Annotated in this window: 79 protein-coding genes, 1 tRNA gene, 7 pseudogenes and 1 CRISPR repeat array; of the genes and pseudogenes, 54 read left to right on the forward strand and 33 right to left on the reverse strand. The window is 41.7% G+C overall.

The features are described 5' to 3' along the window. Positions 1-358, reverse strand: a 358-nt coding sequence (locus ACYRY3_RS13660; protein ID WP_460202196.1) for a Uma2 family endonuclease, incomplete at its 3' end; no start/stop codon positions are given. Between the two features lie 345 nt (positions 359-703). Between ACYRY3_RS13660 and ACYRY3_RS13665 the strand changes: the two genes are divergently transcribed. Both ACYRY3_RS13665 and ACYRY3_RS13670 read left to right on the forward strand, forming a co-directional pair. Continuing rightward, entirely contained in the window at positions 704-6,439 is a 5,736-nt protein-coding gene (locus ACYRY3_RS13665) for an alpha-2-macroglobulin family protein (protein WP_460202197.1), read from the forward strand. Positions 6,440-6,639: 200 nt separating this feature from the next. After that, positions 6,640-7,830: a pyridoxal phosphate-dependent aminotransferase gene (locus ACYRY3_RS13670; protein WP_460202198.1), complete on the forward strand. Its 1,191-nt coding sequence runs from the start codon at positions 6,640-6,642 to the stop codon at positions 7,828-7,830. Positions 7,831-7,856: 26 nt separating this feature from the next. Here ACYRY3_RS13670 and ACYRY3_RS13675 read toward each other — a convergent pair whose 3' ends face one another. Then, positions 7,857-8,306 carry a GNAT family N-acetyltransferase gene (locus ACYRY3_RS13675; RefSeq protein ID WP_460202199.1) on the reverse strand — a complete coding sequence of 150 codons (450 nt, stop codon included), beginning with the start codon at positions 8,304-8,306 and terminating at the stop codon, positions 7,857-7,859. A gap of 365 nt (positions 8,307-8,671) precedes the next feature. On the opposite strand from ACYRY3_RS13675, the gene ACYRY3_RS13680 reads away from it, so the two are divergent. Together ACYRY3_RS13680 and ACYRY3_RS13685 are read left to right on the forward strand one after the other, a co-directional pair. Further along, a complete protein-coding gene (locus ACYRY3_RS13680; protein WP_460202200.1) occupies positions 8,672-9,844 on the forward strand; it encodes an MFS transporter in 1,173 nt (390 codons plus the stop codon). 556 nt (positions 9,845-10,400) lie between these two features. Beyond that, entirely contained in the window at positions 10,401-10,937 is a 537-nt protein-coding gene (locus ACYRY3_RS13685) for a hypothetical protein (protein WP_460202201.1), read from the forward strand. Here the strand turns inward: ACYRY3_RS13685 and ACYRY3_RS13690 are convergent. Next, complete coding sequence (locus ACYRY3_RS13690) at positions 10,930-11,586, reverse strand: hypothetical protein (protein ID WP_460202202.1); 657 nt, start codon at positions 11,584-11,586, stop codon at positions 10,930-10,932. The genes ACYRY3_RS13685 and ACYRY3_RS13690 overlap by 8 nt on opposite strands. A gap of 499 nt (positions 11,587-12,085) precedes the next feature. Then, on the reverse strand, positions 12,086-12,247 hold the full coding sequence (locus ACYRY3_RS13695) for a DUF4058 family protein (protein WP_460202203.1): 162 nt from the start codon (positions 12,245-12,247) through the stop codon (positions 12,086-12,088). 270 nt (positions 12,248-12,517) lie between these two features. On the opposite strand from ACYRY3_RS13695, the gene ACYRY3_RS13700 reads away from it, so the two are divergent. From ACYRY3_RS13700 to ACYRY3_RS13735, 8 genes and pseudogenes are all read left to right on the forward strand, one after another. After that, positions 12,518-13,030 carry a hypothetical protein gene (locus ACYRY3_RS13700; protein WP_460202204.1) on the forward strand — a complete coding sequence of 171 codons (513 nt, stop codon included), beginning with the start codon at positions 12,518-12,520 and terminating at the stop codon, positions 13,028-13,030. A gap of 843 nt (positions 13,031-13,873) precedes the next feature. Further along, entirely contained in the window at positions 13,874-15,187 is a 1,314-nt protein-coding gene (locus tag ACYRY3_RS13705; protein ID WP_460202205.1) for a glycosyltransferase family 4 protein, read from the forward strand. 776 nt (positions 15,188-15,963) lie between these two features. Next, positions 15,964-16,389, forward strand: coding sequence for a hypothetical protein (locus ACYRY3_RS13710; RefSeq protein WP_460202206.1), 426 nt, complete (start codon positions 15,964-15,966; stop codon positions 16,387-16,389). A gap of 4 nt (positions 16,390-16,393) precedes the next feature. After that, positions 16,394-17,236, forward strand: coding sequence for an ABC transporter permease (locus ACYRY3_RS13715; protein ID WP_460202207.1), 843 nt, complete (start codon positions 16,394-16,396; stop codon positions 17,234-17,236). Positions 17,237-17,251: 15 nt separating this feature from the next. Next, positions 17,252-18,490 (forward strand): ABC transporter ATP-binding protein, encoded by a 1,239-nt coding sequence (locus tag ACYRY3_RS13720; RefSeq protein ID WP_460202208.1) that lies wholly within the window; start codon positions 17,252-17,254, stop codon positions 18,488-18,490. A 128-nt stretch (positions 18,491-18,618) separates the two neighbouring features. After that, a complete protein-coding gene (locus ACYRY3_RS13725) occupies positions 18,619-19,164 on the forward strand; it encodes an acyltransferase (RefSeq protein ID WP_460202209.1) in 546 nt (181 codons plus the stop codon). Further along, positions 19,161-19,568: a glycosyltransferase family A protein gene (locus ACYRY3_RS13730; protein ID WP_460202210.1), complete on the forward strand. Its 408-nt coding sequence runs from the start codon at positions 19,161-19,163 to the stop codon at positions 19,566-19,568. The genes ACYRY3_RS13725 and ACYRY3_RS13730 overlap by 4 nt, the downstream gene beginning before the upstream one ends. Further along, a pseudogene (locus tag ACYRY3_RS13735) lies at positions 19,549-19,629 on the forward strand (histidine phosphatase family protein); the annotation flags it as partial. The gene ACYRY3_RS13730 and the pseudogene ACYRY3_RS13735, both read left to right, overlap by 20 nt. An 8-nt stretch (positions 19,630-19,637) precedes the next feature. Here the strand turns inward: ACYRY3_RS13735 and ACYRY3_RS13740 are convergent. The 3 genes from ACYRY3_RS13740 to ACYRY3_RS13750 form a co-directional block, all read right to left on the reverse strand. After that, positions 19,638-21,344, reverse strand: a complete 1,707-nt coding sequence (locus ACYRY3_RS13740) for an ABC transporter ATP-binding protein/permease (protein ID WP_460202211.1) — start codon at positions 21,342-21,344, stop codon at positions 19,638-19,640. 211 nt (positions 21,345-21,555) lie between these two features. Further along, positions 21,556-22,269, reverse strand: a complete 714-nt coding sequence (locus tag ACYRY3_RS13745) for a glycine-rich domain-containing protein (RefSeq protein WP_460202212.1) — start codon at positions 22,267-22,269, stop codon at positions 21,556-21,558. Positions 22,270-22,284: 15 nt separating this feature from the next. Next, complete coding sequence (locus ACYRY3_RS13750) at positions 22,285-22,518, reverse strand: hypothetical protein (protein WP_460202213.1); 234 nt, start codon at positions 22,516-22,518, stop codon at positions 22,285-22,287. 278 nt (positions 22,519-22,796) lie between these two features. Here ACYRY3_RS13750 and ACYRY3_RS13755 point away from each other — a divergent pair, with 278 nt between their 5' ends. After that, a complete protein-coding gene (locus ACYRY3_RS13755) occupies positions 22,797-23,411 on the forward strand; it encodes a hypothetical protein (protein ID WP_460202214.1) in 615 nt (204 codons plus the stop codon). A gap of 103 nt (positions 23,412-23,514) precedes the next feature. On the opposite strand, the gene ACYRY3_RS13760 is transcribed toward ACYRY3_RS13755, so the two are convergent. After that, a complete protein-coding gene (locus ACYRY3_RS13760) occupies positions 23,515-24,096 on the reverse strand; it encodes a peptidoglycan-binding domain-containing protein (RefSeq protein ID WP_460202215.1) in 582 nt (193 codons plus the stop codon). Positions 24,097-24,469: 373 nt separating this feature from the next. On the opposite strand from ACYRY3_RS13760, the gene ACYRY3_RS13765 reads away from it, so the two are divergent. Further along, entirely contained in the window at positions 24,470-29,041 is a 4,572-nt protein-coding gene (locus ACYRY3_RS13765; protein ID WP_460202216.1) for a two-partner secretion domain-containing protein, read from the forward strand. Positions 29,042-29,355: 314 nt separating this feature from the next. Here the strand turns inward: ACYRY3_RS13765 and ACYRY3_RS13770 are convergent. Continuing rightward, positions 29,356-30,774, reverse strand: a pseudogene (locus ACYRY3_RS13770) (bifunctional aconitate hydratase 2/2-methylisocitrate dehydratase); the annotation flags it as partial. Between the two features lie 284 nt (positions 30,775-31,058). Here ACYRY3_RS13770 and ACYRY3_RS13775 point away from each other — a divergent pair. From ACYRY3_RS13775 to ACYRY3_RS13790, 4 genes are all read left to right on the forward strand, one after another. Continuing rightward, on the forward strand, positions 31,059-31,373 hold the full coding sequence (locus ACYRY3_RS13775) for a 2Fe-2S iron-sulfur cluster-binding protein (RefSeq protein WP_460202217.1): 315 nt from the start codon (positions 31,059-31,061) through the stop codon (positions 31,371-31,373). Between the two features lie 80 nt (positions 31,374-31,453). Beyond that, positions 31,454-31,633, forward strand: coding sequence for a hypothetical protein (locus ACYRY3_RS13780; protein ID WP_460202218.1), 180 nt, complete (start codon positions 31,454-31,456; stop codon positions 31,631-31,633). Between the two features lie 90 nt (positions 31,634-31,723). Continuing rightward, positions 31,724-32,815, forward strand: coding sequence for a DUF3326 domain-containing protein (locus tag ACYRY3_RS13785; protein ID WP_460202219.1), 1,092 nt, complete (start codon positions 31,724-31,726; stop codon positions 32,813-32,815). 84 nt (positions 32,816-32,899) lie between these two features. After that, positions 32,900-33,493 carry a CPBP family intramembrane glutamic endopeptidase gene (locus ACYRY3_RS13790; RefSeq protein ID WP_460202273.1) on the forward strand — a complete coding sequence of 198 codons (594 nt, stop codon included), beginning with the start codon at positions 32,900-32,902 and terminating at the stop codon, positions 33,491-33,493. A gap of 51 nt (positions 33,494-33,544) precedes the next feature. Here the strand turns inward: ACYRY3_RS13790 and purN are convergent, their stop codons facing one another. Beyond that, the gene (gene purN, locus ACYRY3_RS13795; protein ID WP_460202220.1) at positions 33,545-34,201 is read right to left on the reverse strand and encodes a phosphoribosylglycinamide formyltransferase; all 657 of its coding nucleotides are present in this window, start codon (positions 34,199-34,201) and stop codon (positions 33,545-33,547) included. A 25-nt stretch (positions 34,202-34,226) separates the two neighbouring features. Between purN and ACYRY3_RS13800 the strand changes: the two genes are divergently transcribed. Then, on the forward strand, positions 34,227-35,111 hold the full coding sequence (locus tag ACYRY3_RS13800) for a carbohydrate ABC transporter permease (RefSeq protein WP_460202221.1): 885 nt from the start codon (positions 34,227-34,229) through the stop codon (positions 35,109-35,111). Positions 35,112-35,143: 32 nt separating this feature from the next. On the opposite strand, the gene ACYRY3_RS13805 is transcribed toward ACYRY3_RS13800, so the two are convergent. From ACYRY3_RS13805 to ACYRY3_RS13825, 5 genes are all read right to left on the reverse strand, one after another. Then, positions 35,144-35,749: a bacteriorhodopsin gene (locus ACYRY3_RS13805; RefSeq protein ID WP_460202222.1), complete on the reverse strand. Its 606-nt coding sequence runs from the start codon at positions 35,747-35,749 to the stop codon at positions 35,144-35,146. Next, a tRNA-Ser gene (locus ACYRY3_RS13810) sits at positions 35,725-35,811 on the reverse strand. The genes ACYRY3_RS13805 and ACYRY3_RS13810 overlap by 25 nt, the downstream gene beginning before the upstream one ends. Positions 35,812-35,979: 168 nt before the next feature. After that, positions 35,980-36,198: a hypothetical protein gene (locus tag ACYRY3_RS13815; RefSeq protein ID WP_460202223.1), complete on the reverse strand. Its 219-nt coding sequence runs from the start codon at positions 36,196-36,198 to the stop codon at positions 35,980-35,982. Positions 36,199-36,352: 154 nt separating this feature from the next. Then, a complete protein-coding gene (crcB, locus tag ACYRY3_RS13820) occupies positions 36,353-36,739 on the reverse strand; it encodes a fluoride efflux transporter CrcB (RefSeq protein WP_460202225.1) in 387 nt (128 codons plus the stop codon). 6 nt (positions 36,740-36,745) lie between these two features. Continuing rightward, positions 36,746-37,597, reverse strand: coding sequence for a hypothetical protein (locus tag ACYRY3_RS13825; RefSeq protein WP_460202226.1), 852 nt, complete (start codon positions 37,595-37,597; stop codon positions 36,746-36,748). 284 nt (positions 37,598-37,881) lie between these two features. Between ACYRY3_RS13825 and ACYRY3_RS13830 the strand changes: the two genes are divergently transcribed. The 11 genes from ACYRY3_RS13830 (at position 37,882) to ACYRY3_RS13880 (ending at position 47,609) form a co-directional block, all read left to right on the forward strand. Then, a complete protein-coding gene (locus tag ACYRY3_RS13830; RefSeq protein WP_460202227.1) occupies positions 37,882-38,094 on the forward strand; it encodes a hypothetical protein in 213 nt (70 codons plus the stop codon). Beyond that, entirely contained in the window at positions 38,091-38,975 is an 885-nt protein-coding gene (locus ACYRY3_RS13835; RefSeq protein ID WP_460202228.1) for a zinc metalloprotease HtpX, read from the forward strand. The genes ACYRY3_RS13830 and ACYRY3_RS13835 overlap by 4 nt, the downstream gene beginning before the upstream one ends. 254 nt (positions 38,976-39,229) lie before the next feature. Continuing rightward, positions 39,230-39,382, forward strand: coding sequence for a hypothetical protein (locus ACYRY3_RS13840; RefSeq protein WP_460202230.1), 153 nt, complete (start codon positions 39,230-39,232; stop codon positions 39,380-39,382). A 28-nt stretch (positions 39,383-39,410) separates the two neighbouring features. Continuing rightward, a complete protein-coding gene (locus tag ACYRY3_RS13845; protein WP_460202231.1) occupies positions 39,411-40,763 on the forward strand; it encodes a hypothetical protein in 1,353 nt (450 codons plus the stop codon). A 1-nt stretch (position 40,764) separates the two neighbouring features. Next, complete coding sequence (locus ACYRY3_RS13850) at positions 40,765-41,394, forward strand: hypothetical protein (RefSeq protein ID WP_460202232.1); 630 nt, start codon at positions 40,765-40,767, stop codon at positions 41,392-41,394. Positions 41,395-41,456: 62 nt separating this feature from the next. Further along, positions 41,457-42,770, forward strand: coding sequence for a hypothetical protein (locus ACYRY3_RS13855; RefSeq protein ID WP_460202233.1), 1,314 nt, complete (start codon positions 41,457-41,459; stop codon positions 42,768-42,770). 52 nt (positions 42,771-42,822) lie between these two features. After that, complete coding sequence (locus ACYRY3_RS13860) at positions 42,823-43,971, forward strand: hypothetical protein (protein ID WP_460202234.1); 1,149 nt, start codon at positions 42,823-42,825, stop codon at positions 43,969-43,971. 52 nt (positions 43,972-44,023) lie between these two features. Continuing rightward, entirely contained in the window at positions 44,024-44,458 is a 435-nt protein-coding gene (locus tag ACYRY3_RS13865) for a hypothetical protein (protein ID WP_460202235.1), read from the forward strand. 39 nt (positions 44,459-44,497) lie between these two features. Then, a complete protein-coding gene (locus ACYRY3_RS13870; protein WP_460202236.1) occupies positions 44,498-45,901 on the forward strand; it encodes a dipeptidase in 1,404 nt (467 codons plus the stop codon). Then, positions 45,891-46,664, forward strand: a complete 774-nt coding sequence (locus tag ACYRY3_RS13875) for an amidohydrolase family protein (protein WP_460202237.1) — start codon at positions 45,891-45,893, stop codon at positions 46,662-46,664. The genes ACYRY3_RS13870 and ACYRY3_RS13875 overlap by 11 nt, the downstream gene beginning before the upstream one ends. Before the next feature lie 486 nt (positions 46,665-47,150). Continuing rightward, positions 47,151-47,609: a response regulator transcription factor gene (locus ACYRY3_RS13880; RefSeq protein ID WP_460202238.1), complete on the forward strand. Its 459-nt coding sequence runs from the start codon at positions 47,151-47,153 to the stop codon at positions 47,607-47,609. 142 nt (positions 47,610-47,751) lie between these two features. Here the strand turns inward: ACYRY3_RS13880 and ACYRY3_RS13885 are convergent, their stop codons facing one another. Beyond that, on the reverse strand, positions 47,752-48,201 hold the full coding sequence (locus tag ACYRY3_RS13885; protein ID WP_460202239.1) for a response regulator: 450 nt from the start codon (positions 48,199-48,201) through the stop codon (positions 47,752-47,754). A gap of 301 nt (positions 48,202-48,502) precedes the next feature. Between ACYRY3_RS13885 and ACYRY3_RS13890 the strand changes: the two genes are divergently transcribed. After that, positions 48,503-48,991: a hypothetical protein gene (locus ACYRY3_RS13890; protein ID WP_460202240.1), complete on the forward strand. Its 489-nt coding sequence runs from the start codon at positions 48,503-48,505 to the stop codon at positions 48,989-48,991. Positions 48,992-49,038: 47 nt separating this feature from the next. Here the strand turns inward: ACYRY3_RS13890 and ACYRY3_RS13895 are convergent, their stop codons facing one another. The 3 genes from ACYRY3_RS13895 to ACYRY3_RS13905 all read right to left on the reverse strand — a co-directional run bounded on the left by ACYRY3_RS13895 (position 49,039) and on the right by ACYRY3_RS13905 (position 52,186). After that, a complete protein-coding gene (locus ACYRY3_RS13895; RefSeq protein ID WP_460202241.1) occupies positions 49,039-49,815 on the reverse strand; it encodes a ParB N-terminal domain-containing protein in 777 nt (258 codons plus the stop codon). 5 nt (positions 49,816-49,820) lie between these two features. Beyond that, positions 49,821-50,501 carry a GIY-YIG nuclease family protein gene (locus ACYRY3_RS13900; RefSeq protein ID WP_460202242.1) on the reverse strand — a complete coding sequence of 227 codons (681 nt, stop codon included), beginning with the start codon at positions 50,499-50,501 and terminating at the stop codon, positions 49,821-49,823. A gap of 86 nt (positions 50,502-50,587) precedes the next feature. Beyond that, a complete protein-coding gene (locus tag ACYRY3_RS13905; RefSeq protein ID WP_460202243.1) occupies positions 50,588-52,186 on the reverse strand; it encodes a DGQHR domain-containing protein in 1,599 nt (532 codons plus the stop codon). 158 nt (positions 52,187-52,344) lie between these two features. On the opposite strand from ACYRY3_RS13905, the gene dndC reads away from it, so the two are divergent. The 6 genes from dndC (at position 52,345) to ACYRY3_RS13935 (ending at position 58,900) form a co-directional block, all read left to right on the forward strand. Further along, positions 52,345-54,006, forward strand: coding sequence for a DNA phosphorothioation system sulfurtransferase DndC (gene dndC, locus ACYRY3_RS13910; protein ID WP_460202244.1), 1,662 nt, complete (start codon positions 52,345-52,347; stop codon positions 54,004-54,006). A gap of 213 nt (positions 54,007-54,219) precedes the next feature. Beyond that, a complete protein-coding gene (dndD, locus tag ACYRY3_RS13915) occupies positions 54,220-56,205 on the forward strand; it encodes a DNA sulfur modification protein DndD (RefSeq protein ID WP_460202245.1) in 1,986 nt (661 codons plus the stop codon). A 225-nt stretch (positions 56,206-56,430) separates the two neighbouring features. Beyond that, positions 56,431-56,817: a DNA sulfur modification protein DndE gene (gene dndE, locus ACYRY3_RS13920; RefSeq protein WP_460202246.1), complete on the forward strand. Its 387-nt coding sequence runs from the start codon at positions 56,431-56,433 to the stop codon at positions 56,815-56,817. Positions 56,818-56,942: 125 nt separating this feature from the next. Beyond that, positions 56,943-58,214, forward strand: a complete 1,272-nt coding sequence (locus tag ACYRY3_RS13925; RefSeq protein ID WP_460202247.1) for an AmpG family muropeptide MFS transporter — start codon at positions 56,943-56,945, stop codon at positions 58,212-58,214. Between the two features lie 5 nt (positions 58,215-58,219). Beyond that, the gene (locus tag ACYRY3_RS13930; RefSeq protein ID WP_460202248.1) at positions 58,220-58,630 is read left to right on the forward strand and encodes an ABC transporter permease; all 411 of its coding nucleotides are present in this window, start codon (positions 58,220-58,222) and stop codon (positions 58,628-58,630) included. A 102-nt stretch (positions 58,631-58,732) separates the two neighbouring features. Continuing rightward, positions 58,733-58,900 carry a hypothetical protein gene (locus tag ACYRY3_RS13935; protein WP_460202249.1) on the forward strand — a complete coding sequence of 56 codons (168 nt, stop codon included), beginning with the start codon at positions 58,733-58,735 and terminating at the stop codon, positions 58,898-58,900. Here the strand turns inward: ACYRY3_RS13935 and ACYRY3_RS13940 are convergent. From ACYRY3_RS13940 to ACYRY3_RS13960, 5 genes and pseudogenes are all read right to left on the reverse strand, one after another. After that, positions 58,868-64,864, reverse strand: coding sequence for an amino acid adenylation domain-containing protein (locus tag ACYRY3_RS13940; protein WP_460202250.1), 5,997 nt, complete (start codon positions 64,862-64,864; stop codon positions 58,868-58,870). The genes ACYRY3_RS13935 and ACYRY3_RS13940 overlap by 33 nt on opposite strands. A 115-nt stretch (positions 64,865-64,979) precedes the next feature. After that, positions 64,980-68,846 (reverse strand): annotated as a pseudogene (locus ACYRY3_RS13945) (type I polyketide synthase); the annotation flags it as partial. Positions 68,847-68,848: 2 nt separating this feature from the next. Further along, positions 68,849-70,390 (reverse strand): annotated as a pseudogene (locus tag ACYRY3_RS13950) (M3 family metallopeptidase); the annotation flags it as partial. Positions 70,391-70,525: 135 nt separating this feature from the next. Beyond that, positions 70,526-70,654 (reverse strand): hypothetical protein, encoded by a 129-nt coding sequence (locus tag ACYRY3_RS13955; protein ID WP_460202252.1) that lies wholly within the window; start codon positions 70,652-70,654, stop codon positions 70,526-70,528. Continuing rightward, positions 70,639-70,893 carry a Na/Pi symporter gene (locus ACYRY3_RS13960; protein WP_460202253.1) on the reverse strand — a complete coding sequence of 85 codons (255 nt, stop codon included), beginning with the start codon at positions 70,891-70,893 and terminating at the stop codon, positions 70,639-70,641. The genes ACYRY3_RS13955 and ACYRY3_RS13960 overlap by 16 nt, the downstream gene beginning before the upstream one ends. A 708-nt stretch (positions 70,894-71,601) precedes the next feature. Between ACYRY3_RS13960 and ACYRY3_RS13965 the strand changes: the two genes are divergently transcribed. From ACYRY3_RS13965 to ACYRY3_RS13975, 3 genes are all read left to right on the forward strand, one after another. After that, on the forward strand, positions 71,602-73,215 hold the full coding sequence (locus ACYRY3_RS13965) for a histidine kinase N-terminal 7TM domain-containing diguanylate cyclase (RefSeq protein WP_460202254.1): 1,614 nt from the start codon (positions 71,602-71,604) through the stop codon (positions 73,213-73,215). Positions 73,216-73,292: 77 nt separating this feature from the next. Next, positions 73,293-73,553, forward strand: a complete 261-nt coding sequence (locus ACYRY3_RS13970) for a hypothetical protein (RefSeq protein ID WP_460202255.1) — start codon at positions 73,293-73,295, stop codon at positions 73,551-73,553. A 469-nt stretch (positions 73,554-74,022) separates the two neighbouring features. Further along, a complete protein-coding gene (locus ACYRY3_RS13975) occupies positions 74,023-74,250 on the forward strand; it encodes a hypothetical protein (protein WP_460202256.1) in 228 nt (75 codons plus the stop codon). Positions 74,251-74,311: 61 nt separating this feature from the next. On the opposite strand, the gene ACYRY3_RS13980 is transcribed toward ACYRY3_RS13975, so the two are convergent. From ACYRY3_RS13980 to ACYRY3_RS14005, 6 genes and pseudogenes are all read right to left on the reverse strand, one after another. Next, complete coding sequence (locus ACYRY3_RS13980) at positions 74,312-74,689, reverse strand: VOC family protein (RefSeq protein ID WP_460202274.1); 378 nt, start codon at positions 74,687-74,689, stop codon at positions 74,312-74,314. Positions 74,690-74,733: 44 nt separating this feature from the next. Continuing rightward, positions 74,734-75,567, reverse strand: a complete 834-nt coding sequence (gene fdhD, locus ACYRY3_RS13985) for a formate dehydrogenase accessory sulfurtransferase FdhD (protein WP_460202257.1) — start codon at positions 75,565-75,567, stop codon at positions 74,734-74,736. Positions 75,568-75,576: 9 nt separating this feature from the next. After that, the gene (locus ACYRY3_RS13990) at positions 75,577-76,365 is read right to left on the reverse strand and encodes an ADP-ribosylglycohydrolase family protein (RefSeq protein WP_460202275.1); all 789 of its coding nucleotides are present in this window, start codon (positions 76,363-76,365) and stop codon (positions 75,577-75,579) included. 60 nt (positions 76,366-76,425) lie between these two features. Continuing rightward, positions 76,426-78,339, reverse strand: a complete 1,914-nt coding sequence (locus ACYRY3_RS13995) for a heavy metal translocating P-type ATPase (protein ID WP_460202258.1) — start codon at positions 78,337-78,339, stop codon at positions 76,426-76,428. Between the two features lie 431 nt (positions 78,340-78,770). Beyond that, a pseudogene (locus ACYRY3_RS14000) lies at positions 78,771-79,025 on the reverse strand (photosystem II q(b) protein); the annotation flags it as partial. A 200-nt stretch (positions 79,026-79,225) separates the two neighbouring features. Next, on the reverse strand, positions 79,226-80,266 hold the full coding sequence (locus ACYRY3_RS14005; protein ID WP_460202259.1) for a hypothetical protein: 1,041 nt from the start codon (positions 80,264-80,266) through the stop codon (positions 79,226-79,228). Positions 80,267-80,658: 392 nt separating this feature from the next. On the opposite strand from ACYRY3_RS14005, the gene ACYRY3_RS14010 reads away from it, so the two are divergent. Then, the gene (locus tag ACYRY3_RS14010; protein WP_460202260.1) at positions 80,659-81,282 is read left to right on the forward strand and encodes a helix-turn-helix transcriptional regulator; all 624 of its coding nucleotides are present in this window, start codon (positions 80,659-80,661) and stop codon (positions 81,280-81,282) included. A 79-nt stretch (positions 81,283-81,361) separates the two neighbouring features. Further along, on the forward strand, positions 81,362-82,339 hold the full coding sequence (gene cofG, locus ACYRY3_RS14015) for a 7,8-didemethyl-8-hydroxy-5-deazariboflavin synthase subunit CofG (RefSeq protein ID WP_460202261.1): 978 nt from the start codon (positions 81,362-81,364) through the stop codon (positions 82,337-82,339). Positions 82,340-82,476: 137 nt separating this feature from the next. Here cofG and ACYRY3_RS14020 read toward each other — a convergent pair whose 3' ends face one another. Further along, positions 82,477-83,301 (reverse strand): class I SAM-dependent methyltransferase, encoded by an 825-nt coding sequence (locus ACYRY3_RS14020; protein WP_460202262.1) that lies wholly within the window; start codon positions 83,299-83,301, stop codon positions 82,477-82,479. 506 nt (positions 83,302-83,807) lie between these two features. Between ACYRY3_RS14020 and hflX the strand changes: the two genes are divergently transcribed. The 3 genes from hflX (at position 83,808) to gshB (ending at position 87,208) form a co-directional block, all read left to right on the forward strand. Further along, positions 83,808-85,601: a GTPase HflX gene (hflX, locus tag ACYRY3_RS14025; RefSeq protein ID WP_460202276.1), complete on the forward strand. Its 1,794-nt coding sequence runs from the start codon at positions 83,808-83,810 to the stop codon at positions 85,599-85,601. Between the two features lie 281 nt (positions 85,602-85,882). Further along, positions 85,883-86,149 carry a glutaredoxin 3 gene (gene grxC / locus ACYRY3_RS14030; RefSeq protein ID WP_460202263.1) on the forward strand — a complete coding sequence of 89 codons (267 nt, stop codon included), beginning with the start codon at positions 85,883-85,885 and terminating at the stop codon, positions 86,147-86,149. An 84-nt stretch (positions 86,150-86,233) separates the two neighbouring features. After that, positions 86,234-87,208, forward strand: a complete 975-nt coding sequence (gene gshB, locus ACYRY3_RS14035) for a glutathione synthase (protein ID WP_460202264.1) — start codon at positions 86,234-86,236, stop codon at positions 87,206-87,208. 335 nt (positions 87,209-87,543) lie between these two features. On the opposite strand, the pseudogene ftsZ reads toward gshB, so the two are convergent. Beyond that, positions 87,544-88,740, reverse strand: a pseudogene (ftsZ, locus tag ACYRY3_RS14040) (cell division protein FtsZ); the annotation flags it as partial. On the opposite strand from ftsZ, the gene ACYRY3_RS14045 reads away from it, so the two are divergent. Genes ACYRY3_RS14045 through ACYRY3_RS14070 form a run of 6 tightly spaced genes read left to right on the forward strand, consistent with a single transcriptional unit; the run spans position 88,711 to position 96,359 of the window. Beyond that, entirely contained in the window at positions 88,711-89,760 is a 1,050-nt protein-coding gene (locus ACYRY3_RS14045; protein WP_460202277.1) for a Cas10/Cmr2 second palm domain-containing protein, read from the forward strand. The pseudogene ftsZ and the gene ACYRY3_RS14045 sit on opposite strands and share 30 nt — an antisense overlap. Beyond that, positions 89,750-90,442, forward strand: coding sequence for an RAMP superfamily CRISPR-associated protein (locus tag ACYRY3_RS14050; protein WP_460202265.1), 693 nt, complete (start codon positions 89,750-89,752; stop codon positions 90,440-90,442). The genes ACYRY3_RS14045 and ACYRY3_RS14050 overlap by 11 nt, the downstream gene beginning before the upstream one ends. A 12-nt stretch (positions 90,443-90,454) precedes the next feature. Then, positions 90,455-92,140, forward strand: a complete 1,686-nt coding sequence (locus ACYRY3_RS14055) for an RAMP superfamily CRISPR-associated protein (protein WP_460202266.1) — start codon at positions 90,455-90,457, stop codon at positions 92,138-92,140. Next, a complete protein-coding gene (locus tag ACYRY3_RS14060; RefSeq protein WP_460202267.1) occupies positions 92,137-93,729 on the forward strand; it encodes an RAMP superfamily CRISPR-associated protein in 1,593 nt (530 codons plus the stop codon). The genes ACYRY3_RS14055 and ACYRY3_RS14060 overlap by 4 nt, the downstream gene beginning before the upstream one ends. Next, the gene (csx19, locus tag ACYRY3_RS14065; protein WP_460202268.1) at positions 93,726-94,307 is read left to right on the forward strand and encodes a type III-D CRISPR-associated protein Csx19; all 582 of its coding nucleotides are present in this window, start codon (positions 93,726-93,728) and stop codon (positions 94,305-94,307) included. The genes ACYRY3_RS14060 and csx19 overlap by 4 nt, the downstream gene beginning before the upstream one ends. A 12-nt stretch (positions 94,308-94,319) precedes the next feature. Then, positions 94,320-96,359, forward strand: a complete 2,040-nt coding sequence (locus ACYRY3_RS14070; RefSeq protein ID WP_460202269.1) for a TIGR03986 family type III CRISPR-associated RAMP protein — start codon at positions 94,320-94,322, stop codon at positions 96,357-96,359. Positions 96,360-96,422: 63 nt separating this feature from the next. Here ACYRY3_RS14070 and ACYRY3_RS14075 read toward each other — a convergent pair whose 3' ends face one another. Then, positions 96,423-96,740, reverse strand: coding sequence for a hypothetical protein (locus tag ACYRY3_RS14075; RefSeq protein WP_460202270.1), 318 nt, complete (start codon positions 96,738-96,740; stop codon positions 96,423-96,425). Between the two features lie 70 nt (positions 96,741-96,810). Between ACYRY3_RS14075 and ACYRY3_RS14080 the strand changes: the two genes are divergently transcribed. The 3 genes and pseudogenes from ACYRY3_RS14080 to ACYRY3_RS14090 all read left to right on the forward strand — a co-directional run. Beyond that, a complete protein-coding gene (locus ACYRY3_RS14080) occupies positions 96,811-97,128 on the forward strand; it encodes a hypothetical protein (RefSeq protein WP_460202271.1) in 318 nt (105 codons plus the stop codon). A gap of 15 nt (positions 97,129-97,143) precedes the next feature. Then, positions 97,144-97,317 carry a hypothetical protein gene (locus ACYRY3_RS14085; protein WP_460202272.1) on the forward strand — a complete coding sequence of 58 codons (174 nt, stop codon included), beginning with the start codon at positions 97,144-97,146 and terminating at the stop codon, positions 97,315-97,317. A gap of 206 nt (positions 97,318-97,523) precedes the next feature. Further along, positions 97,524-97,775: pseudogene (locus ACYRY3_RS14090) on the forward strand (hypothetical protein); the annotation flags it as partial. A gap of 311 nt (positions 97,776-98,086) precedes the next feature. Next, positions 98,087-98,645: direct repeats of the CRISPR family, unit length 37 nt; unit sequence CTTGAAACGTAGCGATTCCCGGTAACGGGACTGAAAC. Positions 98,646-98,727 lie beyond the last annotated feature (82 nt).

A 98,727-nucleotide genomic window follows, 5' to 3' on the forward strand; every position in this document is an offset into this window, starting at 1 on the left:
AGTTAGTACTGACAACTTCAATGACCAGAGGAATAGATGCACCCTGAGAAACTATCGATTCTTTTTCCCACAATGGCTCTGCTGCTAAATTTTCATCATTTATTATCAAAATATCGGGCAAATACCCTGATGCGCTTCCAGATGGTTTTACTAGTGCCTGGTTTGGTATGAAGTAAGGCAATTTCAACCGTTTGTACTCAACGGTTAATTCGGAAGCTAAAAAACCTTTGATTCGTTCATGCAGTCCCGTTGGTTGCATCTCGACAATGACTCCATTGTGCAGTTCGTACCGTCCTACTTCGGGTTTCCATTTCAAAAAATCTTCAAAAGTGACTAATTTTGGTAGGGCTTGGGTCATACTAATATCTTTTTGAAAGCAAGAATCTCTTAATTTTAGGGGTTGTCCTTAGTCCTTGGTCATTGGTCATTAGTAAGGATTTTGAGTATGTTGACATTACGTAACACATTTCTATTTATTTTGTCAACTTACTTACATGATTAAGAATTGTATTGAATTTCTGGAAACAGTGGAGAGAATTAGATATCTATAGGAATCCTATTTTTCTTTTTGAAATTTAAACATACCAACTGTATTCATTCTCATTTTTGTTAATAAGTAACTCATCGGCGACTACTTATTATTAATGACTTGTTGCTTGTTCTCCCACTAACCACCAACTACTAACCGCTACCCAATCCCTGTATGTTCCCGAGAATTTTGCTGCGATTCTTGCTTATCCTGACACTTATGCTAGGAATAGCAGGGTGTAGTTTTGTCAGTGTCACCTCAGGAAAAGAGCAACTTCCTGCGGTTTCTCTACTCACACCACCGCAGTTACCAGACTGGATAGAACAGATAAGCCCCTTGACGGATAGCGAACCTCTTAACCAAATCCGCATCCGGTTTAAAGAAGCTTTAATTCCAGTTGAAAGTCTTGACAGCCCAGAACAACAGGGTTTGTTACAAAAGTTTGAAATTGTGCCATCTATTCCCGGTCATTTTCGATTTTTAACACCGCGCATGGTGGGATTTCAACTTGACAAAGCACTTCCAAAAGCAACGCGATTTCAAGTGACACTCAAAGCAGGGTTGGCAGATTTAAAGAATCACCGTCTCGATAAAGATTTGTCTTGGACTTTTAATACCGAACCTATCAAACTAACTGGCTTACCTGGTAAAAATCCGATTGAAAAGGATGAAATCGAACCAATAGATTTGCAGCAAAAATTACAATTCACATCTAATACAGAATTAAATTTAGCTTCCATACAAGAGCATTTACAACTTATCGTAGAAGGCAAACCCAGGAGTGTAAGATTTCAAGTAGAATTGGCAAAGGAAGAAAAACCCCCAGAATCTCAAGACCCTTTAGAAAAATTTGACCCTTCATCTCGTCAATGGATTTATAATTTGATTCCTGACGACAAGTTACAAAAATCAACCAATTATCGTCTGGAATTTGCTCCAGGTTTGCTTCCTGCTTATGGAAATTTACCCAGCGAACAAGCGTTTGTAAGTAAGATATCAACTTATTCTCCTTTGGAATTTAGGGGAATTCAGTTCTACGGTCAACCAGATTCCGGCGGAACTTATGGTAGATTTGTTCAAGGTGCCCCCCAACTGGTATTTAATAATGAATTAGTCGCGAGTTCAGTTAGTGAAAATATTAAAATTACTCCCGCACCAAAAGCTATTTCTCGACTCATCCAAGCTTACGATCGCGAAAAAGTTATTCTTATCAATCCTTACGCCTTAGCACCTTCAACAAGCTATACAATAACAATTGGTGCAAATATTAAAGATAAATTTGGGCAAACCTTGGGTAAGCCTGTTACAGTAAAGTATCAAACAGGAGATTTAGCTGGGGATATCTGGGTTCCTGAAGGGTTGAATATTTTGCCAGCAGGAAAAAATCTACAACTGAATATTTCTACAGTCAATTTGCCTGATTCCAGTTATAAAGCAGCTTATCAAGTTGTTCAACCGACAGATTTGGTTTATTTTAATTCGGCTTACCCTCAAGGCGAAGGTGACAATCTATTACCGAAAGCCTTTGAGTGGAAAAGTTTTAAGGTATCGGGGAAAAAAAATCAGTCCTTGGAAGTGAGGGTTCCTATAAGAGAAAAACTGGGTGCTGCTACGGGAATGTTAGCTTACGGAGTACAAGCACGAACCAATACATATCAGGAAAATGGTAAGGAACTTTGGCGCGAACCTACCACTTATGGTATGGTTCAAATGACAAATTTAGGTGTCTTTACACAATGGTTTCCAGAGTTTGGCTTAATTAGAGTCCATCACCTTTCTGATGGTATACCTGTAAAAGCAGCTGCGATCGCAATTTATCAATCAAAATTAGAGGCAAAATCGCGTCCTCAACCTATCCCTTGCGCTTCTGGAAAAACTGATGAAAATGGAACCTTAAGGCTTACCCGTGACGATTTGCGAGAATGCTTTGCAGGTTCTCAAAGTTCGACAAAAGAACCTTTATTACTAGTTATTGCAAGGGAAAATCAAGATTGGGCTTTTGCTCGTACTGAAGAATACAGCGGTGCTTATGGCTACGGAATTGATGCTAGTTGGGAAAATGGCAAATTTTTATCTCGTGGAATCATTTTCTCAGATAGACAGTTATATCAACCAGGAGAAAAGGCTTGGTTGACTGGTTTTGCAGACTACTTACAAAATAGTGAAATCAAACAGGATAAAAATTCCATTTACCAGTTAACTCTTGTAGATCCAAATGGAAAAAAGATAGATTTAGGAACTAAAACAACCAATGAATTTGGTACATTTTCTCTAGAATTAGCCATCGGCAAAACTCAACCTTTAGGTTACTATACAATCCAAGCTAAGGGTAAAAACGAACAAGAAATTTCTGGAGAGTTTCGCGTCGCTGAGTTTAATCCGCCCAATTTCAAAGTAGATCTAAATTTAGATAAAGAATTTGCTTTCCTTGATGATACAGTAGAAGCTAAATCTACAAGTCAATATTTATTTGGCTCTCCTGTAGAAGGAGGACAAGCTAAATATTTTGTCACTCGCCAGCAGACAAATTTTGTTCCTAAAGGTTGGGAGGAATTTTCTTTTGGCAGACAGTGGTTTTGGCCAGAAGAACCCCCGTCTGTACCTAGCGATGTTTTGCAAACAAATGTGGTGCTTGATGTTAATGGAAAAAGCAGTCAAACGGTAATGGCAAAAGATTTGCCTTATCCAATGATTTACCGCGTGGATGTACAAGTTGCAGATGTTTCCAATCTATCGGTGGCAAATTCCAAAACATTTACAGCATTACCCAGCCATCAACTTATTGGGTTAAAAAGCAATTTTGTTGCTGAGGCTGGCAAACCTTTTCCCGTTGAGATGATTGTGACTGACCACACAGGAAAACCACGAGAAGGTCAACGGGTACGGTTGGAACTTCAACTTTTGAAGTATAGCAGTGTGACTCAATTAGTAGAAGGGAGTGCGACAGGGAAAAACCAAGTTGAATATAAGACAGTAGAACAAGCAGAAATTATATCGACAAACAAACCGCAGTCTGTAACGCTAAAACCTAATGAATCCGGTTCTTATCGAATTAGGGCAAATTTTAGCGATGCAAGAAATGATGTCAGCGCAACGGATATCCAAATTTGGGCGACAGGAGAAAATGCGGTTTTTTGGGGTAATAAAGAAAAAGACCGTTTGGAAATTAAACTGGATAAAACAACTTTTAAACTCGGTGAAACGGCGACTGCACTGATTCAGTCTCCTTATTCAGAAGGAGAATTGTATTTTGCTGTTATTAAAGACAAACCTTTGTATCAGCAAATTATCAAAGTTAAAGGGGGCGCACCGCAAGTTCAATTTCAAGTCACACCAGAAATGCTACCAAATGCAGCTGTGCAAGCTATATTGGTACGACAGGGTGCGCCTCTCAACCAGGTAGAACCAGGAAGTGTCAATAACTTAGCTGCGATTGGCTTTGCTCCTTTTAAAGTTAACTTGGAGGATAAGTATTTAAAAGTACAAGTGACTCCAGTACAAGCGTCCCTCGAACCTGGTGTAGAACAAACAGTACAACTGGAACTTAAAGATAATTGGGGAAATCCCATCAAAGGACAGTTCACCGTTATGGTGGTTAATGAGGCGGTGCTGCAGCTTTCCGGTTATCGTCCCCCCGATTTGGTGACGACAGTGTACGCAGAACAGCCGATATCAACTCGCTTTAGCGATAACCGCCAAAATGTGGTGGTAGCACAACAAGCATTAGCTGAACCTAAAGGCTGGGGTTATGGCGGTGGGTTATCAGCAAGCGCGGCGAATACCCGCATTCGTACAGACTTTCAAGCTTTAGCTTACTACAACGGTTCTGCGATCGCCGATACTAATGGTCAAGCAAAGGTTACCTTTAAAGTACCGGATAACTTGACGACATGGCGGGTGATGGTTGTTGCGACTGACGAAAATCTCCGTTTTGGGAACTCGGAAGCAACGTTTATCACGACCAAGCCATTAGTGACTAATGCAATACTGCCACAGTTTGCTCGTCCCGGCGATAAATTTCAAGCTGGTTTATCAGTAACGAATAATACTGGGACGACGGGTACTCTAACTATTCATGGTGAAGTGGGCGATACAGTTCAGTTTGCTGGAAATAACCCCACATCGACTGCTTTGCAAACCCAGACTGATGGGGCTACCCGCGCTTATCGCTTTCCAATGGTTGCAAGTCGTGTGGGAGAAGGTAAGGTTCGCTTTACCACCCAACTTAATGGCGCGTCAGCAGATGCTTTTGAATTCCCTTTGGCGATTCAGCAGTTAGAAATGACCGAACAAGTTGTTGAAACAGGTGCAATTCCTCCTCAAAAGAATGAGGTAAAAATTCCTCTAAATATCGAGAAAAAGACTGTTCCTGAAGGGGGCGGTTTAGATATCAATGTAGCTAGTACTCTGATACCAGAGATAAAAGCACCAATACAGCAGGTTTGGCAAAATGATGATTTTCCTTTTGCAGAACCTGCGGCGAGTCAACTTTTCATTGCTGCTGGGTTGCAAACTTTGTCTGAAAAATACGGTCAGACATTTACAGCGTTTAATCCCAGCAAACGTGCTTCCCAAGCTATCGAGAGATTGCAAAAACTCCAACTTGCAGATGGTGGCTTTGCTGCTTTCCCAGGAGAACAAAGGTCCGATCCTTGGGTTTCTTCCTATGCGGCTGAATCTCTTGCAAAAGCAAATCGGTCTTTCCCTAGTTTGGTAGATTCAAAAATGGTGTCTCGTCTCAAGACTTATTTGCAGAAAATTCTAGCCAACCCAGGACAGTATGAATTTTGCAAAAAGCAGCCGTGTAAAAGCCAACTGCAACTCAACGCTTTGATGGCTTTGGCAGAATTAGGAGACAAGCGCAATACTTTCCTCGCAGATATTTACCGTCAGCGCAAGGCTTTTGATTTATCAACTCAGATGAAGCTGACACGGTATCTATCCCAATTTCCAGAATGGCAGAATGAGTCCAAACAACTATTAAGCCAGTTGCAACAGAATATATATGAAACGAGTCGTGACGCGGTTGTCAGTTTGCCTCGTAGCTGGGAATGGATGAACTCACCAACGACTGCACAAGCACAAGCTTTGCGGTTGTTTATTGCTCAACAGTATAAACCAGAAGCGATCGATAGGTTATTGCAAAGTTTGCTGGCGTTACGCCGTCACGGTACATGGCAAACTTATTATGACAATGCCCAAGCCCTAACGGCTTTGGTGGAATACAGTCAACTGCAACCAACACCACCCAATTTTGTTGCTACAGTGCAATTGGCTGGTAAGAAATTGGGACAACAAAAATTTGAAGGTTACCGCAATCCCAGCTTGGAGGTGAAAGTTCCAATGGCTGAGTTACCTCATGGGCGTCACGATTTACAACTGCAAAAATCGGGACAAGGAACATTGCACTATTTGGTTGCTTATCGCTATCGTTTGCAAGGAAATCAACCGGGAAGATTTAACGGTTTACGGGTTACAAGGCAAATTAGCCCCGTAGGTCAAGATAAAGTATTGCAAAAAGTAGGTTTGTATGATAAAGGTAAGCCATTGACTGTTGCTACCGGGCAAGTCTTTGATATTGGTTTGGAAGTCATCACAGACCGTCCCGTGAATCATTTGGCAATAACTGACCCTTTACCCGCAGGTTTTGAAGCGGTGGATGCTAGTTTTCAAAGTACTACATCTGCATTACAAGCAAAAGCCGATGCTTGGCAACTTGGGTTCAAGACTATCTATCGCGATCGCATAGTAGCTTATGCAGACAGTTTGCAACCGGGCGTCTATCAACTTCACTACTTAGTTCGTTCTGTCACTTCCGGTACATTTCTTTACCCTGGCGCACAAGTCCACCTGCAATATGCGCCAGAAGAGTTTGGACGTAATGCTGATTCTACATTGGTGATTCAGTAGTTACAAGGGATGTGCTGACTTGAACGCACCCCAACTAATTGCAAGCAATATAGTTGGGGATTCTTTCGCTAAGAAACCTCAAGATTTCTCAACGTATCCAGAGTTACTGGCGTTCTCAGTGTGCCGTTGGGACTTAATAAAATATACGGTAATTTAAGTGATATATAGTAGATTTATCTCTGAAATGTAAGGATGTAAATGTGATTCAAGAAGGAAAGCAAAAGATTTCCCACAAGGCAAGCCAGTTCACAGAGTCGGTCATTCGAGAAATGACCAGAGTTGCATTACAATACGGTGCGGTTAATTTGGCACAGGGATTTCCTGATTTTCCGTGTCCTCCTGAGTTAAAGAGGGCAGCTTGTAAGGCAATTGAGGAAGACGTCAATCAATACGCTATTACTTGGGGAAATAAAGCGTTCCGTCAAGCTATTGCGGAAAAAGCCCGGTGGTATTTGGGATTGGATGTTGACCCCGAACGACAAATCACTGTGACCTGTGGTTCAACCGAAGCAATGGCTGCTGTCATGCTGGCTACTCTGAATCCGGGTGATGAAGTGATAGTCTTTGAGCCCTATTACGAAAATTACGGACCCGATGCAGTTTTAGCAGGTGCAATTCCCCGTTATGTGTCGTTGCATCCACCTGATTGGACATTTGATGAAGCACAACTGCGTGACAGCTTTAACGAACGCACAAAAGCCATTATCATCAATACGCCCCATAATCCAACTGGGAAAGTTTTTACTCGTGAAGAACTCACTATAATTGCTGAATTGTGTCAGAAGTGGGATGTGTTAGCATTTACTGATGAAATTTACGAACACATTCTCTACGATAAAACGCAGCACGTTGCAATGGCGACTCTGCCTGGAATGTCTGACCGGACTGTGACTATTAACGGTCTTTCTAAAACTTACAGCGTCACGGGTTGGCGAATTGGCTATGTTCTGTCAAATCCAGAATTAACAGGAGCAATACGCAAAGTTCATGATTTTCTGACTGTTGGCGCACCCGCACCCTTGCAAAGTGCTGGAATCGCGGCGATGCAACTTCCGCCAAGCTACTATGAAGAACTGGCACAGCTGTATCACCAGAAGCGAGATAACATTCTACAGATTTTGGATGCTGTTGAAATTCCCTATTTTGTCCCTAAAGGAGCTTACTACGTATTTGCTGATATCTCTCACTTTGGTTACAACAATGATGTAGAATTTGCGGAATTTTTAATCAAAGAGATCGGTGTTGCTGTGGTTCCTGGTTCCAGCTTTTTCTCGCGATCGCACGCAGGTAAAAAATTTATCAGATTCTGTTTTAGCAAGAAATCAGAAACCTTAGCAATGGCAAAAGAGCGGTTGCTGAAATTACGTTCTGTTCTACAAGTTGCAAATTGAACTTTATCTTGAACGATTTGGCTACACTAGCGATGCAGTTCAAGTATATGGGTACAGTATTCATCGCCGTCACATGAACTGAACCCAATTGCACGATAGAATTTATCAGCTTGATGACTGTGGGTACGCAGATGCAGGCGGTTGAAGCTCAAGCGAGCCTCATCCACAACTCGTTCGACTAGAGCACGACCAATACCTCTTCGGCGATACTCACTTATGACATACAGATGTCGGACACGCCCGGTACCTTCAAAAGTTGCGTAAGGGTCGATATTCAAGCCACACACACCGATAATGCTCCCGCCGCCTTTGGCGATAAACAATGCTTCCCCGTGGCGATCAAATCGATTTGCTCCTGAAACCCAGTCATCGGCTAGACGCTGAACAGCCATAAAACCCATGTCTAGACTTTCTGCAATCATGTCCTTAAAACAATCAAAAGGAAAGTTTTGGAGTCTTTGGATCGATACGGTCATAAATATACTACTAAAAACTGACTTATTTACCGTATTATAAAAGATACAGATGTTTCTCCAAATAGCCACAACTTAATATGTGGTTAAGTTTTTGCAGCTAAATAGTAAGTGTTCTAAATTTATGTATTGCTAAATTTAAGGATGTCTAACAAAACCTGTTATCAATGAACTTGTCACCTCCAAATCCAATAAAGTAGGTGGGTGGGAGTAAACAGAACTATATTACAAAATGTAAATATCCAGGAAAGCCTTACAAATGACTAAGGATGACCATTCCCAGTTACCTTGTTTCATACCGACCCAGTAAAACTTCATCATAAACGTCCTAAAAATAAAACCGCAGACATTTTCAAAAGGTAAACATTATGGAACACAGCCATCAAGAAGATTTTCAAGAAGGCAAACTGGTATTTGGTTTTTTTCAAATTCCACCTGCTTTAAAATCCTTAAATGTTTGTTGTTTCGTCATTGGAGAAAGCGTATCTTTCTTTGGTTCCTGGATGACTCAAATTGCTTTGGTATGGATGGTTTATCAATTAACCAATTCAGCCTTGTTAGTTGGTGTTGCTGGATTTACAAATCAAGCTATGGGCTTGATTATTACACCTTTGATAGGAGTGTTGCTGGATCGCTGGAATCTAAGATACGTTCTACTAACGACTCAGGTACTATATATTCTCTTATCTTCTACCCTAACTTTTCTGACTCTTAACGGTCAAATTAACGTTATCTGGATTATTATCATCGGTACCCTTCAAGGCACACTAAAAGCTTTCGATCTGCCAGCGCGTTTGGTCACAATTCCCAGGCTTGTGGATGACAAAGCAGATACTTACAGTGCAGTTTCTATTCATTCTTTCTTAATTAACACAGCTAAATTTGTCAGTCCTATGATTGCGGGCATACTGCTTGCTAGAGCAGGAGCATCTGCATGTTTTTTAATAGATGCTATCACCTATATACCCTTTATCTCTGCTATCTTAACAACAAAAATTCAATCTCTTCCAAAAAAATTCTTATCTCAAAAAACTTCTTTTTGGAAAAAATTACAAGAAGGATTTGTTTATGCCTACAACTTTTTACCCATAAGATATGTTTTTGCATTGCAAATGATAATTTGCTTCATGGCAATGACCTATGTAAATTTAATGCCTATTTTTACTCAAAACATATTAAATGGGAATGCTGAAACTATGGGGTTTCTCATGACATCTTCAGCCCTAGGTTCTATTGTTGCGGGTCTTTATCTCATTCTCCGCAAACAAGTTATAGGATTGGAGAAAGTAATAACCTGTTCTTCAGCAATTCTAGGTTTAAGTCTGATACTTTTTTCTTTTTCGAGAAACCTGGGGATTTGTTTGGGGTTAATTTTTATAGTAGGTATGAATAATACTCTAACTCTTGCTGCAATTGCTAACTTTGTCCAATCAATTCTTATAGATGAAAATAAAAGAGGTAGAGTGACAAGCAACAAAACCATATTGAATAATTCCACCGTAGGTTGGGTTGAGGAACGAAACCCAACAAAACCATATTGAATAATTCTAGGGTGGAAGCTATGGTTTCCACCTTTTTTTGTGTTGGCTGGAAAAAGTTGTTCTTTGTTATTTGTCATCTATCTTTTGTAAGATTTATTGCATTTTTATTCATTAACATAACTGCTTTTATTTTTGCCCACCTAGTTAAATAGGAAAAGTGGGTTACAAATTTTACTATTTTCTTTTTAAGCAGGAAAAGTCTGTTATCGCCATCTAGCAATTGACAGAAAATAACTTATAAAAATACAATTTTTTAGTAACAAGTACAGTTTTTTTAATATTGTGTCTAACTTCCCTGTTCAGATTTAATATGTATAAGTCTGAACATTTCTCATTTGAAGTACGGTAAACCCAAACCTAATTTATCTGTTGAAATCGAGTTTTAAGTAGGTGAGAATCAACAAGACTATGTAACTAAATGTTAACTTTATGAAAACCTTTTGCAGTAGGCTTTTAGCGCTAAAGCGCAACTACAAACTTAAACGTTTTTATTTGCACTAACTTACTGACCCAGTTCGTGCAAACTTCTTCTACCCAAATCAATTGGGGGTTTGTGATGAAAATTTGTAAGGCGTTCTCATTGTTTGCAATTTGTGCCCTTTTAGCGTTTACCATGCGAGATAGCTTGGCACCAAAAGAAGTGGTGACTCAATCAGCTAACTCCTATTTTAATAAGGCGAATTGTCGCAATCTTGCTATCGGTAAATATCTAGCAAAAATCTCGACATTGGATGGCAGGTTCGTCTACCGCTTGATGGTAACGCTTGCTCAAGACGGTAACGTTTTTGTTGCTGATTCCAACCAACGCACTGTTCCAAGCATATTCAAAGGTTTCGCCAATGCAAGAGGCGCGTGGAAATGCGTTGGAAATAGCGAACTTATTGCCATAGCACTTAACTTCAGCCATCCACCAGCTCAAGGTACTGTCAACATTGGTCGAACTGATTATCGCGTGACGTTGAACCCTCAGACTAAAACAGTACAAGGGTCAGTCCAACTTCGTTTCTTCGATCTAAGCGCAAATCCTTTTGAGGAGAATGGTTTAGATGGGGGGATGTTTAGCTTTACAGGGCAGCGTGTTATTGCTAAATAAGTCTGCGTTGAATACAACGAGAGGAGTGTCGGCGTAGCAAAAAACCAACTCCAATCAAGCCTATACCAACTAGAGTTGTGGTCGTTGTTGGTTCGGTCACTTTCTGCGGTACTTGGATTGGACCAGTTACTAAAGCCAGACCGTTTAGGGTAATTGTTGAGCCCGGATTAACTATGTCATCTTCAGAGAACAGAAGTGTGGCTGTAGCATTCTCAAATAAGCCCTCACCACCAGTAATATAAACCACACCCGTACCTGTCGCTGTCAGTGTTTCAAAGTTAACTGAAGCACTGGCATCACTCGTTCCAAACAACTTATTAGTGCCGCTGCCAAATTGGATATAGCCCAATGGGTAGTTTTCTATGCCGAATGCTTTTGGATCGTTGTTAAAGGTGAGATTTCCATTGGCGTCAAGCACGGAGTAGGTGAGACCTTCATATAGTTCCAAACCATAAGGAGCATCATCGCTCACACCTACCTCAAAGACCTGTGAAATGTCGCCAATGATGGGCGTAATGTTAACTGTTGTACGATAATTGCCAGTAAACGGGTAAATAGTTTGTGCTGCTGTTTTTACTGCACTTGAACACACTCCTACTAGGGTGAGGGCTAGCGGAACAAGCCACATCTTAAGCGAAGGAACTACCATTTGCAAGCCTCCAATATTAGAACGAGAGGATTAGGTTCAAGGTTAATACCCTACCTGTCTAGCGGCACCTTCCCTCTACTAAGGAGAGGGTCGAGCAGGTGTTTTGTTTTCACAAGTGTTCAACAGGATATGATTTTAAACAATACTGTGAACTTTTGCTGTTAATGTTTAGTAGATATAACCCTTCCCAAGTCATGCTTTCACTTAGAGAAATTGTACGAAGTATTTACTAAAAAATCAATTTATTTTTTTATGAAATTGCATATGTTACAAAACATTTAATAGATAATTGAAAAGAGAAAAAAGTATCAAATTTATAGAAATATTATTCATTGTTTTTTTGAGAATTTGTTGTCATGTTTAATCAAGATGATTTCATAATATTAGTAATCTGACTCACCTATGAGCGGTAAAGATGTTGGGTTTCGTTCCTCAACCCAACCTACGGTTTTACGTTTTGGAATATGGGGAATGTAGCGCAATTTCGGCAGATGGTATTTCATTCAGATACATGGGAATGAGCTAACAACGTTTCAATCCACTGTCGGTTTGCTTCCGATAATACAGGGAGGGGAAGGGGCAGGTGATAATCGATTTGCGTTGTATACTGAGTGCGATCGTACACCTCATTATAGCTCTCGTTAACAGCTAATGCTTTCACGCCCACTAACCACTAACTACCAACCACTACCAGCCCTAACGCCAAGTTGTGTTTATTCACACCGACTTACTTAAGACAATTCAATCCCTGGATTGAGGGTTTTTCATGATTTAGTACTTACGTTTGAGGGTAATACCAAATCATGGATGCATACAGCAGTTTTCTATTGTATGAACCCCGCCCCCTAACAGCGCCCTGTCCTTGATAAGGGGGGGTTACGGAGGGGTGTGATTTGATTGGCTGAAGAAATAACACACTTGGGATAGGACTATGAATTATCTTGTTGCAGTTTTACCAGACCGAATAAAAGCAGAAGAAGCTTACACGGCTTTGGAAAAAGAAGGTTTGCCTACCAATCAAATTGACATTTTAGGTCAGGGGCATAAAAGTGCGGATGAGTTTGGGTTGATTGACCCGAACAAGCAGGCAAAGAAAGGGATAGGACGTTTGAACTCTTGGCTGATTCCTTTTGGTTTTGTAGCTGGTTACTTGTTCAACGCTTTGACGGGTATTGAGATATTGCCAATTGGGAATATTGGCAATCATACAATTGGTGGGATTTTTGGAGCGGGTGCTGGTGCTATGGGTGCCTATTTTGTTGGTGGTGGAGTTGGTTTAGCTGTGGGGAGTGGGGATGCTTTACCCTACCGGAATCGTCTCAATGCTGGTAAGTATTTGATTGTTGTGAAAGGTTCTGAAGAATTGACCAATCGGGCGACTCGTATTCTGCGCCAGTTTGAGCCGGAAAACTTGCAGGGGTATGGGGAACCTGCTGGAGCTTAAGTTGTAAGGACAAGGGGAGAGGTAGATAGGGAGACAAAGGGAGGAGGGGAGTAGGAGGCAATGTGATTTAGATATAGCGGTTTAGCATGAACATGAAGTACACCTGATGTAAGGGCACAAGGCTTTATGCCCTTACTTCGATCCTGAAGATTTCTAATCTGTTCTTTACTTGCTTGCTATGCTTTAACCAGCCTAGCTTTAATACTTAAGGTTAATTCCTGATAGAGCATTTATCTAAGTAGTCGTGTGAAAAAAATCGGTAATTTTACTAATAGTAGTTTGGTGTAAAAAGAGTAATATGTATTTGTCAAACTAAACTTGTAACGACAAGGAATCATTTAAGTTGCTTATTGGAAAATAGAAAAGGACGACATATTTTGTTTAATTTGCTTATCGACTTTGTTTGGCAGAAATCTTAGGCTTTATTCCTGGCTGGCAAATTCTTGTTCTAGCTACAAGTTTAAGTTCGCCAAAGCTTATTATGTACCATATTTACAAGAGCGTAGTAATTTTGAAGAAAGGGTCGCTATAGATGTGAACACCATTTTTTTGATGATTTCAGAATAAACATAAATACTACGACAATAAACTGTCCTAACTATAAAGTCAAAGTCTATTTCAACACGGTCAAACTAGGTAGGCTAGTGGAACTAAAAATAGCTATAACCCTTATTAATGACTGATGTTGCATGAAAAAGGAGAGTCAGGGCTAACTTTATTGGCGCCGATCTACTTAACAATAGAAATATCATTTCCTAATAGGGTACTGGCGGCATAAGCAATAGTCAAACAAGTTTGTTTTCAAAAGTTATTAAAAATTCTTACTGCAAGAGCACACCATTTATGACACAGAGTGAAAGAGTGCAGCAATTCGTTCAGGGTGATTATGAAAACTTACACCAATATACTGTAAGTGATTTCCTTGGGATAGAGCAATTCATCAAATTGTCTGTTGTCACTCAGTTTTTTCCTCCAGATTTTGCCGCTACTGGGCAGTTAATTGACGAACTGGTGAGACAGTTGGAAAAGCAGGGAGTAGATATTGAAGTCTTTACAGGTCAACCAGGGTACGCGTTTAAGACGGCTAACGCTTCATCTGTTGAACAATTTGGTAGCTTAAAAATTAAGCGCTCATGCACTACCCAACTTTGCCCTCAACGGATTCGCGGCAAGGCAATTAACGGCATTTTGTTCACCTTGCGTGCTGCGTTCTATCTGTTCAATGCTGCGAGACGTCGCAACGTTGCATTATTGACTACGGCTCCTCCATTTTTACCAGTCTTGGGGTATCTTGCACATATTTTGTTTGGTTTGTCTTATGTTTGTATACTTTATGACCTATATCCAGATATTGCGATCGCGTTAAAAGTCATACCAAAACATCACTGGATAGCTCGTATCTGGCGGGGTGTAAACAGACAGATTTTGAAGAAAGCGAAGGGCATTATTGTTCTAAGCCCAGCGATGAAGCGGCAAGTGGCGGCTCAATGTCCGGAAGCGGCTCACAAAATTTCTGTCATTCACAGTTGGGCGAATCCAGATTTTATTACGCCCATTGAAAAAGAGCATAACTGGTTTGCTGATAAGCATGGTCTGGTAAATAAATTTACGGTGTTGTATTCGGGCAACTTGGGTCGATGTCATGATATTAACACTATGCTGGAAGCTGCCAAATACTTGCAAGATGAAGAGAACATTCAGTTTGTGTGTATTGGTGGTGGAGCTAAACGTGAAGCGTTAATTCAGGAAGTACATCAACTAGGACTGAAGAATTTTTTGTTTCTTCCTTATCAAGAAAAAGACGTGTTGCCCTATTCTCTGACAGCCTGCGATTTATCACTAGTCAGTGTAGATCCTGGTATGGAAAGCCTAGTTGCACCAAGTAAACTTTACCCTGCTCTGGCGACTGGACGCCCCGTCGCTGTTATTTGTCCGAAACATTCATATTTAAAGCAACTCATTACAGATGGAAATTGCGGACATACGTTTGAGAATACAGATAGTGTTGGTTTAGCTGAGTTTATTCGCCTGTTGAGTCGAGATAAAAAGTTAGCACAGAGTATGGGTCAGGCAGCCCGTGATTATGTTGAGTGTTATTTTACTCCTGAGGTGATATCGAAGCAGTATCTTAGAGTATTGCAGGAGGCTATGCTGTAGGGCTTTTAGGGTAATAGACTGAGGAATTGGACGTTCTCTCTAGAGATTGGGGGCAAGGTATTCTTTTCAATTCTTCAACCAGAGATGACATAACATCAAATCCCTGTCAACGTGAAATATGCCTTTATTTTAGAGACGCGCCATAGCGCGTCTCTACGCAGTTTATGTGTATCATGATAAAGGTAAAATTAAACAATAAGTTAAAAACCTATCTCCTCAAGCATTATATTTTTGACCACCAGCTTTCAGCCTCTGGGTCAAAAAATGTCATATTCGAGATAGACTAAAATACCCTTAGATGGGTGAGATTCTATAGAAAGTTGTAGCATATTAAATTAGAGTAGACACGCTAATAACCTAAGTATTCGTTTTTCAACGCTAGTAGTTTCACGTAATTAAAATGCATTTAAAAACTATTATTCAGTAGTTTCACGACTAGCAAAATTTGGCATAAGCAATATTATATAGATGTCAATTTGGAAGCACGGAGAATAATATACATAAATTCTTGAAAAATTAGGTAGCTGAGATATTTTTTAACAAAGCTACGATTTTATCACCAAAATCCAAAGTTTGATGATTTGTTAGGAACTGCGATCGCAGAATTGCGCTTCTTAAAAACTGTGAGTACAGTGGTAGAGCGCGATGCAAGGCTTGTTGAAATTAAATATTTCAAACGAAATTAGGTGCGGGCTTCGATGGTCTTTCGATCTCAGTCCCATCTCCACAAAACCTTCATCTTGTCTATGTATTATCTGTTGATAAAGGAGGTTGAAATGCAGAAAAGGTGTGACCGAAATCGCAAGCGCTCAAAACGGCGGGCTATTTATTGCCCAATGCATGGTTGTTATCTTGATAGCGTTAGTCAAAAACATCCGTTATTTGCAGATAAGGCTGGACAACTTCAGCAACGAGGAATGGGGCGAAAGATTTCTCTATTGTTAATAGGGAGCAAAACCACAGTACTTCTTAATGGTGAATGGTTGGAGGCTTTTTGGTGCGAACAGTGTCAGGAGACAAAATGGTACCACGTGCGGAAGGGGGATAATACCTATGCATTGTCTATTGCACCTGTAGAACTTTGGCAGCAGGCAATGAGGGTAGTTCCTCTACAAGGGAATCCTTCTGTTGGAGAGTTTACTTTGCGGCATTCAAGGAAAGTTGGTTATGGGTGCAGGGAGGATTTTAAATTTGTTGGATGAACCAATGATGAATGGTCAAGAAACGACTAAGCACGAATTAGTTCTTGAAGCCGGACGTATGGAACGGCAGTACTGGAAGGACTTATGGCGTTACCGGGAACTGTTCTATTTTCTGGCGTGGCGTGACATTCTTGTACGGTACAAGCAGACTGCGATCGGTATGGCTTGGGCGCTGATTCGTCCGTTTTTGACAATGGTGGTGTTCTCGTTTGTGTTTGGACAGTTAGCAAAGTTGCCTTCCGAGGGTGTACCTTACCCAATTCTTGTATTTGCGGCAATGTTACCCTGGCAGTTTTTTGCCAACGCTCTGTCGGAATGCAGCAATAGTGTGATTGCTAACGGTAACTTAATTTCAAAAGTATATTTTCCCCGCTTGATTGTACCCACGAGTGCTATAGTCGTCAGCTTTGTGGATTTTTTAGTCTCAGGAATGATTTTGCTGGGGTTAATGGCGTGGTACAACTATGTCCCTACTTGGCGCATCCTCACACTGCCGTTATTTATTGCGATCGCCTTTGCTGCTTCGATGGGAGCAGGGCTGTGGTTGGCTTCTTTAAATGTGCAATACCGGGATTTTCGCTTCATAGTACCGTTTATCGTACAGTTCGGTCTGTATATTTCGCCAGTAGGATTTAGCAGCACTATTGTTCCAGAACAGTGGAGGCTGCTTTACGCGTTGAACCCAATGGTTGGGGTAATTGATGGGTTCCGGTGGGCGATTTTAGGAGGGGAAGCACATCTGTATCTACCAGGCTTTGGCTTGTCTTTAGGTCTGGTTGCTTTACTGTTCTTCAGTGGAATTTGGTATTTCCGCAAGATGGAACGCACGTTTGCAGATGTGATTTAGGTGAGGAGTACAACAGTGTCAGATACGATTATTAGAGTTGAGAATTTAGGCAAGAAGTATATTCTTGGGCATCAGCAGAAGGAGCGTTATACAGCGCTAAGGGATGTTATTACTCATCGTGCTAAGGCTGTATTAAAACCATTACGAAATCATGAATTTAACTTCCACAATTTTCGGGATGAGTTTTGGGCGCTGAAGGATGTTTCCTTTGAGATTAAGCAGGGCGATAGAGTTGGTATTATTGGTCGGAATGGTGCGGGTAAATCAACTTTACTGAAAATTTTAAGCCGGATTGTAGAGCAAACAACGGGCAGGATTTCAATTAAAGGGCGGGTATCGAGTCTATTGGAAGTAGGCACGGGTTTTCATCCAGAATTAACAGGACGAGAGAATATCTTTTTGAATGGTGCAATTCTAGGGATGAGCAAGGCAGAAATTAAACGTAAGTTTGATGAAATTGTCGATTTTGCTGAAGTTGAAAGGTTTTTAGATACGCCAGTTAAGCGTTATTCTTCAGGAATGTATGTACGGTTAGCATTTGCAGTAGCAGCACATTTAGAACCAGATATTTTGGTAGTAGATGAGGTGTTAGCGGTAGGGGATACTAAGTTTCAGCATAAGTGTTTGGGCAAAATGCAAGAAGTGAGTACAAAAGGGCGTACTATTCTCTTTGTTAGTCATAATAGCAGTGCAATAGCTAATCTTTGCGATCGCGGTATTCTTTTAGAGAAGGGAAGCTTAAGAGCAGATACAACAAGTATTCAAGCTTTGAGTCTCTATGCAAGCGAAATTAATAAACTCAGTTTTGTTGCTGATAATAAAAAAGAATATCCACATATTACTAAAGTCGAATTAAATCAAGATGATCTAATTCAAGGTGATTTCAAAGTTAGAGTCTACTTCGATTCTCCTTGGGAACTCGATCCCCCTCTAGTTGGAATTGTTGTTTATAACATTCATGGAACTCCATTATTTGGGATAAATACTTGGCTCGATCCTAAATTTCAACCTCAACGCTTGCGTTCTGGCACTGCTACTTTACTAGTGAAAAATTTGCCGTTACACTCTGGAACTTATAAAATTTCAATTTGGTTAGGAGAAAAAAATCAAAACTATGATTGCAAGCAGGACGCTCTGGCTTTTGATTTTATATCTCCTAATCCTTTACCACAAGGTCTTTCTGTAGATATTATCGGACCCTATAATGTTGTTGGTAGTTGGACTTTAAGTCCAAATCTCACACTTATCCTTTAACTATTTTCAATTATTCTTATGTCTATTTTTACTATATAAATTTTACTTTCTAAAAAGTATAAAATTGTTAAAATCAAATTTATTATTTTTAAATTATTTAATCAATTGTGAACGTGTTTTTTCGCTTTATGCTTAATCGTTATATTTGTGTTCAGCATAAATTGAGATTATTTATAGTTAGAAAACGGGGTGTCATAATTGATTCTTCATGCTCAATTGGTAAGAACGTAATTACTAGATTAGGTTATTACCAAAAGAGGAAGGGTAAAATTAAGATTGATACTAAGACACAAATATGCGATGGAACGATTTTAGATTGTTGGGGAGGAGAGATTGAAATTGGAGAAAACGTTTTTTTAGGTCCGTACACAGTTATTTACGGGCATGGTGATGTCAAGATAGGAAAAGATACTTTAATTGCAATGCATTGCCGAATTGTATCTTCCAATCATACTATTCCAGAGCAAAATATCTCAATTCGTTCCTGTCCAGATATGCTCTTGCCGGTGACAATTGGAGAAGATGTTTGGTTAGGTGCTGGTGTCACCATTTTAGGAGGGGTTACAGTAGGAAAGGGATGCGTTGTAGCTGCTGGTGCAGTGGTCACTAAAGATTTACCACCATATTCAGTAGCGATGGGTGTCCCAGCTCGAGTAGTGAGAACAAGACAATGAATACTAGTAGTTTAATCTCAGTCATTATTCCGACCCATAATCCAAATCTCATTCGATTGGAGAGAGTTCTTGATGCTTTACGAAAGCAACAACTACCTCACAGTTGTTGGGAACTGCTTATTGTAGATAATGCTTCAGACAATCCACAAATTTTTTCCAGCCTCGAGCTTTTATGGCATCCTACTGCTAGAGTGATTCGAGAAGAAAATTTGGGGTTAACACGAGCACGCCTAGCAGGTATTGAAGCAAGCCAGGGAAATTATCTGGTTTTTGTAGACGATGATAATATTCTCCACCCTGAATACTTAACACAGATAAACTTAATTTTTCAGCAAAATCCTAAGTTAGGAGCAATTGGTGGCAAGTCTCTACCAGAGTTTGAAGTGCAGTTTACTGGGGATTGATTTGGGGCGCTATCGCTATCGGGTGAATATTGTGGTCGCGTCGGTAAGTATGGTCAAATTCTTGAAACTTCACGCTTCAGCCACTGCTGATTGCTTGAGGAGCCAGTTTTGCTCTTCAGATAACTCCAATACTAATTGGTGGCGATCTACTAAGTTCGGGCGATGACCAACACTGATAAAAGTTGTGCCAGCTGTTTGCAAATGCTGATATAAGCCCTCTTCATTTTTCAGATCCAAAGCACTCGTCGCTTCATCTAAAATTGCATAAGGGGGTTTGTTGAGCAATATACGGGCGAAGGTAACGCGTTGTTGCTCTCCCAAAGATAGCACAGCCGCCCAATCTTGTTCTACATCAAAACCACCGTAGCGTTCATCCAAGTCAAACAGATTCACTTGTTGCAGTACTTGTTTGAGTTCAGAGTCATTAATCTCAACATCAGTATGGGGATAAAGTAACTGAGCGCGTAAGGTTCCTAAAATCATGTAAGGACGTTGCGGTAAAAATAGCATCTCATTCGGTTTTGGTCGTACAATGACACCAGTACCTACATTCCACAATCCGGCGATCGCACGTAGCAGAGAACTCTTTCCACAGCCAGAAGGTCCTGTAATCAACAGTCCTTGACCTGATGGCAACTCCACCGATAAATCCTTAATCAAAGTTCTTTGATTGTTTGGCGTTTGTAAGGTCAAGTTTTTGATAGCTAAACGGGAATCCTCTACTATATCAATAGTGGAAGTCTCACCTTGTTGCTGATTTTCTTGGGTTATGGATTCCAAGTACTCAGCAAAGCTGTAGAGACGGTCAATCCCCGCTCCAAAAGTCGCCAGAGACTGTAAGCGAGACACTATCACGTTTAACGAGAAAAATACCCGCACAAAAGCCCCTTGCGCTTCTGTAATTTTTCCTACCTCCATTTCCCCTGCAAAAACACTATGGGAAACAACCAGTGCTGGGATAATGAAGGGGATAAATTCATAAGCATTAGTCAAAACATTGAGATTGAGTTCCCAAAATATCAGTTGCTTAAAATTATCAAACGCCTCCATGAATTTGTTTTTTAGCTGGTTTGACTCCTGCTGTTCCCCCCGGTAAAAGGCGATTGATTCAGCATTTTCACGGATGCGAATTAAGCCAAAGCGAAAGTTAGCTTCTTTTTTCAGTTGCTCAAAATTGAGTTGAACTAGAGGTCTACCAAAAATTCCTGTGGTCAAAATTGTGCCAGCCAAGGCGTAAATGACTAGAAAAACAACCAGAGACTTGGATATTCCCCACAAAACTCCACTAAAAGCAATCACCTTAAGGAGAGCTCCTACAAAAACCAGCAAAAACTTGAGAGAATCTTGAGTAAAGCTTCTAATATCCTCAGCAATCCGCTGATCGGGATTGTCAATCTCCGTATTTGAGCTACTAAGGTTATAAAAAGCGCGATTGCTGAAGTAATTATCTAGAAAACTATTCGTAAGCCATTGTCGCCAGGAAAGACCGAGTCGGTCCTGCAAATAGTGGTAGCCAGCTAAAAGCGGTGCATAAAGCACCAGCACACCAATGAAAATCTGTATGGCTTTCGCAAATCTCGGCTCATCTTTGGCTGAAAGAGCAGAAATTAAAGCCCCCTGCTGGGCGTTAAGGACAACAGCAAGACCTGTGTACGCTAGTAACAGTAACGCACACAGCAACAGCAAACCCAGTGATGACCATTTTTCTGACCTCAACCAGTAGGGTTTGGCGATCGCCCAAAACCGTCTGAACAACTTCAAGTTAAATCTATCCATACACTCATTATGAACTACTCAGCCTTGGAGTTGCCTTGAGAACGGTGGGCAGTGCCCACCCTACGTCTTTCAGCCGTCTTTTTTGTAATTTTTTAGTAGGAAGGGCGATCGCAGTCAATTTGATTAGTGTAATATTCAACAACCTAACGTAAGTGTGCGAGGGAAGCAAACCTATAAGCTTTGATATAAACTTCTTGCAACCAGTTTTGTTTCATATATCATTTTTATTCGGAAGTCCCTCAGAGAAAAAACGTCGAATCTGCCGACCTAATTCATAAGCAAATGGTAAAGCCAAAATTGTCAAACAAAGATATATCCCAGGAAAATTAGCATATCCAAAACCAAAAAGCTTTCCTATGGCTGTTGGAGAAAATGGCATACACAGTATGAAGGCGATCGCTGAGGGTGATAAAAGGAAAATTTTGGTTTTTGGGTTAAGATGAAATTTTGGTACAATCCAGTTTTCCTGAGTATTGACCCGCTTAAAATGGATATCTCGACCAAAGCGAATGTGTGGTGGTGGCCAAATATCAGAGGGAGGAGTTTCCTCAAATATTGCTGTATAGCTAGCTAATGTTTGGGAATACCAATCATTAAATTTATCGTTTTCGCTCTTACCGCCAAGGGTAGGACCGTGATGCAGTGGGCTAAGCAATATTTTTGGGCAAAACTCCTCCCAGTAAGAATGGGTGTACAACAAGTGGAGATGCCAAACTTGGTCTACTTGATCTGATGGTGTAACTGGATGTCCGGCAGCAACAGCTAAAAAAGCAAACTTCTTATATTCAACAATGACTCGTTGAGCATACTCCATACTCCAACCATTTTCTCGTGCCAGTCTTTTACTAAAAGAAAAAGCGGCATTCGGGTCGTCTAAAGAAAAGCATAAGAGACGCTCTTTGAGTTTTGCAAGCTCAGGCTTCATCAAAACCTCCTAGTCTTAGCAACCACCGCCACAGCCTCCACCACCGCAGCCTCCACCACCGCAACCTCCACCATCGCCTCCACCATCGCTACTGCCACAGTCACTACTATCGCTACTACCCCAGCCTCCAATATCGCCACTCCACGAGCTGCTATTCGTATGACTGGTATTGCTACGTTTTTTGTTACTACCACTGCTTATACCAGCGAGAATAGCTGCGATTATTATCAGTCCAATAATTAACTCCATTTTGTCTCTCCTATTAAGAAATCAGCAGTCAAACACTTTCAGTAGTCTAGGAGGGTTAGCCCAACCTAAGGAACTGGCTTATAGCTGGCTCCTGTCTTCTTCAATACTTCAAAACCACGTATTCTCTTTTCGGAAAATATTAATTTCTTAAACTTTTATTTATTTGGGGTGGGCGTGGAGAAGACCTGAGTCTAGAGCTGCATATGTCAGGCAGCGCCAGAAATAGTTGCAAATAGAACTTATTTTACGATTTACAATCCGAACTAAGGTAAGTACTCATGAAAAAAGCTTTGATTGCTGCATCCACTCTATTTGCCAGTGTAGAAATTTTGACAGTGGTACATTTGCCTGTCATGGCGAGTGCCAAACCTATCGTTCAAGTGAGTCAAGCTGTACAAGAACCGCTTCCCCCTACCGCCACAATTCAATCTCCCACACCAGCCCTTGGGTTTGGTTTGGCAGATGGTACTCCTGTAAAAGTTAAATTCAAGCAGACGATTTCCTCTAAAACAGCTCGAGACAATGACCTGGTGGAGTTTGAAGTAGCTGAAAATGTTGTGGTGGATAATGTCGTCGTCATTGCTAAAGGCGCGATCGCAAAAGGCATAGTAACAAAAGCAAGACGCTCTGGAATGTTGGGTCGAAAAGGAAAGCTGAACATAGCGCTCAAAGAAGTCACTTTAGTGAGTGGCGAACGCGTTGCTATTCGAGCAGAGCAAAAAAGCGGCGGTGGGACATCTGGAGGAGTCATTGCCGCCGCTGCCGTACTAACTCCTCTCGCTTTACTGTTTAAAGGCAAGAATAGAACTTATGAAGCAGGTACTGAAGTTCAAGCTTTTGTGGATGGTAACTTTGCCCTCAACCGAAATAAGTTTAAAACAAATTTAAGGTAGAAAATTGCTACTTGCTCAGAGGAGTTGTCAATCCGTCAGAAGCCCCACGTCTCACCTTGTACTCAGGAGAGCGTGGGAGCAATGACCGGGTAATTGAAGCCCTTTACGAACAAAGAATGCCAGACCAGTCTTGATGTCCTCGACCTTGTTGGCACTTGTATTGCTCGCCTACCCAAATAATTTCCCACTTGTTTGAAGTGCGTTTTAATTCAATACGACGTCGTATCGCTCTGACTGAATCATCAGGCAATCCCACTATGGTGTGTACGATTATAGATGTGTCTCCTCTAGGAAATGCTGTGGGATATTCAATTGAAATTTCCTCTAACATTCTTCCTTCTTCTTCTTCGCGATCGCTAAACAACTGTACAGCCACAGACTTTGGAGAAGAGACTGTAATCTGGTTGGAAGAGATAAATTCTTGTACGTTAATTTCCCTAAAATTAGAACGTGGATTGTTCTGTTGCAACACTAACTGCAATTTAGACCACGTTTTCTCTCCTACAATGCCGTCTGCAACTAGTTGTTGCGATTTTTGAAAATTTATGACAGCAGCGAGTGTCTTTGCTCCAAAAATCCCATCAACAACATCCGAATAAAAATTGAGTTTTTTCAAACCTTCTTGTAACTTAACAACTTCCGCACCTTTTGACCCTTCCTTAAGTACAGCAGGAATAGCATTCATATATTTATCCTTTGTTGCTTGACTATATGCTGGTTGCTAATTTACCTTTACCTTTTGTTTGAATTCACTTTTGAACAAGTCCATTCCGGGCAGAGAAGTAAAAAATTTCCAAATTTTTCCAATCTCCTGGCTTGACAAGAGGCAAGCTCCTAGCAAGCTTTACAAGAATTTGCATTTGTGAGCCTTATTTTCGTTGACTTGTACTAGCTAGATGTAGACAGAATTATTAATGGTAATATGATTTTGAGTGCTAAATGCACAACTGCTGATATCTAGGATTGACTAACAACTGCTGTATATGCGGGGAAAGCCAGAAATAATTACGCACATAGCTTCAATACAACAAAGCCAACATAGCTACAAGCAAACTGTGATGAATCAAATCCAAACTTGGTTTCCATACTCCTTCATATGCAGCCTGATCCTATTTAGTAGCACAACTGCCCAAGCTCAGCTAATTCCCGATAATACTCTTGGAGCAGAAAATTCTCGCATCACGCCAAACGTGCAGATTCAAGGTGCAGCAGGAGATCGCATTGAAGGTGGTGCCCAACGTGGAGGCAACCTCTTTCACAGTTTTAGTCAGTTCAATGTCAATAATGGACAAAGAGTATATTTTGTCAACCCCAATGGCGTGCAAAATATACTCACAAGAGTAACGGGTGGGCAAATCTCAAATATCTTGGGAACGTTGGGTGTTGAAGGTAGCGCAAATCTATTCTTGCTCAATCCCAATGGGATTGTGTTTGGTCCTAATGCCCGATTGGAAATGGGTGGTTCCTTTGTTGCAAGTACGGCGAGTGCTATCAAATTTGCTGATGATACATTTTTCAGTGCAACGACACCTCAAAGTACACCTTTGCTAACTATCAACGTTCCTGTTGGTTTGCAATTCGGCACAAGTCCGGGAAGAATTGGCGTACAAGGGTCGGGTCATAATTTAACTTACGATCCCTTCACTGCAGGGACAATTCGATTTGATGTTCCGGGACTGCAAGTCAATCCAGGGAAAACTTTGGCACTTGTTGGCGGTGATGTGGTGTTAGAAGGCGGTAATTTGAGGGCAGAATCTGGACGAATTGAATTAGGAAGCGTAACCTCGCCCAGTTTAGTGAGTCTCACTGAAAATCAGTCTGGTTTTGCTTTAGGATATTCCGGAGTCAATAATTTCGGCAATATTCAACTCTCCCAAAAAGCCTCAGTTGATGCCAGTGGAGAGAGTGGAGGTTCCATTCAAGTGCAGGGGCGACAACTTTCAGTAAGAGATGGTTCATCGATTTTATCTATCACCTCTGGAACTCAACCAGGAGAAAGTTTTACTGTCAACGCTACTGAGTTGGTGGAACTCATTGGGGAATCAGCAGATGGTCAGTATGCTAGTAGTTTGTACACTGAATCTCAAAGCTCAGGTGCATCCGGAAACTTAAGAATTAATACAGGAAAGTTAATCGCCACTGATGGAGCTTATGTATCAACTTATATAGTTTCTTCTGGCAATGGAGGTAGTTTAACAGTCAACGCCAAGGATTCTGTTGAATTGATTGGGGTTGGTTTATTTAGAAGCGGTTTTTATACAGGGACGAGTCCTGGTAGTAGTGGGGATTCTGGGCAACTGACTGTAGAAACTGGGCGCTTAAACATCAAAAATGGTGGTCTAGTTTTTGCAAGTACTTCTGGGCAAGGTAATGCAGGAAATATCAATATTAATGTCAAAGATGAGGTCGCTATTACTGGCACTCAAGATGGAATTACGAGTACGATTTCTAGCAGTGTAGCTTCAGGAGCAACAGGTGATGGCGGTAACATTAATATCACATCAGGCTCCTTATCATTGAATGATAATGGTCTGTTAATTGCTAGCACTTCTGGTAACGGCGATGCAGGTAGCGTTTCTATTCAAGCTTCAGGTTCGGTCTTCCTAACAAATAGCGGCATTTACAGCTTTGTAGCAGAAAACGCTGTGGGCAATGGTGGTAGTGTTAAAATTCAAGCTGGTTCTTTCTCTCTCTTACGTGGTTCAGAAGTCAACACCAACACCCGATCGCAAGGAAATGCCGGTAAGATCGCAATCAATGCTCGTGAAACCATCGCTTTAGACGGTAGAAGCGATCGAATTTTCAGCCGTGTTACTAGTACTGTTAACTCCACAGGTAAAGGCACGGCAGGAGACATTGAGATTGTCACAGGTTCACTGAAAGTAACCAATAGAGCTTTTATTTCTAGCAGCACTGCAGGTATAGGCGACGCAGGGAACATCAGCATTGATGCCCGCGATTCCATTAGCTTTGATAATATTAGCTTTGCCGATACTGTGGTAACAGGTGTGGGCAAGGGAGGAGATATCAGGATCGCCACTGGAACTCTTTCGTTGAGTGGCGGGTCTCAACTGTCTGCCAACGTTCAAGGACAAGGGAACGCAGGTAATATTACTATTGATGCCCGCGATGCAATTAACTTAGATGGCATAACGAATATTGGAATTAGTAGCATCCAAAGCCAGATATTAACTGGAGGTATCGGTAAAGGAGGAGACATTCGGATCGCCACTGGGTCTCTATCTGTCACCAATGGTGCTCAATTAGGTGCTAACACCGATGGCAAGGGAAATGCAGGCAATATCACTATTAATGCCCGCGATACAGTGACTTTTGAAGGGACGGGAAGGAGCACTCTTGCAGGCAGAAATGAACTGTTCTTATCCAGTGAAGCAGGCAGCACTGTTGGCAGAAATGGTATAGGTAAGGGTGGAGATATTCGCATTAATGCCAGGGCGTTGTTTTTAAGAAATAGCGGTCAACTCAATGCCAATAGTTTTGGACAAGGCGATGCTGGTAACATCACTATTGATGTTGGTGATACAATAAGCTTTGACGGTGTGGGTAATAACGGTTTATTCAGTGGTGCCAACACTTTCGCAACTCAAGGCAATGGAGGCGATATCCAGCTGGCAACCGGAACCCTCTCTTTGACAAATGGTGGCAGGTTATCTACCTTCGCACGCAGAAATTCAGGCAAGATTACTATCAATGCTCGCGATGCAATTAACATTAATGGTGTGGGCAGCAACGGACTGTCTAGTGGTGCCTTCAGTTTCCTATTATCAGGAGGAAGTGAGGGTAAGGGGGGGGACATTGCGATCGCAACTGGTTCACTTTCTGTAACAAATGGCGCTCAAATCAATGCCAGCACAAGCGGGCGGGGAAATGGGGGCAATATCACCATTGATGCCCGTGATGCCATCGCCCTTAGCGGTACGGGGAGTAATGGATTATCTAGTGGCATCTTCAGTATTGTTGAATCTGGTGCTTTTGGTCAGGGTGGCAACGTTAGAGTCACAACTGGGTCTCTGTCTTTGAGCAATGGCGCTCAAATAAATTCTGGCACTGCCGGACAGGGGGACGGGGGCAACATCTTTGTTTTTGCAGATGACACCATCTCAATCGATAGCAGCTTTATTCAAGGTGCTGTGTTCCCTGGAGGAGTTGGTCAAGCCGGTAACATTGATATTCAGACATCTGGGATTTCGCTGGCAAATGGTGCAGCAATCAATTCAGTTTTATTTAGACCGTTTCGCGGTCTACCTGCGGCTAAAGGACGCGGAGGGAATATTCGTATCAACGCCTCTGATTCTCTCATTCTTTCTGGAGTGAATACTAGCGGAGAGTCTAGTGGAATCTTTACTTTAACAGACCGGGAGACATCGGGTTCAGCAGGAAGTATTGCGATCTCTACAGATAAGTTTGCAGTCAGAGATGGTGCGATTGTTTCTGCCCTCACCTCTAATTCTGATGACGGTGGCAATATTACAATTAACGCTCGTACCTTTGAAGCGATCGACGGCGGGCAAGTCAGTACCAACGCCCGCAGTCGTGGAAATGCTGGAACTATTCAACTTAATGTGACAGAAAGCGTGCTTTTAACAGGCAGCGATCCTAACTTTACCCAACGACTTGAGCAAGTGAGACAAAGACTGCAACAACCTGGAGAAACCGACCTGTTAAGTGATGTTGTTTTGAATGAAGGTTCTAGCAGTGGTATCTTCGCCAGCACAACTGCTGGTTCCACAGGGGAAGGTGGCAGCATCTTTATCGATCCCCCTGCAGTCACAATCCGAGATGGAGCAAAGATATCCGTTAACAGTGATGGAACAGGGGATGCGGGTAATATCGCGCTGCAAGCAGGAACACTCTTCCTTGACAATGGTGCGACCATTTCTGCTGAAACTGATGGCAGCCAAGGGGGTGACATTAATTTGCGGTTGGGACAATTGTTATTGCTGCGTCGTGGTAGTCAAATTTCTACTAATGCAGGTACCGACCAAGCGGGCGGTGATGGGGGTAACATCACTATCAATTCACCCTTCATTGTCTCTGTAGCTAGAGAAAATAATAATATCAGTGCTAATGCTTACAGAGGTAAAGGGGGAAATATCCGTATTAGTACTCAAGGTCTCTTTGGTATTGCAGCACGGCAGCAATCAACATCTGGAAGTGATATCACCGCTAGTTCTCAACTTGGCGTTCAGGGAGACATTGCGATCGAGCAACCCGAAGTACAGCAGAATCAAGAAATTGTAGAATTACCAGGACAAGTGCTTGATGCCAGTACCGAAGTTGCCCAAACTTGTTCCCGACGTGTTGGTTCCCGTTCATTAGGTGAGTTTTTCTTCACCGGACGCGGTAGTTTACCCCCTAACCCCCTCGAACCATTAGCAGGTACACCCGATCTCATTTCCTTGGCAACTTTGGATGGGGAAGTATCTGGGGATGCAGGGACTAGGGAGACTAGGGAGACAAAGGGACACAGGGACACAGGGAGTGTTGAAATTGTGGAAGCGCAGGGTTGGGTGAAAACTGCTGATGGTAAGATTGCTCTTGTTGCTCAAGCGCCCGAAGCAACACCGTATGCAGCCACCACCTCTGCAGTATGTCCTGTTCCAGATTAGACATTTCCAAAAAAGGACTTCCAAATAAAAAAATATCCAACTTTCTCTTGTGGTGCGGGCGTCTCGCCCGTCACGTTTTTGATACAAAGACTTTACTTTACAACCATAACAAGAAATCAGTGATTAAAATCGAGTCAGATTTAATCAAACCTATTTGATAGCTAATATGCTGGCCAGAATACGTCGTCTTTTAAGGCAATTTTTTAGTAAATCAAGAACAATCAACAATGAACCCCTCAATAAAGTGAGTTTGATTGTCATTATTTTAATTGATATATTTATCTTAATTAATGTTTTTACAGGACTGGATGATATGAGAAGAAGTCGGGCAGTTCTTTGTGAGTTTTGATATCAACTGGTTTGGGATACGCTGCTGTGTGACAGAAACTTTGCATGACTAAGTCAGCAGAAAAACCGAGACAAGCTAGTTCTTTTAACTCGTCGCGAGTCATGGGTCCGATGGTATCCTGAGAACCAACGGTTGTCATGATGGGTTCGCAGGATGTACCGGGACGGACACCAGGTAAACCGCAAGCTTTCCCCACCATTTTCTGGGCTAAGGTGTAGCCTTTGCCAGTGTCGATAGGTTGTCTGGGACGGGTGAATACTGTGCTGGGTTCTAAACCAAGGGCGAGTCTAGTTTTATCGGTGAGGGTACGTCCGATAAGCAGGGGAATGCGTCCACCAGCGCGGACTTCATCAAGGATGGTGTCTGGTTTGAGGGTGAAGGTAGCAATAACTTCGCCATCTTGGTTGGTGATTTCTCCTCTGTAGGGATAGATGGTAATCACCATCCCAGTTTCCATCTTTGTCACATCGCACTGGATGGGTAAAGCGCCTGCGTCTTCAGCGGTGTTGAAGAAAATGGGGGCGATGGTACCGCCTAGAATATACCCGCCCGATCGCTTGTTTGGTACATAGGGAATATCGTCTCCCATGTGCCATAACACTGAGTTGATTGCCGACTTCCGGGAGGAACCAGTACCAACTACATCCCCTACATAGGCTACAGGATTTCCTTTTTTCTTCAACTCGGCAATGGTTTGCAGCGCCCCAGGCATTCTGCTTTCTAACATTGCTAAAGCGTGTAAGGGAATATCCGGACGTGTGGTAGCCTGGGTTGCGGGGGATAAGTCGTCGGTATTTGTCTCACCAGGAACTTTGAAAACGGTGACGTTGATGAATTCTGGTAACGCCGGACGAGCAGTGAACCACTCGGCTTTTGCCCAAGACTCAATCACCTGTTTGGCAAAGGGATTGGTTTTGGATAATTCCAGAATATCGTGGAAGGCGTCATAAACTAACAGGGTTTTGCTTAATGCCTCTGCTGCGTATGCGGCGATGGGTTCCTTTCCTTGTCCCTTCATCACCAAAGGTGTTTCAGAAGATTCGGATAGGGATGTGGTGGGGGTTTGCAGTAGTTCGATTAAGGATTGGACGTTGTAGCCACCTACCATTGTCCCCAGCCACTGTACTGCTTGGATGGGTGAAATTAGGGGGCTGGTGATTTCCTTTTTAGCAATAGCGGTGAGAAACCCGGCTTTGACATAGGCTGCGGGATCGACCCCAGGTGAAACGCGATCGCGCAACAAATGCAGTAATGTCTCTTCTTCACCCGCAGGAGGATTTTTCAGTAATTCACATAGTTCGGATGTTTGTTGTGCATCCAGTGGTAGGGGGGGAATGCCTAGTGCGGCTCTTTCAATAACGTGTCTGCGGTATGATTCCAACATTCTGCTCTCCAGGTATTCAACCAAAAATTCCTTCCATGTTTACCATCATTCCCCACATTGGTGGAGAATTCGTCACTACAAGTGCGAGCGAGTGTGATTAATGTCCCGTGTGCGCCTTTTAGTTTAATTTTGTCTGGCAAGGACTTATAATTATCACTGGATAGTGGCTTTGCCAGCCAAGCTCTTTTAAGATAACTCTTTTGTTGGCTTTTCTTAATTGGGTTTCTGCCTATTCATAGGATAAAATATTTGACTTGTTTATTGCCAGTTCGCTGCTATTGTGTATGTCCAAAACCTACAAAGTTGAAATTATTCACCAAGGCAAAACTCAAACCTTGCAAGTTCCCGAAAATAAAACCATCTTATCAGTAGCTGATGCGGCTGGTTTGGAATTACCAAGTTCGTGCCATGCTGGTGTTTGCACCACCTGTGCTGCCCAAATTATCTCCGGAACTGTGGATCAAACGGATGGCATGGGAGTTAGCCCAGAACTTCAAAAACAGGGCTATGTCTTGCTTTGTGTGGCTTATCCTCGCTCGGATTTGAAAATTGAAACTGAGAAAGAGGAAATAGTTTATCAGTTGCAATTTGGTAAATAATGTAGAGACGCGGTATATCGCTTCTGTATGCTTGTACGGACGCGAAATATTGCGTCTTTACACACATTAGGAGTTGAAAAATGACGACTCATTTTATTACCGCAGAAATTGATTTACAACAGACTCCCACTGAACTGCAAAAAACAATTGAAGCAGAACTGAAAAAACAGGGCGAACCCCTCCGTTGGGCTATTACCTCTGTAGACGTGGAAAAGCAAACTTGTGCTGTTGAAGCAGTTGTAACTACTGTTAATGGTTAATGGTTAGTGGTTAGTAGTTGGTAGTTAGTCCGCTACTACTAACCACTAACTACTAACTACTAACTCCTCACTACTTTTTTAACTTTGTTTGTGCATCCGTATACATCTATTCTCATTGTACCTACTGGTGTTGGGGCAGCGATTGGGGGCTACGCAGGAGATGCATTGCCTGTTGCAAGAGCCATAGCACGGGTTTGCGATCGCCTGATTACTCACCCAAATGTTCTCAATGGTGCCACTTTATACTGGAATTTACCCAATGCTCTTTATGTAGAAGGCTACGGGCTTGACAAGTTTGCAGCCGGAGACTGGGGATTGCGTCCAGTACATCAAAATCGAATAGGTTTGCTTTTAGACCGAGGAATCGAACCAGAATTACGGTGGCGGCACCTACAAGCAGCAGATGCAGCTAGGGCGACTTTGGGACTATCCCTAACAGACTATGTCATCAGTGATGCACCGTTAAACGTAGAATTACAGATGTCTTCCTCGGGGGCAAGTTGGGGAACGATAGGTAACCCAGATAGCTTGTTACGGGCAGCATCGGCTTTAATTACAAAAGCAGGGGCAGAAGCGATCGCAGTGGTTGCGCGTTTTCCGGATAATATCGATGAAGAAACAGATAAAAACTACCGTCAAGGCAAAGGAGTCGATCCCATCGCTGGTGCAGAAGCTGTAATCAGTCATTTGATTGTACGAACCTTTCAAATACCCTGCGCCCACTCCCCCGCCTTTTCTCCTCCTCCTCTCGATCCCAATTTATCTCCACGTTCTGCCGCCGAAGAGCTAGGGTATACCTTTTTACCAAGCGTCCTTGTTGGTTTGAGCCGCGCACCCCAATTTATTGTCCGAGCAAATCATCAGTTGACCGAACTCAGTACCCATCCTCATGACCAACTAGGAGATATTTGGGTCAATCAAGTCGATTCAGCAATTGTACCAGCTGCCGCCTGTGGTAGCAGCGCCTTGCTAAGTTTAAGTCACAATAAGCGATGTCAGATTGTGACAGTAGAGGAAAATCAAACACAGATACAAGTTCGTCCTCAACCGTTGGGGATCAAATCAATAGAGGTAAACTCATATTTAGAGGCAGTTGGTGTATTGGTTGCTCACCAAGCTGGCATCAATCCCTCTGCCCTCAGTTCAAAAATATCCCGTTTGCGATCCTTAAATTGTGAATGATGAGTGATGAATTATGAATCATTCAACATTACCATATATTATCGTTCATGTTTCTTTTTCATTCCCCTCCTTGAGGAAACTCCCGTGGCACAACAGCACAAGCACGAGCCAGAAATTCCATACTTGACACGCACCCAAGTGTTGGTAGCAATGGGAGTAACTGCGGTTATGTTGTGGATAGTCGCCAAACTGTGGTTGCGTTTTGGCAATTTTACCTTAATGACCTGGCGTTGGCACCAAACGGAGCTATTGCTGGGGGTTGTTTTGGGTTTATCTATCACTGTTTTAAGTGGCATAGCCTATCGTCTTTGGACTCCCTACCGTAGAAGCGCAAATTACTACTTAGAAATGGTACTGAAGCCCCTCGCTTTACCAGATATTCTGTGGCTGGGGCTGTTACCAGGCTTAAGTGAAGAATTATTATTTCGCGGTGTCATGCTACCAGCCTTTGGATTCAATCATGGAGCTGTGATTGTATCCAGTCTGTGTTTTGGTATCTTACACCTCAGTGGTGCCCAACAATGGCCTTACGTTGTTTGGGCGACTATCGTCGGGTTACTACTGGGCTACAGTGCCCTTCTAAGTGGTAACTTACTGGTGCCAATTATTGCTCATATTATGACTAACATGATTTCTAGCTTTATCTGGAAGCTAGGAGAATCTTCTTTAAAAATATAATATGAACGGGATGGGCATCGATGCCCGTCCAACTATGTCATTTATAGTACATTAGCTGACTTTCAAACCAACAGCTGCTGCAAGTGCGATCGCGTGTGGTAAAATCTGATGTTCTTCAACCTGAATCCTAGCATGGAGCGTTTCAGGCGTATCATCGGATAACACGGGCACAGCAGCTTGCATCACAATCGGCCCGCTATCCATTTCCAAACGAACCAAATGCACCGTACAGCCAGCAATTTTTACTCCAGCCGCAAGTGCGTCTTCTATAGCGCGGGACCCCTTAAAACTAGGTAACAAGCTGGGATGAATATTGATAATTCTGTCAAAGAAAGCGTCTATTAAAACCGATGTCACCAGTCGCATCCAACCTGCCATAACTACCCATTCCACCCCGTACTGCTGCAAAGTTTCCACAATTTGCCCATCCAACTCTTCACGGCTTTTGCAGTCACGGTGATTGAGAAGCACAGCAGGAACACCCCTCTTTGCTGCCCGTACTGCAGCATAAGCATCTGGGTTGTTATAAATTAAAACCTGAATCTGGGCAGATAAGCGGCCGTCTTCGATTGCTTGAGCAATAGCCTCAAAATTACTGCCATTTCCCGAAGCCATGATTCCTAGTTTTACGGGGGGTTTTGTAGAAAATGTGGGAGCAGTGATATTCGGAGAAACTAAGCTAGGGGTAGAATCAAGGCGAAGCGTCATAACGGTAGGAAGGATTAATTTGTCAATGCCACAAAAATATACTAAGTCGTGGTTAGATAATGATACAGTTGCGGCATGGATTTTTCTTTCTCCAGCAGTCATTTTGCTGGGTATATTTGTAATTTTGCCCATTGCTTATTTATCTTTCCTTAGCTTTACTGCAGGAAGCTTTACTTCAGCAGGGACTTACTGGGTAGGTGTAAAAAATTATTTGCGCTTGCTATACGATACTGATTTCTTGCAAGTTATTTTTAATACGGCTTACTTTACCGTTGCCACTGTCATTCCCAGTTTGGTGATTTCCCTGGGATTGGCAGTGCTGTTGGATCGTTCCTTTGCTTTACGAGGATTGTTGCGAACAACCTATTTTTTACCCTCTATCGTCTCGTTGATTGCTGCGGGTTTGGGGTTCCGGTGGTTGTTTCAAACAGACGGACCAGTTAACGCGCTTTTAAATAGCATTGGCATTCCATCAATTTCCTGGCTGAGTGACACCTTTTGGGCAATGCCAGTGCTCATTTTATTAAGTATTTGGAAACAACTGGGTTTTAACATGGTCGTCTTCCTAGCCGGACTCCAAGCAATTCCTTCCAATCGTTATGAAGCAGCAGAATTAGATGGGGCAAATGCTTGGCAACAGTTTTGGCATATCACTTTACCCGGATTGGTGCCCACTTTAATATTTGCCACCGTCACCACTATGATTTTTACATTACGAAGCTTTGAACAAGTTTACGTCATAACTGGTGGTGGTCCGTTAAATTCCACTAATTTATTGGTTTATTACATTTACCAAGAAGCTTTTGGTCAATTTGATTTTGGTTATGCTGCTGCTGCTGCAACAGTTCTTTTAGCAGTGACGCTGGTTTTAGTGTATTTGCAACTGCGGAGTTGGGGAGAGGAAAGTTAAATTTTCCACTAACCACTAACCACTAACTACTATCAATAAGACATTTGAGTTTCTCTTGCTGGTTCTCTTGCTTGTTCTAGAGTATGCAGCGTGTTCAACGATAGAAAACCGAAACCAACTTTAGACGCAATATCTAGCAGTGTGTAAAACATCGTCTCAGAACCTTGACCAAAAGTTCTGAAACCTTCTGGGCTGAGAATCCAAACAATTGGATAAAGTGACCACAGCACCAGATGCACTGTTATTAACTTGCGGAATGCTTGCTTTGACCTGGGGTGTTGGCGTTCTGCTTCAATACGATACGGCTGTACGAGCAAATAGACAATGGCAATGTAAGCAGCACAACTTACGATATACCAGATGTAACTCATCGGCTTTGGCGTTACTGTAGCGACAAAACCAGTGGCTAACATATATGCATTTGCTCCCACTAAGCTACCTGTAATAGGTAGACTTGCTCTTCCCAAGAAAGTTAAATCTACTAGCAACAGGGGAGTTGAAAAAAACCAAGTGAGGAACCGCACCCAATAGGTTGGGCGATCGTTGATAATGTTAACTCCCAGACCAAATGCCATTGCGAGATACAGCCCAGCCGCAATTAAGCAAATAAAAACGGAGAGGGTGGGATTTGAACCCACGAATAGGTTACCCTATTAACGCATTTCGAGTGCGCCGCATTCGACCACTCTGCCACCTCTCCATATTCAGGGCTATGATACAAGATGCAAATCAAAATTATATGCCCTATCCTAAAATATAGCATACAATTTAGATAAATGCACCTATTTTGTCTTGGGAAGTATCACAAAAATAAAAAACCGATCGCTACCAAGGCACCCGTAGAAGTCTTACTTTCGTTTGTTAGGGCTTACCCAAGGCGTTCTTGGTAATAGCTTTGCAGCAAATTCTCCAACTTCTCTTCAGGACAGCAATCAATCAAGGCTTCGTACATCTCTAACAATTTTGCTGCGCTGTCTCCCAGTGTTGGGCTAAATTCCCAAACATCCTGTACCCATTCTTGAGAAGGTGTATCCTCAAAAATTAACCGTTCTAGCAATTGCTTCGCTTCTATTTTAGAAATAGACATAATATTCTTTTATATAGTGAGAAAAAATAGACGTTGATTGCGATAGCTTTGCTACAGCATAGCGGCAGAACGCCCATTTAGTGCTCGTGTACTAATGATTGTGTTACTGTCGCACCAACTATTCCCTATCAGCGGTCTGTGCCATAACAACTCTCTACCTCCAAAATTTAGCTAAAACAGTTCCTAATAGAACGCTAACCACTCCCAGTATTGCACTACCTGCCCAATAGAAACTGACTTTTAACAAATTGCCACGATTTAACAAGGTGATAGTATCTAAACCGTAAGTAGAGAAAGTTGTGTAGGCTCCCAGAAACCCAGTTGCTACCAATAACCGTATTTCTGGAGAAATAATTGATACCTTATTGAGAGCCAGGGTTGTGAAAACCCCCATAGCAAAGCAGCCACTGATATTGATAAAAAAGGTGCCGTAGGGAAAATTCGGTCCAAAGCGTTGGGCGAACCATAATGTTATGTAGTATCGGCTCAAAGCACCTGCTACAGCACCCAAAGATACAGCGATTGGATTGCGAATGTTCATCTCAACTCAGAGTAAAGCTGTCATGACATAGTTTGTCACGTAATGGAAATATTTTCTCAGTTCCCCAGCTGCTTTGGTTGAGATTTGCGATGAGTGTTCCCAATTAGGAATGTAGCGATCTTCAATTAATTTGAATGCTTGTAAATAAGTTTCGATTGATGGTTGCTGATGGGTTATAATTCCTTGATACAGCAGATGAGGTTCAATCCCATTTTCTAAACAACTTCCCAGCAGCTTTAAATATCTACTGAGCTGGCAGCGAAATACTTCTATCTGAGGATGTTGGCTACCTAACAACTCGCTAGCAACTTCTTGTGCTAATTCTTCTTTATGAACTAGTAGCCAGTGTCCAGCTTCCAAACAAGCTGCTGTGTGTTCTTCTAGAGTTGGAAGCAACGTACTCAGCTGTTGAATTTGTGCTAGAGATTCCTGCAACTTGTGTTGTTTGGCTTGAATATCTGTGCCGATTCCATTTTCTTCTAAATACTTCTTCTGTTCTAGCTCGGATATTAATTCTTCAACAGTTGGTTTTATGCTTTGAAGAATAATGTGTGTTTGATCTTTCAGGACTTCCAACACTTGCTGACGTAGGTCATACTCTACAAACTTATCTAGCTGATTTTTCGTACTATTTTGCAAAAATGCGAACTGCTGCTGACAATGTTGAATCAGCGAGTCCAGACGCTGCTCTGTGTTTGGTAGACTTTCATAGACTCTTCGCTCAAGATAATCAACCCGTCGTTGTAAAGATTTGACAGATGCACGATGGAACCAAGGGCTGAAAATAAATTCTACAAATTCCTGCAAAATTCTTCCAACCTTATGTAGCAACCCTGTTTTGTTTACGTTCTGTGCCATTGCCTATTTTAGAACATAATCTACTAGCGCAATTTTATACTTTTTTTCTTGCTCCAAAATAAATAATTTTTATCATTTTTTAGATATGTACGACTAATTTTTAGTTCTTTTTATCTAGATTTTTTAATCCTCTACTTTCCCTAATTTTTCTTGTATTCCTGCGTTTCCTACTTTTCTGGCAAAAGTCACTTTGTGTACTTGGAGCCAAAGAATTTCAAGGGGCTATTGAGCCAACAAAACCTATTTTTTAAGATATTTAGATATTGGGTTTGTGATTGAGCTTTGTGCATCTAGCAATTGGTAGAGATCAACTGGCGATCGCAAATTTTGGTGAGTCTTCCAGAGAGAATTTGGGAAACCCGTACCGAATAGGGGCAAAATTTCTACCACCTGAATCTGTGTTTGGGTTGATAAAATTGGACTGTGGCTTAAGTAATGCTGTGGTTAGCAAGTTATTGCGTGTGAAAATGCAGCATGACAAGGAGACCAAAATATGAGAAACCAATTTAAAACCGCAGCTTTACTGGGTTTACTGAGTGCAATTTTGATTGCTATCAGTTATTGGGTAATAGGTGGTACCACTGGTATCATCATGGGTATTGCCCTAGCAGCAGCGACCAACTTATTGTCCTGGTATCAATCAGATAAGATTGCACTGGCAGCATACCGCGCACAGCCAGTATCACCACAAGAAGCACCGGGATTGTATCAAATGGTTCAGCGATTGTGCGATCGCGCTAATTTACCTCTCCCGGAAATATATATCGTTCCCAGCCCAGCCGCCAATGCTTTTGCCACGGGGCGCGATCCGGAACACGCTGCAGTTGCAGTGACTGAAGGCATTTTGAATTTACTGCCAGAAGATGAACTCGAAGGTGTTATCGCCCACGAATTAACTCACATCGCTAACCGCGACACCCTGACACAGGCTGTTGCTGCCACAATTGCAGGAGCCATCTCGTTCCTCGCCCAAATTGTCAGCTACAGCATTTGGTATGCTCCATATTCTCGGGACGATCGCAACAACGGACCAAATCCTTTGGGTTTGCTACTAACCGTATTTCTTGCCCCAATTTCTGCAACAGTTATCCAATTGGCAATCTCACGCACGCGAGAATATGCGGCAGATGAAGGTTCTGCGAGATTGACGGGGAATCCTCGTGCTTTAGCCCGTGCATTGCAACGTTTGGAAGCGACAGCAAAGCAATTTCCTCTCCACGCCAACCCAGCTTTTGAACCACTTTTGATTACAAATGCGTTTTCCGGGCAGTTCCTCAGCAGCTTGTTCTCCAGTCACCCCTCTACGGAAGCAAGAGTTGAGGCTTTGCTAAAGTTAGAGCAAGAACAGCGTTCTAGAGGATTGATTACCAGTTATTAGTTAGCAATCGGTGGTTGGTAGTTGTCTTGCTACTAACCACTAACATTTACAGGCGGTTAGCTCATAAGTATGGGAGTGTCAAGCAAACAAAAGGCGCAAAATCCCTTACCACAGCGTCAATCAATTTTTGCGTGAGATTTCTTTAACTGAAATTATTAGAATTGCTATTGATGCTAGATAATAGAAAAGCTTTAACATTAACTTGCATTCCCTAGCTCTGTAGACCAATCAACAGTGCCACAGCTATCAAAGCAATGGCAAATGCTACCAATCGAGTATTGAGCAATCCCCAACGGGTGCAACGGGCGATGGTTCGCAACGCCGTATTACGCGATCGCACTGCACCCCCTAACCCCCGCCGAGCTGCGGCTGGTTCATGCCCGACTTGCGCTCGCCCCGCTCGCTGAAGTACCCTTCAAGAGGAAGGCTCTGATTATGGTAACGCCACCAGTCTCGACTATTAAGAATACTCCAGAAGGAGCCACCTCTGCCCGGAAGAATGGATTCAAGGGGTCAGCAACTTCTAGCGAGCTGCAATTGTTGGACAACTGGCTTAATATCCAAGCGATCAACCTGATGCGCCATGCCAAATCTCTGCGACCCTTTACCAAGAATGAATTTGGGACAGGTTCGGTGGCTCCAAGTGAGGCACACATTGAGGCGGTTAACCGCTTTATTGACAAATTCCGCAGCAAAGTGGTGGAAATGGCGCGTTGGGTGGAAGCGGCGGCTAATGCTGCTCGCAGGGAACCAACTACAGAACGGTTGCAAGTGCTATTGGAACGCAAACACCAGGTCAGCGATCGCGTTCTTTATATAGAAGGAATTTGGGACTTTTATTTTGACTTGTTCGTCCAGCGCTTATCTAGTTTTGCTGAACAATTGCGATCTGTAGACCGAATTGCTGCTAACTGTTATGAAGACCTCTATGTGGGTTTAGGCACGGCTCAACCTACCCCCAACCTGTTGCCTTTTAGCTATGCCAATTCGGGCTTCAGTCCCGCGACTTTTCGTCGAGGAGTTCCCCTGCGACGGCTACGCCATCACCCTAACCTTTTCCCTTTGATTGTGTTGCCGCAACATCGTTTAGATAATGTCTGGGCATTATCGAGCGTGTTGCATGAAGTCTCTCACAACCTCCAAGCAGATTTGGGTTTGTGGGAGGAAATTCCCGCCCGCGTCTACCAACGGCTGACTGCTGAAGGAAAATTTTCTCCTGAGATTGCCAGCATCTGGGCACAGTGGCATAAAGAAACAATGGCAGATATGTTTGCTCTGGTTTTGGGCGGTCCGGCGGCGATAGAATCGTTAATGGATGTAGTGGGGCGATCGCCTGCCAGTACAGTACGCTTTAGTCCTTTGTCTGTCCATCCCACCCCTTATCTGCGGGTTTTCATCAACCTGATTCTGCTACGGCGGTTGGGATTTGAGAAGATGGCTGGCGATTTAACACGGGTTTGGCAGCGCCTTTATCCCCGTCTCACTCCCAAGGACATTCCCCCCGCGTTCATGAAAACTTTCTTTCCGGCGGCAGAAATGGTTGTAGATACAATGGTGTTCCAGCCCTACAACCAGTTGGCGAATAAGTCTTTAGCACAAGTGGTCAAGTTCGGTCCAGCGCAAATGGAGATGGTGGACTTAGCAGCGCGGCGGTTGGCAGTTGGACAAGACCCCGTAACTGTGCCCGTGCGTTTCATGATTAGTGCTGCGCGGTTGGCTTTAGATCGCCAGTTGGCAACACCGCAAGCAATTACTGATAATTTTTACCGCATCTTAGGGAGGAGATAAAATGGCAGAATTAACACAAGAAGATAGAGAGATTTATGAAAAGCTAAAAGTAGCTTTTGCTACTCTTAATTATCCTAGCACTCCTATCGGACAAATTACCACATCTGTAAAAAATGAGCTTCAAAAAACCTTGAACAATGATACTGGTGAACTCCGCAGAAGAGTAGATTTAGTGAATGGTTACTTAAAAATTCAAGCTCTGCTTTCTCCGGATAAATCAGCAGATGTTCGGGAGATTGTAAATCTTAATAATCAGCTTGACCGCTCTTTGAAAGTAGTTGAAGATGAGATAGTAGACCTAACCAATGAAATAGAAATCATCTCTTCGGATAGTCTATTGTTACAATTTTTAAGAAGGCTCTCATGCTCTCAAAATTTGATAAATTGGACAGAAGCCCTGTTAAGCGATCGCGACCCTAATTTAACCGAGGAACAAACTAAGCAATTAATTCAATCTTGGGGACAAGCGGTTCACAAGTTTGTAGACGACGCGAGGAAAAAAGACGAGTCTTGCGATCGAGTGACTCCCGGCGAGCCAGAAACCTTTGCCAACTTCTTTGGTATCCACAATGAACTAGAAACACTCTACAGTAGGCTGGCGGATACCGACACTGTTCAGAGAGCACGTTAAATTCTGCAATGTCTCCCACGTCTCCTGTCTTCTTTGTAATTACAAGGAGAAAAATTTAACCTATGGCAATAGATGATTTATCTCTAAGTCGTACTTACGCTCAACAATCTAAGATGTTACGTCGAGGATTGATGGCGCAACTTTATGCAACTAAAGCTATTAATCCCGTTGGCGATGCCGAAGGACAAAATGGTTTGCTATTGAGCGACCTTCTGAGTAGTTTTAAACGCTATGCAGGTAATCAACAAACTGCTTATGATAACGGTTCCGTGCAATCTAGTCCAACTAACACTTCTAACCAGTGGGAACGCATAGTCGATAGAGCAATTCACCAAGTTTTAGGGCGCACGCCTGGTAAAGGTGCAACTAACTTTATCAATGCTCTCAATACTGCTTTTCCCGACAACGGTTATGGCACAGTGGCTACCATGCCAACTTACACAACTAATGGCTATAAAGGTATGGGTTTGTTGGCGGAAGTTTCAACAGAGCAAGCAATTCTCTATCGTCAAGTTAGTATCAATATGGCTGATGCCTTGAAGGTGTTGGCAGACATTGAATATTTTTCACCCCAAGCAGATAAGGAAAGTGTTGAATCTTTGAGGGAACTGATTCGCTCGCAAATTAACGTGCTAGTGGAAGAGTTTCGCAGAGCAGACGAACCGCGAGTGTCAAGAGTAGAGTCTTATCTGCGCTCCCTGGATGAATACGTGAGTGAATTTGGCAAACAGGCATACCTGAACAACCCCCGTCTCGCAGTCACAATTGAAGATGAAGAGCAAGTAACCAACTTTAAATTACTCAAATCTTATCTCAAAACCCTCAGTCAAGCTTGGGCGAGGTACTACAATTCAGAAAAATCTGGTCGTTGGGATTCTTTAAGTATCAGGGTCGATCGCGCCAGAGTTTTGTTACCAATAGTTGCCCAAGCTAACCTAGATTTTAGCAATGCCTTAGAGTCAGTCGGTTTGAGTGAAAACGAAAGACGTTCTCGCGCTAGTTTGTTTACAGCGCTGGATTTACCTGCAATTTTGGAACTTGACAGACGTAGTCAAAGTAGCCGTCCCGATCCATCCTTCTTAGGGACTTGGCTACCCAATATAACTGTCAGTGACTTGATTGACTGGTTAGATCGATACTCAAATACAGAAGCTCCCAGTGCTTTGGAGAGTACCTATGGCATCGATTTTGTTACCGATCAAGCAGATCGCTTATTTTGGACGATCGCTCCTATTGTCGCCCATCTCAAAACCATTGTTGCCAGTAATTCCTCCAGTCAATCAACCCTCAAACAAATTCTCTCCAACGAACGAGTCACTTGGGCTTTGGATAATCTTTTAAGTCAACTGAATGCTTTAGCCGAGCTAGCTGCTTAATCGAGAATCGCCACATCGCGAGTTCTAATTTCAAGACAATAGGGAGTTTCTTATGCCAACAACAAATGAGTATGACAAGCGCAACGACCAAGCGGCGGCGCTATTGGAAGAAACAATTAAAAATTTAGGTCCGGAATTGATAGCTAATCCTCAATTAGCGGAAATTCTCAATCGCAAGGTTGACGAGCAGATTAATGAGTATTACAAAACACAAAATGGTAAAGGAGCACCTGCTGACGGTGGGCTGGCTGACTTAATTGGTTTGGGAAAAGATGCTCCTGGAAATTTAGGCGATACGCAGATATCAAGGGGTGTAGTTGATTACGATGATACCGTTACCAGCGATCGCATTTTGGCAACTGCCGACCTTTACTATATCTGCATTCACGAATTTTTGGGTGTGTTCCGAGTGCTGAACAAACTGCAAGAGTTATTCCGGGCTGGAACCTTGCGAATTTCCAGTGGTGTAGGAGCTTACGGGCTCTACCGCTTTGATAAGCATAATATTCTCCGTTATCGCCAGCGCGATCGCTTGCGGGCTTACCGTCGTGTCTTTGGATACACGAGAGTCGATCCGGGCTCCAACGCCCGCCCTAACCCACAGTTTCACGGTTTATTCGTCCACTTCATTGCCGAAACTGCCAAATACTGGCGCGACAAACGCATCAGCGAAGTGATTCGAGAACGAGCCACAGACCCTACCTTTGGTTCAATTGCGATCGTCCGTCGCGCAGGATTAGATTTACGCAACAATCTGAAAAACTCTTCCTATGGCTACATCAACGTCCTGCGAGTAGAAACTTCTCAAGCATTAGCCGAAGCCTTTAAAGTCCTGGAAGCGCCAGACGTGCGTGCTCAATTTGGTGCTGATAACGCTTGGGAACTGATTGAACTGGTGCTATGGCAATATTTCCACGAATCAGTCCACGCCAGCACTATGAATCGCATGGCTGTTACCGGACGAGAAATTATTCGCTGGCTGGCAGAACCTTTCATTCTCAAGAAAAACCGCACAGATTTCGAGGCTCTGTTGTATCGGATTGCAGAAGCTTCAGAAGAATGGATTTCCAGCGAGGAAGGTATGCGGATGACTCGCCCGACACCGCCACCACGGAATATTTACGTACCGGGTGCGCCGCCAAGTGGGATGAGAAGAGATCCAGTATTAGACATATCCAAATCCCTACCGGAACGATTTTAGGGCGAGATTTGACTGCTTACCCAATCACAAAATACGTTTCTACGTATAAATTATGAATCAGCAAAAGTGGTTATTTGAAACTCCATTGACTCTAGTAGATTTTGAAACTACACCTGTATTAGGTGGTGGATACCGGAATCTGCTGAGTGCATCTCAGGATAGCAAGTTATGGGGCAAAGGAGGAAATTATACGATCGCATGGAATAAAACTTGCACTAGCCCAGCCCGGTATAGCGGTGAGACAAACAACTTACAGGATAGACTACAACATCACGTGCAACATATGCGTCGTTTTGGTCTCGATCCCAGCAAATACCAAGTATTAATTACAAACAAACAAGACAAACCCCAAACTAAGACAAGCAAGCACTCAAGGCTTGAAAAACAGGGAGCATCAATTCGTTATGCCAAACGCAGAGGATTTCGCACAACAAATCAGATCGGAGGTAAGTTGCAAGAATCTGAATATTTGTTTGAAGTTTTGTAATCTTGCATTGTTGAATTGCTCGACCCAATCAGAAATTTTATGCTGGGTTTTACATCTCTAGCTGTTGCACCTTTATCTTACAGCCGCCACAACCAACAGCGATCGCGCTGGCTTTCCCAACTGTCCGAACTTATTGCCTTCCCTACTATCTCCGCCCAGACCAAGCACCGCCGCGACCTGCAAGCTTGCGCCCAATGGTTAGGGCGTCACTTAGCAGAACTGGGATTGCACCACGTACAAATTTTACCGGGAATTAGAGGCAGCTTACCTAGTGTCTATGGGGATTGGTTACACGCACCTGGAAAACCCACCCTCTTACTTTACGGTCACTACGATGTCCAGCCTGTTGACCCCCTAAGAGCTTGGCAAACTCCTCCCTTCAAAGCTACTATCATCGGCGAAAATCTGTATGGGCGGGGCGCTAGTGATGATAAGGGACAATTTTTTATTCACTTGAAAGCCATTGAAAGTTACTTGAGAACTACGGGAAAGTTACCTTTAAATATTAAGGTTTGGTTAGAGGGTGAAGAAGAAATCAGTAGCCCCAACCTTTCGGCTTTTTTGAAGCGGGAAGTTTCTCGATTAAAGGCAGATGCAGTCCTGGTGTCGGATACAGAAATGTTAGGTCGCGATCGCCCATCTATTATCTATGGTTTGCGGGGTAATCTCTGGTGTGAATTGACCGTAACTGGACCGCGTCACGACCTCCATTCTGGACGTTACGGCGGTGCTGTCCTCAATCCCCTCCAGGCGTTAAGTGACATTATTTCCGGGCTCCATGACCGTAAAGGACGAGTTGCCATTCCCGGTTTTTATCAACAAGTTAAACAATTAGAACCAACAGAACGCCAAAGGATTCGCTGCTGCTGCAAACGTGACCAACAAATTTTGCATGACCTCGACTTACCTCTAGGTTGGGGGGAAGCAGGTTACAGTTTATACGAGCGTATAACTATTCGCCCCGCCCTGACCGTCAACAGTATCACCGGGGGGTATTCTGCATCAGGAAGTAAAGCTGTTATTCCCAGTCGAGGCTTGGCAAGATTCAGTATCCGGCTAGTTCCGAACCAAGACCCCACAAAAATTGCCCAACTTACTCAGCGCTACGTTCAATCTCTGACCCATCCCGCCATTCGCAGCCACTTAAAAATCACAGGAGGTGCGCGTCCTGTTCTTTTACCCAAAGACCATCCAGTAATAGCCGCAGCAGTCCAAGCTGTGAAAAAAACTTGGGGAGTTGCTCCTGTATTTACCCGCAGTGGCGGCACAATTCCCTTGGTTGAGCAATTATATCGGCGGTTACGCGTACCAATTGTTCTCCTGGGTTTTGGGCTTCCTGACGATGACATCCATGCCCCAAATGAGAAAATGAGCTTGCCTAACTTTTTTCAAGGGATTGAGACGATTATCCAATTTTTGGCGGAGTACGGAAATGATTGTTGATTGTCACTGTCACGCGGGAAAAGGTGACCTGCTCAGAGGTCCTTGGGATACTAACGCACCTATTGAAATTTACCTCAAACGGGCAAAAGCTGCTGGAATTGACAAAACTGTCATTTTCTCACCCTTCCACAGCAACTACGAACACGCCAACGCCAATACCGCCCGCATTGCACGGCGTTATCCAGGTCGCTTTCTCTGCTTTGCAACCATCCATGCTCAACGCGACAAAGGACGAATTTTTCAGTTAATCGAACAAGCCGTTACCCAGTGGGGGTTTTGTGGTATCAAAGCCCACCGAATGGATGGTCCTGCAACCCGCGAACTCTGCGAAGTTGCCAGAACCTTTCACCTTCCGATTCTCTATGACCCCACAGGAGAAACAGATTTGGTAGAACTCCTAGCCAGTGAATATCCTGATGTTAACTTTATCATTCCCCACTTAGGTAGTTTCGCTGATGATTGGCGTGCTCATTTGAGGGTTATTGACCAAATAGCTCGTTTACCTAATGTTTATACGGATACGTCAGGAGTACGGCGGTTTGACTATTTGGAGCAAGCAGTCAAGCGAGGAGGCGCAGGAAAAGTTTTATTTGGTACAGATGGACCTTGGCTACATCCAGGCCTTGAACTTTATAAAATCAGGCTTTTGGGTTTATCATCCCAACAAGAGGCTTTGGTTCTCGGTAAAAATCTACTGCGACTCGTTAGAGGCACCACCTCCTCAAAGGAAATAGCGATATACAATTATACAAAATTAAGATAAGTAAAAAATTCTACAGTTGGCTTAAATTGTTTCAAATTATAGAGTTAGAAATATTGCTTAATATTAATTTGATATGGGTAAACAGATTATCTGGAGCTTATTTCCAGCTACTCCCAATCTATAACTATGTTAATTTTTAGACATATTTAGAGGTGTGTTATTGCAATGTGAGCGTGAAAGATGAAGAGTATTTTTTCTGATAATGGTTGATATATATATGTTTTATTGTTTTTATTTGAACTAGCTAGTACATTTCACGCCAATTTAATTTTATTTAATTGTTTGCCAAGAAGAGTTATGTTTAGTAATGTTTTTTAAAAATTGTAATTTCTTACTTAGATATAATGAGTAAATTCAGGAAACTTGCATTAAACAAACAAGTAACTAATTCCATTTTAAGCACGTCTATTATTGGTTACAAAGCCATAACAATTTGGGTGCGTCGGTAGCTTTAGTCCGAATAAATAGCTATTGTCGGGGAAATTTATGAGCCAGTCACATGATATGAATTTGTCTCTTCAAGGCTTAGATGTCAATACATTTTTTGATAGTATTGGCTTCATTTATTTAGAAAATAAATACTATCTAATTTGCATTCGCTCTAGTTCTTGCAATGACAAGGAAGTAAAATCTGTCAATTTTCAAGAAGTGACTCACTTTGAACTCAATCAAAAACGATATCTAGTTTTTCAAGCAGAACCAACTCCAACTGTTTCGGAAAAAGATGGGGAATTAACAAGTATTCTCACTTCAAGAGAGCTTCAAATTGCGATTCTTGTTGCATTAGGAAAACAAAACAAGCATATTGCCAAGCAACTCCAAATTAGCGAGTGGACTGTTTCTGCTCACCTACGTCGGATATTTACGAAGTTAGGCGTAGGAAGTCGTGCAGCTATGGTCTATAAATGTTCTTCCTTAATTTATCAGAATTTGTCTTTTCAGTAAGTCAGTCAGGGTGAATAAACCAGCTTGGCGTTAGGGCTGGTAGTGGATAGCCGTTAGTGGTTAGTGGTAGTGGTTGGTAGGTTCGAGAGCATCTCAACATTTATTTATATATAGCAGTTCTATTTGAGTAGTAGGGGAGATGTCAAGCTATTCTTCGCTCTACTCTAAGAGCAGACACTAAAGATACGAGCCTTTTGATAATTTTTTGCCAATCATTTATCGATGCAGGTTTGGCAAAATGCTGAACATTCATACTTTCTAGCTGACTCACTTCACTTGGACTTGCAGAACTAATCATTGCCACCACAGGTATGTCTTTGAGGTGAGGTTGCTGCTCGATCCATGTCACTAACTCAATACCACTCATACCTGGTATTATAATATCTGCCAACAATATGAGTTCTGGTAACGAGAAGTAGTTTTTTCTACCATATTGTCCAATCTCTGATAAGTAATACGCAGCCGTAAATCCATCTTCTACAAATTGCAAAGAAACTGGCAATTTAGCTTTGGCAAGAATGCGCTGAATTAGCCGCAGTTCAGGTAAATTGTTTTCTACCAGAAAAATAGATACTGGTTCCAAGTTAGCCATATTTGTTATTGAGTAAACACAAAGTATAAAAAGTGCTTTGAGGTAGATGTCGCACCTGTTCCAGTAAAAATAAATTTGTCAAAAGGAACTTTGTTATTGAGTTTAGGGATCAATTATGAAGAAGTTGGGGAGATTATTGCATCCGTAGATATACGTAATGCACGCGGATAGCTTAAAGAATCTCTGAGTATATTTGCGTGAAACTACAGTTGAACATCCAAAATGGATGGTTTCCTCGCTTTGACATAGTGCTGTCATATTTACTATGCAAGATAGTAATAGAGTTGTTATTCAGTTAAAGATGTTTCACACTTTCTCTCTAAACAAATCTACAAGCGCTTTTCAGGTTTTAGTCGCTGGACTTGCAGCCACTCTGTTTGCATCTGGGTTAACACCTAACATGGAACGGCAAATTAACCAACCAGTGTCTCAACTAACGGCTTCTCGTTCCACAACCCCACAAGATGTGACAGAACAATTTGGTAAACCAGCGCTTGTTTTAGCAGCATTGGTAGCAGGTAGCATTGTTGTTGGTACTGCTTTGACAGAAACAAGGGATAAAGGTACAAATATGATGAGTACTTCCTTGTCTAAAAATCAAGAAAATACTATCCTGATTTTTAATCGAGCTAGCCGTAAGCTGCAGAAAGAACTTCTTCTATTGTTACATGGCGATCGCGAAGCAGCTCATCGACTTTTAACTCAAGCAATGCTAAAGCATCCGAACAAAACCGCAAATTGGTATTTTGAAAAGGTTATTTACGATCTAGAACGCCATCGCCGTGCTTAAAAATTTCTAATATATATAAATCTGTATTCTAGCAGAGGCTCTAACCCTTACAAAGGACAAATGACAACTCTAGCCCTGTCTACAGTTTTGGCATTCTTATTTAAATCAGTGAATAATTCACGAGATACGCTCCTAATTGAATAATCAGCTTCACTTTGAAGATTCTGGAAACCAGCATTAGGATGAAGTAAAACAAACAGAACTGGAATCTTTGTTTGTTGTTCAACTATGCGGAGAGTACCACCTCGAAACTTTTGATCTTCACGGAAAGTCCGCAATGCCCAAAGGCGGTGTTGTCCATCGACAGCTACTGCTAGTACTCTATCTTCATCCCAACGCAGTCGAGCAGAAAGCCCGATAGAAACAAATTGAACACCTTCAAAATTAGCAACCTGAGACTGTGGATGGTTCCATTGTGCATCATCAGGATCGGTACCATCCCAAGGTATTGGTGGAGGAACGATAGTTGTATCCTCATTGAAGGTATCCTTAATCTTGCCATCAACTCCTTTTGGCATCAATACAATCGTAATTGCATTGAAAAACTTTAGCTTTTTAGGATCGAGAAGGTAGCCTTTTACAATGTCGTCCTCTACCCTCTTCTCGTCAATCTCTCGCTGAAAAAGTTCTTTAAGCGACCATTTTGTGTCTAAGGAAGCGGGAATTTGTTCAGCTATTTTCAGTTCATCAATGGCTCGGTTAATTTCCATTAATGACAAAAAGTAGGGTAGAGATATACCTTCTGATAATGTATAAGTTCCAGTTAAACCATAAAGAGGTTTATTAAATCTTGACTTTCCTTCATTATTGGGAAATATAAGCATTTCTTTCAACCGTATCTAAGAGTAAATGATGGAAGAAACAGTCTGGATAAAATATCTTCAATCAAACTATCTGAAGTGGATTCAAATGCTTCAGATTCTTCCAAAACTTGATTATCTAATTCATTATCCTCATTGGAATTATCTACAGAGACGTTTAATGAATTATTAGATGTATAAATCACTAAAAGTCTGCATCTATTAATGTTATGACCAGCAGATGCAAGGCGTTCACGTAAAATGCTTCCTTCACTCAAATGGCTCCGAATTCTAGAGTAGAGATTACTTGCCTTTCCTATATACAAAGGCTGCTGAAATATAAAGGAATTATTCAACAATATGAAGAGCAGTTGACGGAACGATGGATCTGCAGCAAATTCTCTAAGGAGAGCTTCTTTAGAAAAGAAAGTTTCTGGTTGAAGTATTATCCTGTGTGCTGGGGGCAGGTGTGCTTGTCTGGGAGCAGAGTGACCTTTACATAGTTCATCAACTATAAATTTAACGAACAAATCAGGATCATCTACAACAGATGGCTCAAGCTGGAAACGGCGATACCAAGCATAGACTCCACTAATAGAACTGGGAATACGGCTTAAAATAGCATTAGTTCCACGTAGCTGTGCTAAATCGTACAACAAGACGTTTTTATTCAGCTGTTGTACAGCATCATGCCCTTCTGGCAAAACCACAAAATAGGCTCCCTTTACACACCTCGTACCACCGTAGCACAGAGGTATATAAACCGCTATATTTATTCAGGGTAACTCACGCAATATTACAGAATTGGTGGAAGTCCTACTTGCTTGGGTTCAACGAATTTGCCATCAAAACCTATTGTTTTATTTTCAATGGTTCTAACTTTAGCTAAATCTTTACGCAGTTGGGCACGGTCAATATTATCCTGAGTACCGCCTAGGATATATATCAATATTCTTGTCGCTAAATCCCTGCCTGCAACCTGTACTCGCTTTTTATTTGGGTCATACAAAACTCCATACCAAATTGATTGAGGGTGCTCAATACCACTAAAGCCAGCTTCTCGGTCAAACTGACGAAGCTTTTTAAATATATCTTCCAAGGAAAACTTTCTTTTAAAGACTAAGATACCAAGAGCTTGAACTATGGCAACTTGACCAACGGGACGGAAAAGCATATTTCCTTCACCTCCATCCTTTTCAAAGCTGAAACGGCGCAATAAAGGCGTATCTTCATCATCCAGAATTTTGTAACTTGGCAAGGTTGCCAAATAATCGAAAAGTCTATAAAAACTCCTAATTCCTTCTTCAAGTTCTTCATCAGTTGGTCTTAGAGGAATTAAACCTTTGTCTAAAGGTTTCCAGTGAGGGTACTTTTGTCCTAAGTACCGCTCAGACATTTCTTTAAGAGCTTGAAGTGTTGTCAAAACTGTCGATTTAGCTGCAACTGTTGCACTATCCCAATTAACACGAGGTTTGCGATCGAGACGCTGTTCAAAAAGTGGATGAGAAGTGGCGATCTTTCTGGCAACAATCGAAAAACCATCATCCTCATTTAGCTGCACTAACTGACCTTTAGTCAAGGGCGCAGCCATCAAATTAACATGAACAAAGATAGATCGTACACGTCGCCTTGCTCGATCGCGAGTTTCTCCAGCAGCCACTGCACAAATAAACTCGATACCAATTTTCTCCTTGGGCAAACTTTCTAGATAAGCAGGCTCAACCTGATAGTGCTCAAGCAAATCAGCCACAGTAATCAAGGTATCATCAGGAGATTTATCTTTCTTGTACCTTTGGAGTTGACCAGTTTTGAGCAACTCCATCAATCCTTGTGCTCCCATCAGTCGATGTTGGCCATCTAGTGCATAAATAGTTACATCCTCCTCAGAAACGTTGAGCAAACCAACTGTACCATCGGCATCTAATGGCATGAAATCAGTAGTGGGTTTTTTGGCTTGCCCGTTGTCATCCCACTCAGGTGCTGCAGAATTATCTACCCAAGGGCGAGCGATCGCTACAAGAACAGGAGGAAATTTATGATTTTTCCGAGTAGCTAAATATTGCATTAAGGGGAGTTGACGAGACCAATCAAGTGGACGCTGTTGAATCTCATCAATAGTCTCGGCATCAATTTCCACGTTATCTGTCTGGTGGTTGTACTTTTGCTGTAAAAGAGGTAAAGCAGAGGCAAAGCGCACCCGTTCTGCAAACCATTCTAAGGAGACAGAACCTATATATGCCTCAATACCGCCCATCTCCGTTTTTTGAACCAGAAGCCAATCCTTAGTACTAAGAAATTTATCCAGCAGCAAAGAAATTGCTTTTTTATCTTGGCTTTCTCTGTCTAGAGAATCATTAGCGCTCGCGGTAGCTCGATCGGATGCACTTTTCTTCATAACTATTTTTAAAAACTATTCGCTCTACTATACAATTTAAAAATTCAGTTTAAATACACAAGTTTTTAAAAACCATTCGCTTTACAATACAAAGACTGCTTTCTAAGCCTTCCTAGAGGAAGCAAGTAACTGTCTGTCTTGTCAGAGGAAAGAGAGAAATGGCTACAGCACCACAGCCTGAAAATAAAACTAAGCCAGCCCGTACTGTGGCAGAGTTAGTGGATGATATCCAAGCTCTTACCACTGAAATCCAAGAACTATACTGCTTAGATGGAATACCCTGGATTATAGGAGTGTCTTGGGGCAAAGATTCTAGCGCCGTATTGCAACTAATCTGGAATGCGATCGCCACTCTTCCTCAAGAAAAACGAACTAAAACAATCCATGTGATTACAACTGATACTCTGGTAGAGAACCCTGTAGTTTCCGCTTGGGTTCGGAAATCAATACAAAATCTCAAGTCGGTTGCTAAAGAACAGGAGATACCAATTGAACCGCATCTGCTCGAACCAGTAGTTCAAGATACATTTTGGGTTAACTTGATTGGTAAGGGTTACCCAGCGCCACGCATTCAGTTTCGTTGGTGTACTCAACGCTTGAAAATTAATCCCGCTAACCAGTTTATTCGTGAGATGGTTAGAGCAAGTGGTGAAACAATTCTTGTCCTAGGTACTCGTAAAGCAGAAAGTTCCAAACGTGCTGCAACAATGCAAAAGCATCAAATGGGTAGGATTCGCGATCGCCTCAGTCCAAATGCGAGTCTACCTAACTCTCTGATTTACACTCCTATTGAAGACTGGAGTAATAATGATGTCTGGATCTACTTAAATCAGTGGGACAACCCTTGGGGACAAAGCAATAAAGATTTATTCAATTTGTACCGAGGTGCAACAGCAGACAATGAATGCCCCTTAGTTGTTGATACATCGACTCCAAGTTGTGGCGATTCTAGATTTGGCTGCTGGGTTTGTACTCTAGTCAATCAGGATAAGTCAATGGAGGCAATGATCCAAAATGATGAAGAAAAAGAATGGATGCAGCCTTTGTTAGATATACGAAATGAATTAGACTTAAAAGATGATCGAGATAGAAGAGATTTCCGACGTATATGGGGAAATGTTCAACTATTTGAGCGCAATGTAAATGGCAAAATAGTAGTAGAGCCAATACCCGGTCCTTATACTAAATATTGGCGGGAATATTGGTTGAGGAAGCTTTTAGAAGCACAAACACAAATTCGTCGTACAGCACCAGAAAGTATGCGCGATCTCACCTTAATTTCTATAGCAGAGTTGAGTGAGATTCGACGTATTTGGTTGGAAGAAAAACATGAGTTTGATGATAGTTTACCGCGCATCTATCAGGAAGTTACAGGTGAACCTTTCTCAGATCCACGTCCTAATGATGACTATAAGTTACTTGGTATTGATGAATGGGCAGTACTAAAGGAAGTGTGTGTGGGTGATGATATGCACTTGGAACTAATGGCAAAACTACTGGATACAGAACGCCAGTTTCTTATGAAAACGCGTCGGGTGGGAATATACGAAGCCTTAGAAGACTGTTTTAAGACGAGTTCTCATACTCGCAAGCAAGCAATTGATAATGCTTACATAAAACTTGAGTTGAAAACAGCAGTTGACAAAGGTGATGTTGAAAAGATCAAGCAATTGACTTTGGGTGATGTTGAGACAGAGGGAAAAATATATCTGACAAATGAGCTATCTGCAACTTCTGCTATAGAATCGGCCTCTCCAGAGAGTACCAAGGAGCAAAGCTGGGCAAACAAAAAATTCCGAAACAAGAAATCTACGCCCTAAAGTTGCTCCTCATCTTGCGTGGAATTATCCAGGTGTAACCTGTTAACGACTACCTTACCTTATCCCTAGCTAATTTTAGCTCATTCCCGCGCAGAACCCAGGAATTCTTATCTGTGGGCTTCTACCTCAAATGCTTTTAGAAACTAAAACGTTACAAGAGGCAGATCCTCCCTAAACATATTCCCAAACTCATTGGGAAAACGATAAAAAAATATGAAATTTCTTGAACTTGTACTGCAAAACTTTGGTCCTTACTATGGGCGTCAAGTCATCAATCTCGATCCAAAAATTGATGAAGAAAATTCTCGCTCAATTATCCTTTTAGGTGGAATGAATGGTGGAGGGAAAACTACGTTCATGGATGCTATTCGCCTTGCACTTTACGGGCATCGTGCTCAATGTTCTACTCGCGGAAATTTAAGTTATGGTGACTTTCTTAGTCAATGTGTTAACAGCCAAACTCCACCAAATCAAGATACTCGTATTGAATTAGTTTTTGAACCTATCGAAAATGGTGAACCAGTACAATATCGAATAGTACGATCCTGGAAAAAAAATCCTAAAGACGCTAGAGACAATTTAGGTATTTTGAACACAAAAGATGAAACTTGGCCTGTTTCTTCATTAGTTAATATCTGGGACGAATACATTGAAAATCTACTTCCATTAGGAATTTCTAACTTATTTTTGTTTGATGGTGAACAGGTAAAAGAGCTAGCAGAGCAGGACACACCTCCATCTTTTATAGGTGAGGCAATTCGCTCTCTTTTAGGTCTAGAGTTAGTAGAACGTTTAGCATTTGATATAGAAATATTAGTCAATCGCAAACGAAAAGAAATGGCAAATAATAAAGATTTGATAGATTTAGAAGAAATAGAAAAAAAACTAAAAAAACAGCAGGAAGAAAATGAGGCAACAAAAAATCAATTAACAAAAGTAGAAAAGCAATTACAAGCAGCAGAAAAAGAACAGAATGAAGCACTTAATAAATTTATTACTGAAGGTGGTAAAATTGCTAGCGAACGGAACCAGCTAGAAATACAACAAAAGGAAAAGATCGCTGAGGTAAGCAAAGTACGTCAGGAGTTACGTCATTTAGCTGCTGGTGCTCTACCACTAGCATTAATAGAACCTTTACTGAATCAGGTACAGATGCAGGGAGAAAAAGAATTTCGCATACAACAGGTTCAAATCGCAAAAAATATTATTCTTGAGCGAGATAAACGCTTACTTAAGTGTATTAATAAGTTAGAAATTGCAGAAGATTACAAGGATAAAATTCAAATAATTTTTGACAAAGAAAATCAAGTATTACAACAAGAAAAAGATGATAATACCTGGTTATTCACTGATTTTGAAATTTTAAAGAAAACGCATCAATTACAGTATTCTTTAAAGACTTTAAAAAGTCATACTAATCAACAAATTAAAATTCTTAAAATTCAAGAAAAAGAAATTAAAAATTTTGAGAGAAAATTACAGACAGCAGCGTTACCAGAAGATTATCAAAAGTTAGTAGATATACTTGAAGCAGCACAAAGTAAATTAGCTGAAAGAAAAATATTTCACGAAAGAACTAAACATCGTTTAGAGAAATTAGAGAGTGAAGTCAGAGAAACAAAAAAGGCTTTACAAGAATATACTAAACAAAATCTTGATACAAAAAATTCTGAACACATAATTGCTGCATCTATCAAAGTCCAACAGACACTTAAGCTTTTCCGCGAACGCTTGGCTCTGAAAAAACTTAATAAGCTGGAATTGGAAGTGACTGAGTGTTTTCGCTACCTATTACATAAGTCCGATCTTGTACACCGTATAGTCATTGATACTGATACTTTTGGTCTCTCTTTGTACGATTTACAAGGTAAGATGGTTCCAAAACATCGTTTATCCGCAGGTGAGAAGCAACTTTTAGCGATCTCATTCCTTTGGGGATTAGCCCGCGTTTCCGGTCATCGCTTACCAGTAGCAATAGACACGCCTTTAGGCAGGCTCGATTCCTCTCACCGTACCAATTTAGTTGAACGTTACTTTCCATCAGCCAGCCATCAGGTCATTCTCCTTTCAACTGATACGGAAATCGGAGAAAAAGAATTTAAAGTTTTGCAAGAAAATGGTGCGATCGCTCGTAAATATCTGCTGCAATATGATTCATCGACTCGTCAAACAAAAGTTAAAGAAGGATACTTTTGGTAAGTTATCATTTTGAATTGAGAATATCTCGTCTAAATGTATCCTCATTCCATAGCAATCCTAAATCATTTGTGAAAAGTTAGATCCCCTGCTTCCTAAAAGAAGTTGGGGCTCTGGACACTATGAGTGCAGTAGTTTATCCTGAAATGTTTGCGCTACACATGAAATAATCTCCATAATGTAGCTCAAATATCGTGTTTTTCTTCATACCTACGCCTCTGTCTAACCATGGAACCTCCCATTGACCGTATAAAACTTTCCCAAACAGCCAAAGACCAACTCATCAAACTCAAACGCAATACCAAAATTGAAAACTGGAACGTATTATGTCGTTGGGCGTTTTGTCGTTCTCTTGCAGAACCAGCCCCTCCATCACCCGTACCAATACCTGCTGATAGCAATGTTGAACTGACATGGCGGGTGTTTGGTGGGGAGATGTCTGATATTCTGTTACTTGCCCTTAAGCAACGCTGCTACAACGACGGCTATGGGACAGATAAAGAAACTCTTGCTACCCAATTTCGCCTTCACTTGCATCGTGGTATTGGTTACTTGGCAGGGGACCCAAATATTAAGAGAATTGAAGATTTAATTGAATTAGCGACAAAAGCGTGAAAACTCCAAGTGCATAGCATTGTGGAACTTTGCACTATAAATTGGCATCTTTGCCTGACATTACGCAACATATGTGGCAAGATATCTGGCATTCATCCGGTCACCGGAGGAGATAAATTACAACTGTGAAAACGATTTTATCAATACAACGAGTTTTTGTAAGCCGAAAGATGGCAGCTTTGTTGTTACTGGGCTTTTCATCAGGATTACCATTGTTTTTAACAGGTAATACCATGAAAGCTTGGATGACAGTGGAAAATGTAGATTTAAAATCCATCGGGTTGTTCAGCTTAGTAGCTTTACCCTACTCTTTTAAGTTTATCTGGTCGCCGTTATTGGATAGGTTTACACTGCCATTTTTAGGGCGGCGGCGGGGTTGGTTAATAGCCCTACAAGTTGGATTGTTGTTGGCTGTTGCCCTCATGGCTTTCCAACAACCCAAGCAAGCAATACAACTTTTAGCTATCAACGCCATAGTTGTTGCTTTTTTGAGTGCAACTCAAGATATTGTCGCTGATGCCTATCGTACAGATGTCTTGCAAGAAGTGGAAATGGGGGCTGGTGCAGCAATTTTCGTCTTGGGCTACCGAGTTGCTTTGTTGCTTACGGGTTCTCTAGCACTCATACTTGCTGATAGGATACCTTGGTCATCGGTTTACTTGTTGATGGCAGGGAGCATGGCAATTGGAATTTTTGGTACCCTATTGGCAACGGAACCAAAGCACGTTAGTCCGCCAGAGTCGCTAGCAGAAGCAGTTCTCTTACCGTTTGGGGAATTTTTCCAACGGCGGGGAGTGCTGCAGGGCTTCTTGGTGTTGGTGTTTATTGTTCTCTACAAACTAGGCGATGCTTTCTTAAGCAGTATGTCAACGCCCTTCTTGATTAAAACAGGGTTTACCCTCACTGACATTGGCGCAATTCAAACTGGTATGGGACTGATTGCTACCATTGTTGGGACTCTGGTTGGGGGAGCGATTTTAAGTCAAATTGGTATTAATCGCTCGCTATGGGTGTTTGGTGTTCTGCAAGCCGTGAGTAACTTGGCTTACTTTTTGCTCGCACAACTGGGTAAAAATTATCAGTTTTTGGTACTCACTATTAACGTAGAAAACTTCTGTGGTGGCTTGGGCACAGCAGCATTCGTTGCCTTTCTAATGAGTCAGTGCAATCAGCGCTTCTCTGCAACTCAATATGCTTTACTCTCCAGCTTTATGGCTTTCAGTCGTGATGTTTTGGTTGCCCCATCTGGTGTATTGGCACAAAACCTGGGGTGGTCGATGTTTTTCTTAATTAGTATCGCCGCAGCTTTGCCTGGGTTAGTTCTACTACCATTGTTTGCTCCTTGGAATCAACAGCCGGTAGCAATTCCCAGACCTGGACTTGACTATGAGGATTAAGAATTATGGGGCAAAAACTCATTATTAGTATCGCAACAGTTATTCTTCTCATTACTGGTGTATTACTCGGCTACGTTCTTTCCCAGTTAGTGCTGGGATTTTTAGCACTTAATTGGTTAACTTTTCTAGGAACATTTAGCCTAATTGTCATTTTTGGTACGTTGTATTACGTTTTATTTTGGGAGTTTAGAAGGCAGCAGTCTCAACCACAGCAGCTATCTCGGGAAGCGGCAAAACCCCAACGTGAGGAACGCGGACCTGATGCCAATCTTAAAAATAAGCTGGTCAGTCTGTTATCTGGTGATACTTCCACTGCTGAACGGCTTGTTGAGCAGGCAAAGCAAGATTTCCCCGGTATGCCGGAAAATTGGTATTGGGAAAGAGCTATTGCCGATTTAGAGCGCGATCGCAGGTAATATTGTTTTTCCGATCCCCAAACTCGCTAAAATAAATTAAAACAGCTTAATAAATCTTAAGCTACTTTTGATAACAATCTGCTGTTCCTCGCGAACCAAGATATGGCTATTTTTCGTCAATACATTGCACCATTAATTGTAGTGCTGATATTTTTCATTGCTCTTGTGGCAGTCAGCGCTCGGATCTTTCTTCCCTCAGATATGGCTGCACCTGCACCCGTTGAGGAATTAGGGATGTTATTGAGGATTGTTACGAGTAGGTTGGGTTGAGGCACTAATGAAGTATGAAGGATGAACGTAGGTTGGGTTGAGGCCACGAATTTTGACTTGGTGGTCAATCCGACCAATGTACTCTATTTCTCCGCTTGGAAGATAGCGGGCTAAATCCCCAGTTTTGTACAGAAGTGCGCCTGGTTCGTTCCTCAAGGGGTTGGGGATGAACTTTTCTGCTGTCAAGTCAGGACGGTGAAAATAGCCCCTTGCTAATCCTGCACCACCTATATGCAGTTCGCCCGGTACACCTACAGGCACTAACTGACCGTATTGGTTTAAGATGTACAATTGCGTGTTTGCAATTGGATGACTAATTGGTACAACATTGCTTTGGGTGACTACCTGAGATGCGGCTGACCAAATGGTGGTTTCTGTCGGACCGTACATATTCCACAACGAGTGACACCGATGCATTAGCTGACTGGCTAGGTGTCCTGGTAAGGCTTCTCCACCACATAAGATTTTTAAGTGATGATTGCCATTCCAACCTGTTGCTAGAAGCATCTGCCATGTAGCTGGTGTGGCTTGCATAACTGTAGCTTTTGAGTGAGTCAGTACGGATGACAAGCGCATTCCGTCTAAGGCCACTTCCCGACTGACAACTACTAAGCATGCACCTACAATGATTGGGAGGAAAAGTTCCAATGCCGCAATATCAAAGGCATAGGTGGTGATTGCGAGTAGGGTATCTTCGTGAGTTAACCCCGGTGTTTGCTTCATAGCGGACAAAAAGTTGCTCAAAGCGCTGTGGGGAATTTGTACACCCTTGGGTTTGCCTGTGGAACCAGAGGTATAAATCACATAAGCCAGGTTTTGAGCCGTTAACTCACACAATAAATTTTCCTGACTGTGTTGTACAATAGCTTGCCCATCAGTATCTAAACAAACAACTTTCGCTTTGTGTTGGGGCATTGCTTGTACCAGAGATGCTTGCGTCAGCAACACTGGTACTTGAGCGTCTTCGAGTATATATGCCAGTCGCTGTGGTGGATAAGTTGGGTCTAGTGGGACATATGCACCACCTGCTTTGAGGATGGCTAACAGTCCGATGACCATGTGGAGCGATCGCTCCACACAAATTCCCACCAAAGTCTCTGGTTTCACTCCCAGATAACGCAAGTAATGCGCCAGTTGATTTGCTCGCTCGTTCAGTTCCCGATATGTAAGCTTTTCTTCCTCAAACAGAACCGCCACCGCCTCCGGTGTTCTTTCCACTTGGGCTTCAAATAATTCGTGAATGCACAGTTGAGGATAGTCAGCTTGGGTGTCATTCCACTCTACAAGCAGATTCTTCTCCGCTTGAGTTAGCAACGATAACTCCGACAGGGGTTGCTGTGGATGAGCGACAATCTCTGCAAGCAAAGTCTGCAAATGCCCTGCCATTCGCTTAATGGTCTGTGCCTCAAACAGGTCAACATTATATTCCAGAGTGCCAATTATCCCTGAAGCCGTTTCCTGCATATACAAAGTTAAATCAAACTTTGCCGTGTCACTGTTGCTTTCTAGGGAAGTTAAAGTCAAACCTTGTAATTCTAATGCAGACATGGGTGCATTTTGAAGCACAAACATGACTTGAAACAGTGGTGAGCGGCTCAAGTCTCGTTGTGGTTGCAGTTGTTCCACCAACACATCAAACGGTAAATCCTGGTGTGCATACGCCGCCAATGTCATTTCCCGCACGCGAGTTAGTAGCGCCTCAAAGGTGGGATTGCCTGCTAAGTTGGTTCGCAGTACCAAAGTATTGATAAAAAAACCAATTAACCCTTCTATTTCCCCACGATTGCGATTAGCAATGGGCGAACCAACTACAATATCTTCACTGCCTGTATAATGCCGTAGCAAAGCCACAAAACCTGCCAGCAGCGTCATAAATAAAGTACTGCCGTGCTGTTGGCTGAGTTTATTGAGGGCTAGAGATAATTCATCCGACAGTTCAAACGAATATGTACCACCCCGGAATGTCTGTACGGCGGGTCGGGGACGATCCGTAGGTAACTCCAAAACTCTGGGCGCATCCTCTAACTGCTTGAGCCAGTAAGATATATGGGATTGCAGGGCTTCTCCAGTTAGCCATTGTCGCTGCCACGAGGCAAAGTCTACGTATTGGATGGGCAGTTCGGCTAAGGGTGAAGGTTGTTCATTGCAGAAAGCTTGATATAATGCCGCCAGTTCCCGCACCAGTACACCCATTGACCAACCGTCAGCGGCAATATGGTGCATTGTCAGTAGTACAATGTGTTCTTGTTCGCTTAAGTGCAGTAGTTTTACCCTGAGCAGGAGGTCATCTTCCAGATTAAAGGGTTGCTGTGCCTCTTGTAATGCCTGTTGTTTAACTTCAACTTCCTGTTGATTTGATGCTAACTCGCTAAGATTGAGTATGGGCAACACGAGGGATGTTGCTTCGGAAATAACTGCCACCGCTTGCCCCTCAATAGTTTTGAAATTGGTTCGCAACGCTTCGTGACGACGTACAATTTCGTTGAAACTGAGTTGTAGCGCCTTAACATTCAGTTGTCCCTGCAAGCGAACAGCCGCAGAAATATTGTAGAAAGGGCTGTTTGGCTCTAATTGGGCAAGGAACCACAATCTCTGTTGGGCAAAGGAGAGGGGTAACTCTTGCGATCGTTCAATCCGCTTGATGGGTGGTACTTCTAATCCCAAGCCTGCATGGGTGGCTTTTTCAATCTCTTTGGCTAGCCCAGCAATTGTTGGTTGTTCAAATAGACTTTGTAAAGGAAGCTCGATTTGAAACACTTGCCGAAGTTGGGAAAACACACGCGTTCCTAATAAGGAGTGTCCGCCCAAGGTAAAGAAATTATGACGAATGCCGATATTTTCAATTCCAAGCACCTCTTTCCAAATACCCACCAGTATCTGCTCGATAGGTGTAGAAGCAGCGATAAAATCAGATTCGGATAATAACTGTGTCGAATCTAGTGTAGGCAATGCTTTGCGGTCTATCTTCCCATTGGGTGTCAGGGGTAGTGCCTCTAAGAGGACGAAAGCTGCGGGTATCATGTAGTTTGGCAGCTTTGACTCTAAAAATTGGCGTAGTTCGGTAATTGTCAGTGTTTCCCCTGGATACGGAACTACATAGGCTACTAAAGATTGAGAATCGGTTTCGGAAAACTGAAGAATAACTGCAGTTTCTCGTACTGCTAAGTGTTGGCATAGGGCAGCTTCAATTTCTCCCAGTTCAATGCGGAAACCACGGATTTTCACCTGGTGGTCAATACGCCCTAAATATTCAACGTCTCCATTGGGCATATAGCGGGCTAAATCCCCAGTTTTGTAGAGACGTGCACCTAGTTTGTTGCTAAAGGGATTGGGGATAAATTTTTCAGCAGTCAGTCCAGGACGGTTTAAATAACCTCGTGCGAGTTGGTCGCCACCTACATATATCTCACCAGGTACACCTACAGGAACAGGTCGCTTGCTGGCATCAAGTATATATATTTGTGTATTAGCAATTGAACGACCAATTAAGACAGATGGGGGAACGGGTGTTTGCGAACTCATGCTATGACAAGTGACATCCGCAGAGACCTCCGACGAACCATAAAGGTTTAACAAGATACTATCTGGCAAACTCTTCTGAAATTGGGTAATTACGTCAGTGGACAGTGCTTCGCCACTACTAATCCACAACTTTAACTTAGGTAGCTGCAACTGTAAATTATTGTATGTATTCAATAGTACGCGTAATAATGAAGGCACAAGTACTATCCGTGTTACATTATTGTGGGCAAGAGCCTTGACAAACTGCTGTGGGTCTTTGACAACTTGATCGGTCACAATGACTGTGGATACTCCTTGGAGTAAGGGACCAAAGATTTCCCATACAGAATCCACAAAATTTAGGGATGTTTTCTGGCAACCAATTTCGTCCTGTCTGAAGGGATAATTCTGCCACATCCATTGGAAGCGATTGATAGCACCTCTATGTAGACCCAAAACTCCCTTGGGTTGACCTGTCGAGCCAGAAGTGTAGATAACGTAAGCCAGGTTATCAACTTTTGAAATACTGATAGGGTTGTCCTTGCTTTCTTGCTTGATTATTTCCCAGTCCCTGTCTAAAGAAATGACTGTTATTTGTCCTTTGTTATGAGCCATTTGTCTAAACCTATTCACAAATGACGAATGACTAATGACCAATGACACTTGAGAATCTGACAGCATGAAAGCTAAACGTTCTTGGGGATAATGGGGGTCTAGTGGGACGTATGCACCACCAGCTTTGAGAACGCCTAAAAGTCCGATGACCATATAGAGCGATCGCTCCACACAAATCCCCACCAACGTCTCTGGCTTCACTCCTAGCGATTGCAAGTAATAGGCTAGTTGGTTAGCTTTAGCGTTGAGTTCACTGTAGCTTAACTGTTGGTCTTCAAACACCACTGCTATAGCATCGGGTGTGGATTCTACTTGCGCTTCAAATAACTGATGGATGCACTTATCTTTAGAGTCATTGGTAGTAGTATCGTTCCACTTCACCAATAGAGCTTGCTCCTCTGCTACTGTCAAAAGTGGTAAATTTGATAAACGTTTCTCTGGGTAGTTAACGATACCTTCCAACAAATGAGTAAAATGCCCTATTACCCGGTTAATAGTAGTAGTGTTAAACAGGTCGGTGTTGTACTCCAAGGCTCCTTCTAGCCCTTGCTTTGTATCCTCTAAATACAATGTCAAATCAAACTTGGCAATTCCAACGTCTACAGATTGAGGATTCAACGTTAAATTAGGCAGTTGTAAAGCTTGTAATGGTGCTTCTTGAAAAACAAACATGACCTGAAACAGAGGCGTATAACTCAATGCCCGTTCTGGTTGCAATTCTTTGACTAATTGCTCAAAAGGTAACTCTTGATGGTCATAAGCTTCCAAGGTAGTTTCTTTAACCCTTGCCAATAGTTCGCGGAAACTCAGCTCGTGAGATAACTTAGTCCGCAACACCAAAGTATTGAGAAAACATCCTATTAAATTTTCTGTTTCAGTACGCGTGCGATTGGCAACAGGAGTCCCAACCAGCAAATCTGTCTGCCCTGTGTAACGGTAAAGCAAAGTTTTAAACACTGCTAGCAACACCATAAAAAGAGTTGCATTTTCCTTTTGACCTAGGGACTTAAGGGCATCTGTCAGAGGTTGGGGTATAGTTACATTTGCTCGTCCTCCTCGGTAGCTTTGATGTATGGGACGTGGACAATCGGTAGGTAACGCAAGAATTGGTGGTATATCCCTTAGTTGTTTTTTCCAATAAGCCAACTGACGAACATTGTCTTCTCGATCTAGAGATTGACGTTGCCAAAGGGCGAAGTCTGCATACTGAATAGGCAATTCTGGTAAAGGTAAGAGTTTACCCTTGCAAAAAGCTTCGTATAATGTTGTTAACTCTTGATAAAAAATTTGACGAGACCAACCATCATAAATGATGTGGTGTATGGTTGAAAGTAAAATATGTTCTTGCTCGTGTAAGCGGATAAGAGCCACTCGCAAGAGAGGAACCAGGGTCAGGTCGAAGGTTTGAATAGAAAACTCAGTTATAAGTTGCTTGGCTGTTGCTTCTTGTTCGTCTTTTGACAACTCTTGTATATCTATAATAGGCAGCTTAACTGTTAGTTGAGGGTGAATATGTTGTATAAGTTGGCTATCTATAAATTGAAAGCTAGTACGCAGAATTTCGTGACGTTTAATAATTTCGTTAATGCTTTTTTCTAAAAAATTAGCATTTATTTTACCTATAAAACGAATCAGACTAAATTCGTTACATAAGGGCAAATTCGGTTGTAATTGATGAAGAAGCCAGAATCTTTCCTGGCTTAAAGATAAACACAAGACATCAGAATCTATTCTTTTTGGGATTGACGTTAAGTTTTTTGTCTTTACACTTTGCTGCTTTAGGCGCAGTTTCAATATTTCACGTTGTTCTGGAGATAAAGCGGCAATTCTTTGATGGATATCTTTCACGACAAATCACCTTAATAATCTGTGTCAGGTTTAGACAAGAGTTGTTTTCAAATTATTTAATTCACGTTTATAATCTAAGAAAATGATGTTTTTTTAGCAATGAATTGTGGTTAATTTATGCTTCTTTTACAAGAGTTGCTTGAATTTCATCAGGAGAAAGATTTTCAATTTCTGTTAAAACTTTGTCTATATCCTCTATCTCTTCAAATCGTAGTTCATTTTGAGAGATGACAGTAGCTAATTCAGCAATTGTAGGAGCATCAAACAAAAGAGTTCGTAGTGACAATTCTATGTGGAATATTTCACGTAACCGTGAAATTATTTGTATTGCCAGTAGAGAATGCCCTCCTAATTCAAAGAAATTGTCGTAAATTCCTACTTTTTCAATACTTATGAGATCTTGCCAAATGTCCGCAATAATATCCTCTACTTCATTACGAGGAGCAACATAGGAATTACTATCAAGATAACGTTGGTGTTTTGATTGTTCTGTTTGTAAATTTCCTGATATTGATTGCTGACTTTTGCCAATCAGTTCTTGTACATCTCTTGTTGAAACTAAGATTTGAGCTAGAGAACTTTCCAAGACCCGGCTAAAGGCATCTACTCCTTCTTCAGATAATATACCATTTTCAATGGTTTCTTGTCGCAGTTTTTTTACTTCATAAGGTATGGTAGGAGCAACAGCCATACCTACTTCTTTCCATGCATCCCAGTTAACACTAATTGTAAATGGACTGCTTTTAGAGTTATTAAAATGAGCAAATTCATCTAAAAATGCATTAGCAGCACAATAGTCTACATCTCCCAATCCACCTAAGATTGAACTGAGGCTTGAGGTAAAAACCAAAAAGTCTAAATTGACACCTTTAAGAACATCACTGAGGACTAAGGTTCCCTTAATTTTTGGAGCAAAAACCTTCTGGTTTATGTCCCATGATTTAGATTGAATCATGTCAATATCTGCAACTCCCGCAGCATGAATCACACCATTGATTTCACCAAAGCATTCTAAAGATTGAGCAACAACCTGTTGCATTTGCTTGTCATGAGTGACATCTGCTGACAGTACTAAAACTTTAGAGCCTAATGACTCCAATTCCTGCAATTTCCTAATTTTTAAGTGAGTTTCGTCAGAAGTATCATGGCTGGCTTGCCATTGTTTCCAATGTTCTTTGGCTGGCAATTCAGAACGTCCAACCAGGATAAGTCTAGCTTCTACTGTCTGAGCAAGGTATTTAGCAATCTCTAGTCCTATACCTCCGGTACCTCCTGTAATTAGATATACTCCTTTTTGCCGTAGCCGTGTTTTGCTATGAACGGGTTTTTCTAAAGTTATAGGTTCAAATATCTGTACCCAACGATGATTATTCCGATAAGCAATAATTGATTCTTCTGAGTCTACCGTTAGTTCTGCAAGTATTTTTGTTGCTAAATCTTTTGTGTCTGGTGTTAATAATACATCAACATGACGACATTGCAACCAAGGGTATTCTTGGGGTATCACTTTACAAGGTCCCAGGATTGTAGCTTTTGCAGGGCATAATTCTTCAACGCCAGTTACATTATATAAATGGTTGCTGACGATTAAAATTTGGGTAACTCCATTTATATTATGTTTTTCAAAAGCTTGGGCTAAGTAAATTAAACTCCAATAACCGTAATTTTGAATTGTTTCCAATGATAAAGATGTTGTATTAGTGAGACTCCATAAATGAATAATATTAGCTATGCTTCTTCCTGTTTCCTGAATTTTACGAAACAAATCTTTATAATCATTAAACTTTGATGGATTAATGGTGTAACTATTACCATCAATTTGTTGAAATTTCTTTCCTAATATCACAGCAATGACATCCTGTCCAGCTTCTTGTAATTGCTTGACCAGTTGCGAACCTATGCCACATTCATCAACGAATATTAGATAAAAACCAAGCTTTATTTCCCTTGCTTTGGTCAAAGGAATTCGTTTCCAAGAAGGAATATAAAACCAGTTAGCAATATTGGACTTTCTACCAAGCTGGTTTTCAACCTTAGTTAATAACTGTACTGGTTTTTCAGGTTCAATCCAATAACGTTGGCGCTCAAATGGATAAGTAGGTAGAGGTACGCGGTGGCGTTCTTCACCAGTATAAAAACCCGACCAATTTATGGGAACTCCTGCCAACCAAAGTTTACCTAAAGTATCTAGTAAATAAGCTATATCTGAGTTTTGCTCCTGAGGATGGCGCAAAGAAGGCAATACAACTTGCCCTGCCGATTGATGAGTATGTTGTTTAATGAGAGTACACAAAGTCCGTCCGGGTCCTACTTCCAACAAAATACGGTTTGGTTCTTGCAGTAATGTAGATATGCCTGCTGAAAACTGTACGGGTTGTCGTAAATGTTGTGCCCAGTAATAAGCATCGGTTGCTTGTTCTGTTGTAATCCAGGTTCCCGTGATATTGGAAATAAAAGGAATCTTGGGAGAATTCAGCTTGATTTTTTTCACAACCTTGATGAACGGTTCTAACACGGGTTCCATCATCTGGGAATGAAAAGCATGGGATGTATGCAGACGACGGCACTCTATACCTCTGGCAGCCAATTGCTCTTGCAAAGCATTGATAGCATCATGTGTTCCTGAAACTACGCATAATGAAGGTGCATTATTGGCGGCTAATGATAACTGTTCGTTCAGTAGGGTTTTTACTTCTGCTTCTGACAGTGGAATAGACAGCATGGCACCTGTTGGCATTTGTTGCATCAGTCGCCCACGGGTAGCAACCAAAGCTAACGCATCTTCAAGTGACATAACACCGGCAATACATGCAGCGACATACTCGCCGATACTATGACCTATCATGGCTTGCCCAGATATGCCCCAAGACATCAATAACTGAGCAAGTGCATATTCGATCGCAAATAATGCTGGCTGTGCAATAGAAGTCTGTTGGAGTTTTTCTGCGGCTACTTCCTTTTCTGATTCCTGAGGATAAAGGACAGAACGTAAATCCAATCCTAAATGAGGTGTCAGTATCAAACTACAATTATCAACCACCTCTCGAAAAACCGATTCAGTTTGATAGAGTTCTCTAGCCATATCTACGTACTGGGAACCCTGCCCGGAGAACATAAAGGTGATGAAACGTTCAATAGGTTCCTCAAAATGTGTTACAACTCGTTTTGGTTCTTGACTTTCTAATACACCAATCGCATCTTGGATATTCTGACACACAACCATCCGACGATGATTGAAGGAACTACGCCCTACTTGTAGTGTATAAGCGACATCAGCTAGTTTTAAATCTGGATGTTGTACGAGATGTTTGGCTAAATTTTCTGTGGCAATTTGAAGTGCTGAATCGGTTTTGGCAGACAGTAATAACAACTGCCAGGGACGAGAAGGGCTCGACTCTGGAAGGTTTGGGGCTTCTTCTAAAATGACGTGAGCATTGGTGCCACCTATACCCAACGAGCTCACACCTGCACGACGGGGTAAGTGCGTTGTTTTCCATTCCTTCAGCTTGGTGTTGACGTAGAAGGGACTATTGGCGAAATCAATTTGGGGATTAGGTTGCTCGAAATTCAAACTTTGTGGTATTAACTTATACTGAAGAGCAAGAACTGTCTTGATCAGCCCTGCAACTCCAGCAGCTGCATCTAAATGACCAATATTTGTTTTAACTGAACCAATGGCACAAAAACCCTTTTTCTCTGTACTGGCACGAAAAACTTTTGTTAACGCAGCAATTTCAATTGGGTCGCCTAAGGCTGTACCAGTACCATGAGCTTCGATATAGCTAATTGTTTCTGGTTCTGCATCTGCTAAAGCCAATGCTTCAGCTACGACTTCAGCCTGCCCATTGACACTGGGCGCTGTATAACCAACTTTACCGGAGCCATCATTGTTAATGGCAGTTCCTTTAATGACAGCATAAATATTGTCACCGTCAGCGATCGCATCTGCCAACCGCTTTAAAACGACTATCCCCACTCCATTGATTCTACGGCATCCCACTCAACATTATTGATGCCTGCTGCTGAAGGATAATCCACCTTAGTTAGCATCAGATGCAAGCCATGACCAAACTCGTGGAACAGAGTTTCGACTTCATTAAAAGTCATTAAACTAGGCTTACCATCGACTGGGGGAGTTTGGTTGCACACCAAATAAGCCACAGGTAAACGAATCGTTGTGACTCCATTTTCCACAACTTTGCCACGGTTAATACAAACATCCATCCACGCACCGCCACGTTTTTCCGCAGGGCGGCTGTAGGGGTCTAAGTAAAAGTAGGCGATAGGATGACCGGTTTCATCAGAAATTTGGAAATACCGTACATCCTCATGCCAAACTGGCGCTTGACCATCAGCCGGAGTAACAGTCACGCCAAATAAGCGCTTGACCAGACCAAACAAACCATCTAAAACTTGAGGTAGGGGGAAGTAGGGACGCAGCTCTTCGGCTGTAAAGGCAAATTTTTCTTCTCGTTGACGTTCTGCCCAAAAGGCGATGTCCCAGTGGCACAATTCCTTTGCTTCTGGTGCTCCTTTGGATGAAGCGAAAGCTTTGAGTTCTTCCAATTCCTTAACAGCAGCATCATAACTCCGCTCCCGGATTTCTTCCAAGAGAGACTCTACTGCTTGAACGTTGGGAGCCATTTTACTGGCTAGGCTCAATTCAGCATATGTTTCATAGCCCAGTAACTGTGCTAATTCTTGACGCAATTGCAAAATGCGTTCAATAAGAGGGTTGTTATCCAACTCGCCTGACGAAGCACGGGCTATAAAAGCCTTATATAGCTTTTCTCTTAAGTCTCGTCGGGTACTGTGTTGCATAACGGGCATATAACTGGGAGCATCCAGAGTAATGCGCCAAGGTCCATTTTCCGTTGTCGCGTTTTCTTCTCCTGCAGATCGTGCAGCTTGTGCAGCCAAACTGAGGAAACTGGGGGGCAATCCATCAATTTCTTCTTGAGTTGTTAAAGTCAAGCTAAAGGCTTTAGTCGCATCTAGTAGGTGGTTGGAAAATTTAGTAGATATTTCAGCCAACTCCATCTGAATAGCGTTAAAACGCTCTCTTGCTTCTCCTTCCAAGCCAACACCTGCAAGTTCAGCATCTCGAATAGCCGCTTCCACTATGCGCTGTTGGGCTGCGTCCAAAGTTGACCAACTGTCACTGGTGCGAAGTGCTTTGAAAGCATTGTAGATAGGTTGGCTTTGACTGAGTTTGTTGGAAAACTGTACCACCTGTGGCTGAACGGTTTCAAATGCCTCGCGCAGTTCGGGGCTATTTTTTACGCCCATGAGATGGTTGACTACGCCCCAACTCCAGTACAGCCGTTCTGTCAGTTGTTCTAAAGGCTGTACTAAACCACTCCACGTAGGCTCGACACTAACTTCCAACGCCGTCAGTTCTTTGTCTAATTCCGCTAAAAGTTGGTTGAATGCTGGTACTACCTGCTCTGGTTTTATTTTTGCAAAGGGAGGTAAGCCAGAGCCTCTTAGTAAGGGATTATCCGAAATAATAACTGCTTCACTCATCATTCTGTTAGAGTACCCAGTAAATAAAAGCAAAAACCGATTTCTCTTTCTTGTATCTTCTAATGTAGCGATTGCTTTTGCTATTGCGGGTTTTTCGCAACTGGAGGTGATAAGAACCGTCTTCAGAGTGAAGAATTACCTTTGTACTTGTGCTTTCTCCAAATCCGAGTTGCATCCAGCAGAAGTAGTTTCACTTCTGCCCTTGGGAATCAGCATTTCTAGCCCACGCGCAATCAACGGTAAAAATGCTATGACCAATGCCATAACAACCCGGCACTCACCATTGCGATTACGATGATGATTGTCACACTTGATGAATCCAAGATTGTTGTCACTACAGTGCCAGTCAGTACCCCCGCAAGACGATTAGTGGTAAATCGACCAAGGATATCCTTCATGCGATCGCCCGCTAAAGCTTCTAATCCTTCTGCCATACGAGTTACACCATACAAAAATAGAACTAGACGGGCTAGCGCACCCGTAGTAATTTTGAATTTGAACATATCTGAAATATTACATTATATAACTGATATCCTTAACTGGATTGCATGACTAAAACGGTTTATGCCAAGCAATAAAAAATTCGCATGATTCAAATATTGTTATAGAAATATTGTCAGTTTTATGTTGAAAATTTAGGGCTTTTGCTTTACGTAGATTTTTTGGAGAATTGGATGGTAAACAAATAAAATTTTGTCCTATTGTACCTATCATTATTTACACCTCAAGAGAGAGTTTTATCTATTATTTAGATAGATCTTTTTGTTTAAACTTTATTTAACCTAATTTTAATTTTTTATTTGTTGTAATAATTATGTTTCTTAAGTAATCCAGAATAAACATAGCAATCAGTACATCATTGGTAAAATCGAGAAATCTGTAACTTTTACGAAATACTAATACCAATTCTTTATGAAGCTACACACAATTTTTACAGTACTTCACATAAAATTACTGCTATTTAAGTACAGCCAATATATTTTTTCATTGTTCCATACAAAAAGCACGTAAAATTACTGTCATTTAAGGTAGAGCCAATGTGTTTTTACAGTATTTCATAAGGTTTTTACATAAAATTACTGCTATTCAAGGTATAAACTGTGTGTCTTGACACGGTTATACATATTAAGTATGTGAAAATTACTTGAACACCATAATTAACTCAAACTTCTCTTATAAGGTTGAGTTAATCTCTTGAATGCTTTGTCAATATGCTTTTTCAGTACAATTTCTACTTTATTCTTCTGTGTGTTACGGCAATCATCTCAGCGATTGTTGCCTTTGCAGCTTGGCGACGCCGTTCAAATTCTTCGGCTAGCAAATCTTTCATTGCGATGATGTTGGCAATTACGGGATACGCTACTGTGGCAGCGATGGAAGCATTTGCCATAAAACTCCGAGAAAAAATATTTTGGTCAAAGCTGGAGTATGTCGCCTCAGGAAGCGTAATTACGTTTTTTCTGATATTTGCGCTGCACTTCACGAACAAAAATTATTGGCTAACCCCTAAACATACAGCCTTGCTATGGGCGCTCCCTACCTTCAATATGATTTTGGTAGCAACAAACGAATGGCATAGTTTAGTCTGGTCAGGTTTTTTTCCTGTTCTTAATGGAATGAATGTTGTGATTTATCAACACAATCTGGGTTTTTTTTGGATCATGGGCTGTGTTTACACCTACACATTTGTAGGTGTAGTAATGCTGATTCAAAAATCCTTATTGCCACCAGTGCTGTATTGTCAGCAATCTATAATCACATTAGCTGCTGTAGTTTTACCACTATTGGGAGCTACTTTGTATATGCTTCGCCTCACTCCTGTGGGTCTCAATATCACGCCGATGTGCTTCATGCTGACAGGGCTGTTCTTTTTTGTTAACATTTTTCGCTTTCGGATGTTTGACCTGGTTCCCATAGCGAGAGAAACCTTGATTGAAAAGATGAGTGACGGTGTGGTAGTCTTGGATGTCAAAAATCGTATTATCGACATTAATCCGGCGGCAGAAAGTCTGATTGGGGCAAAACACCAGCATATTGGACAACCTGCTGCTCAAGTCCTGGAAAAATGGCAAGACATTATCAGGCTATATCATCCTTATGAAAGCGCCAAAACAGAGATATTCATTAATTCGGGAATTCCAAGTTATATAGAGTTAGTCATTACTCCATTATTCAATGAGCGCAAGAAGTTAACAGGCCGTCTGCTTGTTTTGCATGACATTACCCAACGCTATCAGGCTGAATCAGAACTCCGACAAGCAAATCAACGTTTGCAGCAACAGTTACTTAAAATTGAAATGTTACAATCTCAGTTACGGGAACAGGCTGTAAGGGACGGACTAACGGGCTTGTTCAATCGGCGTTATTTTGAGGAGATCTTTTTACAAGAACTGTTACAAGCAGAGAAGAATTTTACTCCGGTTGCTTTAATTCTCATGGATTTCGATTATTTCAAAAAGATTAATGATACATTTGGTCATCAGGCTGGGGATATGGTAATCCAAGTATTTGCAAATCTTTTGCGTTACCATCATGACTCTGAGGACATTATATGCCGATATGGTGGTGAGGAGTTTGTATTAGTTTTACCAGGGCTGACACTGGAGAAAGCTTTTGACCATGCTGAACAAATTCGCTTATCATTTCAAGCGGCGCGGTTAAAATTTGCAGGTAAAGAAATATATGCAACAGTTTCGGGTGGAGTGGGTGTGTTTCCATCTCATGGAAAAACTAAAGATGAGCTATTGCAAGCAGTGGATCGGGCTTTATATGCCGCTAAATTAGATGGTCGCAATTGCATGAAATACGTTCAATCCCATTATTAACTATTGAAAATCAAGTGATTTTTGTCAATACTCTCAATTATAAAATAAAATTTTTTTCTGCACTCGCTTTCAATGATATGGAAGCAGCTGCCGTAGTGACAGCCTACGGTAGGCGCATATTACAATTCATGATTGCGGTAATCAACAGCGCTGGCAAAATTCCTATTGAAGAAGTTGAGCCAGTTTTGCCGCAAGTCATTGTAGGTATGGAAACCAAGTTTCTGGATTACAACGGGCTTGTTCCAGTTGCAATAGGGGCTATCCAAGAAATGAAACGATATTACGATGAAAAAATAGCCAATTTGGAGATGCAACTAGAAGAGTTCAAGAAGGCATAAATTAAGTAGGTCAACCTTAAAAAACATAAAATAAACCTAACCCCCCAGCCCCCTTCCCTATTAGGCAAGGGGGAGAGGAATGGAAGCGAGGTCTTACGTTTAATTAGGTTGACCTACTTAACAGCCGCAATCAGTTCTTAAGGTTGTCAACATTGGTAGCAGATCCCAGACTAAGTGGAAAATCTGCTGCTATTTGATACCACGGTTGCTACTTTTACTCCTGCTTGTTTTGACAAACCGCTAGTTGTTTGAGTTCGTCAAACAGAATATTGGGTTTTGGAGGGACAAGGGAGATAAAGGGATGGGGGGAGAAATATTCTCAACTCCACCTCCCTAGTTTCCACTCCCTGCTTCCAACCTTTTACGGAAATATTGACGATACAACTCATAGCGTGGTGACGAAACACAACCGTTGAACAGAGGAAGACTATTCCTGATTGATGAAACTTAAGGGATTGTAGGCAGATGGGTGGCAACAACCAGCACCGCAGACAAACAAGGCGTCAAAGATTGGAATATTCGCGGTGGAGTGTTACCTCCAACTTATGAACTGGCTCAGCCATTACCTTTTTATTCTGTGGCAGTCAATCCTGTAAACCTCAAACATGTTAAGGGAGTAGAAGGCAATGGCTATCCGATTACACCCTTCGAGGTCAAAACAAAAGATTTAATTTTTCCTAATAAGGAGGGTATATAAATGCTAGCTTTGCAAAAGCTAGAGCGATTTTCTTTAAAAGAATTGTTGGCTGAACTGAGAGCTAAGGAATGCTAGATTGATGCAGAATTAAGCGATTGTTATCGGGATCGTAAGCATATATTTCCCTACCGTGGGAAGCAGTTGTTATGTTTCCTGGTGGAGGATAACCTAATGCAGTCAGGTGTGCGATCGCACTTTCTAAATCTCGTACCTCTAAACACAAGCTCATTTTACTTTTCTCAGAGTTTTCAAATTCAGAAAAATGCGTATTTTTTGGTTTAAAAATACCTAATTTTAATCCCTCAAATTGAAATTCAGCATAAACATTCGGAATAATACTTGTTGGTTCTATACCTAGAAATTGGGTATAGAACTGAACGAGATTTTCAAGATGAACGGTTGCCAGAGTAACAAATGCGTCAGTAAATTGAATAGTCATTGACCGTCGGAAATCCTCAGTCATACTCTCCTAATTCTAGCCCCTTATCGTATCCTTTCTAACCCAGCATACACATTAAACTTTTCCCCGCGTAAAAATCCAATTAAAGTGATTCCAAATTCCTTTGCTATTGACACCGCTAAACTGCTAGGAGCAGAAACACAACAGACAATAGGAACTCCTGCTGCAGTACATTTTTGCAAAATTTCAAAACTAGAACGCCCGCTGACCATCACAATACAATCGTTTAACGGCAATTGCTCGCTCAGCAAAGCAGAACCAATTAATTTGTCTAATGCATTGTGACGCCCCACATCTTCCTGTAAGGTTAGCAACTGTCCTTGAGTATCGAACAAAGCAGCTGCATGGAGACCCCCTGTCGCATCAAATACACTTTGGGCTGCTCTCAGTTTATCTGGTAAAGTATAAATAATCTCAGGTGCAACCGTTAGCCCTTGAGGTATGGGCGGATAATTTCGCAAGTGCAAAGCCTCAAGACTAGCCTTACCACAAACTCCACAAGCACTTGTTGTATAAAAATGCCTTTCTAAACGCTGTAAATCTGGATTTAATCCGTCTTCCAGGGTAATGTTGACAATGTTATATTGCTGCTCACCATCCACCAGATTATCTACGCAGTAACTCATGCGTTGGATATCGTCTCTACAGCTAATTACCCCCTCGCTGTAAAGAAATCCAGCAGCTAATTCAAAATCCGCTCCAGGTGTTCGCATTGTTACCGCAACTGTTTGACGTGGAAATGTCAGGCGAATTTCCAGTGGTTCTTCGGTAGCGAGTTGATCGGAACGCGATCGCACTTTACCATTTTCTATAACCCAAACAGAGGCTTTGGTTTTGCTTCGAGTTGGAGTTGTCACGCGAGGTTGCTATAAAGAGTAGCGGGATATGAACTGTTGGGTAACACTGGATAAATGTTCATCCAAACGATTGAACATCCATTCAGAGATTTCTGCTGGTACGCCATTATAAAAAGCTTGGGCAATACCACCTGTTATGCAAGCAATGGTATCACTGTCGCCACCAATCGATATAGCGTTACGAATAGCATCTTCAAAACCAGTCGATTCTAAAAACGCGATGATGGCTTGGGGAACCGAACCTTGACAGGAAACATCGAAGCGGTAAGCTGGTCTTATCTGGTCAAGAGTTTGCTCTAAATCATATCCAAAGTTGGTCTCTACATAAGACTTGATAGAGCTTTTATCGTGACCTGCCCGCGCTAAAAAGATGGCAGATGCTGTTGCTTGAGCACCTTTAACGCCTTCCGGATGGTTGTGGGTAACTTCTGCACTGCATCGTGCTTGTTGTAACACCGTATCCAGATCGTTAAACGCAAATCCAATAGAACTTACTCGCATTGCCGAACCGTTACCCCAACTGTTGTATGGTTCTCTGCTGCTTGAACCCGCCCACATTTTAAAGGTTCCCCCATAACCAGCAAAGGGGTAGCGACGGTAGTAATACTTAAACTTTTCAATATAATTGTTACTATCTATTGGCAAGTCGGCATTCAAGATAGTATCAGCAACTGCAACTGTTAGTACAGTATCATCTGTAAAACGGCACTCACTTCCAAACAGTGGGAAATCTTTAGTTTTGATATTGTTAACTTCATAAACTGAGCCAATGATATCACCAGCGATCGCTCCTAACATCCTTGTATACCTGTAATTCACTCGTTGTTTTTCTTGAATCTTTTATCTGTTAAAGTTGGTTTATTTTCTTAATAAGCGCAAACCACTGAGGGTAACAAGCACGGTAGAACCTTCATGTCCAATCACACCGGTAGGTAAGTTGATACTTCCCAAAAAGTTACCGACTAAGAGCAAAGCAATTGAACCAAGAGCAACCGCCATATTCTGTTTAACGACAGACTGCGCCCTTTTCCCCAAACGCATTGCCACTTCTATTTTCTCCAACCTATCTGCCATCAGCACAATATCTGCGGTTTCTAAGGCGACATCACTACCCGCCTTTCCCATTGCAATACCTACTGACGCTTGAGCAAGTGCTGGTGCATCATTAATGCCATCGCCTACCATTGCTACTGTTTTATACTCCTGCTGAAGACGGCGAATAATGTGGAGCTTATCCTCTGGGAGTAATTCTGCATATACCTGGTTAATTCCAACTGCTTGAGCGACACTTTGAGCAGTCCGCTTGTTATCTCCAGTCAACATCACAACTTGCTCAACTCCGAGTTTTTTCAATCGGGCGATGGCTGTTGCTGCTTCTGGTCGCACTTTGTCCGCAATTGCGATCGCACCAATTGCTTGCTCTGATTGTGCCACCCAAACGACTGTTTTGCCTTCCTCTTCCAAGATGCGAGCTGCTTGTTTTAACTCATCCGGTAAACTGGTTACATACTGCTGTATGAATTGAGCTTTACCAACAATCACCTGTTGGTTTTCTGCGATACTTCCTACAATACCCTGTCCCGGTATCGCTTGAACCTCAGTAGCACGCGACCAATCTAGGTCTCTAGCAGCTTGCACAATTGCCTCCCCAATAGGATGTTCGGAACAGGATTCTACAGAGGCAGCTACTTTTAATACATCGTCTTCTGAAAATCCGCTAACGGGGATTGTTGCGTACACCTGCACTTGTCCTGTTGTCAAAGTGCCTGTTTTATCAAAAGCGATCGCTCTGACTTTGCCCATCATTTCTAATTGAGCACCATTCTTGAACAATATCCCTTGCCTTGCACCATTAGCAATTCCAGAAAGTAAGGTTGGCATAATTGCTGCCATCAGCGCACAGGGAGAAGCGACAACAAGAAAAGTCAGGGCGCGATAAATCGTAGTTTCCCAGTTCCAGCCCAAGATAAACGGTGGCAAAAGACCCAGCAATAATCCAGCAACTACAATCAACTTTGCATATCCCCGTTCAAATCGCTCGATAAACTGTTGCGAAGGAGGCGCTGACTCTTGCGCTTGTTCGACCAAACGAATCACACGCTGAATCAAACTACTTTCTGGTGGTTGATGTACTTTGAGTTTGAGAGCCCCATTTCCGTTCAGTGTACCTGCAAAGACTTCATCCCCCAACGTCTTCTCCACAGGTATCGACTCCCCTGTAATAGCAGCTTGATTGAGGGTACTGTCGCCAGAAACAATCGTTCCGTCAGTAGGAATCAGTTCTCCCGGCTTAACTATAATTTCATCTCCCACCTTTAACTGGTTGATGGGAACCATTTCTTCTTTCCCAAAACGCAAAACTCTTGCCGTATCTGGTGTCAGACTCATCAAACTGCGAATGCTTCGTTCGGTTCGCCGCATAGCATAGCCTTCGAGAGCTCCACTAATAGCAAAGATTAGAATTAAAACTGCCCCATCAATAATTAGGTGGTACTCACTTCGCCACAAACCTAAAATCGCAGCACCCAATGCTGCCACAATCATCAGCAAATCAACATCTAGTTCTTTCTCTTTAATGAGAGTTGTCAGTCCCTCGCGAGCACTTTCATAACCACCGATAACATATGCTGCAGGTAGGAGTAACAACGCCCATCCTAAAAAGCCGAGATGCAAAGCGAACCATCCGAGAAATAATAATACTCCACAGAGGAGGGCAGCTAGGGTATCTGCGTGTTCCCTGGTAACTTCGGTTAAACGCTGTGGGTAAAGCATGAGAATGAAATTAAAACTTACTCTCTTACGCTAAACCTTGACATCAATGTCAATGTCAATGCTTCTTGGGTAATTCAAAAGCGCTACAATATCCTGATGGGGTATCTCGTGGAAACAAGATGAAAAAAGCTCCACATTATTTCTTGTGGAACGGACTTCTAGCCCGTCCTACAATCAGGGCGCTCATGGATGTGAACCCCACATTCTAGGGCAATTGATTTCTTGGAAGTTCAAAATCATTGCAGGAGGCGAAGCTGGTTCCGTCTCTGCTTCTCCCTTCCTGCTAGAAGATTACTTATCAAAAACCGTTAAGACGAGCCAGTGCGTTGCGGGGGTTCCCCCCATTGAAGCATCTGGCGTCGCCAAGAATACCAAGGTTTAATATCATGTCCGGGTAAAGACTTATCATTAAGGCAGATGGGGAGAGGGGGAGATGGTACAACTGCACCAGAGATGATGTTGTTGCCGTAGAGTAAGGAACCTGCAACAGGCTCGCGGATACCATCGATGTCTACTGGAGGTGCAGCGATGAAGGCGATGATGAAGCAGATGGTTGCGGAAAGTAGGGTGGGGATCATCAATACACCGAACCAGCCGATGTAGAGGCGGTTTTCGGTGGAAGTGATCCACTCACAGAACTTCTCCCATACGTTGGCGCTTTCGCGACGTTGTAAGGTTGCGGTCATGATGGATATAAGTGCTTTAAGTGTTTGATATGTATGTTTCGGAAATTAAGGTAGAGGAATCTACCTATGTTTACAATATTAAACATAGTATTACGGTTTGTAAAGTCTTTTCAGAAAAAATCTTTCTAGGGCGTTGGTTGCGGGAAAGGGCGCTCCAAGAACTCCTCTCTCTAAAGGAATATATAGCTCTGGCTGTGTTATCAATCCAACTCTAGGGCTGACAAAGCGAGTTCCACATTGAGAGCTAAAAATTTATCGATGGGCACGTACATCCAGCAAATAGAAGGCTGTGAATTGTAGCTGTTTTTCTGAAATCCCAAAGCGGAACCTATTTGTTCGTCTCTTGGCTGTGCTGCGATCGCATACATATCGCAAAGGTTGGGAAACTCAGCTTGCATTTGAGTTAGTGTCTGCTGCAAATCCTCTAACAGACGGCAAATATTTCCTCGCTGCTTGTAAGGAGAATCTATCAACCAAATTCTTATACATACAGATGTACAATTTACATCTCCCGATAGAGAGATTTTAAATGGGTCAGTTTGCTGAGAAGCATCCAGCAGAAACAAACTGTTGCGAGGGGGGAGGAAAAAATTTTTCTCAGATTCCCGTGCTATGGGATGAAGAGCGTAAAATCCAACGGGATGTTGGCGATCGCGACGGCGCAATACCCGCATACCAGTAGGATACTGCTCTGCCCAGAGACGCAATATTCTAGCTATTCTATGAGGTTCAACAGCCGCTTTCTTGTTAAGAAAGTTAAAGTCGCGAGCCAAAAAGCTAGCAACAGGAATGCTATCAGTCCGAGAATTGAAACTATCTGTAACAAGTTGTGTAGACTCGACTTCACGGGTAGATTCTTGAGGATTGGACAGTAAAGACCGAACGCGAATGCAGGTGCTGTTACCATCAAAGTCCTTTTCAATCAGTCCCAAAGCTACAAGTCGATCGATCATCATACCCGCTGCACGCTCGCTTCCCCGCCCGCGATCTTGTTGACCGTAAAAGATTTCATAAGCTTCTCGATGCGTGCAAGAAACAAACCCATTTGGTACCTCCAATCGAGTTAATGGTGGTTGTATGCGCTTACCTAGTTCTTGCTGCTGCTTGAGCAATAAGTAAGCCCACAATTTGACGAAATACTCTGCTCGACGGCGCGTGACACCCACTCGTCCTTTCAAAAAAGAAACGTACTTGTGCTGTTGCTCAGGTGGAAACCACTGGTCTATACTTGCCAGATTCATAATGATATACCTCCCTTGCAGACGTTTTAGAGCTTGGCAACTATAAATAAATAGAAATAAATCGGAATAGCAATTGCGCCGATAGCAAACAACTACCGACAGAGATGGACATGGCAATAACCACCGTAAACTCCGGATAAGCCCAGGCGAAACAATCCAAATGATTTCGCGGTGGAAAATGCTGCACGATTTATCTTTCAAAAAACTTCACCCTGCTTCAGCCATCTTCAGGACATTTCCAGCAATAAACGTTGACTTCAGGGATGTTGGTTAAGTTACACGTTACGGACTAGACACTACAGGAGCAAAAAAATCAAAATATTTATGCACGGGGATAACTGAGTCTGATGCTGGTTGTTGTCATGTGTGCTTACTCGTACAGGAGATGATTTATGTACTCTGTAGCAGAAGAACACAAATGTATTACTTCTTATCAAAAACAAAAATTCAATAAACAAAGTTTAAACCGCGAGCAATTGCAACCCGAGTTACAGACAGATTTACTACAAGCTGTGATGGAAGGCTTTGTAGATGGTATTTTAATATTGACACCTCACCGTAAAATACTGCATACCAACGAATATGCTCGTCGAATTTGCCGACAAATGCGAGGAGAAAATTTTGTAAATGCAGTACCAGAGGAAATTTGGCATATCTGTCAGTCTTTAATTGAAAGCCGCGAACTCTTTCCTGGGGAACACATTGTCATTGAGTCTGAAATAGAAACGGATAAAGCCCTAAAACTACGTCTTCGAGTTAGATGGCTGATATTAGGTAAAAACGAACAAGATTACCTGCTCGTAATTTTAGAAGACCGCAATCAAACTTATCAAAGCATGGCTTTGTCTGATGCTAAAAAATACGGTCTTACTCACCGAGAGGCAGAAGTTTGGCTATTGCGTCAAGCTAACCTTTCCTACAAGGAGATTGCAGAAAGACTTTATATTACCATCAATACGGTTAAAAAGCATCTGAAAAATATTTACGCCAAGCAACAGGAAATGTTGTGGCTGTAATACAGATGCCAATGGATGTTATAACGGATGGATAAGGTTTGTAACATATAAACCATCCGCTACATCCGCTACGTCTGTTATGAAATCCGTTGCCTCAATTGTCACTTATAGCCCAGCTTATACAATCGTTCCAACATACGAATGCTTTAATCGATGTACATATTGTAACTTTCGCACAGACCCCAGTAAAAGCCCTTGGATGACAATTTTAGAAGCGGAAAAGCTTTTAAAACAACTTCAAAACCAAAATGTTTGTGAAATATTAATACTTAGTGGTGAGGTACATCCTCATTCTCCACAACGTCAGACTTGGTTCCAGAGAATTTACGACCTGTGTGAATTAGCAATTTCAATGGGATTTTTACCCCATACAAATGCGGGAATCCTAAGTTTTGAAGAAATGCAAAAGCTGAAGCAGGTTAACGTTTCAATGGGTCTCATGTTAGAGCAGTTAACACCAGCCTTGCTACAAACAGTACACAAACACGCACCTAGTAAATTACCAGAAATTCGGCTACAACAATTGCAGTGGTCAGGAGAATTAAACATACCATTTACTACTGGCTTACTGTTAGGAATTGGGGAAAGTGAAAAAGATTGGTGGGAAAGCTTGGAAGCTATTTCTAATCTTCATCAGAAATACCACCACATACAAGAAGTTATCCTGCAACCCCACAGCCCTGGAAGCCAGCAACCCTTTAACGCACCACCTTTCAACCCCCATCAGCTTCCTGAAGTTGTTTTTAAAGCACGTCAAATACTACCAATAGATATCACAATCCAAATTCCACCTAATTTAGTTCAAGATTCACAGTGGTTACTGGAATGTATAGAAGCAGGTGCCAGGGATTTGGGTGGAATTGGACCAAAAGATGAAGTGAACCCAGATTATCAGCATATACAATATCAAAAATTGCAAGAAATATTAGAGCCAGCTGGTTGGAAACTCGTTCCGCGTTTACCTGTTTACCCGCAGTTTGATGATTGGTTGTTAGGAGAATTGCAAGTAGGAGCGAAGAAATGGAGGGGTGCGATCGCTAAGTTTGGGAGCAATTAAATCACTTACAACTTAAATACACCTTAACTTAATAAGAGTTATCTGAAAAGCCATATTTTTGTTGTTAGCATATATAATATTACAAGAATAACCTAGTTTGAGGAAAGTAAGTTTTTTAAGAGTACTCCAAAAATTATTTAAGATTTTTGGGCAATGTGAAAAGCGGAGATAAATGAAAGCAGAAGGCTGCCACCAAATTCATGTTCTATTCTGTCCCTCAATCCCGCAAATAAGGCATTTTTAGTTTGTGTATCTAACTTTAAATAAGGTGAGTAAGTGTTTAAAAGCATTAAATATTCATCAACTGTGTAGGACACTTCAGATACAACTTGTCCGGATGTTAAGTCTTTGAAGTGCCCTGAACCAATAACCATGTTTCCTAATCCTCTCAATATCTCTTCTTGAGTTTCTCTGTCTTCATATCGGTCAAGAGATGGAGCATGGAGTTGATAGATTTCCGATAATCGTTGGTACACTTCGTAACAGGGCTGAAGTTCCGTGTTCCACAATAAAATTAAGTAGCCTCTCTCTTTCAGGACATTTACTGCTTTTGGATATCCGACTTCCGGTGATATCCAATGAAAAGAACTTGCTGCTAAAACAGCATCAAATTTCTCAGCTTCTAGCGTCCACTCTTCAAAGGATGTGTTCTGGATTTCTACATTGGGATAAGGTTGACAATTCTGTTGAGCTAAGCGAAAAAAATTTGGATTGGGTTCCAAGCAGATTGTTGAGCAACCCAATTGAGCGAATGCTACGGTTGCAGTTCCAGGACCACATCCCACTTCAAGAATTTTTGAGCGGGTGCTGAGTTGAGCAACTTCTACAACTTGCTGAATCAAATCTTTAGGATAGCGGGGTCTTACTTTGTTGTACGCTTCTGCTGCTGGAGAATACCAGTTTTTGCGCTGTTCTAAGTCTCTACTAGAGTAGCTGATTATTGTTTGTTTTAAATTTTCCATAATCTACTCGCGCAGGTTTTAGCAGCTTAAAAGAGAATTTTTAAACTACTGTCTCAAACAAAGATTCAAGCAGTCAATGTTATTATATGATGTTTAATAGGCGACAAATTTAAGATTGAGCTGAGAAATTAGAGTCAAGGTTTAAAACTGAAGATTCAACTGGTTTAATAATGGTGGGCAGTGCCCACCCTACTTGTAGAATGGGGGAATTTAAGAATGGTGGACAGTGCCCTGTGGGATGGGCATCCTTGCCCATCGTTGATATGTCGGCTCGTGTCGCCCGAGGTACAAGTGGGATAAAATAACATTGGTATAATATATTTCACTATATATGCCCTTCAAGCGAAAACCGTTACAAATGACTAATGACAAATGACTTTTGACAACCCATTCCCCAATCGGAAACCCGCACCTAATTGCTTTACTGAGAAGATTTGGCAACCTCAAAAGGTGATGTAAAATAGTAAGAGTAGGATTCGGGGGACCATTACTGGTCAGAGGCGCTTATCGAGACTATTTTCGGTAATCTCCAAGGTTTAAAATCGAGCCAGCTGAAACAACTGCAGCGGCTGTATCACCAGCGCATACCAGGCGATCGCATCACTACGCCTGAGTTTTCGGAGCGACTGGCGGCAATTAGCACCGAGCTGAATCAGCCCGTATGTACTTACCTCAATCGGCGCGGACAAGTCATCCGTGTAGGGGTAGGGACACCACGTCAAACGCAAATTCCACTTTTGGAATTGCCACGATACGGTGCTGAACGATTGAGCGGTATTCGTTGCATTGCTACACATTTGAAGCCAGAACCGCCAAATGAAGCGGCGCTGACATCAATGGCAATGCAAAGGTTAGACGCCTTGATCGTGCTCAACATTACTGGAACGGGATTTCAAAGACGGGGTGGTGGCGCTACTGGGTACGTCAAGGAAGCTTACATAGCTCACCTAGCACCCCAAGACGCTCGCAATCTCATCACCAGTCCAGCTGTGAAAACATCTGCTCTAGATCTACCTTCGTCTAGCGGGGGCAAAGAAGGAGGTACAACACAGCAAAGTAAGTACCCAACCGCCAATTGGAGCATACTACCACCGATGAGTCTGGATATGCTCGCAAAGCAGGACTTTATGGATTTGGTGGAAGCGCTGGAAGAAGAGTTCCGGCGGGAATATGTCGCCCAAGAAGTAGACTCAGACCACGAGCGTGTTCTTATTGTTGGAGTGATGACAGATGAGTTAACACCTCAACAATTCCAAGACACTTTAGAAGAGCTAGGGCGATTGGTGGAGACTGCTGGGGGAAACGTAGTGCAGATGATGCGGCAGAAGCGATCGCGCATTCATCCCCAAACCGTAGTTGGTGAAGGTAAGGTACAAGAAATTGCCCTAAGTGCCCAAACTTTGGGAGCAAATTTGATTGTTTTCGATCGCGACCTATCACCTGCCCAAGTTCGCAACTTAGAATCTCAGATTGGTGTTCGGGTGGTTGACCGCACCGAAGTGATTCTAGATATCTTTGCCCAACGGGCTCAATCCCGTGCTGGTAAACTGCAAGTGGAATTAGCGCAGTTGGAGTATATGTTACCGCGTTTGACTGGTAGAGGTCAGGCAATGTCCCGGCAGGGGGGTGGTATTGGTACTCGAGGACCGGGTGAAACCAAACTGGAAACAGAACGCCGTGCCATTCAGCGACGAATTGCACGATTGCAGCAGGAAGTCAACCAACTTCAGGCACATCGAGAACGATTGCGCCAACGGCGACAACATCAGGAAGTGCCCTCAGTAGCTATTGTGGGATATACCAACGCTGGGAAATCTACTTTATTAAATGCTTTAACTAATGCTGAAGTTTATACAGCCGACCAGTTGTTTGCCACTCTTGACCCCACCACACGACGCTTGGCTGTGCCCGATGCAGTGACTGGTGTTGCCCAAGAGATTTTGGTCACAGATACAGTGGGATTCATACACGAGTTGCCAGCATCATTAATGGATGCCTTCCGGGCCACCCTAGAGGAAGTCACCGAAGCCGATGCCTTACTGCATCTGGTAGATTTATCTCATCCTGCATGGTTAAGTCATATTCGTGCAGTTAGAGATATTTTGGCACAAATGCCAGTCACTCCCGGTCCAGCACTGGTTGTTTTTAATAAGATTGACCAAGTAGATAGCGAAACCCTAGCAATAGCGAGGGAAGAATTTCCTTTAGCAGTGTTTATTTCTGCGAGCAACCGTTTGGGCTTAGAAACCTTACGTCAGCGTCTCGGGCAGTTGGTTCACTATGCTGCTAACTATAGCTAAATAAGTCAGTAGGTCGGCGTAAATAAACACAACTATTTGTAAGGGCTGTTAGTGGTTACATCGGCTTTAAGGCTATTAACAGAAGTGAACATAAGTATGTTTTATTGTGCCGACCTACTTAAATTGTTGTGCGTTGTTAGTACAGATTTACCTGGCTAACCTTATAACTGTTTATTACCATGACAGTACCTCATTTGATTTTTATTTCTCAGCTTATTAACTCAACCAGAGCCAACAAATACAATTTAAAATTAAGAAATATTAACTAATTTGAGGATATTATGACTGCGAAAGTAGAAATTTACACTTGGAGAAGTTGCCCATTTTGCATCCGTGCTAAACAGTTATTAACTAAAAAGGGAGTCCATTTCACTGAATACAGTATTGATGGAGACGAAGCAGCACGGAATAAAATGGCTCAAAGGGCAAATGGAAGGCGTTCCGTACCACAAATTTTTATTAATGGTCATCACGTTGGTGGGTGTGATGATATTCATGCCCTCGACTCTCAAGGAAAGTTAGATCGGCTACTCGCTTCTGAGTCATGATTAGTTGGGAATTATGAATTGCAAACAACATAAAATTTTATAATTCATAATTGACCTTACTTCCTGGCAACAGAGGCAGACAGCGTGAAACTGGCTTTTATTATCGATCCCATCCATCAGCTCGATCCTTGTCATGATACCAGTGTTGCCTTGATGGAAGCAGCACAAATTTTAGGACATGAAGTTTGGGTAACTCAAGCAAACTCACTAGGGGTTGTAGAGGGCAAAGCCTGGGCAGTTCTAGAACAAGTGGAACTTGTACCAGTGCAGTTGGTAGACGGACGCTATCAAACGGTTAACTCTTGGTACAGGTTAGACAATCGCACTGCCCTTTGCCTGGAAACAATGGATGCTGTTTTCATGCGAACAGATCCACCAGTTAACGTTCCCTATCTCTATGCCACTTACATTCTGGATTATATTGACCAAAACAAAACCTTGGTGATTAACAGTCCAAGAGGTATCCGCTCGGCAAATGAAAAAATGTATGCCCTTCAGTTTACTAAAGCGATCCCAGAAACGATAGTGAGTGCTGATAAGCAGTTGATCCGGCAGTTTGTAGAAGAGAGGGGATCGGGGGTGCTCAAACCATTAGGGAACAAAGCAGGAGAAGGGATTTTATTTTTAGAACCAAGCGATCGCAATTTCAATTCCATAGTCGAGCTGAGTACTCTTCAAGGTCGAGTACCAGTTATGGTACAAACCTACTTACCGGAAGCAAAAGAGGGAGACAAGCGAATTATCCTGCTGAATGGTGAACCCATTGGTGCCGTCAATCGCCTTTCTGCTCGTGGTGAATTTCGCAATAACATGGCGGCGGGTGGAACAGTTGCCAAAACTGAAATAACTCTTCGCGAGTATGAAATTTGTGCCCAACTTCTGGAAACATTACGCCAAGACGGTTTAATTTTTGTTGGTATTGACGTGATTGGCGGTTACCTCACCGAAGTTAACGTTACCAGTCCCACAGGAGTCAGAGAGATAGACCGATTAGACAATAAGCGTCTCGGTCAACAGGTGATTGAATGGGTTGAAAAGACGGTGAACGGGAAAAATTAAAAATAGCTAATTGATTTTAAAAGCGTCAATAATTGCTATGGGGGAACTTACCGAAGGTGACTTTTTCCTACGGTAGAAGCGATAGTGAGAATTTTTGAGGCTCCCGTGTAATTTCCTTGGCACCCTGGTGAACCGAAACGGTTACAAACAAAACATTGGAAATTACAACAGTAAGACCGGGTGCCGACATTCAGTCTAGTTAAGTGGAATATGGCTATATTTTGAAAAACCACCACAATCTTAAGAACCGCAACTGGCAAAACCCTTAACTGATGAAATACGAGTTAAAAATCTTATGATTTTTCAACCGGATTGCATTGATAATTCATAATTTGTTAATTGTTACGGGGTGGGCGACGTCGTTGTAAGAAATCAGGAATATCCAATCCTGGTTTTTCTTTGTGTTCTGTTATGGGTGATGGAGGGTTAATTGCTGGTGGTTGTGGCATTTGTCGTCTGGCCGGAGGTGGAGATACAACCCGTGGTTGATTGACATTTTGAGATGGCGCGGACTGTACTTCACCGGTGAAACCAGTCGCAATGACCGTCAGTCTCACCTCTCCTTGAAGTCTGTCATCAATCACTGCTCCAAAAATGATATTGGCGTTGGGATCGACCACTTCATATATCGTTTCGGCAGCAGCATTGACTTCATGGAGGGTCAGGTCGCTACCGCCTGTGATGTTAAAGACAACACCTCTAGCCCCTTCAATGGAACATTCTAAGAGGGGAGAAGAAATAGCTGCGATCGCTGCTTCTCTCGCTCTTGATTTTCCTGAGCCAATACCAATTCCCATCAACGCCGATCCTGCATCTGCCATAACAGCACGCACATCAGCAAAGTCAACGTTAATCAAACCGGGGATCGTAATGATATCGGATATCCCTTGTACCCCTTGACGCAGCACATCATCCGCATAACGAAAAGCATCTTGCATGGGTGTTTGCTCGGGGATCACCTCCAGCAGCTTGTTGTTAGGAATAATAATTAGTGTATCTACCCTACTTTTTAGACCCTCAATTCCTTGTTCTGCTTGCTGAATGCGGCGGCGTCCCTCAAAGATGAATGGACGAGTCACCACACCGACGGTAAGAGCACCCATTTCTTTTGCGACTTCTGCAACAATTGGAGCGGCTCCAGTACCTGTACCCCCTCCCATACCAGCAGTGATAAACACTAAATCGGAACCTTCCAAAGCCTTCGCAATTTCGTCTCGTGATTCCTCAGCAGCCTTCTGACCAATTGCAGGATTACCACCCGCTCCCAAACCTCGTGTTAGCTTCTGTCCTATTTGCAAACGACTTGGAGCTGAGGTTAAAGTGAGAGCTTGTGCATCGGTGTTAATTGACCAAAACTCTACCCCTATGACATCGGATGCTATCATGCGGTTAACAGCATTGCTACCGCCACCACCAACACCAATAACCTTAATATTGGCAACTCGACCGGGAACGATGTCCCCAATTCGAGTATCTTCACGCTCTACTTTCTTGCTGTCATGATGATTTTGTTGTCCAAAGTTCAGCCCTGTTTAGGTCGTTCTGAAGGTGATTCTAGTTATGTTGCTATCGTTCATGCAGATGGTAATGGGATGGGTAATCGCTTTCAAAAATGCGGTAGAGGTAAATCAGATAAAGATGCAATCATTGAGATGCGTCAACTTTCTTGTGATATTAACAATGCTGGAATAGCAGCGCTCAAAAAAGTTTTAGAAATAATTTGTAGTTCTATTGAAAATGGAGAAATCATAGGAAATATTAATAATTTTGCTTTAAAAAAATCTAAGGAAGGTAAATACTATCTACCATTTCGCCCTCTAGTTTATGGTGGTGATGATGTTATCTTTGTTTGTGAAGGAAGATTAGGGCTGGAGTTAGCAGCGATTTATCTTAGGGAATTTGAGAACCAAAAAGTTTCTGATAATCAGAAATTAACGGCTCGTGCTGGAGTTTGTATTGTAAAAACTCACTATCCTTTTGCTAGAGCTTACCAAATTGTTAAAGAGTTATACACAGCAGCTAAAAACTTTATTCGTGAAGAGAGAGAAAGATTATGTGAATCTCAAGATTACTATTGTTCAACTATTGATTGGCACTTTGCAACAACTGGTTTAATTGGTTCACTCGGAGAAATTCGTAAACGAGAGTATAAACCTTCAGTTGGAAATCTTACCATGCGACCAATACGCCTAAAAGACCATGATACAGATGATATGCAATGGCGTACTTGGTTTAACTTTATTAACGTAGTTCACCACTTCAATGGTTATTATGATGATGTCGAAGGTAACGAACCTTGGAAAGCTCGCCGCAATAAAGTAATTGCTTTACGTGAAGTGTTTCGTCACGGATCTAATAAGACTAAACAGTTTATGAATATATACGGAATCAAAGCCTTGCCACCTTTGTCCAAAGTTAACAATTTGGAACACGCAGGATGGATTCAAGATATCAGCCCTGAAGATACTTGTGAACTCCGTTGTGGTTACTTTGATGCTATTGAAGCACTAGATTTTTACATCGATTTGAAAGGCAATAACAATGAACTATGAACTACAATTAAAAATTAAACTTTTGAGTGATACAACTTTTGGTCGAGGTGATGGTGTTGCTGGTTTAATCGATCAAGAAGTTGAACATGACAACTGTGGTTTTCCTTATTTGAGAGGACGCACTTTAAAAGGGTTGTTGAGTGAAGAGTGCGATAACCTAATTATCCTGTTCAAGGGCGATATTTACCAACATTGGATGAATGTCAAAAATAAGTTATTTGGTGTTCCTGGTAGTGTCTTAGAAACAATGTCTATTATGCACGTTGGTGATGCTTGTTTACCAGAAAATTTACGTAAGTCTGTTTCTCTCCAAATGCTGAAAGAGAAAGAAGATAATAATAAATTAGCTTTGACACTAACAGATATACTAAATTCACTAACAACTATTCGTCGCCAAACAGCAATTAATTCTGAAAGTGGAACACCTGATAGCGGAAGTCTGCGGTCTGCGCGTGTTGTGATTCGCGATCTTCCTAGTACTCAACCCCGGTTTACTGCTCACTTATTTTTTGATGAAGAACCAACATCTGATATGAAAGCACTTTTAGGAGTTGGAGTTTTAGCACTCCGACATCTTGGTAGTGGGCGTAATCGAGGTCGGGGTCACGTCCAATGTAGTTTATTTGATACTAATAAAAACAATATTACTCAAGATTTCTTACATCTTTTTGGAACCATTTAGATTGAAAAATAAATGCCAGTAATTACTTTTTGTTTGGAAACACAACAGCCAATTTTAGCTACTTCATTTCAAGGCGATCCTAACAGTGATGTATCCTATGCTTATATTCCTGGCAGTATGATTCGTGGTGCTTTAATTGGTCGTTACCTCAAGAGTTATCCAGAATTACCAAATGATATTTTCTTAGGAAAAGTTAACCAAGGAGTTAGAGAAAATATTTTAGAGGAAGTAGAGGAAGAAAATACAAAAAAACTTAAAGAGGCTAACAGATTATTTTTTGATAATAGTACACGTTACTTAAACGCGTATCTATTTTGTGAAAAACAAAAAAAACGTACATTGCCTGTTCCTCTTGCTTGGTACAAAAACAAGGATGAAGAATTCTCTTCAGCAGATATTCTTGATTTAAGTCAATTTGCCCCAGGAAAAATATCTTTAAAAAAAAATAGTGAGAGATTTTGTAATGTTAACAAGCGTCAAGTAGTTTTATACGAAGAAAAACGACGAATCAATATTCATAATTTACGCGATCGCATCAAAGGACGTTCATCACCAACCAAACGAGATCGAGATACTAACGAAGTAATTCAAGAAGGAGAAGGTGCAATTTTTCGTTATGAGGCTTTAGATGTTGGGCAAATTTTTCAAGGAGTTATTTTATGTGAAGATGATGATGTAAAAATGATTAATATTTTACTAAATTCAGCAGATATATGGTTAGGTGGTTCTCAAAGTGCAGGTTATGGACATACAAAAATCATTCAAGTTGATACATACAAAAGTGAGGAATGGGCTGAAATAGGTATTCCACCTCAAGAACGAGTAAATCGTCAAAAGCTAAGAATTACCCTTTTGAGTGACACTATTGTTAGAAATGACTATGGACAAGTTTCAGTTGACCCCGTGTCGATTAAGCAAGCAATTGAAGATAAATTACAAGAGAAACTGAAAATAAAAATACAGTTACCTCAACCAACAGATATCTTCATCAGTAGTACGCTTGTAGGTGGATTTAACCGTAAGTGGGGTTTACCTCTACCTCAAGTTACTGCCTTATCAGCAGGTAGTGTTTTTGTATTTGATGCACAACTAACAACTGAACAAATTCAAATTTTAGAAATTGAAGGAATTGGGGAACGTTGTATTGATGGATTTGGTAGAGTTGCTATTAACTGGTTAGAAGAGTACAGAAATTTTAGTGTTATTTCAAATAGAATAAATTGTGAAAATGAAATTCAGTTAGAAGATGAATATCAGGATTTAGCAGCGCAAATAGCCAAAAATATTTTGCGTCAAAGGTTAGAAAAGTGTCTTATAGACAGAATTAGCGAGATTAATTTAAAAGGGGATATTAGCAATAGCCAACTATATCGACTAGAAATTGTTGCTCGACAAGGATTAAATAAGCTAACTTTTCTACCAATTATTGAGCTATTGAGTAGCTTAACAGATAAGGTCATTGAACAGTATAGAAATACGAAAGTTTCTGGAAATAAATCTTTAGAACAACAACTGAAAGATTGGCTGGAAAGCCCGATTGGAGAGTCTAAGTCATGGCTAAAAAATCCTCAAGAATTAGAAGTAAATATTGCTGGAATTATTCAAAAGATTGAACCTGATTCTGATTTAGCTAGAGAATATACGCTTCGTTTAATTATGGCAGTAGCTAAAAAAGCTAAAAAGGAAAAAAGTCAATGAAAAATACTCAGGCATTATTTGCAATAAAAAATGACTTGATACGTAAACAACGTTATATTATTAAGCGTGTTATTATACGAAGCACTTTAATTTTAGATACGCCAACTAGTCTGGGAAATGGTGATGCAGAAAGCCCAATTCACTTAGCATTAGTTAGAGATAGTATCAGCGAGCATGCTCTGTTAACAGGTTCGTCTATTGCGGGTGCTATACGAAACTACTTGCGAGAATACGAAAATGGGTATATGGCTAGTGAAAAAGCTGATGATTTAGCAACTATATTATTTGGAGCAATTCGGAGTGATGAAGATGGTAATCAAAGCCCTCTGATTATTGATGATTCCATTAGTACTTCTCCCATCAAATTTGAACTAAGAGATGGGGTAGAAATTAACAGTGTCACTCGGACAGCAGCAGATAAAGCAAAATATGATTTAGAGTTACTGCAAACTGGAACAGAATTTCCTTTGTGTTTTGAGTTGTTGATAGAAAGAGAATCTGATGAACCTGCCTTACTTAAAGGACTAGCGATCGCACTTCAGGGTTTAGAAAAGGGTGAAATTAGCGTTGGTATGAAAAAGCGGCGGGGTTTTGGTCGCTGTCATGTGAAAGAATGGCAAGTCTGGAATTTTCACATGGAAGATGCAAGCGATCGCATGGCTTGGTTAACTCTTGACCATTCCTGGTTAACTGAGCCACCTTGTACTAAATTACCTGCTGTTAATACTTCAATTATTGAAGCGATGAAAGAAGTAGGTCTTAAGTTTGTGGAAGAATTTAAGGATCGGCGCGTTCGCTTCACCATTCAAGCCACATTTAAACTTACCAGTTCTTTACTTATTCGCTCCAGTCAATTTGAAACAAGTCGCGATCCAGAGTTTGTTCATCTAAAATCCCATCGACCCAATCCCCAGAGTGCAAATCAACCAAATGCGGTACCAGTATTATCGGGTACAAGTTTAGCAGGAGTGTTACGCCATCGAGCAGAACGGATTGTAAACACTCTACATGAAGTTAACTCCCAAATTACTCAGGAAATAGTTAATGACATATTTGGTTTTCCTAAAGGCAAAAAAGATATAAATCAGCCAGATTCTAATAGTAGAAAGAAAAAGTTAGAGGCTAAAGCAAGTCGTCTAGTTGTCCATGAGAGCATTATTAAACATACGACTGACTTAGTACAATCTCGCATTGCTATCGACCGTTTTACAGGAGGTGTTTATCACGGTGCTTTGTTTCAAGAACAGCCAGTTTTGGGAGGTAGTAATGAAAACTTAAAACTACACTTAGAATTATGTGACCCTAAAGACCATGAAATTGGTCTACTGTTATTGTTGTTGAAAGATTTGTGGACAGAGGATTTGCCTGTAGGTGGAGCTAGTAGTGTTGGACGGGGAAGATTGCAGGGCATTTGTGCAAATATGACTTACTACAAGTCAGGAAAAACCCAAGAGTGGATGATTCAGGAACAACCAGATAAAACTTTGCACATAAGTCACCCTAAAAAACTTGAAGCAATGGTCGAAGCATTTTTGAGGTATTCTCCCTCCAATTCAACTTCTGAATCAAAAAAGAAGGTGGTAGCATGAGCAATTTAATTCAACCTAAATGTACACCTCACGAAGCTACATCAATTGTAGATAACCAAACTCTCTATAATTACCTAAAGAAAAATGCGCCAAAAAAGCACAGTAAACCAATATATTTATTAGCTCATGCTCATGATGGTATAATTTGGGGATATTGGAGTGGAAATGATTTTATCACCACTGATTGTGAATTTCCTCAATTTGCCAAGTTTCGAGAATGCACTTTACAACAGTGTCGTGTCTTTTGTGAAGATAGTGAACTCATGTTATGGAGAACGGAAAAAGGTTGGCGTGCAAGACTGATTGAAAATGTTGAAGGAGTAAAGCCAATTATTGAACATCAAATGCTTTGGGGCACTAAAGTTAAGGAACAAAAAGAAAAGTTTACGCTTGTTGAGGAGGGTCAGGATGGTTTAGAACATGCTGTACCCCTATCCAACATCTCAGATAAGTTTGAAATTGGTAAGCAAGCTAAAAAACGTCCGCTTCGCCTGGTTGTCCATCACTATTTTAGATATAACAATGATGGTTTAGCTTACATCTATCTCAGCCGCCTTGTTGATTTATTCGCCAACTAATTAGATTCAATTATGATACCCAAGCATACTACCCCAGTTCGTAAAGATCGTCGAGCCTTTGCCCCTTACAACTTTGTGGAACTACCAGATGAAGAACAAGTCGTGATAGCACAAGAGCTTCCCAAGCAGAACTGTTACGACCCACAGCGTTACACGGGTTATGTTCAATGTACTATAGTCACACAAACTCCCCTCTACATTCGTTGCGGGTTAATTCCAGATGACTTTCAGAAGTTTGGCGATCGCTCTTGTAATCTCTACGAACTAGAGCAACTGACCCCAGAAGAACAACAACGATGGACTGACTTTTTTTATGATCCAGCTAATTATCGTCCAGTCATTCCTGGCAGTAGCTTGCGAGGTATGATAAGGGCTCTTTTTGAAATTGTTACTTATAGTAAAATTCATAAAGTGTCAGGATACGAAAAGCTCTTTTTTCGTGCTGTGGCTGCACCTGATAACGATCCTCTCACTAATGAATACAAGAGAAAGCTTTGTGAGAAAAAAGAGGATGGCGAGAGCAAGTGGGTAAGCAAAGTCAAGGCTGGATATCTACAACAGCAAAGCGATGGTCACTGGCGGATTTATTTAGCTCAAACACTTAAAGACCAACCTTTTGTATGGGTTCATAAATCTGTAGTGCCTAAAGATGTTGGTTTAATTGATTTTAATAGTAATGATTATTACCCCCAAAACATTGAAGTACGATTTGATGAAATAAGTAAGGAAAAAACGCGCTATGTTGCTAACCAAGTTAGTGAAGATAATCTTAATCATAAATACAAGGGAACTCTGGTCACAAGCGGCAATATGATTGAAGGAAACCCAGAAGGTAAATCTTCTCGTCAATATCATTGCTTGATTGGAGAAAGAACCGACGATTATGTTGAAATTGATCCTGATGCAGTTAAGGACTATTGTTCTGCGTTAACTGATTTTCAACAAAAATATTTTGATAAAAAAAATGGAATTTTGGCAAATAATAAACCTGTTTTCTTTTGCAAAATAAAACAAGGTGAAAAAGTTATATTATTTGGTCACAGTCCTAATTTTAGGGTTCCTTATATTTCCAATACTAAAAATGGGCGTGCTGCTTCAGTTACTGATTTTATTCCTCCCAATTTGAAAAGCTCCGATAATCCAGCGATTGACATGGTTGAAGCAATTTTCGGTTGGGTCAAGGATAAAAAATCAGAGAACCAATCTCGCGCTGGAAGAGTATTTATTACTGATGCTGTAATTGATGATTCAATACCAAACGAGCAGATTTGGTGTCAAGATCACCCTGAACAAAGAATTACACCCCGCATTTTAGCTAGTCCAAAACCTACTACTTTTCAGCATTATTTGGTTCAAACTAATCCAGATGCAAAACGAGAAAACCTCAAGCACTATGGGAGTAGACCCATTGAAGATACCATTATTCGTGGGCATAAGTTATATTGGCATCAAAAAGATGTTAGCTGTAGTTCAATTGAAGAAAAGCGTGAGGAAGAAATACACAGTAAACCGAAACAATATACAAAAATTAGACCTATTGGCTCAAAAGTTAGGTTCCATTTCAAAATTTACTTTGAGAATTTAACTGATGAGGAATTAGGAGCATTTTTGTGGATATTAGATTTAGCAAAAGAAAAGGAAAACCGCATATATATCAAGAGCGATAGAGAATATTGTTTTTCTCTTGGTATGGGAAAACCTTTTGGCATGGGAGCAGTTAAACTAACTAATCAACAATTATGGCTAAGTCAACGCAAAGAGAAACGATACCAAAAGCTATTTAGCGGAAATAACTGGGAGTCAGGAAACTACAGTGATACTCAAGTTGAGGCTCAAGTCTTTGTAGAGTCATTCAAGCATTATGTCTTGAAGCAAATTGGTGACAACCCTAATGGAAATTTGGAAGATGTACCGCGCATCAAAATGTTCTTGGAAATGTTGAGTTTTCCCGGAAAACCAAGAGGTAGTGTGCGGTATATGGAAATAGAACATCCACATAATAATAATGAGTATACTCAACGTCCAGTCTTACCAAATCCTTTCGACGTTTGAGGCATTCTCTAATAAGTTCAATTTCAAAAAGGAGCGCATCCTTATCACCAAAAAAAACTGATATTATATAGTTCCACAAACACCTGTTTCGTTGATACGGAAAGTATATTGTGCCTTACTAGGATGTTTTTCGCGACACTTTGATGAAACTACTTCCAAACCCTTATCAACGAAATATTCGCCACTATCCGGTTCAACTGCCATATACCAGTTATAGTGAGTCTCAATCAATTCCGATTTAACTCGCTCGAATATCGGTTTGCAGCGTTGGAAAAATTCTTCACTTTCAGCTTCTCGTTGCACTTTTTGTTCTTCAGTCCACTGAATTTCAGGAAATATTCGTCCTCGGCGTGCAGTACGAGTTGATTTAACTTCAGTCATGGTTAGTTATACCCTTATTACAATACTTACAGTTCTCCTCTTCAACTTTATCAAATATTGATTTACAGCCTTGGTAAAGCTTAAGTTTCACCAATTTCAAGTAGCTTTAGCGCGACTGGTGCTTTCTATGGCACACTTGCAAACCCAAGCAACGACAAAAGACCCGCAAGGACGATTGCGGTGGAAACTAAGTTTGGTTAAGCGATTGTATGAGTTGGGATACACTAAAGACAACATTCTTCAGTTATTCCGACTTATAGATTGGATGATGGGTTTACCCGAGAATTTAGAACAAGTGTTTGATAATGAACTTATGAGTTACGAAGGAGCAGAAACAATGCCATACATTACGAGTGTAGAACGAGTGGGAATGCTCAAGACAAGCTGAGAATATCGTATTGAAGTGTTGGAAACGAGGTTTGAGGAAGTACCACCAGAGTTCGTTGAAATGCTGAATAATTTATACGATAATCATATACTCAAGCAACTCTTCAAACAGTCCCTCACCATTAATTCCCTAGAGGAATTTCGGCAGTTGTTAGTCCAAGCGCTAGCAGAGCAAACTTTAGAGAATTAATGTGAGAATCAGTAGCGATAGCGAAGCTAATGGAAGACAGCCGTATCGAAACTCCTGTGTTTTCCTCTCTAAGTTGAGAGCAATAGCGAAGCTATCGGAAGACAGCCGTATCGCACAGTTATTGTATCTCGGATTTCAGAACTAGCTCTGACTGTAAAAAAGGTATTAAGTACTTAACATAAGTCTTATTTTTTCAAGAGGTCAATATGGCTTTCAGTAATTACAAAACTATAGGAGAAGTTCTTAAAGAATTTCAAATTACCTACACAGAAGTAAATTTTATTATCGAGACTGAGTTTATTGTCTCTGACTACTTGCGAGAAGATTTAGAAACCACCATGCGAGATGGTGTAGTTGATAACTCAGAATTTGCAATTTGTGAGAATCTCGTTTTTCCAGTTCTTAAAGAAGTGTGGAAATCTTACCGCAGCCAGTTTATTTTATGGAGTCACCAGTCATTTACGTGCTTTGCGGTTGTGCGACCAGCGTTCGGTTCAATTAACATGAAGATATCTAACCGATTGTGGACGTTGGGATGTAGTCCGTCTATAATGTTACTAGATTGATGTTTGGCAAACCGAAGCGGGGGCTAAAACCAGGGGGGTTCTGCCAAAATCGCCAGAACCTAGACAAGTTAATAGTTACAGCGTTTTGATATTCGGCACTATTGATATTTTATGTCAATAAGCGAGGCTGAAATGAGGTCATTTTTTCGATCTGCCAAAACTGCTGGTAGAATCCTTGCTCTGTAAGGGTTTCAGATGGCGGACTTGAAACGTAGCGATTCCCGGTAACGGGACTGAAACCGAGAGAGGATATTAACTTCGCTCCGGACAGGTCACTCTTGAAACGTAGCGATTCCCGGTAACGGGACTGAAACGTGCTTACTCAATGCAATCTGCACGATCGCTCTACGCTTGAAACGTAGCGATTCCCGGTAACGGGACTGAAACTGTTAAATATGCTGTTCGGCGGCATTCCCTTTAGCGCTCCCGGCTTGAAACGTAGCGATTCCCGGTAACGGGACTGAAACTCTGCTTTTTGGCACGCCAAGCACAATGCAAATTCTTGAAACGTAGCGATTCCCGGTAACGGGACTGAAACTACCAATGGCATACCAAGGTCGCTGGTCGGGTGGTGGGCTTGAAACGTAGCGATTCCCGGTAACGGGACTGAAACGTTTCTTGTAACGTTCACAGACAGAAAGACCGTAGAACTTGAAACGTAGCGATTCCCGGTAACGGGACTGAAACCTGTTAGTGGTGCGGCAACAGCTGGTGCAGTTCCGTTGCTTGAAACGTAGCGATTCCCGGTAACGGGACTGAAACCTCCCAACAATAACTCAGCTGGTAACGGCAGTGTCACTTTACCGAGGCGATGGCAGTGAAGTGGAAGCAGTTGATGGCAGTA

It is taken from the genome of Scytonema sp. NUACC21, from assembly GCF_054684315.1.

Bases quoted from the DNA above. Each gene is read 5' to 3' on its own strand.
- ACYRY3_RS13665 (WP_460202197.1), top strand. From the start codon at position 704: ATGTTCCCGAGAATTTTGCTGCGATTCTTGCTTATCCTGACACTTATG.
- ACYRY3_RS13675 (WP_460202199.1), bottom strand. From the start codon at position 8,306: ATGACCGTATCGATCCAAAGACTCCAAAACTTTCCTTTTGATTGTTTT.
- ACYRY3_RS13680 (WP_460202200.1), top strand. From the start codon at position 8,672: ATGGAACACAGCCATCAAGAAGATTTTCAAGAAGGCAAACTGGTATTT.
- ACYRY3_RS13685 (WP_460202201.1), top strand. From the start codon at position 10,401: ATGAAAATTTGTAAGGCGTTCTCATTGTTTGCAATTTGTGCCCTTTTA.
- ACYRY3_RS13690 (WP_460202202.1), bottom strand. From the start codon at position 11,586: ATGGTAGTTCCTTCGCTTAAGATGTGGCTTGTTCCGCTAGCCCTCACC.
- ACYRY3_RS13700 (WP_460202204.1), top strand. From the start codon at position 12,518: ATGAATTATCTTGTTGCAGTTTTACCAGACCGAATAAAAGCAGAAGAA.
- ACYRY3_RS13705 (WP_460202205.1), top strand. From the start codon at position 13,874: ATGACACAGAGTGAAAGAGTGCAGCAATTCGTTCAGGGTGATTATGAA.
- ACYRY3_RS13710 (WP_460202206.1), top strand. From the start codon at position 15,964: ATGCAGAAAAGGTGTGACCGAAATCGCAAGCGCTCAAAACGGCGGGCT.
- ACYRY3_RS13715 (WP_460202207.1), top strand. From the start codon at position 16,394: ATGATGAATGGTCAAGAAACGACTAAGCACGAATTAGTTCTTGAAGCC.
- ACYRY3_RS13725 (WP_460202209.1), top strand. From the start codon at position 18,619: ATGCTTAATCGTTATATTTGTGTTCAGCATAAATTGAGATTATTTATA.
- ACYRY3_RS13730 (WP_460202210.1), top strand. From the start codon at position 19,161: ATGAATACTAGTAGTTTAATCTCAGTCATTATTCCGACCCATAATCCA.
- ACYRY3_RS13740 (WP_460202211.1), bottom strand. From the start codon at position 21,344: ATGGATAGATTTAACTTGAAGTTGTTCAGACGGTTTTGGGCGATCGCC.
- ACYRY3_RS13745 (WP_460202212.1), bottom strand. From the start codon at position 22,269: ATGAAGCCTGAGCTTGCAAAACTCAAAGAGCGTCTCTTATGCTTTTCT.
- ACYRY3_RS13750 (WP_460202213.1), bottom strand. From the start codon at position 22,518: ATGGAGTTAATTATTGGACTGATAATAATCGCAGCTATTCTCGCTGGT.
- ACYRY3_RS13755 (WP_460202214.1), top strand. From the start codon at position 22,797: ATGAAAAAAGCTTTGATTGCTGCATCCACTCTATTTGCCAGTGTAGAA.
- ACYRY3_RS13760 (WP_460202215.1), bottom strand. From the start codon at position 24,096: ATGAATGCTATTCCTGCTGTACTTAAGGAAGGGTCAAAAGGTGCGGAA.
- ACYRY3_RS13765 (WP_460202216.1), top strand. From the start codon at position 24,470: ATGAATCAAATCCAAACTTGGTTTCCATACTCCTTCATATGCAGCCTG.
- ACYRY3_RS13775 (WP_460202217.1), top strand. From the start codon at position 31,059: ATGTCCAAAACCTACAAAGTTGAAATTATTCACCAAGGCAAAACTCAA.
- ACYRY3_RS13780 (WP_460202218.1), top strand. From the start codon at position 31,454: ATGACGACTCATTTTATTACCGCAGAAATTGATTTACAACAGACTCCC.
- purN (WP_460202220.1), bottom strand. From the start codon at position 34,201: ATGACGCTTCGCCTTGATTCTACCCCTAGCTTAGTTTCTCCGAATATC.
- ACYRY3_RS13800 (WP_460202221.1), top strand. From the start codon at position 34,227: ATGCCACAAAAATATACTAAGTCGTGGTTAGATAATGATACAGTTGCG.
- ACYRY3_RS13815 (WP_460202223.1), bottom strand. From the start codon at position 36,198: ATGTCTATTTCTAAAATAGAAGCGAAGCAATTGCTAGAACGGTTAATT.
- crcB (WP_460202225.1), bottom strand. From the start codon at position 36,739: ATGAACATTCGCAATCCAATCGCTGTATCTTTGGGTGCTGTAGCAGGT.
- ACYRY3_RS13825 (WP_460202226.1), bottom strand. From the start codon at position 37,597: ATGGCACAGAACGTAAACAAAACAGGGTTGCTACATAAGGTTGGAAGA.
- ACYRY3_RS13835 (WP_460202228.1), top strand. From the start codon at position 38,091: ATGAGAAACCAATTTAAAACCGCAGCTTTACTGGGTTTACTGAGTGCA.
- ACYRY3_RS13840 (WP_460202230.1), top strand. From the start codon at position 39,230: ATGGCAAATGCTACCAATCGAGTATTGAGCAATCCCCAACGGGTGCAA.
- ACYRY3_RS13845 (WP_460202231.1), top strand. From the start codon at position 39,411: ATGGTAACGCCACCAGTCTCGACTATTAAGAATACTCCAGAAGGAGCC.
- ACYRY3_RS13850 (WP_460202232.1), top strand. From the start codon at position 40,765: ATGGCAGAATTAACACAAGAAGATAGAGAGATTTATGAAAAGCTAAAA.
- ACYRY3_RS13855 (WP_460202233.1), top strand. From the start codon at position 41,457: ATGGCAATAGATGATTTATCTCTAAGTCGTACTTACGCTCAACAATCT.
- ACYRY3_RS13860 (WP_460202234.1), top strand. From the start codon at position 42,823: ATGCCAACAACAAATGAGTATGACAAGCGCAACGACCAAGCGGCGGCG.
- ACYRY3_RS13865 (WP_460202235.1), top strand. From the start codon at position 44,024: ATGAATCAGCAAAAGTGGTTATTTGAAACTCCATTGACTCTAGTAGAT.
- ACYRY3_RS13870 (WP_460202236.1), top strand. From the start codon at position 44,498: ATGCTGGGTTTTACATCTCTAGCTGTTGCACCTTTATCTTACAGCCGC.
- ACYRY3_RS13875 (WP_460202237.1), top strand. From the start codon at position 45,891: ATGATTGTTGATTGTCACTGTCACGCGGGAAAAGGTGACCTGCTCAGA.
- ACYRY3_RS13880 (WP_460202238.1), top strand. From the start codon at position 47,151: ATGAGCCAGTCACATGATATGAATTTGTCTCTTCAAGGCTTAGATGTC.
- ACYRY3_RS13885 (WP_460202239.1), bottom strand. From the start codon at position 48,201: ATGGCTAACTTGGAACCAGTATCTATTTTTCTGGTAGAAAACAATTTA.
- ACYRY3_RS13890 (WP_460202240.1), top strand. From the start codon at position 48,503: ATGTTTCACACTTTCTCTCTAAACAAATCTACAAGCGCTTTTCAGGTT.
- ACYRY3_RS13895 (WP_460202241.1), bottom strand. From the start codon at position 49,815: ATGCTTATATTTCCCAATAATGAAGGAAAGTCAAGATTTAATAAACCT.
- ACYRY3_RS13905 (WP_460202243.1), bottom strand. From the start codon at position 52,186: ATGAAGAAAAGTGCATCCGATCGAGCTACCGCGAGCGCTAATGATTCT.
- dndC (WP_460202244.1), top strand. From the start codon at position 52,345: ATGGCTACAGCACCACAGCCTGAAAATAAAACTAAGCCAGCCCGTACT.
- dndD (WP_460202245.1), top strand. From the start codon at position 54,220: ATGAAATTTCTTGAACTTGTACTGCAAAACTTTGGTCCTTACTATGGG.
- dndE (WP_460202246.1), top strand. From the start codon at position 56,431: ATGGAACCTCCCATTGACCGTATAAAACTTTCCCAAACAGCCAAAGAC.
- ACYRY3_RS13930 (WP_460202248.1), top strand. From the start codon at position 58,220: ATGGGGCAAAAACTCATTATTAGTATCGCAACAGTTATTCTTCTCATT.
- ACYRY3_RS13935 (WP_460202249.1), top strand. From the start codon at position 58,733: ATGGCTATTTTTCGTCAATACATTGCACCATTAATTGTAGTGCTGATA.
- ACYRY3_RS13955 (WP_460202252.1), bottom strand. From the start codon at position 70,654: ATGGCATTGGTCATAGCATTTTTACCGTTGATTGCGCGTGGGCTAGAA.
- ACYRY3_RS13960 (WP_460202253.1), bottom strand. From the start codon at position 70,893: ATGTTCAAATTCAAAATTACTACGGGTGCGCTAGCCCGTCTAGTTCTA.
- ACYRY3_RS13965 (WP_460202254.1), top strand. From the start codon at position 71,602: ATGCTTTTTCAGTACAATTTCTACTTTATTCTTCTGTGTGTTACGGCA.
- ACYRY3_RS13970 (WP_460202255.1), top strand. From the start codon at position 73,293: ATGGAAGCAGCTGCCGTAGTGACAGCCTACGGTAGGCGCATATTACAA.
- ACYRY3_RS13980 (WP_460202274.1), bottom strand. From the start codon at position 74,689: ATGACTATTCAATTTACTGACGCATTTGTTACTCTGGCAACCGTTCAT.
- ACYRY3_RS13990 (WP_460202275.1), bottom strand. From the start codon at position 76,365: ATGTTAGGAGCGATCGCTGGTGATATCATTGGCTCAGTTTATGAAGTT.
- ACYRY3_RS13995 (WP_460202258.1), bottom strand. From the start codon at position 78,339: ATGCTTTACCCACAGCGTTTAACCGAAGTTACCAGGGAACACGCAGAT.
- ACYRY3_RS14005 (WP_460202259.1), bottom strand. From the start codon at position 80,266: ATGAATCTGGCAAGTATAGACCAGTGGTTTCCACCTGAGCAACAGCAC.
- ACYRY3_RS14010 (WP_460202260.1), top strand. From the start codon at position 80,659: ATGTACTCTGTAGCAGAAGAACACAAATGTATTACTTCTTATCAAAAA.
- cofG (WP_460202261.1), top strand. From the start codon at position 81,362: ATGAAATCCGTTGCCTCAATTGTCACTTATAGCCCAGCTTATACAATC.
- ACYRY3_RS14020 (WP_460202262.1), bottom strand. From the start codon at position 83,301: ATGGAAAATTTAAAACAAACAATAATCAGCTACTCTAGTAGAGACTTA.
- grxC (WP_460202263.1), top strand. From the start codon at position 85,883: ATGACTGCGAAAGTAGAAATTTACACTTGGAGAAGTTGCCCATTTTGC.
- ACYRY3_RS14045 (WP_460202277.1), top strand. From the start codon at position 88,711: ATGATTTTGTTGTCCAAAGTTCAGCCCTGTTTAGGTCGTTCTGAAGGT.
- ACYRY3_RS14050 (WP_460202265.1), top strand. From the start codon at position 89,750: ATGAACTATGAACTACAATTAAAAATTAAACTTTTGAGTGATACAACT.
- ACYRY3_RS14055 (WP_460202266.1), top strand. From the start codon at position 90,455: ATGCCAGTAATTACTTTTTGTTTGGAAACACAACAGCCAATTTTAGCT.
- ACYRY3_RS14060 (WP_460202267.1), top strand. From the start codon at position 92,137: ATGAAAAATACTCAGGCATTATTTGCAATAAAAAATGACTTGATACGT.
- csx19 (WP_460202268.1), top strand. From the start codon at position 93,726: ATGAGCAATTTAATTCAACCTAAATGTACACCTCACGAAGCTACATCA.
- ACYRY3_RS14070 (WP_460202269.1), top strand. From the start codon at position 94,320: ATGATACCCAAGCATACTACCCCAGTTCGTAAAGATCGTCGAGCCTTT.
- ACYRY3_RS14075 (WP_460202270.1), bottom strand. From the start codon at position 96,740: ATGACTGAAGTTAAATCAACTCGTACTGCACGCCGAGGACGAATATTT.